At 57.8% G+C, this 112,258-nt stretch carries 114 protein-coding genes and 1 riboswitch (2 of these 115 only partly in view); of the genes, 63 read left to right on the top strand and 51 right to left on the bottom strand.

The annotated features are described in order from the left end of the window. A protein-coding gene (locus AC2FI9_RS09515) for a phosphoenolpyruvate carboxykinase (protein ID WP_496767165.1) crosses the window boundary here: on the bottom strand, positions 1 to 1,330 show its 5' portion. 269 nt of this gene lie to the left of the window's left edge; 1,330 of the gene's 1,599 nt are visible here — the first part of the coding sequence; it begins with the start codon at positions 1,328 to 1,330; the stop codon falls past the left edge of the window. 348 nt (positions 1,331 to 1,678) lie between these two features. Here AC2FI9_RS09515 and AC2FI9_RS09510 point away from each other — a divergent pair, with 348 nt between their 5' ends. The 7 genes from AC2FI9_RS09510 to AC2FI9_RS09480 are packed head-to-tail and all read left to right on the top strand — an operon-like array spanning position 1,679 to position 7,092. After that, positions 1,679 to 2,383 (top strand): response regulator transcription factor, encoded by a 705-nt coding sequence (locus AC2FI9_RS09510; protein WP_496727077.1) that lies wholly within the window; start codon positions 1,679 to 1,681, stop codon positions 2,381 to 2,383. A 32-nt stretch (positions 2,384 to 2,415) separates the two neighbouring features. Beyond that, positions 2,416 to 4,125 (top strand): sensor histidine kinase, encoded by a 1,710-nt coding sequence (locus tag AC2FI9_RS09505; protein ID WP_496727078.1) that lies wholly within the window; start codon positions 2,416 to 2,418, stop codon positions 4,123 to 4,125. Between the two features lie 3 nt (positions 4,126 to 4,128). Continuing rightward, positions 4,129 to 4,599, top strand: coding sequence for an HPr kinase/phosphorylase (locus tag AC2FI9_RS09500; RefSeq protein WP_496727079.1), 471 nt, complete (start codon positions 4,129 to 4,131; stop codon positions 4,597 to 4,599). After that, a complete protein-coding gene (gene rapZ / locus AC2FI9_RS09495) occupies positions 4,596 to 5,477 on the top strand; it encodes an RNase adapter RapZ (RefSeq protein ID WP_496740303.1) in 882 nt (293 codons plus the stop codon). The genes AC2FI9_RS09500 and rapZ overlap by 4 nt, the downstream gene beginning before the upstream one ends. After that, a complete protein-coding gene (locus AC2FI9_RS09490; protein ID WP_170561187.1) occupies positions 5,474 to 5,866 on the top strand; it encodes a PTS sugar transporter subunit IIA in 393 nt (130 codons plus the stop codon). Before rapZ ends, AC2FI9_RS09490 begins: the two co-directional genes overlap by 4 nt. 17 nt (positions 5,867 to 5,883) lie before the next feature. After that, positions 5,884 to 6,153, top strand: coding sequence for an HPr family phosphocarrier protein (locus AC2FI9_RS09485; protein WP_058273259.1), 270 nt, complete (start codon positions 5,884 to 5,886; stop codon positions 6,151 to 6,153). Between the two features lie 39 nt (positions 6,154 to 6,192). After that, positions 6,193 to 7,092 (top strand): lysophospholipid acyltransferase family protein, encoded by a 900-nt coding sequence (locus AC2FI9_RS09480; protein WP_496727082.1) that lies wholly within the window; start codon positions 6,193 to 6,195, stop codon positions 7,090 to 7,092. A 72-nt stretch (positions 7,093 to 7,164) separates the two neighbouring features. Here the strand turns inward: AC2FI9_RS09480 and AC2FI9_RS09475 are convergent, their stop codons facing one another. Then, positions 7,165 to 8,040 (bottom strand): 3-hydroxybutyryl-CoA dehydrogenase, encoded by an 876-nt coding sequence (locus AC2FI9_RS09475; RefSeq protein WP_058273257.1) that lies wholly within the window; start codon positions 8,038 to 8,040, stop codon positions 7,165 to 7,167. A 162-nt stretch (positions 8,041 to 8,202) separates the two neighbouring features. On the opposite strand from AC2FI9_RS09475, the gene AC2FI9_RS09470 reads away from it, so the two are divergent. Then, on the top strand, positions 8,203 to 9,024 hold the full coding sequence (locus tag AC2FI9_RS09470) for a DUF6473 family protein (RefSeq protein WP_496767164.1): 822 nt from the start codon (positions 8,203 to 8,205) through the stop codon (positions 9,022 to 9,024). A 60-nt stretch (positions 9,025 to 9,084) separates the two neighbouring features. Here the strand turns inward: AC2FI9_RS09470 and AC2FI9_RS09465 are convergent, their stop codons facing one another. The 6 genes from AC2FI9_RS09465 to AC2FI9_RS09440 all read right to left on the bottom strand — a co-directional run bounded on the left by AC2FI9_RS09465 (position 9,085) and on the right by AC2FI9_RS09440 (position 13,417). After that, complete coding sequence (locus AC2FI9_RS09465) at positions 9,085 to 10,014, bottom strand: electron transfer flavoprotein subunit alpha/FixB family protein (RefSeq protein WP_496737205.1); 930 nt, start codon at positions 10,012 to 10,014, stop codon at positions 9,085 to 9,087. Further along, positions 10,014 to 10,772, bottom strand: a complete 759-nt coding sequence (locus tag AC2FI9_RS09460) for an electron transfer flavoprotein subunit beta/FixA family protein (RefSeq protein WP_058278923.1) — start codon at positions 10,770 to 10,772, stop codon at positions 10,014 to 10,016. The genes AC2FI9_RS09465 and AC2FI9_RS09460 overlap by 1 nt, the downstream gene beginning before the upstream one ends. Before the next feature lie 264 nt (positions 10,773 to 11,036). Beyond that, positions 11,037 to 11,609: a cob(I)yrinic acid a,c-diamide adenosyltransferase gene (locus AC2FI9_RS09455; protein WP_058278922.1), complete on the bottom strand. Its 573-nt coding sequence runs from the start codon at positions 11,607 to 11,609 to the stop codon at positions 11,037 to 11,039. 3 nt (positions 11,610 to 11,612) lie between these two features. After that, positions 11,613 to 11,813, bottom strand: coding sequence for a twin transmembrane helix small protein (locus tag AC2FI9_RS09450; RefSeq protein WP_496740307.1), 201 nt, complete (start codon positions 11,811 to 11,813; stop codon positions 11,613 to 11,615). A gap of 80 nt (positions 11,814 to 11,893) precedes the next feature. Next, on the bottom strand, positions 11,894 to 12,721 hold the full coding sequence (locus tag AC2FI9_RS09445; protein WP_496767163.1) for an SDR family NAD(P)-dependent oxidoreductase: 828 nt from the start codon (positions 12,719 to 12,721) through the stop codon (positions 11,894 to 11,896). A 69-nt stretch (positions 12,722 to 12,790) separates the two neighbouring features. Next, positions 12,791 to 13,417: an SH3 domain-containing protein gene (locus AC2FI9_RS09440; RefSeq protein ID WP_496767162.1), complete on the bottom strand. Its 627-nt coding sequence runs from the start codon at positions 13,415 to 13,417 to the stop codon at positions 12,791 to 12,793. A 202-nt stretch (positions 13,418 to 13,619) separates the two neighbouring features. On the opposite strand from AC2FI9_RS09440, the gene AC2FI9_RS09435 reads away from it, so the two are divergent. The 3 genes from AC2FI9_RS09435 to tuf all read left to right on the top strand — a co-directional run bounded on the left by AC2FI9_RS09435 (position 13,620) and on the right by tuf (position 17,948). Beyond that, complete coding sequence (locus AC2FI9_RS09435; RefSeq protein WP_496767161.1) at positions 13,620 to 15,968, top strand: DNA topoisomerase IV subunit A; 2,349 nt, start codon at positions 13,620 to 13,622, stop codon at positions 15,966 to 15,968. Between the two features lie 97 nt (positions 15,969 to 16,065). Beyond that, complete coding sequence (locus AC2FI9_RS09430; RefSeq protein ID WP_496740310.1) at positions 16,066 to 16,659, top strand: hypothetical protein; 594 nt, start codon at positions 16,066 to 16,068, stop codon at positions 16,657 to 16,659. Between the two features lie 113 nt (positions 16,660 to 16,772). After that, positions 16,773 to 17,948 (top strand): elongation factor Tu, encoded by a 1,176-nt coding sequence (tuf, locus tag AC2FI9_RS09425; protein WP_496767160.1) that lies wholly within the window; start codon positions 16,773 to 16,775, stop codon positions 17,946 to 17,948. A 93-nt stretch (positions 17,949 to 18,041) separates the two neighbouring features. Here tuf and AC2FI9_RS09420 read toward each other — a convergent pair whose 3' ends face one another. Beyond that, entirely contained in the window at positions 18,042 to 18,383 is a 342-nt protein-coding gene (locus tag AC2FI9_RS09420) for a RidA family protein (RefSeq protein WP_282120772.1), read from the bottom strand. Positions 18,384 to 18,857: 474 nt separating this feature from the next. Between AC2FI9_RS09420 and AC2FI9_RS09415 the strand changes: the two genes are divergently transcribed. Continuing rightward, complete coding sequence (locus AC2FI9_RS09415) at positions 18,858 to 20,165, top strand: tetratricopeptide repeat protein (protein WP_496767159.1); 1,308 nt, start codon at positions 18,858 to 18,860, stop codon at positions 20,163 to 20,165. Positions 20,166 to 20,190: 25 nt separating this feature from the next. Here the strand turns inward: AC2FI9_RS09415 and rpe are convergent, their stop codons facing one another. Beyond that, positions 20,191 to 20,880, bottom strand: a complete 690-nt coding sequence (gene rpe / locus AC2FI9_RS09410; RefSeq protein ID WP_282151891.1) for a ribulose-phosphate 3-epimerase — start codon at positions 20,878 to 20,880, stop codon at positions 20,191 to 20,193. A gap of 164 nt (positions 20,881 to 21,044) precedes the next feature. On the opposite strand from rpe, the gene phnC reads away from it, so the two are divergent. From phnC to AC2FI9_RS09380, 6 genes are all read left to right on the top strand, one after another. Then, the gene (phnC, locus tag AC2FI9_RS09405; RefSeq protein WP_496767158.1) at positions 21,045 to 21,866 is read left to right on the top strand and encodes a phosphonate ABC transporter ATP-binding protein; all 822 of its coding nucleotides are present in this window, start codon (positions 21,045 to 21,047) and stop codon (positions 21,864 to 21,866) included. Between the two features lie 65 nt (positions 21,867 to 21,931). Then, positions 21,932 to 22,834, top strand: a complete 903-nt coding sequence (gene phnD, locus AC2FI9_RS09400) for a phosphonate ABC transporter substrate-binding protein (RefSeq protein WP_496767157.1) — start codon at positions 21,932 to 21,934, stop codon at positions 22,832 to 22,834. A 67-nt stretch (positions 22,835 to 22,901) separates the two neighbouring features. Next, positions 22,902 to 23,783 (top strand): phosphonate ABC transporter, permease protein PhnE, encoded by an 882-nt coding sequence (gene phnE, locus AC2FI9_RS09395; RefSeq protein ID WP_496767156.1) that lies wholly within the window; start codon positions 22,902 to 22,904, stop codon positions 23,781 to 23,783. Beyond that, positions 23,780 to 25,147, top strand: coding sequence for a phosphonate ABC transporter, permease protein PhnE (gene phnE / locus AC2FI9_RS09390; RefSeq protein ID WP_496767155.1), 1,368 nt, complete (start codon positions 23,780 to 23,782; stop codon positions 25,145 to 25,147). Before phnE (AC2FI9_RS09395) ends, phnE (AC2FI9_RS09390) begins: the two co-directional genes overlap by 4 nt. 24 nt (positions 25,148 to 25,171) lie before the next feature. After that, positions 25,172 to 25,792 (top strand): LbetaH domain-containing protein, encoded by a 621-nt coding sequence (locus tag AC2FI9_RS09385; RefSeq protein ID WP_496767154.1) that lies wholly within the window; start codon positions 25,172 to 25,174, stop codon positions 25,790 to 25,792. After that, complete coding sequence (locus tag AC2FI9_RS09380; protein WP_496767153.1) at positions 25,789 to 25,953, top strand: hypothetical protein; 165 nt, start codon at positions 25,789 to 25,791, stop codon at positions 25,951 to 25,953. Before AC2FI9_RS09385 ends, AC2FI9_RS09380 begins: the two co-directional genes overlap by 4 nt. Here AC2FI9_RS09380 and phnF read toward each other — a convergent pair. Then, positions 25,950 to 26,660 carry a phosphonate metabolism transcriptional regulator PhnF gene (gene phnF / locus AC2FI9_RS09375; RefSeq protein WP_496767152.1) on the bottom strand — a complete coding sequence of 237 codons (711 nt, stop codon included), beginning with the start codon at positions 26,658 to 26,660 and terminating at the stop codon, positions 25,950 to 25,952. The two genes, AC2FI9_RS09380 and phnF, sit on opposite strands and share 4 nt — an antisense overlap. Before the next feature lie 103 nt (positions 26,661 to 26,763). Here phnF and phnG point away from each other — a divergent pair, with 103 nt between their 5' ends. The 8 genes from phnG to AC2FI9_RS09335 are packed head-to-tail and all read left to right on the top strand — an operon-like array spanning position 26,764 to position 32,070. After that, positions 26,764 to 27,222 (top strand): phosphonate C-P lyase system protein PhnG, encoded by a 459-nt coding sequence (gene phnG / locus AC2FI9_RS09370; RefSeq protein WP_496767151.1) that lies wholly within the window; start codon positions 26,764 to 26,766, stop codon positions 27,220 to 27,222. After that, positions 27,222 to 27,797, top strand: a complete 576-nt coding sequence (gene phnH / locus AC2FI9_RS09365) for a phosphonate C-P lyase system protein PhnH (RefSeq protein ID WP_496767150.1) — start codon at positions 27,222 to 27,224, stop codon at positions 27,795 to 27,797. The genes phnG and phnH overlap by 1 nt, the downstream gene beginning before the upstream one ends. A gap of 3 nt (positions 27,798 to 27,800) precedes the next feature. After that, positions 27,801 to 28,892: a carbon-phosphorus lyase complex subunit gene (locus tag AC2FI9_RS09360; protein ID WP_496767149.1), complete on the top strand. Its 1,092-nt coding sequence runs from the start codon at positions 27,801 to 27,803 to the stop codon at positions 28,890 to 28,892. A 28-nt stretch (positions 28,893 to 28,920) separates the two neighbouring features. Further along, a complete protein-coding gene (locus tag AC2FI9_RS09355) occupies positions 28,921 to 29,193 on the top strand; it encodes a hypothetical protein (protein ID WP_496767148.1) in 273 nt (90 codons plus the stop codon). Continuing rightward, entirely contained in the window at positions 29,190 to 30,050 is an 861-nt protein-coding gene (locus tag AC2FI9_RS09350; protein ID WP_496740115.1) for an alpha-D-ribose 1-methylphosphonate 5-phosphate C-P-lyase PhnJ, read from the top strand. The genes AC2FI9_RS09355 and AC2FI9_RS09350 overlap by 4 nt, the downstream gene beginning before the upstream one ends. Beyond that, positions 30,047 to 30,817: a phosphonate C-P lyase system protein PhnK gene (gene phnK / locus AC2FI9_RS09345; RefSeq protein WP_496767147.1), complete on the top strand. Its 771-nt coding sequence runs from the start codon at positions 30,047 to 30,049 to the stop codon at positions 30,815 to 30,817. Before AC2FI9_RS09350 ends, phnK begins: the two co-directional genes overlap by 4 nt. A 24-nt stretch (positions 30,818 to 30,841) precedes the next feature. Beyond that, entirely contained in the window at positions 30,842 to 31,525 is a 684-nt protein-coding gene (gene phnL, locus AC2FI9_RS09340; protein ID WP_496767146.1) for a phosphonate C-P lyase system protein PhnL, read from the top strand. Further along, positions 31,522 to 32,070: a ribose 1,5-bisphosphate phosphokinase PhnN gene (locus AC2FI9_RS09335; RefSeq protein WP_496767145.1), complete on the top strand. Its 549-nt coding sequence runs from the start codon at positions 31,522 to 31,524 to the stop codon at positions 32,068 to 32,070. The genes phnL and AC2FI9_RS09335 overlap by 4 nt, the downstream gene beginning before the upstream one ends. On the opposite strand, the gene AC2FI9_RS09330 is transcribed toward AC2FI9_RS09335, so the two are convergent. Beyond that, complete coding sequence (locus AC2FI9_RS09330; protein WP_496767144.1) at positions 32,052 to 32,735, bottom strand: DUF1045 domain-containing protein; 684 nt, start codon at positions 32,733 to 32,735, stop codon at positions 32,052 to 32,054. The two genes, AC2FI9_RS09335 and AC2FI9_RS09330, sit on opposite strands and share 19 nt — an antisense overlap. A gap of 52 nt (positions 32,736 to 32,787) precedes the next feature. Between AC2FI9_RS09330 and AC2FI9_RS09325 the strand changes: the two genes are divergently transcribed. Then, positions 32,788 to 33,927, top strand: a complete 1,140-nt coding sequence (locus tag AC2FI9_RS09325) for an alpha-D-ribose 1-methylphosphonate 5-triphosphate diphosphatase (protein ID WP_496767143.1) — start codon at positions 32,788 to 32,790, stop codon at positions 33,925 to 33,927. Here AC2FI9_RS09325 and AC2FI9_RS09320 read toward each other — a convergent pair whose 3' ends face one another. Genes AC2FI9_RS09320 through AC2FI9_RS09290 form a run of 7 tightly spaced genes read right to left on the bottom strand, consistent with a single transcriptional unit; the run spans position 33,928 to position 40,425 of the window. Then, positions 33,928 to 34,404: a class I SAM-dependent methyltransferase gene (locus tag AC2FI9_RS09320; RefSeq protein ID WP_496767142.1), complete on the bottom strand. Its 477-nt coding sequence runs from the start codon at positions 34,402 to 34,404 to the stop codon at positions 33,928 to 33,930. A 14-nt stretch (positions 34,405 to 34,418) separates the two neighbouring features. After that, positions 34,419 to 35,174 (bottom strand): polysaccharide deacetylase family protein, encoded by a 756-nt coding sequence (locus tag AC2FI9_RS09315; RefSeq protein ID WP_496767141.1) that lies wholly within the window; start codon positions 35,172 to 35,174, stop codon positions 34,419 to 34,421. Next, positions 35,171 to 36,313: a glycosyltransferase family protein gene (locus AC2FI9_RS09310; RefSeq protein WP_496767140.1), complete on the bottom strand. Its 1,143-nt coding sequence runs from the start codon at positions 36,311 to 36,313 to the stop codon at positions 35,171 to 35,173. Before AC2FI9_RS09310 ends, AC2FI9_RS09315 begins: the two co-directional genes overlap by 4 nt. After that, a complete protein-coding gene (locus AC2FI9_RS09305; protein WP_496767139.1) occupies positions 36,310 to 36,894 on the bottom strand; it encodes a histidine phosphatase family protein in 585 nt (194 codons plus the stop codon). The genes AC2FI9_RS09310 and AC2FI9_RS09305 overlap by 4 nt, the downstream gene beginning before the upstream one ends. Next, positions 36,891 to 37,967 (bottom strand): glycosyltransferase family 4 protein, encoded by a 1,077-nt coding sequence (locus tag AC2FI9_RS09300; protein ID WP_496767138.1) that lies wholly within the window; start codon positions 37,965 to 37,967, stop codon positions 36,891 to 36,893. The genes AC2FI9_RS09305 and AC2FI9_RS09300 overlap by 4 nt, the downstream gene beginning before the upstream one ends. Next, on the bottom strand, positions 37,967 to 39,214 hold the full coding sequence (locus tag AC2FI9_RS09295; protein ID WP_282152655.1) for a glycosyltransferase family 4 protein: 1,248 nt from the start codon (positions 39,212 to 39,214) through the stop codon (positions 37,967 to 37,969). Before AC2FI9_RS09295 ends, AC2FI9_RS09300 begins: the two co-directional genes overlap by 1 nt. Beyond that, positions 39,211 to 40,425 (bottom strand): glycosyltransferase family protein, encoded by a 1,215-nt coding sequence (locus AC2FI9_RS09290; protein WP_496767137.1) that lies wholly within the window; start codon positions 40,423 to 40,425, stop codon positions 39,211 to 39,213. Before AC2FI9_RS09290 ends, AC2FI9_RS09295 begins: the two co-directional genes overlap by 4 nt. Before the next feature lie 357 nt (positions 40,426 to 40,782). Between AC2FI9_RS09290 and AC2FI9_RS09285 the strand changes: the two genes are divergently transcribed. Continuing rightward, positions 40,783 to 43,158 (top strand): mechanosensitive ion channel domain-containing protein, encoded by a 2,376-nt coding sequence (locus tag AC2FI9_RS09285; protein ID WP_496767136.1) that lies wholly within the window; start codon positions 40,783 to 40,785, stop codon positions 43,156 to 43,158. Between the two features lie 88 nt (positions 43,159 to 43,246). On the opposite strand, the gene AC2FI9_RS09280 is transcribed toward AC2FI9_RS09285, so the two are convergent. Genes AC2FI9_RS09280 through AC2FI9_RS09260 form a run of 5 tightly spaced genes read right to left on the bottom strand, consistent with a single transcriptional unit; the run spans position 43,247 to position 50,468 of the window. Beyond that, positions 43,247 to 44,602 carry a CoA transferase gene (locus AC2FI9_RS09280; protein ID WP_496767135.1) on the bottom strand — a complete coding sequence of 452 codons (1,356 nt, stop codon included), beginning with the start codon at positions 44,600 to 44,602 and terminating at the stop codon, positions 43,247 to 43,249. After that, positions 44,599 to 45,753, bottom strand: a complete 1,155-nt coding sequence (locus tag AC2FI9_RS09275; protein ID WP_496767134.1) for an ABC transporter permease — start codon at positions 45,751 to 45,753, stop codon at positions 44,599 to 44,601. Before AC2FI9_RS09275 ends, AC2FI9_RS09280 begins: the two co-directional genes overlap by 4 nt. After that, positions 45,750 to 46,778, bottom strand: coding sequence for an ABC transporter permease (locus AC2FI9_RS09270; RefSeq protein WP_170561146.1), 1,029 nt, complete (start codon positions 46,776 to 46,778; stop codon positions 45,750 to 45,752). Before AC2FI9_RS09270 ends, AC2FI9_RS09275 begins: the two co-directional genes overlap by 4 nt. A 14-nt stretch (positions 46,779 to 46,792) precedes the next feature. Beyond that, a complete protein-coding gene (locus AC2FI9_RS09265) occupies positions 46,793 to 48,703 on the bottom strand; it encodes an ABC transporter substrate-binding protein (RefSeq protein WP_496735359.1) in 1,911 nt (636 codons plus the stop codon). Then, on the bottom strand, positions 48,696 to 50,468 hold the full coding sequence (locus AC2FI9_RS09260; RefSeq protein WP_496726786.1) for an ABC transporter ATP-binding protein: 1,773 nt from the start codon (positions 50,466 to 50,468) through the stop codon (positions 48,696 to 48,698). Before AC2FI9_RS09260 ends, AC2FI9_RS09265 begins: the two co-directional genes overlap by 8 nt. Positions 50,469 to 50,701: 233 nt before the next feature. Here AC2FI9_RS09260 and AC2FI9_RS09255 point away from each other — a divergent pair, with 233 nt between their 5' ends. The 7 genes from AC2FI9_RS09255 (at position 50,702) to AC2FI9_RS09225 (ending at position 58,678) form a co-directional block, all read left to right on the top strand. Further along, a complete protein-coding gene (locus AC2FI9_RS09255) occupies positions 50,702 to 51,199 on the top strand; it encodes a class I SAM-dependent methyltransferase (RefSeq protein WP_496767133.1) in 498 nt (165 codons plus the stop codon). Between the two features lie 17 nt (positions 51,200 to 51,216). Then, entirely contained in the window at positions 51,217 to 51,846 is a 630-nt protein-coding gene (locus tag AC2FI9_RS09250) for a glutathione S-transferase family protein (RefSeq protein ID WP_496767132.1), read from the top strand. A 112-nt stretch (positions 51,847 to 51,958) separates the two neighbouring features. Beyond that, entirely contained in the window at positions 51,959 to 54,361 is a 2,403-nt protein-coding gene (locus AC2FI9_RS09245) for a GcvT family protein (RefSeq protein ID WP_496767131.1), read from the top strand. A 2-nt stretch (positions 54,362 to 54,363) separates the two neighbouring features. Next, positions 54,364 to 55,914, top strand: coding sequence for a trimethylamine methyltransferase family protein (locus AC2FI9_RS09240; protein WP_496767130.1), 1,551 nt, complete (start codon positions 54,364 to 54,366; stop codon positions 55,912 to 55,914). Continuing rightward, a complete protein-coding gene (locus AC2FI9_RS09235; protein WP_496767129.1) occupies positions 55,915 to 56,589 on the top strand; it encodes a TetR/AcrR family transcriptional regulator in 675 nt (224 codons plus the stop codon). After that, a complete protein-coding gene (locus tag AC2FI9_RS09230) occupies positions 56,586 to 57,890 on the top strand; it encodes an NAD(P)/FAD-dependent oxidoreductase (RefSeq protein ID WP_496767128.1) in 1,305 nt (434 codons plus the stop codon). The genes AC2FI9_RS09235 and AC2FI9_RS09230 overlap by 4 nt, the downstream gene beginning before the upstream one ends. 56 nt (positions 57,891 to 57,946) lie before the next feature. Next, positions 57,947 to 58,678, top strand: a complete 732-nt coding sequence (locus AC2FI9_RS09225) for a hypothetical protein (protein WP_496767127.1) — start codon at positions 57,947 to 57,949, stop codon at positions 58,676 to 58,678. 12 nt (positions 58,679 to 58,690) lie between these two features. Here the strand turns inward: AC2FI9_RS09225 and AC2FI9_RS09220 are convergent, their stop codons facing one another. Then, entirely contained in the window at positions 58,691 to 59,050 is a 360-nt protein-coding gene (locus AC2FI9_RS09220; RefSeq protein WP_496767312.1) for a DUF3307 domain-containing protein, read from the bottom strand. A gap of 244 nt (positions 59,051 to 59,294) precedes the next feature. Between AC2FI9_RS09220 and AC2FI9_RS09215 the strand changes: the two genes are divergently transcribed. Beyond that, complete coding sequence (locus AC2FI9_RS09215; protein WP_496767310.1) at positions 59,295 to 62,291, top strand: cyclic nucleotide-binding domain-containing protein; 2,997 nt, start codon at positions 59,295 to 59,297, stop codon at positions 62,289 to 62,291. Between the two features lie 3 nt (positions 62,292 to 62,294). On the opposite strand, the gene AC2FI9_RS09210 is transcribed toward AC2FI9_RS09215, so the two are convergent. From AC2FI9_RS09210 to AC2FI9_RS09170, 9 genes are all read right to left on the bottom strand, one after another. Further along, entirely contained in the window at positions 62,295 to 62,585 is a 291-nt protein-coding gene (locus tag AC2FI9_RS09210; protein ID WP_496767308.1) for an ArsR/SmtB family transcription factor, read from the bottom strand. Positions 62,586 to 62,694: 109 nt separating this feature from the next. Next, positions 62,695 to 63,927, bottom strand: coding sequence for a mandelate racemase/muconate lactonizing enzyme family protein (locus AC2FI9_RS09205; protein WP_496767126.1), 1,233 nt, complete (start codon positions 63,925 to 63,927; stop codon positions 62,695 to 62,697). Between the two features lie 24 nt (positions 63,928 to 63,951). Further along, entirely contained in the window at positions 63,952 to 65,046 is a 1,095-nt protein-coding gene (locus tag AC2FI9_RS09200; protein ID WP_496767125.1) for a Zn-dependent alcohol dehydrogenase, read from the bottom strand. Between the two features lie 81 nt (positions 65,047 to 65,127). Next, positions 65,128 to 66,327 carry a TCR/Tet family MFS transporter gene (locus tag AC2FI9_RS09195; protein WP_496767124.1) on the bottom strand — a complete coding sequence of 400 codons (1,200 nt, stop codon included), beginning with the start codon at positions 66,325 to 66,327 and terminating at the stop codon, positions 65,128 to 65,130. Positions 66,328 to 66,394: 67 nt separating this feature from the next. Continuing rightward, on the bottom strand, positions 66,395 to 67,123 hold the full coding sequence (locus tag AC2FI9_RS09190; protein ID WP_496767123.1) for an alpha/beta fold hydrolase: 729 nt from the start codon (positions 67,121 to 67,123) through the stop codon (positions 66,395 to 66,397). A gap of 12 nt (positions 67,124 to 67,135) precedes the next feature. Further along, entirely contained in the window at positions 67,136 to 67,924 is a 789-nt protein-coding gene (gene pcaD / locus AC2FI9_RS09185) for a 3-oxoadipate enol-lactonase (RefSeq protein WP_496767122.1), read from the bottom strand. 59 nt (positions 67,925 to 67,983) lie between these two features. Further along, positions 67,984 to 68,958: a threonine ammonia-lyase gene (locus AC2FI9_RS09180; RefSeq protein ID WP_496767121.1), complete on the bottom strand. Its 975-nt coding sequence runs from the start codon at positions 68,956 to 68,958 to the stop codon at positions 67,984 to 67,986. Further along, the gene (locus tag AC2FI9_RS09175; RefSeq protein WP_496735382.1) at positions 68,955 to 69,782 is read right to left on the bottom strand and encodes an alpha/beta fold hydrolase; all 828 of its coding nucleotides are present in this window, start codon (positions 69,780 to 69,782) and stop codon (positions 68,955 to 68,957) included. The genes AC2FI9_RS09180 and AC2FI9_RS09175 overlap by 4 nt, the downstream gene beginning before the upstream one ends. Continuing rightward, entirely contained in the window at positions 69,782 to 70,468 is a 687-nt protein-coding gene (locus AC2FI9_RS09170) for a haloacid dehalogenase type II (RefSeq protein WP_496735383.1), read from the bottom strand. The genes AC2FI9_RS09175 and AC2FI9_RS09170 overlap by 1 nt, the downstream gene beginning before the upstream one ends. A gap of 128 nt (positions 70,469 to 70,596) precedes the next feature. Here AC2FI9_RS09170 and AC2FI9_RS09165 point away from each other — a divergent pair, with 128 nt between their 5' ends. After that, the gene (locus AC2FI9_RS09165) at positions 70,597 to 71,025 is read left to right on the top strand and encodes an FKBP-type peptidyl-prolyl cis-trans isomerase (protein WP_496767120.1); all 429 of its coding nucleotides are present in this window, start codon (positions 70,597 to 70,599) and stop codon (positions 71,023 to 71,025) included. Positions 71,026 to 71,043: 18 nt separating this feature from the next. Here the strand turns inward: AC2FI9_RS09165 and AC2FI9_RS09160 are convergent, their stop codons facing one another. From AC2FI9_RS09160 to fabA, 4 genes are read right to left on the bottom strand one after another with little or no spacing between them, the layout of a single operon-like run. Then, a complete protein-coding gene (locus AC2FI9_RS09160; protein ID WP_058273151.1) occupies positions 71,044 to 71,232 on the bottom strand; it encodes a hypothetical protein in 189 nt (62 codons plus the stop codon). A gap of 59 nt (positions 71,233 to 71,291) precedes the next feature. After that, the gene (locus AC2FI9_RS09155) at positions 71,292 to 72,083 is read right to left on the bottom strand and encodes an enoyl-ACP reductase FabI (protein ID WP_496735389.1); all 792 of its coding nucleotides are present in this window, start codon (positions 72,081 to 72,083) and stop codon (positions 71,292 to 71,294) included. Positions 72,084 to 72,088: 5 nt separating this feature from the next. Continuing rightward, positions 72,089 to 73,318: a beta-ketoacyl-ACP synthase I gene (fabB, locus tag AC2FI9_RS09150; protein ID WP_496767119.1), complete on the bottom strand. Its 1,230-nt coding sequence runs from the start codon at positions 73,316 to 73,318 to the stop codon at positions 72,089 to 72,091. Positions 73,319 to 73,349: 31 nt separating this feature from the next. After that, the gene (gene fabA / locus AC2FI9_RS09145) at positions 73,350 to 73,859 is read right to left on the bottom strand and encodes a bifunctional 3-hydroxydecanoyl-ACP dehydratase/trans-2-decenoyl-ACP isomerase (RefSeq protein ID WP_282152633.1); all 510 of its coding nucleotides are present in this window, start codon (positions 73,857 to 73,859) and stop codon (positions 73,350 to 73,352) included. Positions 73,860 to 74,047: 188 nt separating this feature from the next. Here fabA and irrA point away from each other — a divergent pair, with 188 nt between their 5' ends. After that, positions 74,048 to 74,464: an iron response transcriptional regulator IrrA gene (gene irrA, locus AC2FI9_RS09140; RefSeq protein WP_109312620.1), complete on the top strand. Its 417-nt coding sequence runs from the start codon at positions 74,048 to 74,050 to the stop codon at positions 74,462 to 74,464. A gap of 1 nt (position 74,465) precedes the next feature. Here irrA and AC2FI9_RS09135 read toward each other — a convergent pair whose 3' ends face one another. Then, the gene (locus AC2FI9_RS09135; protein WP_496767118.1) at positions 74,466 to 75,356 is read right to left on the bottom strand and encodes a LysR family transcriptional regulator; all 891 of its coding nucleotides are present in this window, start codon (positions 75,354 to 75,356) and stop codon (positions 74,466 to 74,468) included. Between the two features lie 86 nt (positions 75,357 to 75,442). On the opposite strand from AC2FI9_RS09135, the gene AC2FI9_RS09130 reads away from it, so the two are divergent. Then, entirely contained in the window at positions 75,443 to 76,240 is a 798-nt protein-coding gene (locus AC2FI9_RS09130; RefSeq protein WP_496726800.1) for a phytanoyl-CoA dioxygenase family protein, read from the top strand. 29 nt (positions 76,241 to 76,269) lie between these two features. Here the strand turns inward: AC2FI9_RS09130 and AC2FI9_RS09125 are convergent, their stop codons facing one another. Further along, on the bottom strand, positions 76,270 to 77,133 hold the full coding sequence (locus AC2FI9_RS09125; protein ID WP_496767117.1) for a hypothetical protein: 864 nt from the start codon (positions 77,131 to 77,133) through the stop codon (positions 76,270 to 76,272). A gap of 120 nt (positions 77,134 to 77,253) precedes the next feature. Here AC2FI9_RS09125 and miaB point away from each other — a divergent pair, with 120 nt between their 5' ends. The 10 genes from miaB (at position 77,254) to cmk (ending at position 87,796) form a co-directional block, all read left to right on the top strand. Then, positions 77,254 to 78,573, top strand: coding sequence for a tRNA (N6-isopentenyl adenosine(37)-C2)-methylthiotransferase MiaB (gene miaB / locus AC2FI9_RS09120; RefSeq protein WP_496767116.1), 1,320 nt, complete (start codon positions 77,254 to 77,256; stop codon positions 78,571 to 78,573). Between the two features lie 193 nt (positions 78,574 to 78,766). Next, entirely contained in the window at positions 78,767 to 79,522 is a 756-nt protein-coding gene (locus tag AC2FI9_RS09115) for an outer membrane protein (RefSeq protein WP_496767115.1), read from the top strand. Positions 79,523 to 79,676: 154 nt separating this feature from the next. Further along, a complete protein-coding gene (locus AC2FI9_RS09110; RefSeq protein ID WP_058273235.1) occupies positions 79,677 to 80,699 on the top strand; it encodes a PhoH family protein in 1,023 nt (340 codons plus the stop codon). Between the two features lie 39 nt (positions 80,700 to 80,738). Further along, positions 80,739 to 81,233, top strand: a complete 495-nt coding sequence (ybeY, locus tag AC2FI9_RS09105; RefSeq protein WP_496767114.1) for an rRNA maturation RNase YbeY — start codon at positions 80,739 to 80,741, stop codon at positions 81,231 to 81,233. A gap of 36 nt (positions 81,234 to 81,269) precedes the next feature. Further along, positions 81,270 to 82,157, top strand: coding sequence for a hemolysin family protein (locus tag AC2FI9_RS09100; protein WP_496767113.1), 888 nt, complete (start codon positions 81,270 to 81,272; stop codon positions 82,155 to 82,157). Next, a complete protein-coding gene (gene lnt / locus AC2FI9_RS09095; protein WP_496767112.1) occupies positions 82,154 to 83,647 on the top strand; it encodes an apolipoprotein N-acyltransferase in 1,494 nt (497 codons plus the stop codon). The genes AC2FI9_RS09100 and lnt overlap by 4 nt, the downstream gene beginning before the upstream one ends. Positions 83,648 to 83,692: 45 nt before the next feature. Continuing rightward, a riboswitch (SAM-SAH riboswitch) is annotated at positions 83,693 to 83,741 on the top strand. A 5-nt stretch (positions 83,742 to 83,746) separates the two neighbouring features. Continuing rightward, positions 83,747 to 84,928 (top strand): methionine adenosyltransferase, encoded by a 1,182-nt coding sequence (gene metK / locus AC2FI9_RS09090; protein ID WP_496767111.1) that lies wholly within the window; start codon positions 83,747 to 83,749, stop codon positions 84,926 to 84,928. A 104-nt stretch (positions 84,929 to 85,032) separates the two neighbouring features. Continuing rightward, positions 85,033 to 85,743: a tRNA (guanine(46)-N(7))-methyltransferase TrmB gene (gene trmB, locus AC2FI9_RS09085; protein ID WP_496767110.1), complete on the top strand. Its 711-nt coding sequence runs from the start codon at positions 85,033 to 85,035 to the stop codon at positions 85,741 to 85,743. A 68-nt stretch (positions 85,744 to 85,811) separates the two neighbouring features. Further along, positions 85,812 to 87,164, top strand: a complete 1,353-nt coding sequence (gene aroA / locus AC2FI9_RS09080; RefSeq protein WP_496740159.1) for a 3-phosphoshikimate 1-carboxyvinyltransferase — start codon at positions 85,812 to 85,814, stop codon at positions 87,162 to 87,164. A gap of 5 nt (positions 87,165 to 87,169) precedes the next feature. Continuing rightward, on the top strand, positions 87,170 to 87,796 hold the full coding sequence (gene cmk / locus AC2FI9_RS09075) for a (d)CMP kinase (protein ID WP_496767109.1): 627 nt from the start codon (positions 87,170 to 87,172) through the stop codon (positions 87,794 to 87,796). Between the two features lie 30 nt (positions 87,797 to 87,826). Here cmk and AC2FI9_RS09070 read toward each other — a convergent pair whose 3' ends face one another. Continuing rightward, complete coding sequence (locus tag AC2FI9_RS09070; RefSeq protein ID WP_058273166.1) at positions 87,827 to 88,306, bottom strand: YHS domain-containing (seleno)protein; 480 nt, start codon at positions 88,304 to 88,306, stop codon at positions 87,827 to 87,829. Between the two features lie 218 nt (positions 88,307 to 88,524). Between AC2FI9_RS09070 and AC2FI9_RS09065 the strand changes: the two genes are divergently transcribed. Together AC2FI9_RS09065 and AC2FI9_RS09060 are read left to right on the top strand one after the other, a co-directional pair. After that, positions 88,525 to 89,049: a hypothetical protein gene (locus AC2FI9_RS09065; protein WP_496767108.1), complete on the top strand. Its 525-nt coding sequence runs from the start codon at positions 88,525 to 88,527 to the stop codon at positions 89,047 to 89,049. Positions 89,050 to 89,355: 306 nt separating this feature from the next. Continuing rightward, on the top strand, positions 89,356 to 91,044 hold the full coding sequence (locus AC2FI9_RS09060) for a tryptophan halogenase family protein (RefSeq protein WP_496767107.1): 1,689 nt from the start codon (positions 89,356 to 89,358) through the stop codon (positions 91,042 to 91,044). Positions 91,045 to 91,139: 95 nt separating this feature from the next. Here the strand turns inward: AC2FI9_RS09060 and AC2FI9_RS09055 are convergent, their stop codons facing one another. Then, positions 91,140 to 92,615: a sulfatase family protein gene (locus tag AC2FI9_RS09055; protein ID WP_496767106.1), complete on the bottom strand. Its 1,476-nt coding sequence runs from the start codon at positions 92,613 to 92,615 to the stop codon at positions 91,140 to 91,142. Between the two features lie 215 nt (positions 92,616 to 92,830). On the opposite strand from AC2FI9_RS09055, the gene AC2FI9_RS09050 reads away from it, so the two are divergent. The 8 genes from AC2FI9_RS09050 to AC2FI9_RS09015 all read left to right on the top strand — a co-directional run bounded on the left by AC2FI9_RS09050 (position 92,831) and on the right by AC2FI9_RS09015 (position 98,969). After that, positions 92,831 to 93,106: a DUF6525 family protein gene (locus tag AC2FI9_RS09050; protein WP_496740164.1), complete on the top strand. Its 276-nt coding sequence runs from the start codon at positions 92,831 to 92,833 to the stop codon at positions 93,104 to 93,106. 248 nt (positions 93,107 to 93,354) lie between these two features. Continuing rightward, complete coding sequence (rpsA, locus tag AC2FI9_RS09045; protein WP_058279471.1) at positions 93,355 to 95,031, top strand: 30S ribosomal protein S1; 1,677 nt, start codon at positions 93,355 to 93,357, stop codon at positions 95,029 to 95,031. Between the two features lie 271 nt (positions 95,032 to 95,302). After that, positions 95,303 to 95,587, top strand: coding sequence for an integration host factor subunit beta (gene ihfB / locus AC2FI9_RS09040; RefSeq protein WP_037310872.1), 285 nt, complete (start codon positions 95,303 to 95,305; stop codon positions 95,585 to 95,587). Positions 95,588 to 95,594: 7 nt separating this feature from the next. Then, on the top strand, positions 95,595 to 95,945 hold the full coding sequence (locus AC2FI9_RS09035; protein WP_496735491.1) for a lipopolysaccharide assembly protein LapA domain-containing protein: 351 nt from the start codon (positions 95,595 to 95,597) through the stop codon (positions 95,943 to 95,945). An 11-nt stretch (positions 95,946 to 95,956) separates the two neighbouring features. After that, positions 95,957 to 96,598, top strand: coding sequence for a phosphoribosylanthranilate isomerase (locus AC2FI9_RS09030; RefSeq protein WP_496767105.1), 642 nt, complete (start codon positions 95,957 to 95,959; stop codon positions 96,596 to 96,598). A 46-nt stretch (positions 96,599 to 96,644) separates the two neighbouring features. After that, positions 96,645 to 96,980: a hypothetical protein gene (locus AC2FI9_RS09025; RefSeq protein WP_496767104.1), complete on the top strand. Its 336-nt coding sequence runs from the start codon at positions 96,645 to 96,647 to the stop codon at positions 96,978 to 96,980. Between the two features lie 67 nt (positions 96,981 to 97,047). After that, positions 97,048 to 98,295 carry a tryptophan synthase subunit beta gene (trpB, locus tag AC2FI9_RS09020; RefSeq protein ID WP_496767103.1) on the top strand — a complete coding sequence of 416 codons (1,248 nt, stop codon included), beginning with the start codon at positions 97,048 to 97,050 and terminating at the stop codon, positions 98,293 to 98,295. 50 nt (positions 98,296 to 98,345) lie between these two features. Further along, on the top strand, positions 98,346 to 98,969 hold the full coding sequence (locus tag AC2FI9_RS09015; protein ID WP_496767102.1) for a class I SAM-dependent methyltransferase: 624 nt from the start codon (positions 98,346 to 98,348) through the stop codon (positions 98,967 to 98,969). 31 nt (positions 98,970 to 99,000) lie between these two features. On the opposite strand, the gene hmuQ is transcribed toward AC2FI9_RS09015, so the two are convergent. From hmuQ to AC2FI9_RS08970, 9 genes are all read right to left on the bottom strand, one after another. Continuing rightward, a complete protein-coding gene (gene hmuQ / locus AC2FI9_RS09010; RefSeq protein WP_496767101.1) occupies positions 99,001 to 99,321 on the bottom strand; it encodes a heme-degrading protein HmuQ in 321 nt (106 codons plus the stop codon). 84 nt (positions 99,322 to 99,405) lie between these two features. Then, positions 99,406 to 99,783: a DUF2237 family protein gene (locus AC2FI9_RS09005; RefSeq protein WP_496767100.1), complete on the bottom strand. Its 378-nt coding sequence runs from the start codon at positions 99,781 to 99,783 to the stop codon at positions 99,406 to 99,408. Between the two features lie 9 nt (positions 99,784 to 99,792). Next, positions 99,793 to 100,956, bottom strand: coding sequence for a serine hydrolase domain-containing protein (locus AC2FI9_RS09000; protein WP_496767099.1), 1,164 nt, complete (start codon positions 100,954 to 100,956; stop codon positions 99,793 to 99,795). Between the two features lie 82 nt (positions 100,957 to 101,038). Further along, positions 101,039 to 101,719, bottom strand: a complete 681-nt coding sequence (gene pth, locus AC2FI9_RS08995) for an aminoacyl-tRNA hydrolase (protein ID WP_496726824.1) — start codon at positions 101,717 to 101,719, stop codon at positions 101,039 to 101,041. Between the two features lie 90 nt (positions 101,720 to 101,809). After that, complete coding sequence (locus AC2FI9_RS08990) at positions 101,810 to 103,690, bottom strand: DUF3604 domain-containing protein (RefSeq protein ID WP_496767098.1); 1,881 nt, start codon at positions 103,688 to 103,690, stop codon at positions 101,810 to 101,812. 201 nt (positions 103,691 to 103,891) lie between these two features. Continuing rightward, the gene (locus AC2FI9_RS08985) at positions 103,892 to 104,548 is read right to left on the bottom strand and encodes a 50S ribosomal protein L25/general stress protein Ctc (protein WP_496767097.1); all 657 of its coding nucleotides are present in this window, start codon (positions 104,546 to 104,548) and stop codon (positions 103,892 to 103,894) included. 266 nt (positions 104,549 to 104,814) lie between these two features. Continuing rightward, complete coding sequence (locus AC2FI9_RS08980) at positions 104,815 to 105,981, bottom strand: alpha-hydroxy acid oxidase (RefSeq protein ID WP_496767096.1); 1,167 nt, start codon at positions 105,979 to 105,981, stop codon at positions 104,815 to 104,817. Between the two features lie 153 nt (positions 105,982 to 106,134). Continuing rightward, positions 106,135 to 106,926: a tryptophan synthase subunit alpha gene (gene trpA, locus AC2FI9_RS08975; protein ID WP_496767095.1), complete on the bottom strand. Its 792-nt coding sequence runs from the start codon at positions 106,924 to 106,926 to the stop codon at positions 106,135 to 106,137. A gap of 79 nt (positions 106,927 to 107,005) precedes the next feature. Beyond that, entirely contained in the window at positions 107,006 to 107,491 is a 486-nt protein-coding gene (locus AC2FI9_RS08970; protein ID WP_496767094.1) for an acyloxyacyl hydrolase, read from the bottom strand. A 198-nt stretch (positions 107,492 to 107,689) separates the two neighbouring features. On the opposite strand from AC2FI9_RS08970, the gene ychF reads away from it, so the two are divergent. From ychF to AC2FI9_RS08950, 4 genes are all read left to right on the top strand, one after another. After that, positions 107,690 to 108,787 carry a redox-regulated ATPase YchF gene (ychF, locus tag AC2FI9_RS08965; protein WP_496767093.1) on the top strand — a complete coding sequence of 366 codons (1,098 nt, stop codon included), beginning with the start codon at positions 107,690 to 107,692 and terminating at the stop codon, positions 108,785 to 108,787. 87 nt (positions 108,788 to 108,874) lie between these two features. After that, positions 108,875 to 109,441: a hypothetical protein gene (locus AC2FI9_RS08960; protein ID WP_496767092.1), complete on the top strand. Its 567-nt coding sequence runs from the start codon at positions 108,875 to 108,877 to the stop codon at positions 109,439 to 109,441. 152 nt (positions 109,442 to 109,593) lie between these two features. Next, positions 109,594 to 110,475 (top strand): LysR family transcriptional regulator, encoded by an 882-nt coding sequence (locus AC2FI9_RS08955; RefSeq protein ID WP_496767091.1) that lies wholly within the window; start codon positions 109,594 to 109,596, stop codon positions 110,473 to 110,475. Positions 110,476 to 110,560: 85 nt separating this feature from the next. Next, positions 110,561 to 112,258: the 5' portion of an NAD(P)H-dependent oxidoreductase subunit E gene (locus AC2FI9_RS08950; RefSeq protein ID WP_496767090.1), read on the top strand. Its footprint extends 6 nt past the window's final position; 1,698 of the gene's 1,704 nt are visible here — the first part of the coding sequence; its start codon is at positions 110,561 to 110,563; its stop codon lies off the right edge, out of view.

Below are 112,258 nucleotides of genomic sequence, written 5' to 3'. Positions count from 1 at the left end.
TACGGCTGCCGACACCATAGGCACCACCTGTCCAGCCAGTGTTCACCAGCCAGCAAGTCGCACCATGCTGGGCGATCTTGTCGCGCAACAGGTTGCCGTATTCTTCCGGGCGACGCGGCATGAAGGGCGCGCCGAAGCAGGTTGAGAAGGTGGGCTGAGGCTCGGTGACGCCACGCTCTGTACCCGCTACTTTCGAGGTGAAGCCCGACAGAAAGTGATACATCGCCTGTGCTGGGGTCAGCCGCGCGATCGGAGGAAGGACACCAAATGCGTCACAAGTCAGCATGATGATGTTCTTGGGATGCCCACCCAGCGCGCTGCTCGAGGCGTTCGAGATATACTCCAGCGGATAGGCGCAGCGCATGTTTGCAGTCAGCGAGTCATCCTCGAAATCCAATTCCTTGGTTTCGGGGTCAAAGACCATGTTCTCGATCACAGTACCGAATTTGCTGGTGGTCGCGTAGATCTCCGGCTCGGCTTCGGCGTTCAGATTGATGGTCTTGGCATAGCAACCGCCTTCGAAGTTGAAGGTGCCGCGATCCGACCAGCCATGCTCGTCATCGCCGATCAACGTGCGGGCAGGGTCTGCCGACAGGGTGGTCTTGCCAGTGCCGGACAGGCCAAAGAACACCGCGGTGTCGACCGGGTTGCCAACGGCGTGGTTGGCCGAGCAATGCATCGGCATTACGCCTTTTTCGGGCAGCATGTAGTTCAGCAGGGTGAAGACAGACTTTTTGTTCTCCCCCGCGTACTCGGTGCCGCCAATCAGGATCAGCTTGCGGTCGAAGTTCAGCGCAATCACGGTCTCACTGTGGCAGCCATGCTTGGCCGGGTCGGCCTGGAAGCTGGGGCAGTTGATGACGGTGAAATCTGCAATGAACTCTTCCAGATCTTCGCGATCCGGACGGCGCAGCAAGTGGCGGATGAACAGGTTGTGCCATGCCAGTTCGGTGACCATGCGCACATTGATCGAATAGGCGGGATCGGCGCCGCCGACAAGATCCTGCACAAAGTAGTCACGGCCCTTCATATGCTCGATCATATCGGCATACAGCGCGTCAAACCCTTCGGGGGTCATCGCGGCGTTGTTTTCCCACCAGATTGTGTCGGCAACACTGTCGGTTTTGACGACGTGTTTGTCCTTGGGCGAACGGCCGGTGAATTTGCCGGTGGTGACCAGGAATGCGCCGCCATTGCCAAGAGTGCCTTCGCCGCGCTTCAGCGCTTCTTCGATCAGCGCCGGTTCCATGAAGTTGTAATAGACATTGCCCAGACCCTCGATGCCCTGATCTTCGAGGCGGAATTGCGGGTTAACCCGTCCAGATGTCATGCGTTTCTTCTCCTGTGGCGGCGCGTCGGCGGTTGGGCCGGGGGGCGCACTTGGGGCAGTATACCGGGAAAAACCGGCGGATAAGCGGGTCTTAACATGGTCGTTTGGGGCATGAACAGGACGGTTTGGCGCAGTTAGCGCAACCAAGTTAAAGTTTAGCGCCACCACTAATTTCCTGTCGGAAAACAAGGCGCTTTTCCGCGCGCATTAACGGCTTTTTTGCCGCATCTGTGTGACAACAATCTCACGATTCGCAGATACGGATTGATTCGCGGCCATAAAAACGACAAAGATGCCCTACTAATAAGCGAATTATTGCGTGAGTGAGCAGGAATAGGGGTTAACCCGATGTCGAAGATTGCATTGGTGGACGACGACAGAAATATTCTGACGTCCGTATCCATGACACTCGAAGCCGAAGGGTTCGAGGTTGAAACTTATAATGATGGGCAGGCGGCGCTGGACGCTTTCAACAAGAAACTGCCTGATATGGCTGTTCTGGATATTAAGATGCCGCGGATGGATGGGATGGATCTGTTGCAGCGGCTGCGGCAGAAAACTCAGATGCCGGTGATATTCCTTACCTCCAAAGATGACGAAATAGATGAGGTTCTTGGCCTGCGCATGGGCGCGGACGACTACGTCAAGAAACCCTTTTCCCAGCGTCTTCTGGTTGAACGCATCCGCGCGCTGCTGCGCCGGCAAGAGGCGACAACTGGCGATGTGGCAACCGCCAACACAGGTGACGCCAAGGTTATGGAACGCGGCGATCTGCGGATGGATCCTCTGCGCCATGCGGTCAGCTGGAAGGGCTCGGACGTATCTTTGACCGTCACCGAGTTTCTGTTGTTGCAAGCGTTGGCTCAGCGACCGGGCTTTGTCAAAAGCCGCGATCAGCTGATGGATGTGGCCTATGATGATCAGGTCTATGTAGACGACCGTACGATCGACAGCCACATCAAGCGGCTGCGCAAGAAAATGCGCGCCGCAGATCCCGAGTTTTCGGCGATCGAAACACTGTACGGAATTGGGTACAGGTACAACGAAGAATAGGCGTGGCCAAATACTAGGGGTAACCAAGTCTCGTGCGCGATACGGAACAAGCCAGCGAATTGCGGGACGGTGATGTCGTTCTGGGGGATGATTGGGTCATCCCGCAGGATCCCGAGTCAGCCGAACTTCGGCACGCGCGCCGCCGCCGCGGCTTCTTTGCAATGCGCGGCTCGCCACTTGCGCGCAAGATCATCACGCTCAACCTGATCGCCTTGGTGATCCTTGTCACAGGGTTGCTGTATCTGGACGATTCCCGTGATGAGCAGGTTCAGCAGACCGCGCGCAATCTGATCGGGGATGCGCAGTTGGTCAGCAACGTGTTCGAAGCACAGTTGCGCCAGACAGCATCCGGCCTGTCACAGGATGCCGGCACACTGGACGTAAAGGACACGCTGGAGGGCCTCACATTGCCCCAAGGGGGCGAGGTCTTTGTCTATGACGAACGGGGAACTCTGATTGGATGGGCGCGTGGCGCAGCATCCGAGCAGGCGCTGCTAGCGTCCGAGTCCGAGGTTCAGACCGGCAGTACCTTGATCAGCGACGCCTTGAACGCCGTGTGGACGGGTTTGTCGCGCGTGTTCACCTCCACAGAACCCAGCGAAGCGCCTACTCTGGCGCAACGGGTTCAGACCATAGTTCCCGGCGCGCTGCAGGGGCAGATGCAGGTGCAGGCCGTCAAGGATGACTTTGGCGAAACGGTCATTGTTGCAGCCGCCCCGATCCTGCAAGATGGCGTCGCGGTAGGGGCCGTTGCCATGGCCGGGCCATCCGGAGAGATTGACGCCCTCGCCCGTCGCGAGCAGGAGCGCATCCTTCAGATGTTTGTTGTCGCGCTTCTTGTGTCGATCGGACTTAGCCTTGTTCTCGCCTCTACCATCGCAAACCCGTTGGCGGATCTTGCGGCGGCCGCCGAACTGGGTAAGGACCGGGGCGCCGGAGTGAACCCCGGCCGTATCCGCATCCCAGACCTGACCGCGCGTCCGGATGAAATCGGTCTGCTCAGCCGCGCGCTGCGGGGTATGGTCACCGCGCTTTATAACCGAATTGACGCGAACGAACAGTTCGCCGCTGATGTCGCGCATGAGATCAAGAACCCTCTGGCCAGCCTTCAGTCTGCCGTGGGCACGTTACGAATGGTCAAACGCGATGACCAACGTGAAAAGCTGATGGGTGTGATCGAACATGATGTTCGCCGTCTGGACCGTTTGGTCAGCGATATCTCGAACGCGTCCCGTCTGGATGCCGAACTGGTCAAGGAAGAAGAACAGCCGTTTGATCTGGTGAAGCTGGTTGGCAATATCAGCCAGTATCTGGGTGAAGATGCGCGGGCAAAGGGCATCGACTATATAACGGATCTGCCGCCCAATCCGATCGTAATCAACGGGCTGGAGGCGCGGCTGGCGCAGGTTTTTGTCAACCTGATTACCAATGCCACCTCGTTCTGCGAGGAAAGCGATGCGATCCGTGTCTGGGTCCGACGGCGCGAAAACAGGGTGCTGGTCGTGGTCGAAGACACCGGCCCCGGTATTCCTGAACAAGCCCTGACCAAGGTCTTCAAAAGGTTCTATTCCGAGCGTCCCGCCGAACACTTCGGAAACAACTCGGGCCTGGGGCTGGCAATCTCAAAGCAGATTGTCGAAGCACATGGTGGTGTGATCTGGGCTGAGAACATCCGACCAACCGACGCCGATATCACCTCGGACCCGCTGGGTGCGCGATTTGTTGTCGGGTTGCCTGTGTAAATTATGAACGCCCCGTCAATTTATGATTTGGAAGAACAGGACAGTGCCATACTCCACGCCAGTTGTGTGGCTGTCGGCGGGCGCGGTCTGCTGATTGTTGGCGCGGCAGGGGCGGGAAAATCCGCGCTGGTCTTGCAGATGATGGCGCTGGGTGCCGAACTTGTCGGTGATGACCGCGTGGCTTTACACAATAGCGGCGGTGAAGTGACCGCTGATGCGGCCCCGAATATCCGCGGCGTTGTTGAGGCCCGCGGTATCGGATTGTTGCGCGCGCCACCCGTAGGACCCGTGGATTTGCGATATGTGGTGGATCTGGACCAAAGGGAAGAAGCACGTTTGCCAGATCCGATCTCGATCCGAGCCCTGAGGCAAACAATCCCCTTGCTTCGCGGTAGCGGCGTTCCCAATTTGGCTTCAGCATTGATGCAACTGATGAAAATGGGGCGCGTAAACCCGGAATGGCCCAGCAAATGAAACAACAGCGGCGGATCGTTTTGATCACCGGTCCTTCGGGCGCTGGGCGGACGACGGCGATCCGTGTGCTTGAAGATTTGGGGTTCGAGGCCATCGACAATTTGCCGATGGGCCTTTTGATGCGCTTGTTGGACGGTCCGGAAAACGATCGGCCCATGGCATTGGGCATCGATGCCCGAAATCGCGATTTCTCGACCATTGGGTTCATTGATCTTGTTATGCGGCTGCGGCGGACCGAGCAGGTCGAGCTTACGGTTCTCTATCTTGATTGCCGAAACGAAGTGCTGCTGCAGCGGTTCTCGGAAACCCGAAGACGCCATCCCGTTGCGGCCAACGCAGGTCCTGAAGCCGGTGTGCTGCAGGAAAAAGAGCTGTTGGCCCCGATCCGTGAAATTGCCGACATTCTGATCGACACCAGCCAGATCAACGTTCACCAGTTGCGCAAGGAGGTCGAGCATTGGTTCGCTCCAGAAGGCGGCCGACATCTGGCGGTATCCATCGAGTCTTTTTCGTACAAACGCGGCTTGCCGCATGGGTTGGACATGGTTTTTGACTGCAGGTTTCTGGCCAACCCCTATTGGCGTCCGGAATTGCGGGCCGAAGATGGTCGAAACCCGGACGTGGCGCGCTATGTACAGTCTGACGCGAATTACGCGCCGTTTTTCGACCGCGTTGTCGATCTGCTGAAATTGTTGTTGCCCGCTTACCGCGCCGAAGGCAAAGCGCACCTTTCGGTGGCATTTGGGTGTACCGGAGGGCAACACAGATCGGTCGCAACCGCAGAAGCGGTCGCAAAGGCCCTTGCACAGGAGGGGCAGCAAGTGGCAATTAGGCACCGCGAAATGGAACGTCGATCGTTGAATGAGAGGCCGGATTGATCGGGATCGTACTCGTAGCACATGGCGGGCTGGCTCAGGAATATCTGGCCGCAATGCAGCATGTTGTCGGAAAGCAACCGGGCCTGGCCGCAATCTCGATCGAGGCTGACCACGACCGGGAAGCCAAGCAGTCGGAAATCTGCACCGCCGCTGACGGTGTGGATGTCGGCGACGGTGTGGTTGTTGTCACGGATCTGTTTGGCGGCAGCCCGTCGAATCTGAGTCTGAAGGCCTGCACCCCGCAGGACCGCCGTATCCTCTACGGTGCAAATCTGCCTATGCTGATAAAATTGGCCAAAAGTCGCCACCTGCCGATCGGGGATGCGGTTCGGCGGGCTATGGAGGCTGGACGCAAGTATATCAATGCCCAAAACGTGACGTTGGATTAAGACCGGATTGATTAAGAATGACCAACCGAAGCTTGAAAATAATCAATGAAAAAGGCCTGCACGCCCGCGCCTCGGCTAAGCTGGTCGAAGTGGTCGAGGGGTTTGACGCCCAGGCAGAGGTGTCCAAAGACGGGCTTTCTGCATCAGGGGACAGCATCATGGGTCTTTTGATGTTGGCAGCGTCTCGCGGAACGACTATTGACGTCGAGACGTCCGGACCGGATGCTGAGGCGTTGGCGGATGCATTAGAAACCCTTGTGAACGGAAAGTTCGGGGAAGGGTTCTGATCCTGCCAGTCGCGATACGAAGAACGGGAAAACCAGGAATTGGCGCAAACGACGCACGAGACCAAGACAGGCCCGGTGGTGGACGGGGCAGAAGATCAGGGCGAAATCTATGATCGCAGAACCCTGACCTACGCGAACTCCTTCGACGATGTCTGGACGTCTACAGCCATCCGCGCCATTGAATGGTGTACGGGTAAGCTGACTATCCTGCGGATGGTCAACAAGTTCGAGAAGAAGAACGAATACTATCGCGGCCAGCGGTTCTGGGGCGGCGCGCTTGAGGTTATGGGCATCAACCTCACTACTCCGAAGGAACAGTTTGCAAATATCCCGAAAACCGGACCCGTAGTTGTCGTGGCCAACCACCCGCATGGCATGGTCGACGGTATGATTCTGGCGGAACTGATCGGACAGGTTCGCAATGACTATCGTATCTTGACCCGTTCTGTCCTGACCGGGTTGGACGAGGCGGCGACCTCGTTCATGATCCCGGTTCCCTTTCCACACGACCCCGAAGCGCAAACCAAAATGCTTGAGATGCGCGGCAAGGCGATGGAACACCTGAAGGAAGGTGGCGTTGTTGCTCTGTTCCCGTCAGGTGTGGTGATGTCCTCGGACGACTGGTTCGGTCCTGCGCAAGAGCAGGAATGGAATGTGTTTACCGCCAAGATGATCCGCCGATCTGGCGCGCAGGTGGTTCCGATTTTCTTCCCCGGCAGCAATTCGCGCGCCTATCAGATTGCCAACAAGCTGTCGCCGATCTTACGGCAGGGGCTGCTGTTGCATGAGATCGTCCGCTCTTGCAACAAACCGCAATCTCCGGTGATTGGCGAACCGATTTCGGACGAGGAAATGAAGCTGTTGGAAAGTGATCCGCGCGGTTTCATGGCGTGGCTAAGAAAGCGCACAATGGCGCTTGGTAAATCACGCAATCCCTGATCCGCTCTTCATCTGGCTGAAAAAATCCCGGGGGTGAACCCGGATGAAAGCCGGTCGAGGGGGCTGGCCCCTCTAGCGCGTTGGGACCGGAGTTTCACCTCTGTAGTCATAAAACCCGCGTTCGGTCTTGCGGCCCAACCAGCCGGCTTCGACGTATTTCGTCAACAGTGGACAAGGCCGGTACTTGGTGTCTGCCAATCCGTCATGCAACACGTTCATGATCGCCAGGCAAGTGTCCAGCCCGATGAAATCAGCCAGTTCCAGTGGCCCCATCGGGTGGTTTGCACCCAGCCGCATCGATTGGTCAATCGACTGCACGCTGCCGACCCCTTCGTAGAGGGTGTAGACAGCCTCATTGATCATCGGCATCAGAATGCGGTTCACGATGAAGGCTGGGAAGTCTTCCGCGCTTGCTGCGGTTTTGCCAAGCCGGTCCACAACCGCCTTACACGATTTGAACGTCTCTTCATCCGTGGCAATCCCCCGGATCAGCTCGACCAGCTGCATCACGGGCACCGGGTTCATAAAGTGGAACCCCATGAAGCGTTCCGGCCGATCCGTTCGGCTGGCCAGGCGGGTAATCGAGATTGAGGACGTATTGGATGTCAGAATCGTATGGGGCAGAAGATGCGGCTGCAGGTCTTCGAAAATCGCCTGTTTGATTGCTTCCCGCTCGGTTGCGGCTTCGATCACCAGATCGGTCTGACCCAACTGGGGCAGCTCCAACGTCGTGTTGATCCGGCTCAGCGTGGCTTGCATCATTTCGTCCGAGATTTTGCCTTTTGAGGCCTGACGGGCCAGATTGCCTTCAATCGTCGCCACGGCGCTGTCCAGCGCGTCCTGCGAGACATCGTTCAGCAGAACGTCATACTCCGCCAGCGCCAGAACATGAGCAATGCCATTGCCCATCTGACCTGCGCCAATCACTCCGACCGATTTTACATCCATGTTCAGGTGCCTTTGTGTCTCGGGATACGGCGACAGTATCGACAGATCGGGGCGGGCGGCAAGGGGATCCGACTGTTCGATTTTGCTTCAAATGCGCACATTAGGATTTTCTCAAGACTTGCGGCTGCAAGATGGCAACCGGGTAAAAAATGGGTGAGTGATATGAGCTATTATCAAACAGGCTCGGGGGGACCTGGGCATGAGGTATGCCAATATGACGGATCGCGGCTGTGGTTTCGTGGCGCTCGGCGTGTTCTGGATCAACCTTACGCGGCCTGCGTCGGCGGGGATGAGACATTTGGGCGATTCGTCGACCGACCATTCTCAGCTATTCTCGAAGACGGGCTTGAAAGACGCGTTCTGAACTTTGGATGCCTGTTCAGCGGCGTCGATGCGCTGTGCGATGATAGGGGGTTATGCGATTTGCTAAGAGGCGCAGATCTGTGCGTCATGCAGGCGCCAAGGCTTCTTGGACAGTCCAACCATTTCTATCGCGTTCATTCCAGGCGCAATGACCGATTTCTGGCGCCAACGAAGGATTTGATCAGTCTGTATCCCGAAATCGACTTCACCGAGGTTCATTTCGTGCGCCACCTGATGAGCTGCCTGGAAAAGGTTCGCGACGCACGCATCGAAGTTGTTCTGGACGAATTGCGCCGAAACTGGGTTCGGAAGATCGGTAAATTTCTTCAAAGCCTGGAAATTCCGGTGATCCTCTTGCGCCTACACGTCCTTCGAGGAGAACTGGGCGCGCATCATATTGACAGCGCTAATGTCGGCGTAACGGATCAGATGATCAAAACCGTTGGCAAACCCTGCGCGGATATCGTCGACGTCAAAACACATGTGTGCGGCCAGTCTGATGAGATCGAGGATATGTTGTTCGGCACACTGCAACAGCCAATGGCAGAGCACATGATTGGCCCAGCTGCCCATCGGGCGATTGCGGCAGCTTTGATGCGGCGTATACGCAATTTGCATTAAAAAAGGCCCGCCAATTGGCGGGCCTTTCCAAAATTCGCGATGAAAAAGCTAGACCAGCGGTTAGCCGAGTTTCTCGGTCAGTTCAGGCACGGCCTGGAACAGATCTGCAACCAGTCCGAAATCCGCAACCTGGAAGATCGGCGCTTCTTCGTCCTTGTTGATCGCAACGATGACTTTCGAGTCTTTCATACCAGCCAAGTGTTGAATCGCGCCCGAGATGCCGATCGCGACATACAGATCGGGTGCAACAACCTTACCGGTCTGACCGACCTGCCAGTCGTTCGGTGCATAGCCCGAGTCCACGGCGGCGCGCGATGCGCCAACAGCGGCGCCTAGCTTGTCAGCAAGACCTTCAATCAGTTTGAAGTCCTCTTCCGAGCCGACACCACGGCCGCCCGAGACAACAACGCCAGCCGAAGTCAGTTCCGGACGGTCGCTTGCGGCAACCTTGTCCTCGACCCACGAAGACAGGCCCGGGTTTTCGCCGACTGAGATGGTCTCGACAGCGGCCGAGCCGCCTTCGCCAGCCGCGTCAAAGGACGCGGTACGGAAGGTGACGACTTTCTTGGCGTCGTTCGATTTGACGGTCTGGATCGCGTTGCCCGCGTAGATCGGACGCTCAAAAGTCGAGCCGTCAACCACGCCGGATGCATCCGAGATCACCATCGCGTCCAGCAGGGCTGCAACGCGCGGCATCACGTTCTTGGCGTCGGTGGTGGCAGGCGCAACGATGTGCTCGTAACCATCAGCCAGACCCACGATCAGGGCCGCGGTCGATTCAGCCAGGCGGTGACCCAGCGACGCGTCTTCGGCAACCAGTACCTTGGACACACCGTCGATCTTGGCGGCGGCCTCACCGGCAGCAGCGGCAGAACCGCCCGCGGCCAGAACGGTGATGTCACCCAGTGCCTTTGCGGCAGTGACAGCCTTGGCGGTGGCGTCCATCGCCAGTTCGCCGTTGTTGACTTCTGCGAGAAGAAGAACAGCCATTACACAGCCCCCGCTTCTTTGAGTTTCTCGACCAGCTCATCAACCGAGCCGACGACGATACCAGCAGCACGTGCCGGCGGCTCTTCGGTTTTGACAACTTCCAAACGCGGTGTGACGTCGACGCCGTAATCGGCGGCGGTTTTCTCGTCCAGCGGCTTTTTCTTCGCCTTCATAATGTTCGGCAGAGACGCATAGCGCGGCTCGTTCAAGCGCAGGTCAACAGTGACGATGGTCGGCATCTTGACGCTGATGGTCTGCAGGCCGCCGTCTACTTCACGGGTGATCTTGGCGCTGTCGCCTTCGATGTCCAGCTCGGACGCGAAGGTGCCTTGCGACCAGCCCAGCAGGGCCGACAGCATCTGACCGGTAGCGTTCATGTCGTTGTCGATCGCTTGCTTACCAGCCAAAACGATGCCGGGTTGCTCTTCCTCGACCACTTTGGCCAGGATCTTGGCAACGGCCAGCGGTTCGATGTCTTGATGGACGTCATCGGCGGCAACAACCAGAATGGCGCGGTCAGCGCCCATGGCCAGTGCGGTGCGCAGGGTTTCCTGCGATTGCTTGACGCCAATCGAAACCGCAACGATTTCGTCAGCCTTGCCTGCTTCTTTCAGGCGAATCGCTTCTTCCACAGCGATTTCGTCGAACGGGTTCATCGACATTTTGACATTGGCGAGATCAACACCGCTACCGTCCGCTTTCACGCGAACTTTCACATTATAGTCAATCACGCGTTTGACAGGCACGAGTACCTTCATTTTGCGCTTGCTCCTCACAAAAAACGGTAAGCCGCGAAGCGACTCCACCAATGCTCTCGGGGGACTGAATAGCGTCTCAGTTCACGCTGCAACAGGGCAAAATCGTCACGTCATGAACTTGAGACGTCGCGTTTCATGTATTTTGACGCAACGGCGTGAAATTTTATTGCTTTGGTGGCCGGTGCCAGAGCTTTGGGCCCCACCCGTTTGGCTGGAGATTTGCTTTGTTGGTCGGTGCAGGGTTCGCCGGATCCCGCGTCGCCTTCAGCGGTTCGCGCCTGGTACCCACAAAACGTCCGCAGTGCCGTTTTCGTTGGCGCAGCGGGCGGCGACAAAAAACCAGTCACTCAGACGGTTGAGGTATTTTACCGCGACTGCATTCACGGGTTCCATGTTGGTCAGCTCGACCGCCAGACGTTCGGCGCGGCGGGATACGGTTCTGCAGACATGCAGATTCGCTGCCAGACGCGACCCGCCGGGCAAGATGAAGCTGCGCAGCGGCTCTAGCGTTTCGTTCATCACGTCAATCTCCGCCTCCAACCGATCGATCTGAGATGCAACGATGCGCAGGGGCGGGTAGTCCGCCTCGGCGTCTTTTTCCATGTCGGGGCGACAGAAATCTGCGCCCAGATCGAACAGGTCGTTTTGAATGCGCGCCAGGGCGGCATCGACGTCGCCTTCCGCCTCGGTCCGAGCAACGCCAACAAAAGCGTTCAGTTCGTCAACGGTCCCATACGCGGCCACGCGACCAGAATACTTGGCGACCCGTTCGCCGTTGCCCAGCGCAGTTTTTCCATCATCGCCGGTGCGGGTGTAAATCTTGTTCAGAACGACCATTTATTAAACTCCTTGTCCGCGCAGGTAGACGTAGAGCACGATCAGCACCACGGCAATGAACTGGAACAGGATGCGAAGGCGCATCATCTTGTTGCTTTTCATCGCAGCAGCTTTGCCGCTTTTGCCGAAATTGGAGATGCCGATCGCCAGCACGACGACGACCGCCGCCATGGCCAACAGCAAAATGACCATCAAAAGGTCCATAAGCACACCGTCCGCGTTTCTTGTTTCGTTAGGCTATCATCTAGCCTCATGTACATGAAAAGCGAACGGGTAATTTCGCCTCAGACGTCCGACAGAATGCGGTCGATGGTGCGGGTGGGCAAAAGGCGGCGCAGATACCCGGCGATGTAGGTTGGCGTGGTGACATAGTAGCGCGCGCGCGGCCTTTTTGATCCAACCGCATGGGCCAGCTTGTCGGTCACCGCTGATGCAGGCAGTTCGAAACGATCCGGGCCTGAGGATTCGTACAGTCTTTTCAACAGAGAAGCCTCGTATTTTTCGCGCAGGGCCGAGTTCTCCCAGTTGATGAAACGTTCAAAGAAGGGGATCGAATTCTCGCGGATTTTCGACGTGATTGGGCCGGGTTCGATCAGAATGGCCTTGATGTTCGTTCCGGCAAGTTCCAGACGCAGCGTGTCGGTAAGGCCTTCAATGGCATATTTTGTGGCGACATATGCGCCGCGCCATGGAAAGGCCACCAGGCCCAGAACCGACGAATTCTGAACGATTCGCCCATGTCCTTGCGCGCGCATGACTGGAATCACCAGCCGTGTCAGTTCATGCCAGCCAAAAAAGTTGGCCTCGAATATCACACGGAGCCCTTCGGTCGGCAGATCTTCAACTGCGCCGGGCAAGCCGTGCGCTCCGTTGTTGAACAGCGCATCCAGCGTACCTCCGGTGGCCTCAAGCACTTCGGTCAGGCCTGATGCGATACTTGCGGCGTCGGTATAGTCGATGCGCGGGCTTTCAAAGCCTTGCGCGCGCAGCCGGTCGCAATCACGCTGCTGGCGGCAGGATGCAAAGACACGCCAGCCGCGCGCACGCATACCGTGTGCCGCGTCCAGGCCGATGCCGGACGAGCAGCCGGTGATAAGAATGGTTTTCTGCATGATCTTCCTGACCTTCAATTCAGGCCAAAGCTATTGCGAGGTGAGGGTCAGGACAATGACGGTGCAGCGTCAGTTTTGAATTTTTCGAACCAGTGAGGCTGAAATCCAACCGACCTGTTGCGCGGGTAACACGCGCAGGCGCAGCCAGCCGGTTCCGGAATCGCTCAGCACCTCGACTTTCTGTCCGATGGCCGCTTTGCCGACAATTGGGTAAATGGTACCGGGTCCATCGCGCATGTTCACCCGCGTTCCCGAGATTTCGCGGATGTCTTTTTCAGGTTCGGGAATCGCCGCAGCCTCTGATGTTTCCGGCAGGGGCGCTTCATCGATCTGACGCAAACCCGCTACGCCGTCTTCCAGCGAAGCAAGCGTGATGTTTGCGCTCTGATCATCGAACACCGAAATGCCGGACAAAGACTGAAGGCCGGCTGGTTCGGCCACGATCTGCACGATCTCTTCGGTTTCAGGTTGGGGTTGTGCGCGCACCGTCGGTGCCCGAACGGCCACATTGGTCACAAGCTCTTCGGTCACAAGCTCTTCAACCCGAGCGGGTGCTACTGCTGCAGGTTGGGATACAGAGGCAACGCGCACAGGTTGATCGCTCCGCAAGCCGCGCGGTTCGAAATTTGGTCCACCGCTCATAACGTAAAAACACCAGCCAAGTGCAGTGAAAGTCAGAATAATAAGGCGCGTCATGGCGCATCCCCCAGGTCAATCGTTAGGTACAAGAAATCGGCAGCAGGCTAATGAAGACAGCCTACCATATTTCGGGGTCCGAGTCGAAAACCGGGGGAATTCCGGGACTTGTCTCCCCCTGTTGCAAAAAGCGCGACTTGTCCCCAGCAAAATCTAAGCTGATTGCTTTACCCGCGCGCGCTTGCGGCGTATCACATCATATATGAACGATACGATCGACGACCCCAATATGGAGGCCCCCGACAATGGGGGCGAGGTAGCTGAACCGCTGCGCCGCGCGATCGGCGAACGCTATCTGACCTATGCGCTGTCCACCATCATGCACCGGGCATTGCCTGATGCGCGCGATGGGCTGAAGCCTGTGCACAGGCGAATCCTCTATGCGATGCGCGAGCTTCGACTCAGTGCAACGGGCGGGTTCCGCAAATCCGCCAAGATTTCCGGCGACGTGATGGGTAACTATCACCCGCATGGCGATGCCGCGATCTACGACGCGATGGCGCGTCTGGCGCAGGATTTCAACGTCCGTTACCCACTGGTCGATGGCCAGGGGAACTTCGGCAACATCGACGGTGATAACCCGGCGGCCTCGCGATACACCGAAGCGCGGATGACCATCGTGGCCGAAGCCCTGCTGGAAGGGTTGAACGAAGACGCGGTCGATTTCCGCGACAACTATGATGGCACGCTAAGCGAACCGGTCGTGCTGCCTGCGCAGTTCCCGAATCTGTTGGCTAATGGCTCCAGCGGCATCGCGGTTGGCATGGCGACGAATATTCCGCCGCATAACATCTCAGAGCTCTGCGACGCCTGTCTGCATCTGATCAAGACGCCGGATGCGCGCGATGACACACTATTGAACTATGTTCCCGGTCCGGATTTTCCGACCGGAGGTGTGATCGTTGAGCCACCCGAGAACATCGCGCAGGCCTACCGCACCGGACGAGGATCGTTCCGTCTTCGCTGTAAGTTCGAGGTTGAAGATCTGGGTCGGGGTCAATGGCAGATCGTTGTCACCGAGATTCCGTATCAGGTTCAGAAATCCAAGCTGATCGAAAAGATCGCCGAGCTGATCCAGACCAAGAAAATCCCGATCCTCGCCGATGTGCGCGACGAATCCGCCGATGATATCCGCCTGATCCTTGAACCACGGTCCAAGAATGTGGACCCCGAGGTGTTGATGGGGATGCTCTATCGCAACTCTGATCTTGAGGTTCGGTTTAGCCTGAACATGAACGTGCTGATCGACGGGGTGACGCCCAAGGTCTGCTCGATGAAGGAAGTGCTGCGCGCTTTCCTTGATCACCGGCAAGAAGTGTTGCTGCGCCGCTCGCGTCACCGTATGGCCAAGATCGACCACCGGTTGGAGGTGTTGGAAGGCTTTATCGTCGCTTTCCTGAACCTGGATCGGTTGATCGACATCATCCGCTACGACGACGACCCCAAAGCCGCGTTGATGCGCGAGGATTGGGGCATCGACCATATCCGCGCCACCAGCGAGGCGGACTATGTGTCGCCCAAGCCGGGCGAGGGCGAATTGTCCGAGGTTCAGGTCGATGCGATCCTCAACATGCGCCTACGCAGCTTGCGCCGTCTGGAAGAGATGGAACTGGTTCGTGAGCGCGACGCATTGATGTTGGAACGCGCCAATCTCGAAGACCTGCTGGCCGACCCGGCCCTGCAATGGGCCAAAATCGCCGAGCAGTTGAAAGAGACCAAGAAGACCTTTGGCAAAGACTATGAAGGTGGCGCGCGCCGAACCCAATTCGCCGAAGCCGGGCAGGTTGAAGAAGTGCCGCTTGAGGCAATGATCGACAAAGAACCGATCACGGTTGTCTGCTCTCAGATGGGCTGGATTCGCGCTATGACCGGTCACATCGACCTTAAGCGCGAGTTAAAGTTCAAGGACGGCGACGGCCCGCGTTTCATATTCCACGCTGAGACGACTGACCGCTTGTTGGTGTTTGCCTCGAACGGACGATTCTACACGCTCAGCGCCGCCAATCTGCCGGGTGGGCGCGGTATGGGCGAACCGCTGCGCCTGATGGTCGATCTGCCGAATGAGGCACAGATCATCGACATCCTGATCCACAAGCCAGGGCGCAAGCTGTTGGTGGCGTCAGACGCGGGTAACGGTTTCATGGTGCCCGAAGATGACGTGTTGGCCCAGACCCGCAACGGTAAGCAGGTGCTGAACGTCAAAGCTGACGAGACGGCGATGATCTGTAAGCCCGTATCGGGCGATCACGTCGCGGTTGTGTCGCAGAACGGCAAGTTCTTGGTGTTCCCAGTGGAAGAGCTGCCCGAAATGGGTCGCGGTAAGGGCGTACGTCTGCAGAAATACAACATGGCGCGCGGTCGGCAGGGCACACTGGAACTGGATGGTGGCCTGTCCGACATCACCACCTTCAATTGGGAAGAGGGCCTGAAATGGTCCATGGGTGGCGACAAGACCCGGCACGAGGCGGACATGTCACAGTGGCTGGCCAAACGGGCCAGCGTTGGGAAAAAAGCGCCTTATGGTTTCCCACGCGACTATAAATTTTCGTGAGTAAGCGCGCTTGCAAGTGGATTTCTGCCGATACGGCATGGCACAAGCGGTATCGTTGCGCTAGATCAAAGAAAAACAGGCATATCGAGACGAGAAAATGTTGCGAGCTTTGACCCTGATTACCGGACTGGCCCTGATGGGCGCGTGCACGCAGACACAGGTTTACGAAGAGCCTGAATCGCTGGGCGAATTCAAACTGCGCGTCAACTACGCATTTGCCGAAAAGGCCCGGCAGGGGCCGGTGTCGCGGGATGCGACGCCCAAAGAGTGGGAAGACGCCATTCAGAACGCCGTGAATATTCGGCTTGGCCGATATGAGGGCGCTCAGGAATACGACATTGGGATCAGCCTGGAAGGCTACATGTTGGCACCTCCGGGTGTGCCCGTGATCTACAATCCCAAAAGCACGGCAATTGTCCTGGTTAACGTCTATGACGTGCGCAAAAAAGAGTTCCTGGCCAAAGGAAAACAGTTTCAGGTGCTAGAAGACACGACCGGTGAAAGTGCACTCACGGGATCTGGTCACTCGCGCACCAGAGAAGAGCAAATGGATGGCCTGGCGCTCAAGGTTGCCGATCGTGTCGAGGAATGGCTTGCCGAGGAACACAAGGACAATGGCTGGTTTGACCGGCGCCCGGACTTGATCCAGCCGCTGGATTCCGTCGAGGTCACCCAAAATCCGGCGTCTTAACCAGCTTTTCACGCAGGATGTGCTTGATTTTCCCCTTTGAACCAAATATCTCGCGCGCGCAGATGTAACCACGGGACTAAGGGTCCCCCAAATCGCAAAAGGGCGCCTGAGGAATGGCAAAGGAAAAGTTTGAGCGTAATAAGCCGCACGTCAACATCGGCACGATTGGCCACGTTGACCACGGCAAGACCACGCTGACCGCAGCAATCACCAAGTATTTCGGTGACTTCAAAGCGTATGACCAGATTGACGGCGCGCCTGAAGAAAAAGCACGTGGCATCACCATCTCGACCGCCCACGTGGAATACGAGACCGACAACCGCCACTACGCGCACGTCGACTGCCCCGGCCACGCCGACTACGTCAAGAACATGATTACCGGTGCCGCTCAGATGGACGGCGCGATCCTGGTTGTGAACGCAGCTGACGGCCCGATGCCGCAGACCCGCGAGCACATCCTGCTGGGCCGCCAGGTTGGCATCCCGAAGATGGTCGTGTTCATGAACAAAGTTGACCAGGTTGACGACGAAGAGCTGCTGGAACTGGTTGAGATGGAAGTTCGCGAACTGCTGTCCAGCTACGAATACCCCGGCGACGACATTCCGATCATCGCAGGTTCGGCTCTGGCGGCGATGGAAGGCAACAAGCCGGAAATCGGCGAAGAGAAGATCCGCGAACTGATGGCGGCTGTTGATGATTACATCGACACCCCTGAGCGTGAAGTTGACAAGCCGTTCCTGATGCCGGTCGAGGACGTGTTCTCGATCTCGGGTCGTGGTACCGTTGTTACGGGTCGTGTCGAGCGTGGCGTGATCAACGTTGGCGACGAGATCGAAATCGTCGGCATCCGCGACACTCAGAAAACCACCTGTACCGGTGTTGAAATGTTCCGCAAGTTGCTGGATCGCGGTGAAGCGGGCGACAACATCGGCGCCCTGCTGCGCGGTATCGACCGTGAAGGCGTTGAGCGTGGTCAGGTTCTGTGTAAGCCGGGTTCGGTTACACCGCACACCAAGTTCGAAGCCGAAGCCTACATCCTGACCAAGGAAGAAGGCGGTCGTCACACTCCGTTCTTCGCGAACTACCGTCCGCAGTTCTACTTCCGTACAACTGACGTGACCGGCACTGTGACCCTGGCAGCTGGCACTGAGATGGTTATGCCCGGCGACAACGTTGGCTTCACCGTCGAGCTGATCGCACCGATCGCGATGGAAGACGGTCTGCGTTTCGCCATCCGCGAAGGCGGCCGCACCGTCGGTGCCGGCGTCGTCTCGAAAATCATCGAGTAAGTCGCACCAGCGAATATCCAAAAAAAGGGCGTCCCTCGGGACGCCCTTTTTTTGCATTCCTGCTATGGTCAGCGCGCCTTGCGCGGAAAGGAATTAGTCGTAGGCCGCGTCGACGATGAATTCCACCTTTAGCTCGGCGCGGGCCAATTTGGCCTCGCCGCAAGCCCGCGCGGGGGCGTGGCCCTTTGGAACCCAGGCATTCCAGACCTCGTTCAATCCGGCAAAATCTTTCATGTCCGCCAGCCAGATCGTCACGCGCAGCATCTTTTCGCGCGATGAGCCAGCCTGTTCGAGAAGGGCGTCAATCTTCTCGAGGCAAATCCGGACTTGTTCCTGAATAGTCTCGCCCTCGGCGACTTGCCCGGTCAGGTAGGCCACTCCGTTGTGTTTCACAATTTTTGAGGACCGTTCGCCGGTGTCGATGCGTTCAATCATGGGGGTATTCTCGTTTTTTAGTGTCGGATACGGTCGTTCATGGTCACAATCCACCCTGTATGGCAAACGGAAACCGTTTGAGTGCGTTTCAGAGAAATTTAATACGCAGAAAAAAACGTGATCAGAAAGCGCGTGGACCTATCTCGCATTCGTGCCGCCTCGAGTGCTTGTCTTTGCCACCTTCCGTTCAAACGCGCACAGGCTTTTCCATCCCGGCGCTGAGTGGCCTCGGCGTGGATTGTAGAAGCCGTTGATACCGAAAACAAAATTGCCAGCGCCAACCCCGCAGCCCTTCCGTATGTTCTCTGAAAATCTGCAGTCGATTACTTTCGGCACACAGGCGAAGTATTTGGCCGCGTCAACCGGGGCGGCCTTTTTCTTTTCACAATTGTCAGTATTCTGGCGGCAGACATTCAGATTTTCGGTAACATGATAAAATCGTTAACTAAATTCACCGGGTTTTCCCTAACAGCAATGATCGCAGTCGCTGGCGTAGGGCAGGCCAAGCCTTTGCTTACGAATTCACAGGAAACCTATGTTTCCGCCTGCCTGGATCAGAGTGACACGCCAGAGCGTATCATCGAAATCTGCCAACACGGGCTGGGTGGTGTCGGTGCGTCTGATCGGCAGCGTATTGAGATGTTGGATAAGCTGGCATGGGCCTATTATGATCTCGATGATATGGATCAGGCCGATGACGCGTTTGCCGAAATTCTGGCCTTGAATCCCGATGCCGAGCTTGGGCTGCAGGGGCGGGCGTGGGTGCATTACAATCGCGATTATTACGCGGCTGCGAGTGCGTTGTTTAGGCAAGCCGTATCGCGCAAGCCCAATGCAAGCAACATGGCTGGTCTGGCCGCCAGCGCGCGCCGGGCCGGGCAGATGGATTTTGCCGATTTCGAAGAGATGATGCAAACCGCTCTGGCCTTGAACCCGGAATACACTTGGGCGATGCGGGAACTGGCCTGGAAATTGGTGGACCATCACCGGCAGGACGAAGCGCTGAGCCTGTTCAGAACCGCCAGCGAACTGGATCCATATGATCCATATGCGGAATACGGCGTCGCCTTTCTGTTGTCCGAGCAGAACGATTGGGAAGCTGCGTTTGACCACGTAAGTCGGGCATTGGAACTGAAGCCGGATTTCGTGACCGCATTATCGCGCCGGTCCCTTATCCTGCTGATGCTGGATCGGCCCAAACAGGCATTGAAAGATGCCGAAGCGGTGATTGAGGCCGAACCTGATGACACGGACGGCTACGTGCGAAAGGCGCGGGCGCTGTCAGACTTAGGCCAAAGATCACAGGCGCATGAGGTGTTGGAGCTGGCGGAAAGCCGGGTGGGACCGGGTAGTTATCTGCTTTATTGGCGGGCCAGCCTGTTGGCGGACGACCTCGAGTATGAAGCCGCTCTTTTCCACATTCGACGCAGTGTCGCGCTTGAGGGTGCCGACCGCTTTGACCACCGCCTGCATGCGGATATCGCGTTAGGGCTGGGGTACACGGATGAAGCCCGTGATGCCATTGATCAGGCGCTTGGTCTCTATCCCGATGGAGAGTTTGAGCAGTATTCGAATGCGCTGGTGCTGCTGGCCGAGGACAGGTTCGATGCAGCAGAAAGCATGTTCGATTCTGCCACCGCCGCAGGCCTGCACCAGGACTACCTTGGCGACTTTCTGGCCGCTTTGGTGGCCGAGGGGCGGTTCATGCAAGCGATCAAGATGCGTGCTCGGTACAAAAACCGCCAACCGGATGCGACAAGTGACGCGCAACGTTCGAACTAGCGCGTCACTTCTAATGCAGTGATGTTTACGAGGTCGCCGATTCCGCCGCGCTACGCACCGCTTTGATGTTTGCGCCGTAGACGTCCGGGTTATCGACCGAACCGCCCTTGAATACGGCTGAACCTGCGACCAGCACATCCGCACCAGCTGCGGCCACCAACGGGGCCGTCTTGGGGTCGACGCCACCGTCAATCTCGATATGGATCGGACGGTCTCCGATCATCGACCGCAGTTTGCGAATCTTGTTGGTCATGTCGATGAATTTCTGGCCGCCAAAACCGGGGTTCACTGTCATGACGCAAACCAGATCGGTCAGGTCTAGCAAGTGTTCAACCGCGTCGGCCGGGGTGCCGGGGTTCAACGCAACGCCCGCCTTCATGCCAGCGGCGCGAATCGCCTGCAAAGTACGGTGGGTATGGGCACCGGCCTCGACATGTGCAGTCAGGATATCGGCGCCTGCATCCGCGTAGGCCTGAATGTAGGGATCAACCGGCGTGATCATCAGATGCACGTCCATGACCGTTTTGACATGGGGGCGGAACGCTTTGACGGCGGGCGGGCCAAAGGTCAGGTTGGGCACAAAATGGCCGTCCATTACGTCGATATGGACCCAATCCGCCCCCTGGGCTTCGATGGCCTGAATCTCGGCACCAAAATTGGCGAAATCTGCGGACAGGATCGACGGGGCGATCTTGATGCTGCGGTCAAAGCTCATGAATGGCCTCATATGGATAGCGTGTTGGCACAGCGTATAGCGGCGATATGCGCCAATGGGTAGGCCCTCGGTACGCGGGGGCGTTTACAAAACTTTCACTGTGCCGACACAAAGCCGTTGAATCCCGCCTGTAGTTGGTCGCCAACACGAATTGGGGGTGGCACGTGCTGCGGATAGAAAAACTGACTAAACGCTTTGGCGACAACGTGGCCGTTGATGCCGCGACGCTGGACGTAGACAAGCCTTGCATGATTGGCATCATCGGGCGGTCCGGCGCGGGCAAGTCGACGTTGTTGCGGATGATCAACCGTCTGACGGATGCAAGCGACGGCGAGATCCTGTTTCAAGGCCGTGAAGTCACCAAGCTGAAAGGCCGTGACAAGCGCGCATGGCAGGCTGATTGCGCGATGATCTTTCAGCAATTCAACCTGGTGCCGCGTATGGATGTTGTTTCGAATGTGCTGCATGGCACATTGAATCGCCACTCGACTCTGGCGACCATGTTCAACCTGTTCCCGATGGAAGACATCCACCGGGCGATTGATATTCTGGACCGCCTCGGCATCGCCGCGCACGCGCCCAAACGCGCCGAGGCGCTTTCGGGCGGTCAGCAACAGCGCGTCGCCATCGCGCGCGCCCTGATGCAGGACCCTAAGATCATTCTGGCCGACGAACCCATCGCCTCGCTGGACCCGATGAACGCGCAGGTGGTGATGCAGGCGCTGCGCCGCATCCACGAAGAGGACGGCCGCACCGTCATCGCTAACCTGCATACGCTGGATACCGCCCGCCGCTATTGTGACCGCGTCGTCGGTATGCGCGATGGACGTATCGTTTTCGACGGGTTGCCCGAGCAACTGACAACTGGCGTGGCCCGCGAAATTTATGGCGCCGACGCCAGCTTCTCGGAAGAGGCAACTTCGACCCAGATCGAAACACTCGACGCGACCCAAAAAGCGCTGATGGAAGCCGAGGCGACCATCTAGGCCAGACCCAACCCTTTCATCGACCGGCCGATGAAAGGCCGGCGCATCAAACCGGAGAGAGACAGATGAAAAAACTGATTGCCGCCCTGGTGGCCACAACTGCGATGGCCGCGCCAGCCATGGCGCAAGAGATTTCCGAATTCCGCATTGGTATTCTGGGCGGAGAAAACGCACAGGACCGTCTGAGCAAGCAGGAATGCTTGCGCGAGCAGACTGAGGACCTGCTGGGCGTCGAGACCAAGCTGTTCGCGCCCGCCGATTACAACGGCGTAATTCAGGGGCTGCTTGGCGGCACCATCGACATGGCTTGGCTGGGTGCATCCGGTTACGCCAAAACCTACCTGAGCGATCCTGAAGCGGTTGAGCCTGTTCTGGTCAAGGTCAACACCGATGGCAGCTATGGCTACTATTCGATCGGATTTGCCCGCAAGGACAGCGGCATTGCCTCGTTGGAAGACATGAAGGACAAGACCTTTGGTTTCGGCGATCCCAATTCGACCTCGGGCTTCCTGATCCCGTCAATCGAAATTCCGCAGGCCACCGGCGCGACCATGACTTCGGGTGACTATTTTGGTGAAGTAAAATTCACCGGCGGCCATGAGCAGACCATCGTGGCAGTAAACAACGGTGACGTTGACGGCGGCGTGACATGGGCCGACGGTCTGGGAGATTGGGAAGACGGTTATCAGTCCGGCGCGCTGCGTCGTGCCGTGGATGCCGGTCTGGTCGACATGAACGATCTGATCGAAATCTGGAAATCGGCTCCGATCCCCGAAGGCCCATTCGTTCTGCGCACCGAGCTACCCGAAGACGTTAAAATCAAGATGACCGGCATGCTGGCCTCGATGAATTCGATTGATCCAGACTGCATGTACAACGTTCTGGGCGGTGAATCCAAAGGCCTTATGCCGATCACCCACGACGCCTACGAAATCATCATCGAAGCGCGCAAGCTGAAGTCCAACTAATCCTGCACCTCCAATGATCGGGGTCCGGTGGCAAACCGGACCTCTTTTTGCCACTCAGGAGCATTCCATGACAGACCTGACCGTAGGGTCCCCCAGCGTCGACCAGATCCGGGCCGACTATTCCGAGATGACACGACGCAAGAGGGTCTATGGTGGTATCCTTCTGATCGTATTCGTGGCGATGATGGCCGCGGGTTTCCGTACTGCAGACGACCGCAATGCCGGCAGCTTTGTCGACGGCTGGCACCGTATCCTCGACTACCCGACCGAGGTTCTGTCGGAAGCATGGGAAAAGATCGGCGCGATGCCGGAGAACCTTGTGAAGTTTTTCCCGGCTCTGGTCGAGACACTCAATATCGCTGCGGCTTCGACGCTGATAGGGGCCATCGCTGGGACGTTTCTGGCGCTGATGTCCACGCGTGGCATGGCATTGTGGCCCTCGCTTATCCCGCTGTTTCGCCGCATCGCTGATATTTTTCGCGCGGTGCCTGAAATCGTTATCGCTTTGGTTTTGATCTTTGTGCTGGGCGGTGGTCCGGTGCCCGCAATGATTGCCATCGCAATCCATACGGCAGGCGCGTTGGGGAAGCTTTTCTCGGAAGTGAACGAAAATGCCTCGCTGAAACCGGTCGAGGGGCTTCATTCGGTCGGCGCGAACTGGTCTCAGCGGATGTATCTTGGCGTGATCCCACAGGTTGGACCGAACTATGTCAGCTATGCGCTGCTTCGGTTCGAGATCAACATTCGCGCCTCGGCCATTCTGGGTTTTGTTGGCGCCGGCGGGCTGGGTTATGAGCTGCGCAACGCGATGTCCTGGGGGCAGGGGCGTTATGACGAAGCTGCCGCCATCTTCCTTCTGCTGTTCGTCACGATTGTTGTTGTCGATCAGATATCGGGTCTGCTGCGTGAGCGCCTGACCCACGGTTCCGAGAAAGGAGCACGGGCATGAGCACTTTTGCCACCGACCTGACCGCCGATGAGTTGAAGGCTGAGGCTGCCCGTTTGTTCAACCGCAAACGGCTGACCAACTTTGGATTGCCCGCGCTTGTTTTTGTCTATCTGATTTACGTGTTCTTTGCTTTCGACGTGTCTGGAATGGCCGAGCGTGCGAACTGGGAGAACGGCAAAACGCTGATTGCAGACAGCTACAGCTACAAAACGCATGTTTCGCGTGACAATCGCACCGGCGAGGTTTCAACCGCCATCGAAGGTGAACGCAAGGGCCGCTACCCCGACGGTGAGGCTCCGGGCTGGGTGAGTTTAGGCGAAACTACAGTCATTGATCTGGAAGACGGCCACATCGTCCGCTTTGGTCCCGAGACGGTGGAATACGATATCCCCGGCTATGGCACCGTCCGCGCGACACCGACCCGCTCTGCCGGTGTTCAGGCTGAACTGCCCGCAGGCGAGGTGCCGGATTGGATCAACGTCTCAAAAAACCGCATGGCGATTACAACGGATGCGGGGCGTCTGACCGTGACACGCAACCGGTCCGAGGTCTTCCGCTATTTCAATGGGTGGGAGCTGTTCTGGTTCACGCTCGACAGCCCTTATTACGGCAAATCCCTCCCGGAACTGGCGGGCCTCGCCGCAAAGGGTGAGGGCGGGGCAATCCTGAATGACTTCTGGACCAACAAGATGTGGCGGCATCAGGACGTGGCCTGGGCCATTTTTGAAACCATCCTGATGGCATTTCTCGGCACGTTAGGCGCGGGTATGATCGCATTGCCTTTGGCGTTTTTCGCCACGCGCAATTTCAACCCGCTAAAATCCATTCGGTTCCTGACGCGCCGTGTGTTTGACTTTGTGCGCGGTGTGGACGCGCTGATCTGGACGGTTGTGTTGGCGCGTGCCTTTGGACCTGGTCCACTCACCGGCGCGCTGGCCATTCTGGTGACCGATACCGGAACCTTCGGCAAAATCTTCTCGGAAGCGCTGGAAAATGTGGACCAGAAACAGATCGAGGGCGTGCAGTCCACAGGGGCCAATGCACCGCAACGCTATCGTTATGGTGTGATCCCACAGGTGACGCCGGTGCTGCTAAGTCAGTTGCTCTACTTCCTTGAATCCAACACCCGCAGCGCCACGGTGGTCGGTGCGATCACCGGTGGTGGTATCGGTCTGTTGTTGACGCAAGCGATCATCACCCAGAAGGATTGGGAAGAGGTCGCCTATTACATCGTTCTGATCATCCTGATGGTGATGCTGATGGACTGGTTCTCGGGCTGGCTGCGCCGACGGCTTATCCAGGGAGAGACAAGCAAGATACGCAAAGCTCGGGACACAAAGGCAAAGTCGTTCTTTTTGCCGTGACTCATGACCAAGGACCACAAAACCATGGCACGACTGCGTTCTGACCAACCGTTTATCCATCCTGATTGCCAAATCTCGGGTAGTTCCTTCGGTGAATTTGTCGAAATTGGTGAGGGAAGCCGCGTTGTAAACTCTGCTTTCGGCGACTATTCGTATTGCGACCGGACCTGTGACATTGCCAATGCTGAGATCGGCAAGTTTGCCAATATCGCCAGTTTCACACGGATCGGTGCGACAGATCATCCGATGGAAAAGGCGTCATTGCATCACTTCCTGTATCGCTCAGCAGATTACTGGGATGATGCCGAGGATGACGCGGATTGGTTCAAACATCGCGCCAGCCGCATCGCCCGGATCGGCCATGATACCTGGATTGGGCATGCGGCGATTATCAAACCTGAAGTGACCATTGGGCACGGCGCGGTGGTTGCCTCGGGGTCTGTCGTCACCAAGGATGTAGCGCCTTATACAATTGTAGGCGGTGTGACGGCCAAACCGATCCGTACCCGGTATCCGGTTGGCGTGGCCGAGCGCATGATGAACCTGGCCTGGTGGGATTGGGACAATGCCCGTCTGCGCGCGGCCCTGCCGGATTTCCGCACATTGAGCGCCGAGGCATTTCTGGAAAAATACGAACCGATTTGAATAGGCAAGAGCTGAAATCTCCCGCGCCCGCACCTGCATCGGCTTTGCCGATACAGGCTGGCGGCCTTGGGCGCGGCACCGCGTTTCACGCGGCGCTATGCCCAACAGGATATGACCGCCGTCAGGAGGTCGAAGACGGGCGGGAGGGCGCTGCGGCCTAGTCCTCGTTCAGGGTCAGGGTGACCCGATCTCCGGCAAATACGGTTCGCCCGAATTCAACCGGCAGACCATTGGGATCTGCGTTAATACCGACGGAAAACAGAACAGGCGCACCTTCTGTCAGTCGCAGATGCAGGGCCTGTGTTGCCGTCGCCGCGCGCGCTGTCAGGCGTGTCGAGACGCGGGTGTAATCCTTAACACCGCAGTGCTGAAGAGCTTTCGTTACTGATTGTGTTTCGGACAGCGCCTCAAGAATGCCGGGCAAGCGGTCCGCGGGAAAGACACTTTGGAATAGCCCGATCGGCTGCCCATCCGCCAGAGACAGCCCATCATAAACGTGCACCTGATCGCCTGAAGCGATCTCCAGGGCCTCTGCTTCTGTTTCATCTGCGGCGCGCGTTGTGAGTGTCAGGATCTTTTTGCCGGGGATTTTACCGCTGGCCGAGATGCTCTTGTGGTATCGGACGCGCTTGCCGATGGCATAATCGGTCGGACGTGCCGCCACAAAGACACCGGCGCCGCGACGGGCATGCACCAGACCTTGGTCCGCCAGATCCGACAGTGCACGCCGTACCGTGTGGCGGTTGACCCCGTGTTTTGCTGCCAGTTGTGCCTCGGTCGGCAGGCGGTCGCCGGTGTCGTACCGACCCTCTGCAATGTCCGATGTGAGATTCAGCGCGATGCCTTTCCAAACGGGTGTTTTTCTCATGTCACCAAAACTTCACAAGGTTGCGGATTGCCAGACGTGGTGGCGGGATGTAATATTTGTCTAGTTGTATAGTTCAGATAGACAACCCGGCCAAGAGGCTTTGATGGCAGATCAAACAAATATTTCGAATGCGGCGCGGCAGGATTGGATGAGCCTGTTGGCGCGGGCCCCTGAAGGCGCATTGATGAAGCTTTGGGGTGGCTACGAAGACCGCCCGGACTTTGAATGGCTGCGCAGCCCCGAAGTAGGCGGTGTCATGGTGCGCGGGCGCACGGGTGGCACGGGTGCCCGGTTCAATCTTGGCGAAATGACCGTCACGCGGTGTTCGCTGGTGTTGCAGGACGGAACGATTGGGCATGGATACGTGCAGGGCCGGTCCAAGCCCAAGGCCGAAACGGCCGCCTTGATTGATGCGCTGATGCAGACCCCTGCTGCGGATGCGATCCAGGATCAGGTGATTGCGCCGCTCAAAAAGCAGATGCAAGCCGCCAGAACAGACCGCGCTGCCAAAGCCGCCGCGACAAAGGTCGAGTTCTTTACATTGGTAAGGGGAGAAGATTGATGACGGCACAGCTCCAGTATTCCGGTGGATTTCAGAACGCACCAGTGCAGGCTGCACATGCGTTCCGTGCCGCGATGACCGTGATGGCCCGGCCCGGCGAAATCCGTGAATTGAAAGGCGTGCAGCCGCCGAACCCCTTGTCGATCGCAGCAGGAACGCTTTTGCTGACGTTGAGTGACCCCGAGACAAAGGTCCATCTGGCTGGCGCCTTCAACACCGATGCGGTGCGCGCATGGCTGACCTTTCACACCGGAGCGCCCCTGTCACAGGCAGCTGACGCGGATTTTGCTGTTGGGACATGGACCCAGCTTGGGCCATTGGGCACATACCGCATCGGAACAGCAGAATACCCAGATCGCTCGGCCACCTTGATTGTTGAATGTGACGCGCTGCAACAAGCAGGTGCTATTCTAAGTGGTCCGGGGATCAAAGACACTGCGCGGCTATCCTTGCCGGATGCCCCGGCATTGCAGGCCAACGCGGCTTTGTACCCGCTTGGATGTGACTTCTTTTTTACTTGCGGCGACCGGGTGGCGGCCCTGCCTCGCAGTACCCAAATCAGTGTGGAGGCCTAGGCAATGTATGTTGCAGTCAAGGGTGGCGAGACGGCCATCGAAAACGCACATGCCTGGTTGGCGGAAGAGCGGCGCGGCGCAACCGACATTGACGAACTGAGCATCGCCCAAATCCGGGAACAGCTGGGTCTGGCGGTCAATCGGGTGATGGCCGAGGGGTCCTTGTACGACCCCGATTTGGCGGCCCTGGCCATCAAACAATCGCGCGGTGATCTGATCGAAGCGATCTTTCTGATCCGGGCCTACCGGACGACATTGCCGCGATTTGGCTATTCGAACCCGGTTAAGACTGATGAGATGGCGTGTGATCGCCGGATTTCGGCCACGTTCAAGGATGCGCCGGGTGGGCAGGTGCTGGGGCCAACCTTTGACTACACGCACCGCCTGCTGGACTTCAAATTGGCCGCAGAAGGTGAGGTTCCGGCTGCGCCTACGGCGCAACTCCGCACCGAGGCGACGCCGCATATCACTGAGTTCCTGAAGGGCGAGGACATCATTCAGGATGAACCCGCCAGTGACACCACCCCGGGTGATCTGACCCGCGAACCGATGGAGTTTCCGTCGAAGCGCCCCCTGCGTCTGCAATCCCTGACCCGCGGGGATGAGGGGTTTGTACTGGGCATGGCCTATTCAACGCAACGCGGTTACGCCCGTAACCACGCATTCGTCGGTGAGTTGCGGATCGGTAAGGTCGCAGTGGAAATGGACATCCCGGAACTGGGTTTCGCCATCGACATCGGCGAAATCGAATTGACCGAATGCGAGACGGTGAACCAGTTCAAAGGTTCCAAGACGGAACCCCCGCAATTCACCCGTGGCTATGGTTTGGTGTTTGGTCAGTCTGAACGGAAATCTATCGCGATGGCTTTGGTGGATCGCGCCCTGCGTTGGGAAGAGTTGGGCGAAGACAATCTGGGCGCACCCGCGCAGGACGAGGAATTCGTGCTCAGCCACGCGGACAACATTCAGGCGACGGGTTTCCTCGAGCATATCAAGCTGCCGCACTACGTGGATTTCCAGTCCGAGCTGGAACTTGTTCGCAAACTACGGCGCGAAGCCGAAGAACGGATGCAGCCGAAAGAAGCTGCGGAATGATGGCGGAGCCAAAGGAAAGGGGGCATCAATGAACTGGATAGCGCCCGCATATGCGCGGCGGCAAGCCACGCTGGGGATTTTACCAACCCGCCTTATTGGCGTCGCAGGTTTCTACCGGGTGGCGAGTCCGTGCGCGCGCCAACCGAACTCCATTCGCCATTTGGATCCCGCTTTTGCGCACGACGTCGTCGCTTCGCATGACGAGAGTGAAAGAAAAGATACACCAATAGCGCCAATAACAGTGCGCCCAACAGAAATACGTCCACAAAAACACCAAAAACAAAGTGATACATCAAAATGAATGAGTATAACTTCGCATATTTGGACGAACAAACCAAGCGAATGATCCGGCGCGCCATTCTGAAAGGTCTGGCTGTGCCCGGTTATCAGGTGCCATTCGCCAGCCGTGAAATGCCTATGCCATATGGCTGGGGCACCGGTGGCGTGCAGGTTTCAGCTGCTACATTGACGCCCGAGGACACGTTTAAAGTGATCGATCAGGGTGCCGATGACACCACCAATGCTGTGTCGATCCGCAAGTTTTTTGAGAACACGGCAGGTGTGAAAACGACCGAGGAAACCGAAAAGGCCACGGTAATCCAGACCCGCCACCGCATCCCCGAGGCGAAGCTGCGCAAGGACCAGATCATCGTTTATCAGGTGCCGATCCCGGAACCTCTGCGCTTTCTGGAACCGCGTGAGACCGAGACACGCAAGATGCACAGCCTTGAAGAATATGGGCTGATGCATGTGAAGCTGTACGAGGACATCAGCCAGCACGGGGCGATTTCGACCGCATATGCCTATCCGGTGAAAGTGTCGGACCGCTATGTGATGGATCCGTCGCCGATCCCGAAATTCGACAATCCAAAACTGGAGATGGACGCGATCCAGCTGTTTGGTGCGGGACGTGAACAGCGGATTTACGCGGTTCCGCCGCATACCAAGGTCGTCAGTCTGGATTTCGAGGATTACCCGTTTGAGGCCACCAAAGCCGATCACCCATGCGATCTTTGTGGGGCAGAGGATAGCTATCTCGACGAAGTGATCATGGATGATGCAGGCAACCGGATGTTCGTCTGTTCCGACACCGATTATTGCCGGTCTCGCCGCGAAGCGGGCCACAAGGGCCGATTGGCCGAGGAGAATGCGGCATGACCCCCTTATTGCAGGTCAAAGGCATCGAAAAGCGCTATGGCGCGCGGATCGGGTGCTCGGATGTGAGTTTTGATCTCTTCCCTGGAGAAGTAATGGGGATCGTGGGTGAAAGCGGATCGGGCAAGTCGACGCTGTTGAATTGCATGGCCGGTCATCTGGAGCCCGATGCGGGGCAGGTGATCTTTGACACTCGTACTGATGGTCCGGTGGATACAGTCACCATGTCCGAACCGGAACGCCGGATGCTAAGCCGTACGGACTGGGCCTTTGTGCATCAGCATGCGCGCGATGGCCTGCGGATGTCGGTCAGTGCTGGCGGCAATATTGGTGAGCGTCTGATGGCGGTGGGGGATCGTCACTATGGCGACATCCGGGACCGCGCGATCGACTGGTTGGGCCGGGTCGAGATTGAAGAATCCCGTGTGGACGACCGTCCGTCGGCCTTTTCCGGAGGGATGCAGCAGAGGTTGCAGATCGCCCGCAATCTGGTCACAGGGCCGCGCCTGGTGTTCATGGATGAACCGACCGGCGGACTGGATGTTTCCGTTCAGGCGCGTTTGCTGGATCTGCTGCGTGGTTTGGTGCGTGAGATGGGGTTGAGCGCGATCATCGTTACCCATGACCTCGCCGTCGTGCGCCTGTTGGCGGATCGACTGATGGTCATGAAAAGCGGTCATGTAGTCGAGGCCGGGTTGACCGATCAGGTTCTGGACGATCCGCAACATGCCTACACGCAGTTGCTCGTGTCCAGCGTTCTGCAGGTTTGAGTATTTGGAAAAAGATGAAGTGCTATGATTGAGCTTATCAATGTCAGCAAGAGCTTTACCCTGCACAATCAGGGTAGTGCCGTAATTCCGGTGATGCAGGGTGCATCTCTGAATGTCGCCGCAGGTGAATGCGTCGCCCTGACCGGGGCTTCAGGCGCAGGGAAATCAACACTGATGCGGGTGGTCTATGGAAATTATCTGGCCGCATCAGGCCGGGTCCTTGTCGGTGGTCTGGACGTCGCCAAGGCCGAACCGCGCGAAATTCTGGCTTTGCGGCGCGAGACGCTCGGCTATGTCAGTCAGTTCTTGCGTGTGGTCCCCAGGGTTCCGACGCTTGAGGTGGTGGCCGAGCCGCTGTTGGCCGTTGGCTGCGACAAGCAAGCGGCGCTGGACAAGGCGGCGGGTTTGTTGCGGCGGTTGAACATTCCCGAAAGACTATGGAGCCTGAGCCCGACCACTTTTTCGGGCGGTGAGCAGCAGCGGGTGAACATCGCACGTGGGTTTGCGCATGATTACCCTGCGATGCTGTTGGACGAACCGACGGCCTCACTGGATGCGCAAAATCGCGAAACGGTGCTGTCTTTGATCGAAGAGGCCAAAGAACGCGGCGCGGCGATTGTTGGCATCTTCCACGATGTCGAAGCGCGCAGCCGGGTCTGTGATCGCGAGATCAACGTGTCTGAATTCACCCCGGGGATGGTCGCGTGAGCCTTGCGCCGGTCATAGCCGTTGTTGGTCCGTCAGGTGTCGGCAAAGACAGCGTCATGGAGGCGTTGGTCGCAGCGGCGCCAGGTATCCTGCGGGTTCGCCGGGTGATAACCCGCCCCGAAGGCGAAGAAGGCGAAGATTTCGACCGGGTGTCGATTGAAATCTTCGAGCAGATGATGCTGGACAGAGCCTTTGCGTTGCACTGGAGCGCGCATGGACTGCACTACGGCATCCCGATTGAAATCGAAGACCAACGGCAAACGGCGAATGCGCTGTTGGTCAATCTGTCCCGTTCGGTTTTGTTGAACGCGCAGGTGGTTTTTGGCGACCTGATCGTGATTTCGCTGACAGCGGACCCTGAGGTGCTGGCGCAGCGCCTCTTCGCGCGTGGGCGGGAAAGCACCTCTGATCAGGCGCGTCGTTTGGGACGGGCTGGTATGCCCTTGCCCGACGGGCTGAACCGCGTGATCGAAATTGATAACTCCGGGCCGCTGGAAGTCACGATTGATGCGATCCTTGCCGGACTTCAACCGGAAAGGGCGTAGCGATGGATCAGATGAAACCTCCCATCTTCGGCTTCGCCCATAAGCGCCAAATCCTTGATCTGACAGGGGGCGGGCAGCAGGGGAACCAGATGGTTCTCCAATGCGACCTGCACGGTTTTCAGCGTGGGTTTGTCCAGTTTTCCGCTAAGGGTGATGTGAAAGCGGAACGTGTCCATCACGTAAGGGTAACCCCAACGCAGCAGGTTGGCGTCCTGTTCCGGCGTCAAGCCCGAGGCACGTCGGCGGTCCAGTTCCGCGGCGGGCGCGGGGGCGCGGAAGCTGTCAGGCTCGCGGACGCAAGCCGCTGCAAGCGCGTTCAGTACGTCGGTATTACCTACCGGCCGCAGGGCCAGAAAACGACCCAGCCGGGCGATCTCGAACCCGTCCAGCGTGACGGGCGGTTGCGTTCCGGCCAACCGTTTGCAGGTATCTTGCAAGTCGGTCAGAGATTGCCCCTTGTTCAGGCGAAACGGCGGCTTCAACGTCGCGTGAAGACCGTATTTGCGCGGAACATCGGTCGAGGCTGCGACGTCCACGCCGTCAATGACAGGATGCGCAACTTCAGTTCCGGCTTCCATGTCCCAGCCCAACCATTGGGTCGCAAAGATTGTCCATTCGGCCTGAGCCGGTGGCGCAAAATAGATCGCGTATCGCGTGAATGTCACATTGGCCTCCTATGCGTGGCCTTTCCAATAGCTCAAACCTTGTGAAGTTCAGATGACAGAAGAAATGATACTTGCCAATGCCACGCTTGTTCTTCCCGATGAGACGGTCGTGGGCAGCCTTCGGTTTGTGGGGGATACGATTGCCGAGGTCGCGACCGGCGCAACTGTTCCCGCTGGTGCAATTGACTGCGAAGGCGATTATGTCTGCCCCGGTCTGGTCGAACTGCACACCGATAATCTTGAGCGCCACATTCAGCCGCGACCCAAGGTCGACTGGCCTCATGCAGCCGCTATTCTGGCCCATGATGCCGAACTGGCCAGTACCGGGATCACGACCGTATTCGACGCGATGCGGATAGGCTCGATCCCGTCCGGGCAGCGCTATGTCAAATACGCGCGCGGTCTGTCGCATGAGCTGTGGCAGTTGCGGGAACAGGATGCATTGAAGATCAGCCATTTTCTGCATTTGCGGGCCGAGGTCTGCTCGGAAACCCTTGCCGAAGAATTAAACGAATTTGGGCCCGAAGACCGTGTTGGTCTGGTCTCCCTCATGGATCACACGCCCGGACAACGGCAGTTCCGCGATATGTCGAAACTGGAAGCGTATCTGAAAGGCAAACTGGGACTTGAGGGAGATGGATTTCTGCAACACGTGGCCGACCTTAAGGCGATGCGCGACCGCTATGGTGATCTGCACGAGGTTGAGACGGTAAAAGCGGCCAAACGGTTTGGTGCGATGCTGGCCAGCCATGATGACACGACGGACGAGCAGGTGCGCGTATCGGCCGGTCACGGGATCACCCTTGCCGAGTTCCCGACCACGGTCGAGGCTGCGCAGTCCTGTCATGATCATGGTATCAAGGTGATGATGGGCGCACCCAATGTGATCCGGGGCGGGTCGCATTCCGGAAATGTCGCTGCGCATGAACTGGCGCAGCTGGGCCATCTCGACATACTGTCCTCGGACTATGTGCCCTCCGCTTTGTTGCTGTCCGCTGTGAGACTGGGCGAGATGTGGGGTGATTTTGCCCGCGGTTTGAAAACCGTGACAAAGACACCGGCAGAGGTCGTTGGGCTGGATGATCGTGGTGAGTTGCGGTCGGGCACTCGGGCGGACGTCATCCGGTTCCGGATGCGCGAAGGCACCCCTGCGTTGAATGGCGTTTGGTCGCGCGGACGGCGCGTAGCCTGATCAGGCCCTGTAGAACAAGTAACGGTCCGGCGCGATGGTGTCCGGGCCGCTTATCTGTTCAAAGCCAACCAAAGGTTGGCCCGAGATTAGCAGACCACCGGGCAACATCACCTGCGCAATCAGAGGGCTGAGGCGCGCGGCTTCGGCAACGTCTTCTTCCTTGACACCCCGCCCGAAATCGTAGTGACCGAAAGCGATCCTGGGTCCACCTTCTGCCAGCTTCTGCAGCATCAGCTCGGCCTCACCTTGCAAAAAATCTTCCGCTGGCGGTGTGCTGGACGGATGGCACTGCAGCACGCGGTCCATGACCCAGATCCTCCGATCCGGCAGAATTTCCCGCAGGTGATCATAAGTGCGCCCGTTTCCAAGGCCCATATCCAGCACGTCGCCTGCCATACCCGAGATCTGATCTACCGCCCAATTCAAACCGTCACGTTGTGCGGTCAGGCGGCGCAGCATGGAATCCAGTCGGCTCATTCAGATCTCCGTTTTCAATCGGCTTGGGGGGCTGACCAGACAAAGCCCGGCCCGTTCAGCAGCCGGTGCAGCAGGTCGTGGGTAAAGGCCCAGATATCCTCATCATGAACCAGATGGTGGGTCAAGATGCCAAAGGGCTCGGCGTTGTCCGCGCGACCCTCGCGGCGATCTTGCAGCAGCAGAGTGGTTTTGGCGATCAACATGTCCGGGTCGGCCAGTCCGCGTGATCCGCGCCAGTCGATTGGATCCAGATGCGTGTTGATCTGGGCCAATCCGGGCGCTGCCTGCGGGCTGGACCGTGGCGTGGCGGTCGATAAGATACGATACCCCGCTGCGGGCAATTCCTGAACCACCTCTGGCGCTATGCGGTTCCATGGCGGCACGAACATCGGGCACAATCGATCTGCAAACAGGGTGCGCAGCCGCGATATCCCTGAACCGATATCCCCAGTGATATCGTCCATGGGCCGGTGCAGGCGGAATTCGGATTTCTTTTCATCCGGTGGTGCGTGGTTCTGATGGGCCCAACCGTGCACGACCGGGATCAAGTTTGGCTGGGCAGTTACATACTCGATCAGCGTGTCTTGGGCATCGCGGGGGATGATCGCCAGATGAACGGGCACCTCAAGGTGGTCTGACATCGCGGTCAAGCGATCAAGCTGCGGCGTTGTGGAAACCGCATCATCGTCGCGCCACCACAAAGGCAGTGCCAGTCCTTGTTGAAGCCAGATATCCAACTCATCCGACAAACTGCGCCAGTCAACACTCATCTGCGGCGCTCCAAAAGTCCTTTGGCGATGCGTACGGATTGCGCTGCGCCATCGAACCCCTGATCTGAGACCGGACGAGTTTCCGATGAAATCACGCGGCCCACGGCCTGGGCCAGTAGATCTCCGTTCAATTCTTTGCTTGAGATGATATCTATGGCGGGCATTTCCGCAAGGGTGCGGGCGCGGAGGCTCTGCTCGACCTCATTGCCATCATCAAATGGAATGAACACTGCAGGGGTTCCTGCTTGCAGAATATCCAATGCTGTATTGTAGCCGCACATGCTGACCGAAGCCGCCGCGTGGGGCAGCATCTGGCGAAAATCGGGCCGCACCGGTTCCAAAGTGACAGGGGCATCCGTCACTTGCTTCCGCAGTTCGGTAATGCGTGCCTTTGCATCCTGTCCGCCGACCAACAGGCGCCAGTGCCTGTTGGACATCTTTCGGGCGGCCTCGATGGCCGCGCGAAAGATCGGCTGCCCAACCGAACCGCCGCCTGCGCTGACAAGCACCTCGCCTTTGCCGGTTGCATCCTTGTGCGGTGCTGGGGCCAGTGGAGCCACGAAACCCGTGTAAAACAGGCGGCCCTCCAGTTGCTCAGACACAGGCCAACTGACGTTCAACGGGACAACGCTCTGGTCCGAATGGACAAGGATGCCGTCGTAATGCTCTGCGATAATCTGCTCCGCCCGCTCTGCCTTTGAGGGTTTTGACGGCGGTGCCAGAATGTCACGGATCGATCCCAGAATTATCGGGCGCGGGCGTATTTCACGAGCGGTCTCCAACGCGGCTGAAAATTCACCTGCCAGAGACCTGCGGCCAAACGGATAAAGCTCGGTGATCAGAACATCCGGTGCAAAGCTGCGAATTGCTTCAACCAGCGCAGTCTTGCGCGCCGCGAAATACCCCTCATCCGCCACCGTTCCGGCTTGTGTCAAAAGACGGGTGAAATCAGTGCCATCCGAGCGCAAAGGGGGCAGTCCCAACAACGTCATTCCGGACGTGTCCAATTGAGGAGCAGGCATCCCGCCAGAGACCACGAAGGTATCATGCCCATCCGCGACAAAGGCTCGGCCCAGCGTCAACGCGCGACTCAGGTGCCCGGTGCCCAGCAGGTGGGTGACAACAATCATGACCTTCATTCGCGGGGCCCCTGTCGCAGCAGGCGAACCGGTTCGGGCTGAGGCTGAAAACACTCCAGATCAATGACATAAAGGCGGTTGCGCTTGATCTTGAATGGGGCGGTGCCGTCAAAGTCCCATCCCCAGGCCGAGGCCAGAATGACGCGCATGATCCCAATGTGACACACGGCGACGGTGTCGCCCTGCAAACTGCCCAGCCAGGGTTGCAATCGCGCCCGCACGTCCGCCGGGCTTTCGCCGTTTGGTGGGCAATAGTCCCAGCCCCAATCCTCGATATGGCGATATCCGCTGTCTGCTTCTGCAATCAGGTCAACGCCGCGCTTGCCTTCCCAATCGCCCCAGTTCATCTCGGTCAGGGCTTCGGACACGATAGGCTCGCGCCCCGCGACCAATGCGGCGGTTTCGCTGGCGCGCTGCAGGGGGCTGGACCAGAGCGCGGCCTTGTTCCACGGATCGGGAAGCTCATAACCGGCCAGTTCAGTGCGCGCGTCCTCGTCCAGCGGAATGTCACTGCGGCCCTGAATACGGCCTGCGCGATTCCAATGGGTGTGGCCGTGACGCAAAAGAGCAAGTTGGCTCATGCGGTGCCTCCGATCAAAGGCCGCGCAGCCTGCCAGAACCGTTCGGTTGCGGCGGGCATCAGGTGGCGGTTGGACACGTATCCCTGGGCTGTCGTACCAAGCGAACGACGCAGGGCAGGGTCGCCAATCAGCGTCTGTAGCCTGGCGGCAAGCGCTTCGGGTCCTGCTTCGACCTCGGGATAGTTGGCCGGCGCCAGAACATCGCGGACACCGGGCCTGTTCTGCGCAACAACCGGAACTCCGCTGGCCTGCGCCTCAAGGTAAATCATGCCATATGCCTCATTCACGCCGGGCCACACCAAGATGGATGCATTTGCGTATATGTTTTGCAAGGCGTCGCGATCCAGTTGCCCCAGAAACCGGACCTTGGAGCCAAACGGTGTCATAAGGTCTTCGATCTCAGCCCGCGCAGGTCCATCCCCTGCAATATCCAAAGCCCAATCCCCGTTCAAATGCGACAGCGCCTGCGCCAGCAGTTGGTACGACGCCAGTTTGTCACCATGCCGCATCATTCCCACCGTCAGCATCGGCCCGTCACATGAGGAAGCGGGCGGCAGGCTCGAGATTGGCAAAAAGGGCGGCAATTCGACCAGACGCTGATCCTCGAATTTTTCACGTTCCAGCGTGATTAGATCGTTGGCCGTGTGGTAAAAAATGACGTTCGCCGCGTCGCAGGCATCATGTGCGGCTTGCGCAAAGCCGGACCATGGGCCGCGTAACCTGCTGGTCGCACGGGTACTTTCCAATTGCACATAGGGGATGCCCCGAGCGGCGCACACTTTAGGGCCCAGCAGATCGGGGGCCTTGTAGTAGTTGTGATACGTCACCCACAAATCCGTGTCGTGGGTCATGTCCGCGATCAGTCGCCGGGCTTCGGCATCGGCGTCAGAACAGAGACGTTGTTGAACCGCCGGATCGCCCGTTTTGTCGTAAATGCGCAAGTCCGATACGAGATCGACCTCGTCGCCCTGCGCCCCGATCGCCCTGATCAGATTGCGCGCCATTTCCCTGTCACCCGATGGCACCGGGCTGTCCGGAGATTTCATCGGTGAGAAAAAGGCGACGCGGGCCATCAGTCTTTGCCCGCGCCCAATGCGCTGAGCCGTTTGGACAACAGGGCAATGCCGGGGTCCATGCGGAACTCGGCAATCAGGCGGGAATAGGCAGCGTTGGCCATAGATGCAGTACGCTCAGGAGCGGCGGCCATTTCGGTGATCGCGCTGGCAAGTGCGGACGGGTTGTCGTCGGACAAAACGCCATGCGTTCCGGTTTTTATGAATTCCGGAATGGCGGAAACCGGTGTCGACAGGATCGGCAACAGTTGAGACGCAGCCTCCATCAGAACATTTGGCAACCCGTCGCGATCTCCGTCAGCCGCGATCCGGCTGGGCAACACGAACAGATCAGAGCCGCGCATCGCCTCGATCACTTCGGGCTGGTCACAGGCGCCCTTCCAGGTGATCCGGTCCGCGATACCTTGGGCCTCAGCCCGTTCGCGCAGCGCATCACCAAGCGCACCGCCACCAATATGTGTCCAGTGCCAGTCCAGCGAATTGGGTAGCGTGGCGAACGCATCGATCAGGCGATCAAAGCCCTTTTTCTCGACCAGACGACCGACTGAGAGCATGTGAAACCGCCCATCCGGTGCCCGAGCTGCGCGGGTCGGTGGGTCGGGAAAACGGTTCAGGTCCAAGCCATGATAGATCAGATCGACCCGCGCCGGATCATCGGCCAAACTGCGCAAGTGTTCCGCGCCAATGGCAGTACAGGTTGCGCCAAAAGCGGCCCCATGCGTGCTGGCCTGCAGTTTTTCGGCTTTCTCCCAATCGGGTGACGTCCAGATGTCTTTGGCGTGTGCCGAAAAGCTCCAGGGCAGGCCGCGCATGATGGCGGCGTAGCGTGCGACCGACGACGGCGTGTGCATGAAATGCGCATACATCACCTGCGTTTCCCCGGGCAACTCGGCGGCCAGAACACAGGCCTGCCCGAAACGCCGGATGCGGTTCTGTGTCGGGTCGCGCCGCAGATCAGAGCGCCAGACCTTATAAGCCTCGGTATAGCCGGGCAGGGTCTGCGCGATGTGGCGCGCGGCCCAAACGCGATCAGGTTCTTCATACAGGTACTCGGGCAGGTAGTGGACTTGTCCCTTGAACCGATCATGCAGTGGATGACGTTTGGTGTCGGTCGGGTGGCGCAGGGACCAGATGTCAAAGCTGTGGCCTGCGTCCTGCAAGGCGACCAGTTCCTGTGCGATAAACGTCTCCGAAAGGCGCGGCCATCCTTTGACCAGCACCGCGAGCTTGGGTTTTCCTGAAGTCATCCGGTGGCTCGTTCCCGTTCCCCACCAAGCAGCGCGTCGACGCGGCTTGTGACATAGTCCAGACCATCCAGCAGGCCGTCGCGGATTGCCTGAGAAGGCAAGGGCTGATCGGGCAGATTGCGAATAGCCTTAATCATCGTGTCCGCCGTTAACCCGTCACGGTTTTCGTCCAGCATTCTGACAAGTCCCAGACCTTCGGCGCGTGAGGCGCGGATCCACTGTTCCAGCCGCGGTGTCGTGCGTGGAACGATGACGGCGCGTTTGTCGAACGAGAGCACCTCGCAGAACGTATTGTAACCGCCCATGCAGACCACACCTGCAGCGCCGGCAAACAGCGTTTCGATCTGCGATTCAAAGCCAACAGCCGTGACCCGACCATTCAGCGCAGCAACGCGGGTCTCGAAATCGTCCCGCAGCTCGCCCGACAGAAAGGGGCCGTAGACAAGGACAGCGCGTGGTGACAGGTTGGGGTCTTTTTCGTAGGCGCACAAAACCTGGTTCACCATAGCCTTGCCGTCACCGCCGCCGCCCGGTGTAATCAGGATGTAAGGTTGTTCCGGCGGGTCGCCTATCGGCCCGAGATCGCGGCGCAGATAACCAGTCCAATGGATACGCGACTGCGCGGCAGCGCTGAGCGGCAGGCCCTCGGTCGGATCATAGATTGAGCGCAGTCCGTACACCCAGATTTCGTCGTAGAACCTTTCGGTCGCCGCAATGGCTTCTTTCCGCTCCCACTCGGCGGCCAACACTTCGGGTTCATCCAAAACGTCACGCAGGCCCAGGACCATTTTGGTGCGGCGGTACCGCAGCAAATTTTCTAGGGTGGGTAACAGCTCGCTGCGGAAACCAGTTGGTTCCTTGTCGACGATAAGGACGTCAGGATCGAATTGCTGAACCGCCGTCTGGATAAGACCCGCCCGCAGCTCAGTCACTTCCTCGATGCCCATTCCAATTGTCTGGGATGCATAAGATCCATCGGCGCGTTTGGTCACTCCTGGCAAACGCACGTGGTCGACGCGACGCGGAAAGGTGAACCGCCCGGCCACGGGTGACCCGGTCAGGATCAGCGCTGATGCCGATGGGTCAGCCTGCGTCATCGCACCAGCCAGTGCACGGGATCGGCGCAAGTGACCCAACCCGAACGTATCGTGGCTGTAGAACAAGATGCGCGGCGCACGGCCGGTTGTATCGTTTTGTCTTCCTAGGCTCATGCCTTTGCCCAATTCAGTGTTCTGGTGCAACTCCGCGCGCTTGCACCCGTATCGTATATATTTTTTTTAGCCGCGTGCAAAATCACTGATCCTACCAGTCGTTACCGGCTTGTTTCGATTTTAGCCGTGGGTTTCGCATCTGCGCCCTGTTCTATATCAAATTTCCTGCCCATCCGTCATGATGGCAGCGTCAGGTTGGTCATATTCAGTTTTTTCCGGGTTGCAAACACTTCTGTTCACAGCATGGTGCGGGGAACACGGCCTGACACGATGTTGAGGCTGCGGAGGTTGAATATTTGAACCCGTCACCGGGCTTCGATAACCTGTGTTACGAATGGCGAACTGGAAAAATATCCGATGACACGAACATTGCCGGCTGGATTAACGTTTGTAATCTGGTCCCTTACTCTGGCGCTGGTCACCGGTGCAGTTGCGCAGACCTCTCTGATACCGGGGTATCCCTCAGCCGGGGGCAGCAGCTCGGAAACAGCCAGCGAAAGCGATCTGGCTACGGCGATACGTTCCGCGACCGAAGCCGGTGCCAGTGTGATCGTCATCGACAGCGCCGGGCAAATCGTGTCCTCCGGCGCGCAAAATAGTTCCACCCCCGAGGCTGCACCCGGGGATCCGATGGGCGACGGTTCGCAGCTTATGAAAGCGCAGGAGCGGTTTTCGAGGTTTCGCGACTCGATGAATTCACGGCTTCAGGCGCTGCCTTATTCGATCTTCGAGGTGCAATACATCCTGCGTCAGACCAGCCCGGATGGTCGAATACAGACCTATGTCGAGGTCCTGTTCTGGAACGTTCTCTTCCTTTTGATCGGACGATGGTTGTCGATTGAAATCTACGGCAAGCGTATCGCAAAGCGAATCGTCGTCGCGCGATCCAAGGAAGATCCGCAAGGCTATCGCGAGAAGATGCCGTTTTTGGTGTTCCGGTTCCTGATGGGGATAGGCGCCACGATTTTTGCCATGGTGATGGCGCTTATCGTCGGTTTCGTGTTTTTCGGCGAGGCTGAGGACATCTCGATCCAGTTCACGGTCACAGCAATTTTTACCGCCTTCTTCCTGTCGCGTACGGTGTCTGATCTGTGGCGCATGGTTCTATCCCCGTATCTGAGCCAATATCGCTTGCCGCCTTTCTCGGATCGTGACGCCAAACGCCTGTATATCTGGGCTTCGGCGCTGGCGACCTACGACATTACCGTGGTGCTTTTTGCCACTTGGGTCGCTGATTTTGGGCTGAACTATAACGTCTACGCCTTGGTCTATGGCGGCCTGACCATGTTTGGTGCGATCGGCAATGTCCTGATGATCCTGTTCAACGCCCGCGCCATCTCGAACGCTATCCGCGGCGGGCGATCACCGGATCAGGTGTCGTGGATTCTGCGCCTAATCTCGTTCGCATGGGCGCCGGTGCTGATCCTTTACATGGTGTTCAGCTGGTTCAAACTGGCCGTCGACCTGGTGCTGGAAAATCAAAACTCGATCCCGATCGTGGCCAGCAGCTATGCTATCTTCATGTCGGTCGTGGTTGCCTATGGGGCCATGAACTATCTTCTGGAACGGTACTTCAATCGCAACAGCCAGCTGGACGCAATGAATGCCGATGCTGATGAGGCGGATGCCGAGGTTGAAGCGATCGAAACGCCGCAGGCCGAGATGCGCAAGCACTCGATCCTGACCTACGAAGATCTGGCGCGGCGGGTTGCCGGTATTCTGGCTTTTGTTGTCGGTCTGTATGCGTTGGTTGTCATCTGGAATCCGGATGCCAGCTGGAGCGAGGACCTGCCGATCGAGCGGGCGCTGGACGTGATGGTGATCCTCTTCATGGGTTACATCCTGTTCCATTTCTTCCGCATCGGGATCGACTCGAAGATCGCGCAGGAGATTGACGACGGCGGTGGTGAGGCTGAGCTGGGCGATGAAGGCGGAGAAGGTGGGCAAAGCCGCCTTGCAACATTGTTGCCCTTGTTCCGCGGGGCCATTCTGGCCGTAGTTGTTGTGACCATAGCGCTGATTGCCCTGATGGAATTGGGTATCAATGTCAGTCCGCTATTCGCGGGTGCTGGTGTCGTGGGCCTGGCCGTGGGCTTTGGGTCGCAGACATTGGTCCGCGATATCTTTTCGGGGGCGTTCTTCCTGATGGATGACGCGTTCCGCAAGGGTGAATACATCGACATCGGCGACGTGAAGGGAACGGTGGAAAAGATCTCGGTTCGGTCGTTCCAACTGCGTCACCATCTGGGCGCGCTGAACACCATCCCCTTTGGTGAGATCAAGGTTCTGACCAACTATTCACGCGACTGGGTGATCATGAAACTGCCGTTACGGGTGACGTATGACACCGATGTCGAGAAGGTGCGCAAGCTGATCAAGAAGTTGGGTCAAGAGTTGTTGAGCGACCCGGTGATCGGCGACAACTTTATCCAACCGCTGAAGTCGCAGGGCGTGATCGAAATGCAAGACTCTGCGATGATCATTCGGGTCAAGTTCATGACCAAACCGGGCGATCAATGGCTTGTGCGCAAGAAAGTCTATCAGGACATCCGGGAATTGTTCGCCCGCGAAGGCATCAAGTTCGCGCACCGTGAAGTCACGGTACGGTTGGCCGAGGGCAAGGAGTCGGAAGATCTGACGCCGAAGCAGCGAGAGGCTGTCACTGGTGCTGTGCAGGCTGCGATTGACGAGGACTATTTGGACGATATCGGCCCGGGTGGTGATGATCGCTGAGGGGGTCTCCCGCCCCTTTGGGTAACGTCTCTGGCGAGACGTGACCCAAAGCGTTGGGCCGGGCCGCGCGTACCGCGCGGCGGTTGGCTCAGGTGATGGCCGTGGCCCAGACCGGAGCCGACGTGCCTAGTTTAGGTGCAGGCTTGTCCCAGAACATCTTGGCCTCGCCAACGGTCAGAGCAGGTTTCAGGCGGTGACCGGCGCCCCAGCCAGATTCTTCGAGAGCTTGGCTGTAGTCTGACGGACTGGCACCGGTGATGACCTCTTTCGTGTCGGACTTGCCGAGAATGGCCAACAACTCGGCCGTGCGCGCGAGAGAGAGCTGGCCCAGCATGATCGCATTCCCCGAGGCGGCCTCAGCCAAGGCGGATAGCACAGCGGCGGCCATCAGATAGCCGGTTGCATGATCCAGCGCCTGAACCGGCAACGGAGTTGGTTTGTCCGCATTCGCCCAGTCACGGCCTGCATCCGCGATGCCTGCGCTCATCTGGACAAGGCTGTCGAACCCGCGCCGCGCAGCCCAAGGACCTTGCCAGCCATAAGCGTCGAGAGTGACTTCGACCCGGTTAGGGGCCAGTTCATCGCGCTTGGCCCTAGTCAGGCCGAGCGCATCCAAAGCACCGGGGCGATACCCGTGGACGAACACATCGGCCTGAGACAGCAACTCGTACAGCTTTTCCAAACCTGAGGGCGATTTCAGATCGAGGTAAGTGCAGGATTTACCCAAAGAGATATCGGGTATGACACCGGGCTCGTCCCAACAGGGTGGGTCGACACGCAGAACGTCAGCGCCAAAACCGGCGAGGGTTCGCGTTGAGACGGGCCCAGCCAGCACGCGTGTCAGGTCGAGGACGCGCAGTCCTGCCAAAGGGCGCTCAGCCGTGGCCTCGGATCGGTGTCGCAGTTTGATCTGTCGCGGGCTGTGCCAACCGATTAGTGGATCGCGTGACACGGCCCTACCTTGCGGATGCTCTAACCACACTGCTCGGCTGCGCATGGCTGCGGAAACGCCACCCTGGGCCACGATTGCCGATTCCAGCTCGCTGGCGGACCATTGCCGCACCGCCTGAGAGACCGCGTCTCGATCTGCTTTGACCTCAAGGACCTTAAGTGCCGCCACCCGGTGGCGGGGCAGATTGGTGTGCAACCTGATCCAACCATCCGCAGTCTGGTAATCGCCCGCGACCGCATCCCAGAGGTTGGGCATCTCCCAACCATTGGGCTTGAAGGAATATTGGTACCAAAGCGAGGCCAGCCGGTGATCCACAGACACATCCGGGGCACTGGGCGACAGGTTCAGCGCCGTCATCAGACGAGCCAGTTCCTGACCCACCGCGCCGAAGGTTGCCGTCGCCAATTCAGATACCGCGTAGACGCTGGACCAAGCCCCGGCGCCCGTTTTGCGGTATCCGTCAGTTGCAGGAAGGGCTGAAATCAAGCTCATTGCTGGTATGGATCCAGACTGTCACGCAGCCCGTCACCCAGGAAATTGAAGGCCAGCACGATCACGATAATCGGTAGCATCGGGATTGCCGTCCAGGGGTATATCTCGATCGAGGCCAGGTTCTGCGCATCGTTCAACATCACACCCCAACTGACGGCCGGGGCCCGCAGGCCAAGACCCAGGAAGCTGAGCGCGGTTTCCCCGAGGATCATGGCCGGTATTGACAATGTGGCCGAGGCAATCAGGTGAGACATAAAGTTCGGCAGCAAGTGCTTACGGATGACACGGCCCGAGCTTGCACCCATCATCTCGGCGGCGCGGACGTATTCTTCTTCCCTGAGGGACAGGAATTTTGCGCGTACCGAACGGGCGAGGCCGGGCCAATCGAGAATCCCGAGGATGATCGAGATGATGAAGAAAACAGCAACCGGGCTCCAGTTTGAGGGCACCGCTGCCGATAGAGCAAGCCACAGCGGCAGTTCAGGTAGCGAGCGCAAAACCTCGATCACGCGGTTGATGACCCAATCGATCTTGCCGCCGAAATACCCCGCGATTGATCCAAAAAAGATGCCAAGGGTGAACGATACCGAAATGCCGATCAAGCCGACAGTCAGCGACAGCTGCGCACCGTATAGAATGCGGCTGAACACATCGCGGCCCAGACGATCGGATCCCCAAAGGAACAGTGTCGCGCCCTCTGGCGCGCAGAACAGGTGGGTGTCCGATTTTACAAGCCCAGCAAGCCTGTACTCGGTCCCCTCGCAGAAAAAGCGGATCGGGCGAGGGTCTTCTGTGTCGGGCACGAATTTCCACTGAAAGGTCTCAAGATCAGCTTCGGCCACGATCGGATAGACATGCGGGCCGATGAAGGAGCCATCGTGGAACCAATTGATGCTTTGTGGTGGGGCGTAAAGGTGTTCGCCGTTTCGTTCATTCGGACCGTAGGGGGCGATGAATCCAGCGAAGGGCAGCATCAGGTAGCAGAACAGCAGGAAGACGCCTGAAATCAAACCCAGCTTATGGGTTTTGAATTTCCGCCAGACCAGAACCCAGTTGGGTGCGTCCAGATCGGCGCGCTCTAACTGTTGCAGGGCGGCATCCGCGTCGAAAGGTGCATCGTCGACAAAGCGACCGTCGGTGTGTTTGGTCACGCTTCACGCCCCTCGTATCGAATACGCGGGTCCAGCATGACCAGCAAGATATCAGAGATCATGGTGCCGATCAGTGTCAGCAAGGCCACGAACATCAAAATGAAGGCAGACAGAAATTGGTCCTGGGTTTTGAGTGCGGTCAGCAAGGTCGGGCCGATGGTTTGCAGGCCAAGCACGACCGACACCAGAACCGATCCGGATACCATCGACGGCAGCAGGTTCCCGATATCTGCAACAAAAGGGTTGAACGCCACGCGCAGCGGATACTTTGTCAGCATTCGCGATGGCGCCATACCCTTGGCAATGGCCGTTTCCACATAAGGTTTGCCCAGTTCATCCAGCATGTTCGCACGCAGGCGCTGCATCATGGCTGATGCGCCAGATGTGCCAATGACAAAGGTCGGCACGATCAGGTGGACAAGAATGGACTTCAACTTTTCCCAGCTCATGGGCTGGCCTTCGAACGATGGGTCCATCAGGCCGCCGATAGGCAGGTTGAAGTAACGGTGGCCGTAGTAGAAGAGGATCAACGCCAGCAGGAAATTGGGCGTCGCCAGACCAAGATAGCCAACAAAGGCCGACGTATAGTCGATCCAGGTCCGCGATTTTGCTGCAGCGAGGACACCCAGCGGCAGGGCAACGGCGTAAACAAACAGGATAGCGGCCAGATTGACCACAACCGTCAGCCACAAAGTATCACCAACGATTTCGGCCACGGGGCGGTCGAATTCAAAGGACCAGCCGTAGTTGCCTTGCAGCAGGCCTTCGAACCCGTGCGGACCGGGCCAGAAGCCCATCCAGATCAAGTATTGCTCCCATACGGGACGATCCAGAGCGTACTCCGCGCGCAGGAACTCGGCCTTGGCCACCCCGGCGGACTGGCCAGATGCCTGCAATTCCGCGATCTGATTGCTCAGATAATCGCCGGGTGGAAGGTTGATGATCACGAAGATCAGAACCGACACCACCAGCAAAGTCAGCAGCATCGTAAAAAAGCGATACACCGCATAGCGCAGCATTACCATTTAGCTGCTCCTGATTAGTCGGCGAAAAAGAATTCGTCGGGGCGGTGAATGCCAAAATGTGCGCCGGGCTCCCATGCCCACATGCCTTGCTCGGGCACGTTGCGCAGACGGTTGGACACTACGATAGGCTGCGGTGCGCCGTTCAGAATTCCGATGGCGAAAAGCTGGTCAGCGTGGATTTTCAACATCTCGGTCCAGACTGCCTTGCGCTCTTCGTCGGTGGTGGCAACCTCCCAATCATGTGCCAGTTGCATCAAACGCTCGGCCTCGGGCATGTCAGGCGCTTCACCAACGTCGCCGCCGGTCTGGTAAAATTGTCCCCATTTGGGCCAGGCCAGAAACACCTGATCCGTGGGGGCCAAATAAGCAGGGGATGTGTGCGCCTGCGGTATACCGTCATCCCAGCCGAACCAAACTGAGGCCATGGTGTTGCCTGAAAATACGCGGTTGCGCAGAATGTCCCGGTCCAGTGGGCGCATGATCAGGTCCACACCGATTTCACGCCATGTATCGGTGACGATCTGAAGCGCGTTCTCAACTTCTTGCCTTTCACCGGCGGTTTCGATGATCAGTTCCATCGGGCGGCCATCCGGCAGCAGGCGAATGCCGTTTTTATTGCGCTCGGCCAAGCCAGCCTCGTCCAGTAGGGCATTGGCCATCTCAACGTCATACTGCGCCCAGGCTTTTGCGTTTTCCTCGTCATAGAACGGAGATGCGGGCAAAACGGACATCGCACCGGGATGGGCCAGCTTGAAATAGAGCGCTTGATTGATGGTTTTGCGGTCGATGGCCAGGGACAGCGCCCGCCGAACACGAACATCGCGCAGAACGTCGCGCCAGATCTCATCCGAGTAATTCAGGTTCGGATAGATCGCGATTTGTGATGCGACACCGGTTTTCCACAACAAGGTTTTGTAGTCTCCGCCGGCTTCGCCCTTTTTCAGGATTGATGCATCGCGAAAGGCCAGACCGCGCCCCTGCAGATCAGTCTCGCCAGCGTTGGTCTTGGCCGCGACCAAGCCAGCCGCGACGATTTCCATTTCGACGACGTCGATATAGGGCAACTGAACGCCGTTGGAATCGATGCGGTGATAATATGGGTTGCGAACGAAATTGTGGCGGATCTTCTTGCCCGAACTTGCATTCAGCCAAGGCTGCAGCGTCGGGAGTTCGTGGTTGTCGAACTTGTAGAGGTTGTCCAGCTTGTTGTGCAGCGCCGCCCAGCTTTTGACCCGTGCGTCTTCGACCTGAAAGGCGAGGTCTTCAGCATCTGCGAACTTCTCGTGATACTGTTTGAGGAATTCAGACGGTCGGTAAATGAATGGCGGGCGCGCTTGGGCCAGCGATTGCAGGAAATCAGGATTTGGGTCTTCCCACTCAAAGACAATAGTTGTCTCGTCCGGGAAGGTCACGGTTGGCGTTTTGCCTTCAACAATCAGGAAATCCGGTGGGCCAGACGGGCTGAGCATTTCATTGTTGGCAACGTCTTCCCACCAATACCGGAAGTCTTCGGATGTGAACGGCGATCCATCGGACCACTTGTGCCCGTCACGCAGATGCAGTGTGAACTTTCGATTACCTTCGTTTTCATAGGACTCCAGCAGATCAGGGACGATTTCGTAGTTTTCGTCAAACCCAACCAGTCGCGCATACCCGTAGACAACCATCTGGCGGATGTCTTTTGAGCGGGTCACCATGGTGCGCAGGGTACCACCGGGGGCACCAAACTCGCGACCTTTCGCGGCCAGATCCACGATCAGAGGTTCGGTTGGCAGGCGCTCTGCGACCGGCGGCAAGTTCCCGGCGCTGACCTCGGCTTTCCAGAATTCGCTTTCCTGAAGGGTCGGTGTTCCTGCCGTGGCGGGCAGGACCAAAGTGGCGGCCAACGTGGCAGCCAGAATAAGCGGGCGAGTGGTTTTAAACATGGCATCGTACCTTATGGCCGGGCTCCATCTCTACCAGTGAGGGTATCACGGAGTCCGTAAATCGGAAGGTGTCATCCCAACTGTCTGGTGAACCTGCGCCCAACGCAACCAGTTTCAGGTCGATGGGCCGGTTGATGTCGGGTTCTGGTTGGGCGGCAATCAGCGCCTTGGTGTAAGGGTGTCGGGGGTTATAAAACAGCGTCTCGGGCGGGGCCTGTTCGACGACAAGACCCCGGCGCATCACGGCAACTTCGTCGGCAATGCGCGCGACAACCGCAAGGTCGTGCGAGATGAACAGGTAGGACAGGTTCAACCGGTCCTGCAGGTTTTCCAGCAAGGTCAGGATCTGTTCCTGAACCGATACATCCAGTGCCGATGTCGGCTCGTCACAGACAATCAGCTGAGGGTCCAGCATCATCGCCCGCGCAATCGACAGGCGTTGCCGTTGTCCGCCGGAAAAGGCGTGTGGGTAGCGTTTGAGCATATCACCATTCAGTCCCACACGCTGCAGCATCTCGACCGCTTTGTCCCGCTGTTCGGCGGTCGAACCAATGGAGTGGATTTCCAAAGGCTCGGTCAGCGCGTCTTGAATGCGCATCCGCGGACTGAGCGAGCTGTACGGGTCCTGAAACACCATCTGCGCCTTGCGTTGAAAGGCCGTGCGCTGAGAGCGGTTCATGTGGTGCACGGTGATCGGGTCTTCGCCTGGCGAGGTGCGAAACAGAACCTCGCCACCCGGATCGGGCAGTTCCGCGCCAAGGGCGATCCGCGCCGCCGTTGTTTTGCCCGAGCCACTTTCGCCGACGATTGCCAGTGTTTTGCCGCGGGCCAGATTCAGGTCCACACCTCGGCAGGCATAGATCAGCTTGTCCCCCTGCCAGCCCCTGCTGGACCGCATAGTGTAGGTCTTGGACACCCCCTTCATCTGTAGAATGAGGTCCTCATCCGGCATCGGCAGCCCGACCGAATCTTCGTCTGGAATCGCAGGGGCCGCGTTGAACAATTGTTGTGTGTAGGGGTGCGCTGGGGCGCTGAGGATTGGCGCGGCGGCACCAGCTTCCATCACCCGGCCTTTGTGCATGACGACAACCTGTTCCGCCATATTGGCAACAACCCCAAGGTCGTGTGTCACAAGGATCAGGGCCATGCCCGTCTCGCGCTGCAACTCCTTAATCAGCCCCAGGACCTGCGCTTGTGTCGTTACGTCCAGCGCGGTCGTCGGCTCATCTGCGATCAGCAGTTCCGGCTTGGAAACCATTGCCATCGCAATCATGGCGCGCTGGCGCATGCCGCCCGACAACTCGAACGGGTAAGAATCATACGCACGCTGCGGATCAGGAAAGCCCACGCGTTCGAATTGGGTCAGGACCTCTTTGCGGGCTTGCGCCTCGGACGCGCTCCGATGCAGCCACAAGACCTCGCTGACCTGATTGCCGATCTTGTGCAACGGGGATAGTGATCGCATCGGTTCTTGAAAAATCATCGAAACCCGATTGCCGCGAATGTCGCGCATCTGGCGTTCGCTGATCTTGGTCAGATCCTCGAAGCCTTTTGAATCGTTCAGGGTTATCGTGCCACTGCGGATTTGCGCGGCACGTGGCAGAATACGCAAGGCCGCCCGGCACGAGATGGTTTTTCCCGATCCGGATTCACCGACCAGAGCCAATGTCTGCCCAGCCTCGACATCAAAGTTGACACCTTTGACAACTGAGTCGCCCGCACCAAAACCGATGCTGAGGTCTCTGACGGACAACAACGCAGTCATGCGGGTTTTCCACCCGTTCGTCCGTGGTTCGACATCGGCGTATTCAACTCCCTGTGTTTTTTGACTTAGTCTCGCGCGGTTGTGCCTGTGTAGTCAAACCCGTTCTTGGGCCGAATTGTCGCGAAAATGTGAAACTTAGGCCAATTTACCTACACAAATCCTTGAGGATTTGTCATCACATGCGGTGTCGGCCCCAAATCATGAGCTGACTGATATCAAGGAGAGATTTCCCCGTGCCCGACAACCAAAGCCGCCTGGATCTGTTCATCGACCGTATGGTGTCCCAACGGGCCTGTCTGGATTTCGCCATCTCTGAAACCAAAGGAATGCCTGGGCCAGTGTTCGAACTGGGGTTGGGCAACGGGCGCACCTATCATCACATGGTGCAGTATATTTCAGGTCGACCTGTTTATGTGTTCGAGCGCGCCGTGGCGTCGCATCCGGATTCCACGCCGCCCGCAGATCGGGTGATTTTGGGGGATGTGCGAGAAACACTACCGGCCTCGGTGGATCGGTTCGGAGCCACGGCCAGTCTGATCCACGCGGACTTGGGCGGCCACAACCGCAAAAAGAACGACGACTTCGCCAGATTTGTCTCACCATTGATCGAGCCGCTATTAGCCGAGGGTGGTTTGATGGTGTCCAGCGACCGGATGTATTTCGATACCTTGACCGAAGTTTCCCTTCCCGAAGGGGCCGTCAAAGGTCGCTGTTTTATCTACCGCCGCTGACCTGGAAGGGAACCTCAATGCTTTTCTATGATTGTTCCACGGCCCCCAACCCGCGGCGCGCGCGCATGTTCATTGCCGAAAAGGGTTTGGATATCGAAACCCGAGAAATCTCGATCGGCAAAGGTGAGCAACTCAGCGACGAATTTCGCGCGGTGAACCCGAATGCAACTGTCCCCGTGTTGGTGACGGATGAGGGCAGCACGCTAACCGAGAATCTTGGGATCGCCGCTTACCTTGAGGCGCGGTTTCCCGAGCCATCGCTATTGGGGCGCACACCCGATGAAAAGGGACAGGTTCTGATGTGGAACAGCATTGTCGAACAACAGGGCGGCATGCCTGTTGCCGAGGCCTTGCGCAACACGCATCCGGCCTTTGCGGACAGGGCGATTCCGGGTCCGGTGAATCACCGGCAAATTCCGGAATTGGCTCAGCGAGGGTCCGCGCGGGTTGATCATTTCTTTTCGCTGCTCGAACAGCGGCTGGGCGAAAGTGCGTTTATCGCAGGTGCCGACTTCACCCTCGCGGACATTTCCACCTTTGTCTTTGTGGACTTTGCCCGCGTGATCAAGAAACGGATTCCACAAGAAAATACAGCCACTTTGGCATGGTTCGACAAGGTCGCATCCCGTCCCAGCGCTCAGCTCTAGAAACTGCTGGCCCGAGGCCGGTTCTTCGCTTGCGCGGAACTGTACAGAAATGTCTAGACAGAAGTGAACAGTGCCACTAGCGTCCTTCCTTAGTCATACAGGGGAGCGCAGTATGAAATCTCAGTATCGCGTTGTGGTCATCGGGGGCGGCGTTGTGGGCGCCTCGGTTCTGTATCATCTGGCCAAGTTTGGCTGGACAGATGTGGTCATGCTGGAACGGCGGCGGCTGGCGTCCGGCTCGTCCTGGCATGCGGCTGGCGGCATTCACGCTCTGAATGCGGACCCAAACATGGCGTCGCTTCAGGCCTATACAATCGATCTGCTCAGCGAGATCGAAAAGGAGTCTGGTCAGAATATCGGGTTGCACATGACCGGTGGTCTGACATTGGCGGGTACGCCAGAACGGTGGGAATGGCTGCAGGCGAACTATCGCATTTTCCAATCCATCGGCATTGACGACTGCGAGTTGCTTTCTCCGGAAGAGGCGCAAAGACGTTGCCCCATCATGTCCACCGACGGCGTATTGGGCGCGATGTGGGCTGATCGCGAGGGCTATATCGATACAACCGGCACGGTGCAGGCTTATGCGACGGCTGCCAAAAAACGCGGTGCTGAGTATTATGAGGAAACCAAGGTCGAGGAGCTGATCCAGACCGATGATGGCTGGCAGGTCATCACCGACAAGGGCACAATCACTTGTGAACACGTGGTTAACGCCGCTGGCCTTTGGGCCAAGCAAGTAGGGCGTATGGCCGGGGTGGAGCTGCCGGTGTCTCCTCTGAAACACCACTATCTGATCACCGATACAGTCCCCGAGGTCGCTGAAGCCGAATTCGAAATGCCGATGACGGTGGACCTCGAGGGGTTCACCTATATGCGGCAGGACCAGAAAGGCGTTCTGGTCGGGATTTATGAGGTGGATCACGAACACTGGGCCATGGACGGCGCGCCTTGGAATTATGGTGAGGAGCTGTTTCAGGAACAGCTTGATCGGATCGAGAACGAGCTGACGCTTGGCTTTGAACGCTATCCGTCGATCCAGAACGTAGGCATCAAGACATGGGTAAACGGTGCTTTCACCTTTGCGCCTGACGGAAACCCGCTGGTCGGTCCGGTGCCGGGCAAGCGCGGCTACTGGTCAGCCTGTGCGGTGATGGCAGGTTTCCTGCAGGGCGGCGGCGTCGGCAAGACACTGGCTGAATGGATGATCCATGGCGAGCCCGAGGCGGATGCTTGGCCGATGGACGTGGCGCGCTTTGGCGATTTTGCGCAGAACAAGCGGTATATCCGTGAAACCACGGGCCAGTTTTATTCCCGCCGCTTTGTAATGACCTACCCGAACGAGCAACTGCCCGCGGGGCGGCCGCTAAAAATGGCCCCAGCGCATGACGCGATGGCGGATGCAGGTTGTAAATGGGGCATCAGCTGGGATCTTGAAGTGCCGCTGTATTTTGCTCCGAAAGGGTTCGAGGAAACACCGACGCTCAAGCGGTCGAATGCGCACGACATCGTAGCTGACGAATGCAAGGTAATCCGCGAAGGCGTCGGCTTGATGGATATCTCGGGATTCTCCCGGTTTGAGGTCAGTGGCCCGAATGCTGAGGTTTGGCTGGACAAAATCATGGCCTCAAAACTGCCCGCACCAGGTCGGGCGAAGCTGGCGCCGATGCTGGGTGAGAACGGGCGGCTCAAAGGGGACCTCACGGTGCTCAACTGGGGCGACGGAACCTGGTGGATCATGGGCAGCTACTACTTGCGGGCGTGGCACATGCGCTGGTTTGACGATCACATGATCGACGGCGTTAATGTCCAGGATCTGGGCGAGGAATATTGCGGGTTCGCGGTGGTTGGTCCCAAGTCGCAAGCCGTGGTCGAAAAGTTGGCTGAACAGGACATCTCGGGTCTGAAATTCATGGGCTGTGGAGATTTTGACATCGGGTTGGTCCGCGCGCGCGTCGCCCGTATGTCGGTGACCGGCGAGAAAGGGTATGAGATCAACTGCCGCTACGGTGACCACATCAAGCTGCGCCGCATGTTGCTGGAGGCCGGTGCCGAAGAGGGCATTCGCGAGTGCGGTTTCAACGCGATGCTTTCAACGCGGCTTGAAAAGAGTTTTGGCATCTGGTCTGCAGAATTCACGCAGCTCTACACTCCGGGCATGACCGGAATGGATCGCTGGATCGACTGGGGCAAGGATTTTGTCGGAAAGGATGCGGCAGTCGCAGAACGTGACGGCAATGGTCCGGCGCAGGTTCAGGTAACACTGGAAGTGGACGCCGCAGACGCGGACGCCAGCGGATACGAACCCGTTTGGGCAGGCGATGAGCGCGTGGGCTTCGTCACTTCGGGCGGGTATGGACACTACACTGGAAAGTCGCTGGCAATGGCGTTGGTCACCCGCGAAAAGGCCGAGCCGGGAACAGAATTGTCGGTGCACGTAGTTGGCGTTGAGCGCTCGGCGCGGGTCATCGCACCTTCGCCCTATGATCCTCAAGGCAAAGCGATGAGGGGCTGACGATGAAGTCGCAAACACCCGAACGCGGGCGACGACGGCGCGGGCGAAGCGCCGAGGCCGCCCCTGCGCCCAGTCGGGACGTGAATTATCGCCAGTTGAGGAATCCCTTCCCGTTGATGGAGGTGTTCCCGGCTGACCAGATTGCGGATATGCACGAAACGGCCTTGCGAACACTTCAGGAGTTGGGCGTCAAATGCCTGCTTCCGGAAGCCCGGCGTCTCTTTGCGAAAGCGGGCGCGCGGGTGGATGAAGATACCGAGATGGTCTTCATCGGCCGCGACATTGTTGAAGCCGCCGTCGCATCAGCACCAAAGTCGATAGCGTGCCATGCAGGCGCGCGACACAGAGACTTCACCCTTGAGCTAGGTAGTCTGGTGTTTCAACCGGGGGCAGGGGCACCGAACGCGACAGATCTTGAACGCGGCCGCCGTCCCGCCACAGGGCAGGATTATCTGGAGTTCCTAAAGCTTACGCATCATTTTGATGTGTTCCAGATGATCTCGCCTCAGGTCGAACCGCAGGACGTGCCGACCCATCTGCGCCACTATTTCACGACGCAGGCGCAGATGGAGTTGACCGACAAGTTCCCGTTCTTTTTCTCACGCGGGACGCCGCAGGTGATGGATTGCTTTGAAATGCTATCCATCGCACGGGGCCTGTCGGACGATGAGTTTCAGGCGGGCGCACATTGCTACACGATCATCAATACGAACAGCCCGCGCACGCTGGACATACCGATGGCGCAAGGGCTGATAGATTTCGCCCGCAATGGACAGATGTCGATCATCACGCCGTTTACGCTGATGGGCGCAATGGCCCCGATCACCGTGGCCGGCGCGATCACACTTTCGCATGCCGAGGCGTTGGCGGCGTTGACACTGACCCAGCTGGCCAGGTCAGGAGCGCCGGTTTGCTATGGCACGTTCACCAGCAACGTGGACATGAAATCGGGTGCGCCTGCATTTGGAACACCCTCACACTTCCAGGCTTCGCTTGCCGCAGGCCAGTTGGCCCGGCATCTGGGCCTACCTTGGCGGTCGGCTGCCGGATCAGCGTCGAACATCAACGATGTTCAAGCAGCGAATGAAAACCAGTTTGGTCTTTGGGGCTGTCTGATGGCAGGGGCGACGGTAATCATTCACTCGGCCGGTTGGCTGGAGGGTGGCTTAACCGTTTCTTTTGAGAAAATGATCTGTGACGCCGAGGTCCTGAACATGGTGGCCGAGCTTTGTGCAGGGGCGCAGGCAGGTACAGCCGAGATCGGTTTCGACACCGCCCTGAGCGAAGTCGAACCCAGCGGGCACTTCTTTGCCTCAAGCCAGACGATGGAGCGGTACAACACCGAATTCTATGAACCGCATTTGCACGGTTACGCAAATTTCGGAACCTGGACAGAGCGCGGATCGATGGATGCCAATCATCGCGCGACCGCGGTTTGGAAGAGTATTCTGTCTGACTTCAAAGCGCCTTCATGTGACAGCGACCGCATGGGTGCCTTGCATGAGTTCATTGCGCGCCGTACCGCTGCGGGCGGCGCCCCGCCGGAGAGTTGAATGAGCACAAAACCCATCCTGCACCGGGATGACCCCGAAGCTGAACCCTTGGTTGGCAACATTAAGGTCACGCGTGACGACTGGCTGAACGTGGCTATGGATGTGCTGATCTCAGACGGTGTGGACCAGATCAAAGTCCTGAACCTGGCTGAACGGATGGCCGTGTCGCGGTCGTCCTTCTATTGGTACTTCAAATCCCGGCAAGAGCTTTTGGACGCCCTGCTGGCGCGCTGGCATGCGACGAATACAGCGGCCTTGGTTGCGCAGGCCAAGGCCCCAGCGGATACGATAACCGCAGCCGTTTGCAACGTGCATCGTTGCGTGGTGAATACTGAACTGTTCGATACCGCGTTGGATTTTTCCGTCCGGGATTGGGCGCGCAAATCGGGGAAAGTACGCCGGGCGCTCGATCAGTCGGATGCGCGCAGGCTCGAAGCGCTTCATGACATGTTCGCGCGGTACGGCTATTCCGAAGTTGAGGCCGAAACCCGCGCGCGCGTTCTGTACTACATGCAGATCGGGTACGATCTGGCCCAGTTGAACGAACCAATGTCCACGCGGATCGCAATGGTTCCGCATTACCTTTATGTCTTCACTGGGGTTGAGCCCAAGCCCGAAGAAGTTGAAGAATTCAGCGCCTATTCAACGCGCTATTGGAAGGGAGAAGCCTCATGAGTCAACCTGACGCAATCATCATCGGAACCGGTGTGATCGGCGCGGCCATCGCCTTTGAAATGGCGAAAGCGGGCTGGAAAACCCTGTCGCTGGACCGAAACAGTCAAGTCGGTCACGGCTCGACTGCCGGATCCTGCGCCATAATCCGCATGCATTATTCGACCTTCGACGGAACGGCGTTTGCGTGGGAAGGCTACCACTACTGGCGCGATTGGGCCGACTACCTCGGCCTGCCCGAGGATGCTAATCTGGCGCAATTCCGCGAGACCGGCTGTCTAGTGATGAAGACTGATGCCAATGGCTTGCTTGAAAAGCACATGAAGAACAGCGCCGATCTGGATTGCCCGTTCGAAGAATGGTCACCTGATAAAGTCAGTGAGCGCCTGCCGATCTACTCGCAGGACAGTTTCACACCGGCGCGCCGGATGGATGATCCGGAATTTGGGCACCCGAACGGGCGCAAGATGCAGGGCGGCGTGTTCTGGCCGCAGGCGGGATATGTCACGGACCCGGCTTTGTCCGCGCAGAACTTGATGGATGCTGCCAAGCTGCATGGCGCAGAAGTGCGCACTGGTGCCGAAGTGGTCGAGATATTGTCCAGCGACGGTCGGGTTTCGGGTGTCAAACTTGCCTCGGGCGAAGAAATCCACGCGAAAGTCGTCGTGAACGTCGCGGGCCCTGGCTCAGCGATCATCAACAAGATGGCGGGTGTCCTGGATGATATGACGATCGAAACCCGCCCGTTGCGGCAAGAGGTTGTGCACGTCCCCGCACCCGAGGGGTTTGATTTCGAAAACGACGGAACGATTGTCTCGGACAGCGATATTGCCTGCTATTGCCGACCCGAGCATGGCAACCACATTCTGGTTGGCTCGGAAGACCCCGAATGCGATCCGCATCAATGGTGCGAAGACGATGTGAACTATAATCACGATTTCACCGACCAGTGGACAACGCAGGCCATGCGGTATGCACAGCGCGTCCCAAGTCTTGGCATCCCGTCTAAAACACGCGGAGTTGTGGACCTGTATGACGCATCCACAGACTGGATTCCGATCTACGACAAATCCAGCCTGCCGGGGTTCTACATGGCCTGCGGGACCAGCGGGAACCAGTACAAGAATGCTCCGATTGCGGGCAAGATGATGACCGCCCTGATCGCGTATTGCGAAGGTGGCGCGGATCACGACGCGCAGCCGCTTCAATATGAACTTCCCTATATCGGGCGGAGCATTGATGTCGGGTTCTATTCCCGCAAGCGACCCATCAACGAAGAAAGCAGTTTTTCTGTACTGGGGTAGTTAAGGAAAAAAATCGCCCTATCCTTCCGGGGAACTGAAAAAGCGCAGGACCCAGGATGGCCGAGCTGACACATCGCGTTCTGATACTAGGCAGTGCGCCGGCCGCTGTGGCCGCGCGCGAGTGGCCTCGGGATCCGTTCACCCACATCGTTGCCATCAACAACGCATGGCGAATTCGTGATGATTGGGATGTCCTTATTCACCCCGAGGATTTCCCTGTCCGCAATCGTCCAGACAAACTGGCCCACGGCCAACGCATTGTCGAAGCCGATGAATACGTTCCCCTTCAAAACCAGTTTGGAGGGTTTGTTTATGCTGGTGGGACTATGGCGTTCACGGCCGGTTACTGGGCCTTGGCCGCGCTTCAACCTGCCGTTTTGGCATTTTTGGGCTGTGATATGATTTACCCAAATTTCGGCCAGACCCATTTTTACGGCAACGGAACAGCCGATCCTTTGCGCGCTGATGTGACGCTGCGATCGCTTGAGGCGAAATCCGCCCGGTTAGCGTTGTTCGGTGCCGCGCAGAACTGCCGCGTGGTTCGACTGTCGCAGGGTGAAAGTCGGCTGGTCTTTCCTTCGGTGACGACTGACACCTTAATGTCTGCCGCGCTGCCGTCGACAAAAAGTATGCAAGCGGCACTGCAGGCGGAGGAACAGCTGAATTACTTCGTTCCGTCTGGTCGCTACTGGAAAGAAGCGGAACGTTTCGATGCCGCTAGAATTGACCATTTGGATCGAATGTGGCTGGACGCGTATTGCCCGCAATCCCTGGAAAACGTCGCCTGAGTCTAACGCTGATCAGGTCGCGAATTCAGCCCAGGCCCAGACCATGGCGATGTAAGTCAGGTTGTGCAGGCACTGGTCCAGGCCAGCAGCGCGCCAAAACGCGGCTTGCGTCGGCATCAGTTGCTTTTTGTCCGAATAGCTTGCTTTGGCGAAATCAATATTGAAGTGAACAATCCATTCCAGTGCAGCAATGATCAAAATAAACGACCACGGCGCGCCAAATAGCAAAAAGACAATCACTGACCCGATAACATGCACACCGGCATGCTGCGCGCGGCCCGCGTGAAAATACTCACCGCGCCCTGCCAACATTTTAGGAGTCTGGAGAAAAAAATCCGCAAACATATGTTTGATCTGCAACAAGCAGAGCATCAATAGCACTGCGCCTAAACTGGCAGTCAAATGAGTCCTCCCAATATCGTCCCAGAACAGACTCTAGGCACTAATCTGTGGTTGCGCAAATGAACTTGTTCACACTTGGCAATTAACTGTTCAAACTGGAAACTATTTGCCTCTTTTGGCTGGACTAACGTAAATTCACAGTGTTGGACTTACTGCACTTTCGTCAAGACTGTTTCAGTGATCCGTAGTAGGGGCAGGTTCCATAGAACGTTCAATTTTCCAGTTTATTTGGAAATACTCGAAGCGCGACCAGTTGATTCTGCTGGCCGTGACGTCCACGTTGTTTCCACTACTCTACCTGACGCTGGAACTGCCCAAACGCATCATCAACGATGCGATTGGTGCCGCCAGCCCGGTTGTGGATGTGTGGGGTTACAGCCTGCCGCAGACCACATTTCTGATTGTTCTGTGCATCGGGTTCCTGATTGCGGTGCTGGCGCATGGCCTGATGAAAATGCGCATCAACACCATGAAAGGCGTGCTGAGCGAGCGTATGTTGCGCCGGTTCCGGTACGTGCTGATCAGCCGCGCGTTGCGTTTCCCTCAACCCTATTTCGAACGCGTCAGCCAGGGGGAGCTGGTGTCGATGGTCACCGCCGAAAGCGAGCCGATGGGCGGGCTAATGGGTGATGCTATCAGCCAGCCGGTTCTGCAGGCGGGTCAGATGATCACCATCCTGTCCTTCTTGTTTCTGCAAAGTTTCTGGTTTGGACTGGCGGCAGTTGCGCTGATCCCGCTGCAGGCCTGGCTGATCCCGAAACTGCAACGTCAGATCAACCTTCTGAACAAAAAACGCATTCAAGAGGTTCGGTTGCTGGCCGCCCAGATTGGCGAGAATGCGGCGGGCGCGTCCACGTTGCGTGCCAATGGCGGCTGGCGATACCGGCGGGCGATGGTGTCCGATCAATTGGGCCGCCTGTTTGGAATCCGGTTCGAGATCTACCAGAAAAAGTTCTTTATGAAGTTCCTCAACAACTTCATCTCGCAGTTGACACCTTTCCTGTTCTATCTGGTTGGGGGTCTTCTTGTCCTGCAGGGTTCGGTTTCGCTGGGTGCGCTGGTTGCAGCCCTGGCTGCGTATAAGGACCTCAGCTCGCCGTGGAAGGAACTGCTGACCTATTATAACCAGACACAAGATATGTCGCTGCGCTGGGACGTGGTGACGGAACGGTTTGCACCTGCCGGAATGCATGACGAAAAACTGTTCGATGGCGAACCCGAGACCACGCCAAGGCTGTACGGCGACATAGTGCTCGACCATGTCTCGGTCCGCGATATGGACGGTAACCAGGTTCTGGATGATTTGGACCTGTCCTTTCCCAGCGGGAAAATCATCGGGATCGCGGCCCCCAGCGAAGAAGATCGCCGCGCTTTGGCAGAGTTGCTGACGCGGGAAATTCTGCCCAGCTCGGGCCGGGTGCGGATCGGTGATATTCGTTTGTCAGAGCTGCATCAAAGCGTTGTGGCGGCCCGTATCGGCTATGCTTCGTCACGGCCTGTGATGTTCCAGGGCACGCTGGGCGACAACGTCATGATGCCGATGCGATTTAAGCCGCAAACAACCGAAACAAACGACCCCGGATATGATGAGACGTTGCGGGCCGGCAATAGCTCGGACCCCTTCAGGGCAAATTGGCTGGACCCGACGACCGCGGGATTGGACAGCGCCGACGAGGTACGCGACTGGTGGTTGAAACTGATTGACGGGATGGGTTCCGGCGCGGCGCTGTTTTTGCGCGGGGCCGAACAGGTCTTCGATGCCGCCGAGCATCCCGAGCTGGCCGACAAACTGGTCGAACTGCGACCTTTGGTTCAGGATGCGGTGAAAGCATCAGGGCTGGAGCAACAGGCCCTGATCTTTGATCGCGACAGCTATAATCCTGCCTTGCCGGTTGCGGAGAACTTGCTGTTCGCCACGCCCAAAGTGCCGGTCACGCAGGAGCTTTTGGCGCAGCAGACCGTGTTCCTTGAGCAATTGCGCGAATTTGGTCTGGATGAGACTCTGGTGAGCCTGACACGCGATGTGATTGAGATGCTGCGCCAGATTTTCGGCCTGGACGGCACCGATCACCCGCTGTTTCGCAAACTGGGACTAGAGGCGCAAACGTACGAGGCTGCGGTCGAGCTGGTCGAAAAGACCCGGAACGAGGGCGTATCGGGGCTGAATGATGAACAGCTGGCAAACCTGCTGGCCGTTCCGTTCGTGATTTCGGCGGAGCAGATTGGACCAGCCTTCACCGACGACCTCAAAGACCGCATTCTTGAGTTGCGGCATAGCCATTCCGAAAAGTTGTTGGAACGGTTGCTCGATGTATTTGTCCCGTTAGACAAAACGAAGTTCGCGCCTGGCTTGACGGTTCTGGAAAACGCTTTGTTCGGAAAGGTCAGTCAGATCGGCGGCGCCCGTTCGGACGAGGCGCGCAAACTGATCGTGGATGTATTGAACGAAAACGGTGCGCGCCCGTTGGTGGTCGAACTGATCTATGACGTGCCGGTGGCGCTTGGCGGTCAAAACCTGCCCGCGGTTTTTGCTGAACCTCTGTCCTTTACGCGCGCGACGATCAAGAAACCGGATATCTTGATCCTTGAGGATGCGCTGGCCAGTTATGACATGGCCTCGAAAGTGGCCGTGTACAAAAATCTACGCGCTTTGCTGCCGGATACCACGGTGATCTACCTGAACGACCAGTTCGAAAACCCGAGCGTGTTCGACATGTATGTGGAAATCAGGCAAGGTCGGGTCGTCTCGGACGAAGGACCTGCGGACGTGGAAGAAGACAGTGCCGCCTCAGCTGACCTTTCGCGCAAGCTGCGCGCGCTGGAACAGACACCGCTGTTTTCCGGGCTGGACCGTCGACAGCTGCGCCTGCTGGCCTTTGGTGCGCGCTGGTTCGATGCCAAAGCAGGAGAGGTTGTTTTCCTTAAGGACGATCAGCCAACCGACGGCGCCTATGTGGTGCTGGACGGGGAAGCCGGGCTGTACCTTCCGCAAACCGACGGAGTGGATCAGTTGATTGCCACGGTCGGCCCCGGTGCCCTGGTCGGAGAATTGGGCCTGATCCGCAAGGAACCTAGGGCGCTGAGCATGATCGCCGAGACGGAACTGTCGTGCCTGCGTATTGGTGAAGAGGAATTCCTGGCCGTGGTCGAAAATGATGCCGCAACCGCGTTCAAACTGTTGCAGGTGATCGCGGGCTATGTATCGAACTAAGGGTTATTCGCTGTCGGGGCCGCAGAACATATCGTAAAGAACGGCGATCACCTGCGCCGCGCCGTCGTTGTTCAGCGAGTAATAGATAGACTTTCCGTCCCTGCGCGTCGCAACAATGTTCTCAGCGCGCAGGCGCGCCAGCATCTGACTGACCGCAGCCTGACGGATACGCAACAAGGCCTCCAACTCACCCACGGATTTTTCGCCGTCGGCCAGATGGCACAGGATCATCAACCGCCCCTCATGCGCGAGCGTTTTCAGAAATGCAGAGGCCCGAGCCGCGCTTTCTTTCATTTCAGATAGCGCGGCTTCGGTTTGTTCGGTTTGGTCGTCTTCAAGTGTCACGCGTTGCCTGTTTAACACCTATGGGTTGGGTCAATGTGCCCCAAGACCTATTGAGTTGTCACCCCTCGGTTGCAGGGGCACCACCTTGAAAGGCGTTTCCGTTCACGTAATCACAGGGCTCTTCCTGCATCTGCAGATGCAGGCCATCACCGTTAAAAGGGTGCGCCCGTGCAAGGTCTTCGTTCACCTCAATCCCCAGGCCCGGTGCGGTCGGCGCGGGGACAAATCCGGCCTCAACCTGCAATGAGCCGTTGATGAGTTGATCGTGAAACGGCGTGTCTATGGTCTCAAGCAGCAGCAGGTTGGGGATGGACGCGGCCAGATGGATATTTGCGGCCCATTCAACCGGACCCGCGTACAAATGTGGGGCCATCTGGGCGTTGAAGACTTCAGCGATGGCCGCGACTTTCTTCATTTCCCAAATTCCGCCGGCACGACCCAGCGCCGGTTGGAGGATTTCCGCCGCCCCAGCCCGCAAAACGGCCGCGAATTCGGCTTTGGTGGTCATGCGTTCACCGGTCGCGACCGGGATCCGAACGTTCCGCGCGACACGAGCCATATCTTCAATCATGTCCGGTGGTGTCGGTTCTTCGAACCAAAGCGGTGAATAGGGTTCAAGCGCCTGACCCAATCGGATTGCGCCCGCGGTGTTGAACTGGCCGTGGGTGCCGAACAGCAGATCGGCTTTGTCGCCCACGGCCTCTCGGATCGCTTTGCAGAACGCAACAGACATCGAGATATCGGACATCGCAGGCATGTGCCCGCCCCGAACAGTGTAGGGCCCGGCGGGGTCAAACTTGACGGCTGTGAACCCGCGCCGGACCATTTCGGCGGCACATTCGCCAGCTTGTTCAGGCGACGTCCAGAAATCGTTCAGGTTATGTTGGGGCAGGGGGTACAGATAGGTGTAGGCCCTTATGCGTTCGTTCACCAATCCCCCCAGCAAGGCATAGACCGGGCGATCGCGATCTTTACCAAGAATATCCCAACACGCGATTTCCAGTCCGGAAAAGGCGCCCATGACCGTCAGATCGGGACGCTGTGTAAATCCGCTGGAGTATGCTCGGCGGAACATCAGCTCAACGTTTTCGGGGTTCTCTCCCAGCATGTGCCGTTCAAACACGTCCCGAATGACATGGCACATCGCCTCGGGGCCAACCGAGGATGCATAGCATTCACCCCAGCCCGTGATCCCGGTATCGGTCGTGACTTTGACCAGAATCCAATACCGCCCGCCCCATCCGGGCGCAGGAGGGGCAGTGACAATGATGTCGAGGTCTTGCAGTTTCATCAGGTGGTCTCCTGCCCTGCCGGGTTAATCCCTGTCGAAAACGATCACGTTACGCTTGGCGGATCCGGTTTTGGTGTTCTCGATCGCTTCGTTGATCTGCGACAGCGACCATCGGCCTGAGATCAGTTCATCCAGTTTCAGGCGTCCCTGATCATAAAGGTCGATCATCCACGGAATATCCCGCTGAATGACAACATCGCCCATTTTTGATCCGATCAAACCCTGACCCAGCGCGGCCAGAACTACCGGCTCGTAGCTTGCCATATCCCCGGAGTGCGGCATCCCGATCATTACCGCCTTACCACCCGGACCCAAGTAACGAGGGGCTTGGTCGTAGGCAGGAATCGCGCCGACGGTGATCAAAACGGCATCTGCGCCGCGCCCCCCAAGCGCCTTGTAGGCGGCCTTCCAGGGGGCTTTCTGATCTGCTAAAACGCCGTGGGTCGCGCCGAATTCCTTGGCAATGTTCAGCTTCTCTTCGGTCATGTCCACGGCCACAATACGGCGTGCACCGGCGATGCGGGCGCCCTGAATTGCGTTCAGCCCGACACCTCCGGCACCGATCACCACCACGTCCTGTCCGGGCCGCAGCCCGGCGGCATTGACGGCGGCGCCGACGCCCGTGATCACTCCGCAGGACAGCAGGCTGGCGACGTCTTTGGGCATCGACGGCGGAATTTTGACGATCTGTCGGTGGCTGACCACAACCTTTTCGGCAAAGGCACCACAGGCCATAGCCTGCTCCAGTGGTCCACCATCTGCTGTGCGCAACGGCCCGTTGACCTTGTCATAAGGCGTTTCGCAAACAGTTGGTTTCCCCCCCGCGCAAGAGGGGCACGAGCCACATGCCCGGATCAGGGTAACGACAACCGGGTCCCCAACCTGAAATTCACCTGCCGAGTCGCCGACCGCAGTGATAATACCCGCTGCTTCGTGCCCGTAGACGGCAGGAAGATGCCCGCCCCACGCACCACCGGCAAATGAAATGTCTGAATGGCAAATTGCCACCGCATCCAGTGTCACCTCGACCTCATCTGACTTGGGCGGTGCGATCTGAATATCTTCGATGACCAGAGGTTCACCGAACGCCCGGCAAACGGCGGCTTTGATGGTTTGCATGCTGTCCCTCTCTCGCTTTGCGCTACGGTGGCGCGCTTATCGGGACGCTGCAAGGCGGAATCCGTCAAAGGGATGTCGTAGTTATGCCATGACCCCACGTGAACGGGAAAACACAAGAAGACAGATCACCATCATGACGAATGCCAAGAGGAATGGTGCGCCCGGCAAGTAGATCACCGCGTCGGGTTTAATGAACTGGGCGAACACGCTGGTCATGAGCAACGGTGCGATGACCATCGACAAAGCGTGCAAGGATGTCAGCACCCCCTGCAGTTCACCCTGTTGCGAATCGGGCGTCTTACGCGACATCAGGGCCTGCAGGGCAGGGGTCACAACCGCTCCGATCGCAGTGATTGGGATTAGCATCAGGGCAATGATCCCGTTGGTCAGAAAGGCCAGAAGAAAAAAGCTAAACAGCTCGAAGCCCATGCCGTAGATGATTGTAACGCGTTCCCCCAAATACTTGGTTGCGGGACGGATCAGGCCGCCCTGAACGGCCGCCATGCCGATCCCGTAGACGCCCAATGACAGGCCGATCATTTGTGGTGACCAGCCGAACCGTTCGGTTGTGAAATACGCCCAAATTGCCGGGTAGACATAGATCGAGATGGAGTACAGGAGATAGACCCACAGCATCGGCCGGATACCGGGCAACGCGGCAATCGCGCGCAGAGAGTTCACTGGGTTTGCCCGCCTCAGGCTGAAGGCCCGGCGCGTCTTGTCGGTGACCGTCTCGGGCATGACACATACACCGATGATGAAGGCCAGTGCAGACAAACCCGCCGCAGCCCAAAATGGTGCACGTGTGCCATATTCGCTCAGCAGCCCACCTAGTACTGGGCCAAAGACAAACCCGACGCCAAATGCTGCGCCCAATAGACCAAAGTTTGCAGCCTTTTCGTGGGGTTTCGACACATCCGCCATGAAAGCCGCCGCCGTTGCATGCGTGGCAGCCGTAATGCCTCCGACGATGCGTCCGGCCAACAGCAACCAGATGCTGCCCGCAAGCGCCATGACAACATAGTCCAGTGACATGACGAACAGCGAGACCAGCAATACCACCCGTCGCCCGTAAGCATCCGAAAGGTTACCCAGAACCGGTCCGAACACAAATTGATTGGCGGCAAACGCGGTGCTGAGGATGCCACCCCAGATCGCAGCTGTCGCCAATGTGCCACCCTGAACTTCGACGATCAGTTCCGGCATGATAGGCAGGACAAGGCCGATGCCCATGGCGTCGATCATGACCGTGAGAAGGACGAAGAAAAAGGGAAGACGCATTTGAACCGCAAGGATGATAATTTGGGCGGACCTTATCCGCAGACGATGCGGGTTGAAAGGGATGTGCTCAGACTTGTGACCCTGGCAGGTCTTTTGCGATTTTGTCCAACAAATCAGCGAGTTTTTGGGGTTGCGCAAAAAACGGGGAATGCGACGTGGCAATCGTATGCCGCATCGCTTCGGGGGCGCTGCGGCTCATTTGTTCCTGGTATTCGGTCGGGATGGTCCGGTCATCGGTTGTCCGGATGTAGGCCTTGGGAACCCGGTCGAAATTGCCGGTCAAGGGCACGGGGGTGTCCTGTGGTGCGATGGCTTGCGGGCACAAGCGCGCAAATGCAAATGGCACGGTTTCGGGTGGGCAGTCGTGGTAGAACAGATCATGCACCTTGCTTGGTACAACCGTATACGAGAGGCCGTCAGTTGATTTTTCGACCGCATCATGGATTGTCTGCCGGGGCGATCGTTTGCGCATTTCCACCATCGAAAGACCATCCTGCGGGACGTAGGCGGCAAGGTAGATAAGGGCGCGCATGGCCTCCGGTGCGGCTTCGGCCGCGGCACTGATCGGGTAGCCACCCCAGGAATGACCGACAATGATTGTATTGCGCGAGGTCGCATCCAAAATTGTGTCGCGACAGCTGTCCAGCGTCACATCGGCAACGGGCGTCGGATCCGATCCGTGGCTGGGCAGGTCAATGGCGCGTACCTCGTGCCCCAGCGCTTCCAACGCCGGGATAAGGTCGCGCCAACACCAGGCACCGTGGCAGGACCCATGGACTAACAGAAGATCGGCCAAACCAAGGCTCCTTCAAACATGTCCGATTTCGGTCAGAAAGCTGTGCAGCAATGCCGCGTATTCTGCCGGCTGTTCCACACAAGGCAAGTGCCCAGCGCGTCGCATCAGCTCGAACCGAGAGCCGGGGATCAGGTCAACGGTTTCCCGCACAAGATCCGGTGGGGTCGATCCGTCCTCGCTGCCGGCGATGCCGAGGGTCGGCAGGCGCAGGCCGCTGGTGGGGGTGTAGAAATCTGTGCCGGAGATTGCCGCGCAGCAGCCCAGATAGCCATCCACCGGCTGGCGCACCATCATGTTGCGCCAAAGCAGATGCTCGGGTGATGCGCGAAACGTCTTTGAGAACCAGCGCTCCATGGTTGCATCAGCCAGGGCCTCGATCCCGCCTTTTCGTATCGCGTCCATGCGGTCCTGCCAGATCGAAGGGATACCGATCTTGGCTGCGGTGTTGGACAGCACCAAAGCGCGGACCTGATCCAGACGTTTGACGGCCAGTCCTTGTCCAATCAGCCCGCCGATCGAAAGGCCGACAAACACGCAATCGCGGACTTCAAGGAAATCAAGCAATCCTTCCACGTCCCGCACAAGCGCACCCATCGAATAGGGGGCCGGGGGTTGCGACGAAAGACCATGCCCGCGCTTGTCAAAACGGATCACACGCAGCCCTGCAGGCAGGTGCGGCAACACATCGTCCCAAAGCCGCAGATCGGTTCCCAAAGAATTGGCAAACACAATTGGCGCGCCGCCTGGATCACCATCGATCCGGTAGTGGATTTGAATGTTTCCAATGTCTGCGATCTGCACGACTCAATCCCCTGGCGTCACACGCCCACATGTCAGGTTGCCCCAGCCTAAACGACTTGTCAGGTCAGGTATTCCAGCGCTTTTCCAAAGACTTCGGGGTCGGCGTTGCCACCCGATGCTACCACGATCACTGTATCACCTTCGATTTCGTCCGCGCGGTACAGGGCCGAGGCAAGTGACACCGCCCCGCCCGGTTCCAGAACGATCTTTAGGCGCAAAAACGCATGCGCCATGGCGCGCAGCGCGTCTTCCTCGGACACCGACAAGCCTGGACCGCACAGCCGGTTCAGAATCGGAAATGTGATCTGGCCCGGTTGCGGCGTCAGAATCGCATCGCAAATATTGCCCGATGCGGCGTTGTTGCTTTGGATATGACCCGTGGCCAAAGACCGTTTGACGTCGTCGAACCCCTGAGGTTCGCACGGGCGGGCCCGCAGCCCCGGCGCGTGACCTTCCAGCGCCAGTGCAGTGCCCGAGGTCAACCCGCCGCCACCGCAGCACACCAGAACATCCGCCTTCTCGATACCCAAATCGGTCGTCTGCCGCGCCAGCTCCAACCCGACCGTGCCTTGTCCTGCGATGACCTGAGGTTCGTCGTAAGGCCGGATCAGGGTCAAACTGCGTTGGGACGCCAGCGCCTCGCCAATCTCTTCGCGGCTTTCGTTTGCGCGGTCATACAGAACGACCTCACCCCCCAGCGCGCGGGTGTTGTTGATCTTTAGCTGCGGTGCGTCAGAGGGCATGACGATGACCGAGGAAATCCCGTGCTGCGCGGCCGCATAGGCCACGCCCTGCGCATGATTGCCCGAGGAATAGGCGATGACACCGCGCTGCCGGTCCGCATCACCAAGGGCCGATATCGCCGACCAGGCCCCGCGAAACTTGAAGCTGCCGGTATGTTGCAAACACTCGGGTTTCACCAGCACGCGGCGGCCCGCGATTTTGTCCAGAAACGGCGAGGTTAGAATCGGTGTCTCGCGAACATGCCCTCTGAGGCGCTCGGCGGCGGCCTCGATCATTTCAAGTGTGCTCATGCGGTGACCAGTACCTTGCGAATGAGTTCTACCGACTGTGGTTCATCCAGAAACGGGGGATGACCACGGTCGGGTATTTCTGTCGATATAAGATCAGGGTGGCGGTTGTGCATTTCAGTCAGCGTGTCTTTGCCCAAAATATCCGAATTTGTGCCGCGAATGACGCCGGTTGGAATGCTCTGCAGTGCTTCAAACAGGGGCCACAGATCAGGGGCGGGCCCTGCAGCGGCCTGTTCCAGAAGCGCTGTACGCAGCGCAGGATCATAGCTGAGGGTCAGACCATCAGGCGTTTCGTCGAATTGGACTTCCGCCTGCTGCCGCCAACGCGCTAGTGACACGCCGGGAAATTGGGGCCCCAAGACGTGCTGCAACGCCCGGGCCGCCAAATCATATGTTTTGGAAACGGGCTGCTTGCCGACAAATTCCATGATCTTGGCGATACCCGATGGTTCCAGCACCGGACCGACGTCGTTCAAAACAACGCTCAACAACCGTTCGGGATGGCTGGCGGCTAGCGCCATGGCAATCAGCCCCCCACGCGAGGTGCCGATGACATTCACACGGTCCAGACCAAGATGGTCCAGCAGCTCGATCGCGTCTTGAGATTCGCGAAGGACGTTGTAGTTCATAAAGTCCGGGTCATGGTTCGAGCGACCGCGCCCGCGGTAATCCATCGCAATTACCCGCATGTCACCCAGATGCGGCGCGAGGAACGAAAAATCCTTGCTGTTGCGGGTCAACCCGGCAAGGCAAAGCACAGGCGCACCAGAGCCGGTGTCCTCGAAAAAAAGACGCCTGTCATCAGACGAAGTGAAAAATGCCATTAAAGTCCAGCCAGTTGCGGAATCGTCGTTAGGTCGGACAGTACATGCGCAGGCTTCCATGGCAAGCGGTCCATCGGTTCCCCGGCGCGATTGACCCAGGCGGTGACAAAGCCGTACCCGCTGGCCCCAGCCGCATCCCAGCCATTCGAGCTGACGAACAGAACCTCGTTTCGGGCACAGCAGAACCGTTCCTGCACAAGGTCATAGACCCGCGAATCCGGCTTGAAGACTCCGACGCTTTCCACGGACAACACGTCGTCCAAAACGTCCCCGATACCCGCTGACTGAACCGCGCCATCAAGCATCGGTGGCGAGCCATTTGACAAGATCGCTGTTTGCAACTCACCCGCTTTTAGTGCGCGCAGCATTTCTGGAACTTCGGAATAGGCCTGCAATTCCCAGTACAGATCCAGAAGCCGTTGCCGCAGTGTTGCGTCGCCGTCCAGGCCGGTCGCCTCAAGCGCCCAGTCGAGGCCATCCTGTGTAACATCCCAGAAATCCGCATGAGCATCCGTGACCGCGCGCAGCCAGGTGTATTGCAGCTGTTTCAGGCGCCAATGATTGGCGAGTTCGGGCCACTTATGTTGCAGTTTCTCAAAGCCCGGTTCCCCGGCTGCTTGTCGTGCGGCGGCGGCCACGTCGAACAGCGTTCCATACGCATCGAAAATGCAGGTTGTGATTGGCATCCGGTCCCCTCCTGATCGTCCGGCGCAGGTTTGCACAACAATAACGGGCATGAAAGAGGGTGGGGTTTACAATGTCGTGTTACCTCCTAGGCTTGGCCGCTAAACCCCAAAAGAGGCCGGAGACCAATATGACGGAAATCAAACAAGGCGACACGGTTCGCATCCATTACACAGGAACGCTGTTGGACGGAAACGTCTTTGACAGTTCCGAAGGACGTGACCCGCTGGAATTCGTCGTTGGCACGGGCCAGATTATCCCGGGTTTGGATTCGGCGATGCCGGGTTTGAACATTGGGGACAAAAAGCTGGTCGAGATCGCCTGCGTGGACGCCTATGGCCCGATCAACCCCGCAGCGCGCCAGCAGATCCCGCGTGAAGGCATTCCGGACGATATTCCGCTGGATCCTGGCACCCAATTGCAAATGCAAACGCCAGACGGACAGGCGGTTCCGGTGACGGTGATCGAGGTCGACGAAGCAACCGTCACGCTGGATGCTAACCATCCATTGGCTGGTCAGGATCTGATTTTCGATATCGAGGTCGTTTCAATTAACTGACCAATGAAACGAGTTGGATCAGCCTGTTATGAGGCTGATCCAGGCTTTGACGGTTTCCCGCATCTGCGGCTGTGTGAAAAACACAAACAACAATAGGGTGGTCAGGGCCAATAACGCGACAATGCCACGCGTGCCCAGAAATCCGGATCTGCGGCGCGACCGGATGCTGCGAGTGTTGCTGGAAAGGATATGTTCGGCTTTGCTCATGCCGATATCCCTGCCCGTGAAAGATGGTGAAATCTTGGCACCGGCAGGGAAAGATCGGGTCACATGTGATCAGGTTGCGGCATGCCCAGAACGTGGAAGCCGCCATCGACGCGAATGATCTCACCCGACGTGCATGCTCCCGCATCTGAAGTGAGGTAAACGGCCGTGCCGCCAACAGCCTCGAGCGTTGCGTTCGAGCGCATGGGCGCGTTCTGATCGCAGAATTTGTAAGTCTTGCGGGCACCGCCGATTGCAGCACCTGCCAGCGTCTTCATCGGGCCGGGCGAGATCGCATTGACTCGAATGCCTTCTGGACCCAGATCGTTGGCCAGATAGCGGGTCGCCGATTCCAGTGCGGCTTTGGCCACACCCATGACGTTATAGTTCGGAACAACCTTGTTCGATCCCTGATACGTCAGGGTCAGCAGCGTGCCGCCATTCTCTTGCATCAGCGGATAAGCGCGGCGCGCGACCTCGATGAAGGAATACGCCGACACGTCCAGCGAGTGCTTGAAGTTGGCACGCGTGGTGTTCAGAAAACGTCCCGTCAGTTCGGATTTATCCGAAAAGGCAATCGCATGAACCACGAAGTCGATGGTGGGCCAGCGCGCGCCAAGCTCTTCGAATGCGCGATCCAGCGAGGTGTCATCCGTGACGTCCGCGTCCACCATGAAATCACTGCCCAGGCTTTGGGCCAATGGCTCAAGACGTTTACCGAACGCCTCGCCCTGATATGTGAATGCCAGTTCGGCACCGGCCTCATGCATGGCCTTGGCAATGCCCCACGCAATCGAGCGGTCATTGGCCACGCCCATGATCAGGCCGCGTTTACCTTTTAGAAGATCCGACATTACATTCACCCGTTATACTTCGACAGGATCATGGACCCGTTGGTGCCGCCAAAGCCGAAGCTGTTGGTCATCACACTATCCAATCCTGCGTTTTCAACTACTTGAGTTGCAATTTCACCGGGCAAGATGCCTTCGGCAAGCGTGTCGACATTGATCGACGGCGTAATAAAATCATTGTCCAGCATTAACAGGCAGAAGATCGTCTCCAGCGCGCCTGCCGCACCCTGTGCGTGTCCGGTCATCGACTTGGTCGATGAGATCGGGGGCACATTGCCTTCACCAAAGATTCGGCGCACGGCTTCAACTTCGCCAACGTCTCCAACCGGGGTCGAGGTGCCGTGGGCGTTGATGTAGCCGACTTTGCGCCCTTCGGGCATGGTCGACAGAGCCAGACGCATCGCGCGTTCGCCACCTTCACCGGATGGTGCCACCATGTCGTGGCCATCCGACGTGGCCGCATACCCAGTCACTTCGGCATAAATTTTTGCGCCGCGGGCCAGCGCGTGTTCCAGATCCTCAAGAACGACGATCCCGCCGCCGCCGGAGATGACGAATCCGTCGCGATCCTGGTCGAATGCCCGGGATGCTTTTTCCGGAGTGTCGTTGTACTTGGAGGACATGGCACCCATCGCGTCGAACAGGCAGGACAGGGTCCAGTCCAGTTCTTCTCCGCCACCGGCGAACATGACATCCTGTTTGCCCAGCATGATCTGTTCCGCCGCGTTGCCGATGCAATGCAGCGAGGTCGAGCAGGCCGAGGTGATTGAATAATTGATGCCCTTGATCTTGAACGCGGTCGCAAGGTTGGCCGAGATCGTCGAACACATGCATTTCGGCACGGCGAAGGGGCCGATACGCTTGGTCGCGCCGGTTTTCAGAACAGTCTGATGCGCCGTCAGCATTGCGCTGGTCGACGGACCGCCGGAACCGGCGACCAAACCGGTGCGCGGGTTCACGACCTGGTCTTCTGTCAGGCCAGCATCGGCGATTGCCTGATTCATGGCGATATGCGCGTATGCTGCACCGGGACCCATGAAGCGAAGGGTACGCTTGTCTACATGCTCAGCCGGATCGATCTTGAGCGTTCCGGCGATCTGACTGCGAAAGCCGTGTTCGACCATCTGCTCGTTGGCCTCGATGCCGGACTTTCCGGCCTTGAGAGAGGCCAATACTTCCTGGGCATTGTTCCCGATGGAGGACACGACCCCCAAACCGGTGACAACTACTCGACGCATGTGCGTGCTCCTTATTTCGGGCCGGTCAGGCTCAGGCTTCGGACAGAACGACTTTCATGTCTTTGACATCGTAAATCATTTCACCATCCGCTTCGACGATACCATCCGCCACACCCATGGTCAGGCGGCGGGTCTGGATCGCTTTTTTGAAGTCGATCTTGTAGGTCAGCATCTTGCGGTCCGGGCGGACCATGCCGGTCAGCTTGACCTCGCCGACGCCTACGGCCATGCCGCGTCCCTGCCAGCCACGCCAGCCCAGGTTGAAACCAGTCAACTGCCATAGGCCGTCCAGTCCCAGACAGCCGGGCATGATGGGGTTGCCGGGGAAGTGGCAATCAAAGAACCACAGGTCAGGGGTGATGTCGAATTCGGCCAGTATGTGGCCTTTGCCATGCGCGCCACCATCGGCCGAGACGTCGGTGATCCGATCCATCATCAGCATCGGAGGTGCAGGCAATTGCGCATTACCGGGGCCGAATAATTCGCCACGGGCGCATTTCAGCAGATCGTCCTTGTCAAAGCTGCTCGGGAATTGGGCCATTCTGCCGCCTCTCCTGCCAGGGGTCCGTTCGTTATATCTGGCCTCGTCTAGCACCCGTATGCAAGGTCCTGCAAGAGCAGCACGTCACATCCTGTTGTGCAGACGGCATTCTTTGCGAATGAATTTCATTTGAAATTACCCGAACACAGCACCTATATATGGTTCAGCAACAATTGGGTTTCGGATTGATGACACCTCAGAGCCAGAACAGAGCCACAGATTGGTTGGTTGACGCGGGGCTGCGCCCAACGCGCCAGCGTGTCGCTTTGGCCGAGCTTTTAGTCGGCGATGGTCGCCATCGGCATGTCACTGCCGAAAGCCTGTTTGAGGCGGCCAAAAAGAATGGGGACGCCGTATCTCTGGCAACGGTCTACAACACGCTGCGCGCGTTTTGTGAGGCCGGGGTTCTGCAGGAGATCACGGTTGATGGCTCGAAAAGCTATTTCGATACCAATACCCACGATCATCCGCATTTTTTCTGGGAAGACGAAAGCCGCCTGAGTGATGCGCCGTCGGATCAATTGGTGATTCAACGCCTGCCCGAAGCGCCCGAGGGCGTTGAAATCGCGTCGGTCGACGTAGTGATCCGTCTGCGGAAAAAGTAACTCAGGCCAACAACTCCATCAGAATCTGTTCCGCCTGCGCGATGTGCGGCTCTGTAGGGCCGATGCCGTGGCGGGCCAGAACCACAGGTTCCGCAGCGATGTCATCCAGGATTCGGCGACTGACCAGGGGGATTCCGTCATAGCTGACGTTCGAGGGCGGGGTGGCATAGCTGATCGCGACCCCCTCATGATGAGCGGCAAGACTGCGCTGGATTTCCAGCGTTGCCGCCCGGTGTGCCACTGAAGGTCGCAATCCGATCTGCCGAAACAGTCCAAGCACGTGCTGTGATGAGAGGCCTTCGTTTGACAGGATTAGCGGATGGGCGGCCAGCTCGCTCAGCGAAACAGACGGCACGTGCGCCAATGGGTGATCCGGGGCCATGATGGCATTTGGCCTGCTGGGGAAAAGGGTCTGCTGTTGAAATCCGGCATCCATGCTCATGCCGTATGTCAGCGCCAAATCTATACGCCCGTCAATCAGGCCAGATATCAGCCCTTCGAACCCGTCCACCTTGTACGAAACGGTCAAGTCCGGCAGTGCCACGCGAAGCGGGTGCAGCGCCTTGGCCAGCAAAAACGGGGCCAAATCCACGAAACACCCCAATCGCAACTGTGCCCAGGTTGCACTGACCTGATCCGCTTTCTCAAGCCGGGCCGCATTGGTCAGCAAGTTTTCCGCGTCTTCGATAAATCTGCGTCCTTGCGGGGTCAGCGCCAGCGCGGCCCCGCGTTTTCGCGAAAATAACGGATGACCAAGATGCGATTCGACGCGCGTCAGAGCGGTGGACAGCGCAGGTTGTGAGACATTCAGCTGTTGCGCCGCGGCAGACAAGCTGCCGAAGCGGCCGATAGCACAGACATATTCGTATTGGCGAAGTGAAATATATAACATGAAATTAAACCTAACTTAGAAAGATATTATTTGAACAGAGGGGGCATCCATGCGCAGATCGTCCTACCGCCGGCACGGAGACAGACATGACGCACCCCTTGGTTACTCACGAAATGATCGACACCTATCAACGGGACGGCGTTGTCCTGATCAAAGGGCTATTTGCCGATCACGTTGAGGCCCTGCGCGAAGGGGTGGCAGCGAATATGGCGGATCCCGGGCCGTATGCTTCCGAGAACAAGAAAGAAGGCCAGACGGGTCGGTTTTTCGACGATTATTGCAACTGGTCGCGCATTGAACAATTTCAGACGGTCATTCACGAATCCCCGGCGGCAGAAGTCGCGGCAGATTTGATGCAGTCGGATACAGTGCAGATGTTCCACGACCACGTTTTGGTCAAAGAGCCCGGAACCTCGATGGCGACGCCGTGGCATCAGGATGGGCCCTATTACTTTGTTGAAGGGCAGCAAACGATCAGCTTTTGGTCGCCGCTTGATCCGGTCACTCAAGCCACACTGCGCTGTGTGGCAGGCTCGCACCGGTGGGAGAAAGAGGTCTTGCCGACCCGCTGGGTTTCGGAAGACGGGTTCTTTCCCGACGAAGGCCAGTACATCCCGGCCCCGGACCCGGATGCCGAAGGGATGCGGGTTGTCGAGTTCGAGATGGAGCCGGGCGACGCGGTTGCTTTCAACTATCGCACGCTTCACGGCGCGCGAGGAAATCAATCCGACAGCCGCCGCCGCGCATTTTCACTGCGTTTGGTTGGTGACGATGCGCGATATGTCGAGCGGCCAGGCCGGACATCGCCGCCGTTTCCGGGGCATGACATGATTCCAGGCCAGCGCTTGCGCGAGGATTGGTTTCCGATGTTGCTGCGGCGGTGATCAGACACCGAAGAGGTCAAAGAGGCGGGTCAGAACCACTGGCCCGTTTCGATCAACCCCATCTCAAGCAACTGGTTTGACGACCATTCGAACGGGATCGAATTGCGCCAGCGGAATGTTGGAATGTCGAAGGTAGATCCTGCGTTGGTTTTCAAGGCTTTGGCTGCCCGGAACGAGCACACCGCAGCAGTCAAATTGTGGTGCCACGGGCAAGAATACGTATTGTATTCTTCGTCGTTAAACGTGTGATCCGGCCGCAATAACAATCCACTTTTGGATTTGAACAGGGCGATCCGGTCAATTCGGCGGTTTTGTGCGGGAACGTGTTCTTCGAACCGCCATCGTAAACCACCAGACATATCCAGCTGGCGCTCCTTCGGGTGCTTCATTGAATCCAGACGCGCCTGGGCAAAATACCCTGTGCGATCCATCATCGCGCGTTGAGGTGCGACGCCATTCGGGAATTCGTTCAGATCCTCGGCATACAGATCGACAACATGGCTCAGCATCGAGTCGCGGCGCTCTTCAGTGTGAAACGCCAGCATCTCTCCGATTGAACGCGTCTCGCAAAAGGGAAAGAAGAGGTACTCGGCGTTAAAGCAGTAATACATCCACAAACCTGGTGCCGCCTGAATGATCTTGTTGATCGTCTCAAACACGATGGTGCGGGGGACGCAGCTGAGAGAGACGCGGTGAATTTGATCCTCAAGTTTGGGGTCCAGCGCAAACTCCTGCGGCATAAAAACGATCAGGGACTTGAAGCCCAGATTCAGATGGTGACGGATAGTGCTATCAGTCTCGACGTCATCTTCAACAAAAACCAACGCTAGAGGTCCCTTTGCCAAAGCGGCCTTGCCCGTTTGCAAAAAAGAGTCGAGAGATTCGTATTGCATTGCCTGTCCACTGCCGCCTTGCTGGAGTTTCGGGCCAAAATCAGGTAATCGCGTCGCCATTGCAAGCGGCGTTCGTTGGGTATAGACGACGCCGATCCCGCGAATGCAAAGGCCGTTTTCATGTCAGAACCAAAAAAGCTGTACATCAAGACCTATGGTTGCCAGATGAACGTATACGACAGCGAGCGTATGGCGGAAACGCTGGGCGGCCAGGGGTACGTGGAAACGAAAACTCCCGATGATGCGGATATGATCCTGCTGAACACCTGCCATATTCGGGAAAAAGCCGCGGAAAAAATCTATTCCGAGCTTGGCCGGTTCAAAGGTTTGAAGACCGAAAAGCCCGACCTCAAGATCGGTGTTGCGGGATGTGTTGCGCAGGCAGAAGGCGAAGAGATCATGCGTCGCCAGCCGATGGTCGACCTTGTTGTTGGTCCGCAAAGCTATCACCGCCTGCCCGAGATGGAGGCGAAGACGCGCACCGGTGCCAAGGCGCTGGACACTGAATTCCCCGAAGAAGACAAATTCGAAAAACTTAAAAACCGCCCCAAGGCAAAACGCGGACCGACCGCATTTCTGACGGTGCAGGAAGGCTGCGACAAGTTCTGTGCCTTCTGCGTGGTGCCGTATACGCGCGGTGCCGAAGTCAGCCGTCCCGCCGATCGTATCCTGCGCGAGGCGAACGATCTGGTCGAACGCGGGGTGCGCGAAATCACTCTGCTGGGGCAGAACGTCAACGCCTATCACGGCGCTGGTCCGAATGGTGATATGACGCTGGCCGGTCTGATCTGGGAGCTGAACAAGGTCGACGGGCTGGAGCGGATCCGGTTCACCACTTCGCATCCTAACGATATGGCCGACGACCTGATCGAGGCGCACGGGACGTGCGACAAGCTGATGCCTTATCTGCATCTGCCCGTTCAGTCGGGTTCGGATCGCATCCTCAAGCGAATGAACCGCAGCCACACCGCCGAGAGCTATCTGCGCCTGATCGAACGTATTCGCGCAGCGCGTCCGGATATCGTGATGTCCGGCGACTTCATCGTCGGCTTCCCTGAAGAGACCGAAGAGGATTTTCAGGCCACCATGGATTTGGTGGAAGAGGTCAAATACGGATATGCGTATTCGTTCAAGTACTCGACCCGCCCCGGAACACCGGCGGCTGAGCGGTCTCAGGTTGATCCCAAGGCTGCGGACGACCGTCTGCAGCGGCTTCAGGGGCTGATTACCCGTCACCAGCGCGAGATTCAGGACGCGATGGTTGGCCGGGACGTGAAAGTGCTGTTTGAAAAACCGGGTCGTCTGCCAGGTCAGATGGTCGGAAAATCCGAGTATCTTCATTCGGTTCACGTGTCCGACGCTGATGTCGCGGTGGGCGAATTGCGCGATGTCCGGATTATGTCCTCGGGTGCAAATTCACTGGCGGGTGCGTTGCGGTAACGCGTCCGTTATTTGGATTTTGGAAACCATACGGTTTTGTTAATTCCAAATTTACCCTTGATTTATTACTCGGAATTATGTTCCGAGAAAAATCAGGTTGCCTAGGGGGCGAGTGTTTTGCGCCTTTGGGAAACCTCATCTCTTGCCGGCGGGATGAGCAGGTCGGTGAATGGAAAGGGTACGAGTGAAGACTTTGAAACGTTTTTCAGGGCGGCTGTTGAAATCCGCTCTTACCACCGCGATCGCTATTACGGCGCTTCCCGGTGTGACCGCTGCAGGCAATCTGGATCAAGGTCTCTCTGACCCTCCTGTCGTCAACCCCAAACGGTTCGGCAGTGACGTCAGCGCCTTTTACCTGGGTGCTACGGGCGCGTACGCTTTCGGAGGCGACGATCGATTTGGACTGACTGGACCCGGCGGAACCTCGGCAGTAGGTGACCTGGACCTGAGCGGTTCGTTGGGTGGCGTACGGGCCGGGTGGCGCGGCGTTTTGCCAGCGCGCGGTGGGCGCGACTATGTGTATGGGTTTGAGCTTGGATACGAGTTCGGCTCGCTTAGCGATGACGCCTCCAACCAGATCAACGGCCAGACAGTCACGGGCGGGTCTGAAATATCTGACGTGTTCTCGATTCGGCTGCGCAATGGTCTGACCAACAAAAGCGGTACAGTGTTGTATTTTGTGTCGGCTGGATATGTGAATGGCGACATCAACACAACAAGCAGACAGGCCGTCCAGGGGGGGTCTCAATTCTTCGAAAGTGGCGGCCGACGCAGCGGCTTTACCGCCAGCATCGGGGCCGAACATAACCTGACCGACCAATGGTCGATCACGGGTGAGTTCGAATACGTTCAATTCAGCGCGGAAAACGTGGATTTCGGCAATGGAACGTCGACCAGATCGACGCCGAAGTATCGCGGTCTGAAGTTGGGTTTGAATTATCGGTTCTGACACGCCGACTGAAACAGCGGCACCAACAGGAGCCGCGCACGGGCCGGGCGCATTGGCGGTTTTGCCATTTGGGCGGAAAAAATGAAACTGTGGCTTGCGCCCACCAAGACTTCCTGTCTACGCTCAAGGTGAAACGCCAAGACAGGAGAGCGGATTGGCCATCGGTGCCCTAAACCCACCGCAAGATGAAATGCCTCAGCGCGAAGCGTTTGTTGAGTTTCCAGACAACCGATTATTAATTGACCTGTGCGGGGAATATGACCGCAATCTGACAGATATTGAGCAAAAGTTATCTGTTCAAATTGTACGTCGCGGGAATCAGCTGGCTGTGATGGGTGACGAAGACGCCCAAAAGCAGGCCATTGAGGTTTTGCAGGCACTGTACACGCGCCTGGAAGGTGGGCGTGACGTCGAAGCGGCCGATGTGGATCGCGAGCTGCGGATGGGGGGCTCGGAGACGGGAACCGGCAGCCGCGACGGTGATCAGCTTGAGATGTTCAGAGGCGGCACGGTCGAAATCAAGACGCGCAAGAAACTGGTCGAGCCGCGCACGGATGCGCAAAAGGCATACGTCCAATCCTTGTTTCAGAACGAACTGGCCTTTGGGATTGGCCCTGCCGGTACGGGTAAGACCTATCTTGCCGTAGCCGCTGGCGTATCGATGTTTATCGGTGGCCATGTAGATCGGATCATTCTCAGCCGCCCTGCAGTCGAAGCTGGCGAAAAGCTGGGCTATCTGCCCGGTGACATGAAAGACAAGGTCGATCCGTACATGCAGCCGTTGTACGATGCCTTGAATGATTTTCTGCCGGGCAAGCAACTGGCCAAACTGATTGAAGAAAAGCGAATCGAAATCGCGCCGCTGGCCTTTATGCGGGGACGCACCTTGGCGAATGCGTTTGTTGTGCTGGATGAAGCTCAGAACGCCACGACCATGCAGATGAAAATGTTTCTGACGCGTCTGGGTGAAGGAAGTCGAATGGTGATCACCGGTGACCGCTCGCAGGTTGACCTGCCGCGCGGTGTTCAGTCAGGGCTGGCCGATGCCGAGCGTTTGTTGAATACGATACCAAACATCAGCTTCAACTACTTCACGTCCAAGGATGTTGTGCGCCACCCGCTTGTGGCCGCCATTATCGAAGCGTATGAGGCCGACTCGGGCCGCGAGAAAGCATAGTCGTCCCGGTTGCGGCCACAAGGCTTTGGACACGGTGAGATGAACCTGGAAGTGACGATCGAAGATGCGCGCTGGCAACAGCTTGAACCGTTGGCCGCGCGCGCGATAAAGGCAGTTTTGGACTTTTGCGATCTGGACGCCGAGCTGTGCGAAATCAGTCTGCTGGCCTGCGATGATGCGCGAATTGCTGACCTGAACGCGGAATTTAGGGATAAGCCCACGCCGACCAATGTGCTGAGTTGGCCAGCCGAAGATCTGGCCGCTGATGAAGCGGGGCAGAGGCCTGCCCGACCCACGCCAGACTTTACAGGCGAAATCGCGCTGGGCGACATTGCGATATCTTTCGATACTTGCGCCCGTGAAGCAGCCGACGCCAGCAAAACCATGGACGATCACGTCACGCATCTGATCATTCACGGAGTGTTGCACTTGCTGGGCTATGACCACATCCGTGACCCCGACGCCACTTTGATGGAAGGGGTCGAGGTCGAGATACTTGGCAAAATGGGTATAGATGACCCATATAGTATGTAATAGTGGCCGCATTGGCCGATCATTTGGAACAGGATTATGGGCGATACAGACGGCAGTTCTATGGCGGCGCAGAGCGCGCAACCGAAGGACAGCGGTGAAAATGCCAGCGAAAAAGCTGGCTTCTTTTCTCGAATAGTGGACGCGTTCTCGCCGCAGAGCGACGAAGAGGTCAGCGCAACCAATGGACATGAGGTCGACATGGTTCAGCCTCGCGGCATGATCAACCTGCGGCGAATGCGGGTCGAAGATGTGGCTATTCCCACGGCGGAAATCGTGTCCGTGCCCTCGACAATCAGCAAGGATGAACTGGCTCAGGTTTTCCGCGACAGCGGCCTGTCCCGTATCCCCGTCTATGAGGGAACGCTTGATACGCCTTTGGGGTTTGTACACCTGAAGGATTTTGCGCTTACGCACGGATTTAACGGCACGGGGTCAGAGTTTGATCTGGTCTCGATGCTGCGCACTTTGCTGTTTGTGCCGCCGTCGATGCCTATTGGCGTGTTGTTGACGAAGATGCAGACCGAACGCCGCCATATGGCGCTGGTGATTGACGAATACGGCGGTGTTGATGGTCTGGTGTCGATCGAGGATCTGATCGAACAGGTGGTCGGTGAGATTGCGGATGAGCACGATGCCGACGAAGGCCAACTTTGGATACAGGAAAAGCCCGGCTACTACGTCGTGCAAGCCCGCGTTCCGTTGGAAGAGTTCGAGGCCGAGATCGGGCGTTCTCTGACAAGTCACGAAGACGTGGACGAGGAAGAGATCGACACCTTGGGCGGATTGGTCTTCATGCTATCTGGTCGCGTCCCAGCACGGGGCGAGGTCGTATTGCATCCCGAAGGTCCTGAGTTCGAGGTGATTGACGCCGACCCGCGCCGGATCAAACGTCTGCGTGTCATGTTGCCGGATCGCGTTGAATGAACCCTGCACAGGGCTGGCCGTTTTGGTTGCGGTTAATATCCGCAGCTCTGCTGGGCGCGGTCGCGGCGTTTGGGCTTGCTCCGTTCGGCATTTGGCCGGCAACAGTGATCGCACTGATCCTGCTGTCGCCTCTGTTTCTTACGACTGAGACGCGGGCGAGGGCGGCGTGGTTGGGCTGGGCCTTTGCGACCGGGTATTTTGCGCATGCGCTCAGTTGGATTGTCGAGCCGTTCCTAGTTGATGTCCAGCGTCACGGATGGATGGCGCCCTTTGCCCTGACATTCATGGCAGGCGGCCTCGCGTTGTTTTGGGCGCTTGCTTTTTGGCTGGTGCGGCGTCCCGACAGCGATGGCGTATCACAGGCCGTGTTTCTGGCGATTTCAATCTCACTGCTGGAATTTGCCCGAGGGTATGTCCTGACGGGGTTTCCCTGGGCGGGGCTGGCGCAGGTCTGGGTGAATACACAGGTCGCGCAGCTATTGTCTCTGTTCGGGCCATATGGGCTGGGCGCGGTGACTTTGCTGGCGACTTTGCCGCTCGGGGCCGCGCTGTCGCGGCGCGATGGCTATGTGGTTCCGTCAGTCCTGACCGTTGGAACCGCGTGTTTCGCATTGATTTATGCCATGTCGCGCCCGGTTGTTACGGACACTGACAATGCTGTTCGCCTCATTCAACCAAATGCGCCCCAGCATCAGAAATGGGATCCGGATTACGCCCCGCTGTTTTTTGCCCGTCAACTAGAGTTCACAGCGGCGGCCCCGCGACCGGATTTGATTGTCTGGCCGGAAACCTCGGTTCCTGCATGGCTGGGAAGCGCGCAGCCTTATCTGACCGCAATCGCCGACGCCGCGCAGGGGACGCCCGTATTTCTGGGAATTCAGAGAGGAGACGGCCCGCGCATCTACAATTCGATGATCTATCTGGATGAAGATGGCCGGCAGCAGGGGCTTTATGACAAGCATCATCTGGCACCCTTTGGCGAATATGTGCCATTTGGCGACATGTTGGCCCAGTTCGGAGTTTACGGAATGGCTGCCACTACTGGCAATGGCTTTAGTGCCGGACCGGGTGCTTCGCTGATGGACGCTGGCAAGCTTGGGAAAGCCCTGCCACTTATCTGCTATGAGGCAGTCTTTACTCAGGACGTCTTGTCTGCACCGGGTCGTGCCGATTTTTTGCTGCAGATCACCAATGATGCATGGTTCGGAACGCGCTCGGGGCCGTATCAGCATCTGGCACAAGCTCAGATGCGCGCCATCGAGCAAGGGTTGCCGATGATGCGGTCGGCCAATACCGGAGTGTCAGCGATGATTGACCCGCTGGGTCGTATTACCAGGGCCTTACCTCTGGGGCAGGCCGGTTTTCTCGATGCGACATTGCCCAAGGCGCTGGCCCCGACTGTGTACGCCCGGTTGGGTGATGCACCGGTATTTGTCGCGCTGTTGGCGTTTTTCGCGCTGTTTTGGCGCAACGCCAGAGAACAGCAATAGTATTTTCGGATTGACGCTGTGTTTCTTGATGCGTATCCCGTTGCATGCTCATTACAACGGCTTCCTGACGTGATGGGATAATCTTAATGGAGCACTTTCATGTCCCGACAGAACTACACATTTACTTCGGAGTCTGTTTCCGAAGGGCACCCGGACAAGGTTTGCGACCGGATTTCCGATGCCGTACTTGACGCATTTCTGAATGAAGAACCCGAAGCGCGCGTGGCGTGCGAAACCTTTGCTACGACCGACCGGGTCGTCATCGGTGGCGAAGTTGGTCTGTCTGATCAGGAAAAGCTGCACGATTACATGGGCCGCATCGACGAGATTGCGCGCGCCTGTATCAAAGACATCGGATACGAGCAGGACAAATTTCACCACGAAACCGTCGAGGTGACGAACCTGCTGCACGAACAGTCCGCGCACATCGCCCAAGGTGTGGATGCAGCGGCAGACAAGGACGAAGGTGCCGGTGACCAGGGCATCATGTTCGGTTATGCGACCACTGAAACGCCTGCGCTGATGCCGGCCCCAATCCAGTATTCGCACGCGATCCTGCGCCGTCTTGCCGAAGTGCGCAAGAATGGCAGCGAGCCCGCATTGGGCCCTGATGCCAAGTCGCAATTGTCGGTCATTTACCGTGACGGCAAACCTGTGGGTGTCAGCTCGATCGTGTTGTCGACACAGCACCTGGACGAAGCGCTGACTTCGGCCGACATTCGCGCGATTGTAGAGCCCTATATCCGTGAAACCCTGCCTGAAGGTTGGTTGAGCAACGATACCGAGTGGCACGTGAATCCCACGGGCAAATTCGTGATCGGTGGCCCGGATGGTGACGCAGGTCTGACTGGGCGCAAAATCATCGTAGACACCTATGGTGGCGCAGCGCCGCACGGCGGTGGCGCGTTCTCGGGCAAGGATCCGACCAAGGTGGACCGTTCGGCTGCGTATGCCGCGCGTTATCTGGCCAAGAACGTTGTGGCTGCCGGAATGGCAGAACGCTGCACGATCCAACTAAGCTATGCGATCGGCGTTTCCAAGCCGCTGTCGATCTACGCCGACACTCACGGCACTGGTGAAATCCCGGACGCAGAAATCGAAAAGGCTGTCGGTCAGGTCATGGATCTGACCCCGCGCGGCATCCGGCAGCACCTGCAGATGAACAAACCTATCTATCAGCGCACGGCGGCTTACGGCCACTTTGGCCGCGAACCCGAGGCGGATGGCGGTTTTAGCTGGGAACGGACCGATCTGGCCGATGCGCTGAAAGCGGCCGTCTGATCCGAATTATCAAAGCGCGCCGACATCGGCGCGCTTTTTTTTGTTGGCCGGTGATTACTACGCCCCTCTTGAACCAACCTCGGTGTCGCAGTATGGCCACCGCCATGAGCACCCAGACCCCACAACGCCCGCGCAGAAACTTCTATGGCCGCTTCAAAGGGAAAACCCTGAAGCCCAGCCAAAAGACGTATCTGAACGAAGACCTTGATGCACTGTCACCGGGTGCGGTGGATTGGGAAACCAATCCCGAACGCCATCCGCTGGATCTGAACGCTCTGTTCGATGGCAGGGACGTCTGGCTTGAGGTCGGCTTTGGTGGGGGTGAGCATCTTGTGCACCAGGCTGCCAGCAACCCCGATACCGGCATTATTGGGGCCGAACCGTATATCAACGGAGTCGCTATGCTGTTGGGTAAGATTCGTCAGGCCGGGGTCGAAAATCTGGCGGTGCATCCAGGCGATGTGCGCGATCTGTTCGATGTTCTGCCCGAGGCCAGCATCTCACGCGCTTTTTTACTTTATCCCGACCCTTGGCCCAAAACGCGGCACCACCGTCGCCGTTTCGTGACGCAGGAACATCTGGAGCCTTTGGCCCGCGCCCTGAAGCCGGGGTCTATTTTCCGCGTTGCTACCGACATTCCCGACTATGTGCGCCAGACGTTGGAAGAGGTGCCACGCGCCGGGTTCGAATGGCTGGCCGAGCGCCCTGCCGACTGGCGCGAGCCGTGGGATGACTGGATTTCCACCCGCTATGAACAAAAAGCCCTGCGTGAAGGCCGTACGCCACACTACCTGACCTTCCGCCGCAAAGACTGATTGCGGCTGGACCAACCGGCCCCAATTCGCTAATCCGCCTTGAACTGATAGCGAAAACAGGAGCCCCCATGTCCGGACACGGCACGCCCATCCCGATGACCTCGCATCCTTGCGGCCCGCTGACCGGAACGGCAGAGGTGCCCGGTGACAAGTCAATCTCGCATCGGTCGTTGATTCTGGGCGCGATGGCCGTGGGCGAGACCCGGATCTCGGGCCTGTTGGAAGGCGAAGATGTTCTGGACACCGCCAAGGCCATGCGCGCCTTCGGGGCCGAGGTTACTGACCATGGCGGCGGTGAATGGACTGTGCATGGTGTGGGCGTCGGTGGCTTTGCCGAACCCGATCAGGTGATCGATTGCGGCAACTCGGGCACCGGTGTTCGCTTGATTATGGGCGCGATGGCGACCTGTCCGATTTCGGCGACTTTTACGGGCGACGCGAGCCTGAACAAACGCCCCATGGCGCGGGTCACAGATCCGCTGGCTTTGTTCGGAACGCAATCGGTGGGCCGTTCAGGGGGGCGCTTGCCCATGACGATCGTTGGCGCGGCTGACTCCACTCCGGTGCGCTACGAGGTGCCCGTGCCTTCGGCCCAGGTGAAATCTGCAGTGCTTCTGGCTGGCCTCAATGCTCCCGGCAAAACCGTTGTGATCGAGAAAGAAGCCACACGTGACCATTCCGAGCGTATGCTGGCAGGCTTTGGCGCGGAAATCACCGTTGAGGACACTGATGAGGGCCGGGTGATCACTCTGACCGGTCGCCCCGAGTTGAAACCGCAGGTCATCGCCGTTCCGCGCGATCCGTCCAGCGCGGCCTTTCCGGTCTGCGCTGCGTTGCTCACGCCGGGGTCGGACGTTTTGGTGCCGGGCATCGGCCTGAACCCCACCCGTGCGGGGTTGTTCACCACGCTGCGCGAGATGGGTGCAGACCTGGCCTATGAGAATGAGCGCGAAGAGGGCGGCGAACCTGTCGCCGATCTGCGCGCAAAGTACTCGCCGAATATGAAGGGGATCGATGTTCCACCCGAACGCGCGGCCTCGATGATTGATGAATACCCGGTTTTGTCCGTGATTGCGGCAAATGCCACCGGCGTCACGATGATGGGCGGCGTAAAAGAACTGCGCGTAAAGGAAAGCGACCGGATCGACGCAATGGCTCGGGGCCTGCGCGCCAATGGTGTAACTGTCGAAGAAGGTGATGAATGGTGGTCGGTTGAAGGGCTGGGCATCGGCAACGTCCCCGGTGGCGGCACCTGCGAAAGCTTTCTGGACCACCGGATCGCCATGTCGTTCATGATTTTGGGGATGGGGGCCAAAAAGGGTGTAACCGTCGACGACGCGGGCCCGATCGCCACGTCGTTCCCAATTTTTGAACCTTTGATGGCCACGTTGGGTGCGAAACTGCAACGAAATAATCGGTAGGTTTGATGTCGGATTCACAATTCACTATCGCCATTGATGGACCAGCTGCGGCAGGGAAGGGCACGATCTCAAAGGCGGTCGCGGCCCGGTTTGGCTTCGCGCATCTGGACACCGGGCTTTTGTACCGCGCGGTCGGCAGGCGGACTTTGCAGGGACTCGAGCCGATTGCGGCAGCGCACGCCCTGACCCCCGAAGAGTTGGAGCAGGGCGATTTGCGTACGGCCGAGATTGCGCAAGCAGCCTCAAAAGTAGCCGTGATTCCCGAGGTTCGGGCCGCGTTGGTTGACTTCCAGCGGGCGTTTGCGCGCCGCTGCGGGGGCGCTGTGCTGGATGGTCGCGACATCGGTACTGTGATTTGTCCCGAGGCCGAGGTGAAACTGTTCGTCACCGCCAGCCCCGAAGTTCGGGCCGAGCGTCGGTTCCTTGAGCTTAGCGCGAAGGGCAATGATATCTCGCGTGAACAGGTGCTGTCGGACGTAAAAGAGCGCGACGCGCGGGATACGGAACGCAGCACTGCGCCGATGAAGCCAGCAGAGGATGCAGTCTTGCTGGACACGTCAGATTTGAGCGTCGAAGCCGCGTTGGAAAAAGCCATCAAGGTCATTGAAGCAAAAAAGCCCGCACGGTCGTAACCGTGCAGGCCTTGGTCTTTTGTGGCCAGATTACAGTTCTCCGACCGCGATACTTTTGATCTTGGACCACTGATTGTCAGCGGTTTCGGATGTGGCAGAGACATCTTCAAGGAACGCCGCGCGAGTATCAGCGTTCAGGAACAGATACAGCTTTCCGTCAGCCACAAGGTATTGATCCGGATCGCCGTCGAATTTTTTGCCCACAGAAACGCCGAACGAACAGAACCCGCCATGTTGTGGCAGGTAGGCCGCCGGGTTGGCCTCGAACGCTTCGCGGTTGGCGGCGCTGGTGAAGTAATAAGATGCGCCGTCATAAGTGGCCGAGTGGGTGGCAAAGCCATCGACCGGGTTGCCGTCGTTAACGAGAGTCACCAGATCGACCCCATGCGCGGCAAGCGGCGCACCGGCGGCAGAAATACCGTTTGATACGTTGATCTCATCCGCAGCAAAGGCCGGGGCTGCGATCAGGGGCAATGTGGCGATCAGGGTGGTAAGAACGAGAGACTTCATTTGTATTTCCTTTCCGGTTCAGAGTCCGGCCAGCAGGTCTGCCAGCCGCTGAACTAAAGCTAGGAACTAGGTTCTGAACGAGCTATCGCAGAAAGCCCCGAGTATCTTGCAGATCGTTCAAAGCTGTCGGTGCCTTCGAAATACTGTTCACCAAGCTTTGTTTGGTCAGGTCTGCGCCCCGACCCTATTGTCGATCCATAGCCTGCAGGAGCGATGCCATGATCCGACTAGCCTTATTGATGATTTTCCTTGCCGGAGGTGCATTGGCCCAAGAGACGGCTGAGCCGGAACCCCCAATGACGTATGAGCGGTTGGGAAAGATCATCTTTGCGCTCGATCCTGACGCGAAACCGTTTGGACCGGGGTTTGAGCTGAAGGTTGGGGACGTAACGGTGCTGGTTGTTACGGATATCAATGCGGATCGGATGCGGGCCATGGTCGCGATTGGCAGCGCCGAAGATTTGTCGCCCGCTGACCTTGAACGCGTGATGCAGGCGAATTTTGACAGTACGCTAGACGCGCGTTACGCGCTCGCGAATGGTATCTTGTGGGCTGCGTACATCCATCCGCTATCCCGGCTGGACAAGAACCAACTGATCTCGGGGCTGGCCCAGACAGTGAATATCGCCAAGACTTATGGCACCTTGTACACCGGTGGCGCGGCGGAATTCGGAGGGGGCGACAGCCAGGATTTGCAGCGCGATCTGATCGAAGAGCTTCTGAAAAAAAGTGAGGAAATCTGACACGCGCCCGGGAATTGCGTTTGCTCTGATTTCAAGTTGCCGCGCAGAAGCTGCGGTCCATCGGCGGCCCGGTTTGCCTTTAACGCATCGCGGTTATTTGTACTGCCCGGGGTAGGGTGCCGTGACCGAGCGTCGCTTTGCCGAAAGAAGGAAAGTACATTCAGGTCAGGGCGCGCTAGACCCTAGCTGGACGCAGGAAACCTGCTATGCTTTGCCCATGCCAGAAGGGAAGGCTGCCAAACAATCCTCAAAAACAAAAAGGGGAAGCAGCCAAAAAATCCCTCAAGCCAACAGGGACAGAACAATATGAATAATCGTTTGCGTAAGATCACTATCGTGGGTGGTGGCACGGCGGGTTGGATGACCGCGCTGATACTGGACATGGTGTTTTCACGCACCTCGGCCCCCAAGGATCGCCCGCGCATCTGCCTGATCGAAAGCCCCAATATCGCCACCGTTGGCGTCGGTGAGGCCACGGTACCGCGTATGCCGGTCACACTGCGCCAAGCGGGCATTTCCGAGCGGGATTTTTTCCGCGAGACCAATGCGTCGTTCAAGCTGGGCGTGAAGTTCTGCAATTGGAATAAGGACGCAAAGGGCAATCGCATCGACTACGTGAACCCTTTTGCCCACGGTCAGTTGTTGGAAGGATTGGAAGCCGCCGAATACTTCTTGCGCTTTGGCAATGGCGATCGGGACTTTACGCAATCCATCTCGCCGCACGACGATCTGGCCCGCCTGTGCAAGGGCGGGCGACCGCTGGGTCAGCCCGAGTTCGAACAACGGTTTGGCTACGCATATCATCTGGACGCCGTGAAATTTGCGGGCATGCTGACCAAGGTCTGCACCAAGCGCGGGGTGGAGCACATTCAGGATGAGGTGCAGGCGGTTGAGCTGGATGAACAGGGTAATGTCAGCCATCTGATGTTAGAGCGTAAGGGCCGCCACGACATCGAGATGGTCATAGATTGCACCGGGTTCCGCGGTTTGATCATCAACAAAGCACTGGGTGAGCCGTTTATGGATTACTCGGATTACCTGCCCAACGACCGCGCCATGGCGTTGCAGATTGAACATCCCGACCCAGAGAAAATCGAAAGCGTCACCCGGTCTACCGCGCTGGGCGCCGGTTGGACATGGCGGGTGCCGCTCTACAACCGTGTGGGCACAGGATATGTGTATTCATCGGCGCATCGCACGGATGATCAGGCGGCAGATGAATATCTCGAATGGCTAGGCGACAGCGGCAAAGGTTTGACACCGCGCGTGATCCCGATGCGCATCGGGCGCGTGCGCAATGCCTGGGTCAAGAACTGTCTGGCAATCGGTTTGTCTGGCGGGTTCATTGAACCGTTGGAAAGTACCGCAATCCATATGGTTGATCACGCGGTGCGCTGGTTCGCAGAACACCTGCCTACACGCGACATCGAACCATCGCTGCGGGCAAGATATAACCGGCAAATGAACCAGATGTATGATGAGGTCCTGGATTTCATCTGTCTGCACTATCGACTGGGCAACCGCACGGATGATCAATATTGGATCGATGCGCGCACAGAGATGAAGATACCGGATCGTTTGGCCGAAAACCTGGAATTGTGGCAGCACCGCCTGCCCATGGAACACGATGTCGAATTTGCCACACTGTTTAATTTCCGCGTTTATCAGACGGTTCTTTTGGGCAAGCAGGTCTATGAGACCGGCTATGGGACTGGCATCCGTGATCGTCTGCGGCCGTTGAAGAAACCGATTTGGTTCCAGTGGTGGAAGGGCGCGAAGGTGGATCTTGCGCAGATCCTCAAGGCGATGCCCGATCACAAAACACTGCTGCGCGATATCCGAGGAGAGCTGGAGCAACCGCCAGCCTTTGGTATGGCGGCTGCGATGCAACCGACCGTCGCGATGCCGGGCGAACAACTTGCACCCGTGGCAATCCAGAACATGCCGAACCTTGCCGAAATCCAAAGTGGCAGGAAAGATCTGCAATTGTTCTAGACGTACCGGACGCTCCGCGCAGCATTGCAGTGATGGCAGCATTGAACTGCGCTGCGCGGACCAAGGGCCTACTAGAGAAATGTAAAATGCCTGCGCTAAAGCGCGGGTCCTTCACGCAGCTTTTCCTGCTCGGACGGGGTGGGCGTGTGATTGAAGACAAAGGCCGTGCGGCAGGCTTCTTCTCCGCCCAGGTCTTCGATTTTCTTTCGCTGGTCGGCAAAGGCGCGGGCGTTGACCCCTTCGGGGTCACAAATTTCGCGCAGACGGCTTTCCCCTTCGACCAGCGCAGTCCGAACCTGCGGGTCATTTACCCGATCCAGCGCGCGGTTGGTCTGTTCTTGAGGATCGGTTGACAGGTCGAACAATTGCGGGGGCTGACCGACATAGTAGACGTATTTCCACTTGCCCCATCGCACCATGAAACTGCCGGTTTTTGACCCACCATCGTGGTATTCGCTGAAACCGGTCCGGTCGGGGTCGTCCGGTGCTTTGGCCAACCCGATCAGAGACAAGCCGGGTTGACCCGCGTTGCCGTCGTCGTCTTCGACGCCGCAGACGTCCCGGGCGGTTGCAGCGATATCGGTCAGATTGGTGCATGTGGTGACACGCCGGCCGACCGGGATACCCGGGCCCGCCGCGATCATCGGAATTCCTGCACTGGCCTCATACATCACCTGTTTGGTCCAAAACCCCTGATCCCCCATCATGTCACCGTGGTCCGAGACATAGATCACGACCGTATTTTCGGCCTGACCACTGTCGGACACGGCTTTCAGGATGCGCCCCACGCAATCGTCCATCAATGAGGTCAGGCCATAATAAGCCGATTTCGCCTCGCGCATTTTCTGTTCGTCAAAATAGTCATCGTAGTTGAAGAACGCAGCGATGTTGCGCAGCTCTTCATGATCCGGCAGCCCTGTGCCATACCCGACCGGCAAATCCATATGAGCTGGATCGTAAAGGTCGTACCATTCCTTGGGACAGGTCAGGGGACAGTGCGGACTGACCAGCGACATGAATGCAGCCCAGGGTTTGTCCTGGCGTGTGGGATCGGCCAGCCATGCCTCGGCTGCTGCGGTAATGTCCAGATCGTAATCGGTATAGGTGCTGGGCCCGACGCCCACATCGCCCGCCAACTCGGATGCCGAATCATAGTCTGGTGGGTTTTCGCGCAAAAGCCCAACGGCCCAGCCGACACCTCCGACCACGTGCATCGGCAAGACCTCCTGGGAGAAGCCATTGTCGTCTTCGTTGGACCTGAAATGCAGTTTTCCAATAGAGACGACCTCGCGCCCGGCGTCGCGCACCTGCCTCATCCAGCTGCGCGGGCGCCCGTCATAGGGGGTTGCGCTGTCCCAGTTTCCTGTCGTGTGAACCCAGTCTCCGGTCGCAAGCGCCGCCCGTGTGGGTACGCACATGGGAGAGGGTGTGTAGGCGGACTCAAACATCGTTCCGCGCGCGGCCAGTGCATCCAGATTGGGCGTTTTGACAATCGGATGGCCAGCGCATCCCATTGCGTCTTTGCGGTGTTCGTCTGAAATGATGACGAGAAAGTTCAGGTCTTGACGCATGAGATCCTCCGACTTTTTCAAAGCTTCGCAAGTGGCGCAGACTTTGCTGTTCGAAACACGACATTCTTCGCAGGAATCGGGAGTTGCGCCTAACGAGAGTGGTTGCACATGGTTTTTTCAAATGTAATAACATAGCAAAAGTATCGAGTGAGCATGACGATATCCGTTGACACCCGACAGTCTGGGTTCGTGCGTGCCGATGAATGGAGCGCACAATGACTGACCGCAGAAAGAACCGAAACTTGCGCAGCCGGATCAAACGCCGCCGGCGGACGGGAGCGCCAATGCAGGCCTATGATGCGTTGCCTGCCGAATTGCGATGGTGGCTTGCCTCGGCTTGTCTGCCGTGGAGCCCGGCCTCGGCGCTGCGCATTTGGCATAAAGTAGGCGGCGCGCATAATCCAGATGATGCCTGTTCGCGATTGAATGCGATTGAGCAATCTATGTTGCAACGGGACGGGCGCGTTTGGGACATGGCGCGCCGAGTGTGACGGCGGCCGATGCCCTGTATATCAAGGCTTTCCTCTTGCACATGTCGGGAATTCCGCATATACGCGCGCTGTCAACACAAGGGCGGTCAACGTCCGGATGACGTTACTGAGCAGGGCCGGGTCACCTCGGCCCTTTGTGTTTGTTTGCTCAGCGGCGCACCGGGTCACGTCCGATGACACCATGAAACAAGACCGGCGGAGACAACCGCTCGGCCAGTAAAAACGTATGTAAAGGAAAACACTGCCAGATGGCTGATACAACCATGGAGGAATTCGAAGCCCTCCTGAACGAAAGCTTCGAAATGGACACGCCCGAAGAGGGTTCTGTTGTCAAAGGCAAGGTACTGGCGATCGAAGCCGGCCAAGCCATCATCGACGTTGGCTACAAAATGGAAGGCCGCGTTGATCTGAAAGAATTCGCGAATCCCGGCGAAGCTCCTGAAATCGCTGTTGGTGACGAGGTAGAAGTCTACCTGCGCGCCGCAGAAAACGCCCGTGGCGAAGCCGTTATCTCGCGCGAGATGGCCCGCCGTGAAGAGGCATGGGACCGTCTGGAAAAAGCATATGCCGACGACCAGCGCGTCGAAGGTGCAATCTTTGGCCGCGTCAAAGGTGGCTTCACCGTCGATCTGGGTGGCGCAGTTGCGTTCCTGCCCGGCTCGCAGGTTGACGTTCGCCCCGTGCGCGACGCTGGCCCGCTGATGGGTCTGAAGCAGCCGTTCCAGATTCTGAAAATGGACCGCCGCCGTGGCAACATCGTTGTGTCGCGCCGCGCTATCCTGGAAGAATCGCGTGCCGAACAGCGTGCCGAAGTCATTGGCAACCTGACCGAAGGTCAGACCGTCGAAGGCGTGGTCAAGAACATCACCGAATACGGTGCGTTTGTTGACCTGGGCGGCGTTGACGGCCTGCTGCACGTCACTGACATGGCATGGCGTCGTGTGAATCACCCGTCCGAGATCCTGACGATCGGCGAAACCATCAAGGTTCAGGTCATCAAGATCAACAAAGAGACCCACCGCATCAGCCTGGGCATGAAGCAGCTGCAGGAAGATCCATGGGATCTGGTTGCTGCCAAGTATCCGCTGAGCTCGGTCCATCAGGGTCGCGTCACCAACATCACCGACTACGGCGCGTTCGTCGAGCTGGAAGCCGGTGTCGAAGGTCTGGTGCACGTGTCCGAGATGTCCTGGACCAAGAAAAACGTCCACCCCGGCAAGATCGTTTCGACCAGCCAGGAAGTCGACGTCATGGTTCTGGAAATCGACGGCGCCAAGCGTCGCGTGTCTCTGGGCCTGAAGCAGACCATGCGCAACCCGTGGGAAGTGTTTGCAGAAACACACCCCGAGGGCACCGAAGTCGAAGGCGAAGTCAAAAACATCACCGAATTTGGTCTGTTCATTGGCCTCGAAGGCGACATCGACGGCATGGTTCACCTGTCCGACCTGTCGTGGGACGAACGTGGCGAAGATGCGATCCAGAACTACCGCAAAGGCGACATGGTTTCGGCCGTTGTCTCGGAAGTTGACGTGGAAAAAGAGCGTATCTCGCTGTCGATCAAAGCCCTGGGTGGTGACAAGTTCGCAGAAGCCGTTGGCGGCGTGAAGCGCGGTTCGATCATCACTGTCGAAGTCACTGCGATCGAAGATGGCGGCATCGAGGTGGAATACGAAGGCATGAAGTCCTTCATCCGTCGTTCCGACCTGTCGCGTGATCGTGCAGAGCAGCGCCCCGAGCGTTTCTCGGTTAACGACAAGATCGACGTCCGCGTCACTAATGTCGACAGCAAGACTCGCCGTCTGGGTCTGTCGATCAAGGCACGTGAGATCGCCGAAGAGAAAGAGGCCGTGGAACAGTACGGTTCTTCCGACTCGGGCGCATCGCTGGGCGATATCCTGGGTGCAGCGCTGAAATCCGGCGACTAAGCTCAGGTTGGATTTTCAGCCGAGTTTACGGCCCCGTGCAGACGCGCGGGGCCGTTTTTGTTGCGAATCAATATGTTCCAAAATTTGGGCTTATTGCGGCCGTCGTTCACGCTTTAAGAGCGGATTTTGCCTGAACAAGCAAAAAATCGCGCGACTTTGCTGTAAAATGAATGCTTTGCACACAGAGTTTACGTTCCCCCGATCACGGTTTTTTCCTATACTGTCCAGAAGTATAGACATGGTTAACCGGTCGCCTGGGAGGGTAACACTCATGATCCGTTCAGAACTGATTCAGAAAATCGCCGACGAAAACCCACATCTCTATCAGCGTGATGTCGAGCGGATTGTGAATACCGTGTTCGAAGAAGTGACAGATGCTATGGCGCGTGGCGACCGTGTTGAACTGCGCGGCTTCGGTGCCTTCTCGGTCAAACAACGTGACGCGCGTGTTGGCCGCAATCCTCGTACGGGTGAGACCGTGCAGGTCGAAGAAAAATGTGTTCCATTCTTCAAAACTGGCAAGTTGCTAAGGGACCGATTGAACGGTAAAGCCTGACACCATGATGCGTTACCTTCGATATGCTTTCCTGGCGATCCTCGGGATCGTTCTTGTGTCAATCTCGCTGGCCAATCGCCAGATCGTCGAGTTGAAGCTGATGCCGGATGCCCTGGCCGAGTTGCTGGGGCTCAATTTCTCAACGTCTTTGCCACTGTTCATCGTGGTGCTGGGCGGCGTCGTGGCCGGTCTGATCATCGGCTTCCTGTGGGAATGGCTGCGCGAGCATAAACACCGCCGCGATGTCTCGACCAAGACCGGAGAAGTGCGCAAGCTTGAGCGTGAGGTCAAAAAGCTCAAGAAAAAGCAGAATGAGGGCAAAGACGACGTTCTGGCTCTGCTGGACGAAGCCAGCTAAGGCACCTTTATATGACCGATGTAGCTGTAAAAATCTGCGGGCTAACCGCACCCGATCACGTGCGCGCTGCGGCTGATGCCGGTGCACGCTACGTCGGCTTTGTCTTTTTCTCAAAATCGCCACGGCATCTGGACCTTGATGCCGCGGCAGGGCTGTCGCAGCTTGTTCCTGCAGGCGTGGCCAAGGTCGCGCTGACCGTGAATGCGACGGACGAAGAACTGGACCGTATCATCGCACGCGTGCCCTTGGACATGTTGCAATTGCATGGCAAGGAAACACCCCAGCGGGTTTCAGAAGTACGCGACAGGTTTGGCCTGCCGGTGATGAAGGCAATCGGCATCGCCGAGGCTGAGGATCTGAGCGCGATTGATCTGTATTCTGAAGTGGCTGATCAATTGCTGATCGACGCGAAGCCGCCGCGCACCTCCGAACTGCCGGGTGGCAACGGGCTTGCCTTTGACTGGAGATTGCTGGCAGGCCGGAAATACTGGCGAAAGCCGTGGATGCTGGCCGGGGGACTTACTCCGGACAACGTCGCCGAGGCGATCCGTATGACCGGCGCAAAACAGGTTGATGTGTCTTCCGGCGTCGAAAGTTCGCCCGGAGTTAAAGACTCCATTAAGATTTCTGAATTCGTTTCCGCCGCCCATTGATCTGCTTGCTGACCTCCCCCGTATATAACGTCGGGGAGGAACAAAGATGCTTGCAGCGATTGGCGGGGTTACCCTGAACCATTGGTACAACGCGCCAGAGTTCTTTTGGCGTGCAGGACAGGCATTGAAGCAGGCGCGCGGAGACCCATTATGCGAGCATGCGCAGATGTTCCCTCACGGTGGGCTCTACTTTTCACTCAGTGTTTGGCAAGACGCCGAGGCCATGCTGACATTTGCCCATTCGGGACCACACAGGCGCGTTCTTGCGGTGTCAGACCGGTTGTCCATCACGCACGAGTTCCACCATTTCTCATGCATTGCTGTTCCAACCGAAGAACAGGCCCTGCGGATCTGGAAGCATCGATACAGGCCCACAGAATGATACGTTTTGCCATGGCAAAACCTGTCAGCACCTCCTATGAACAACGGGTACGACGAGGGAGACACCCATGGCCAACGATCTATTCAATTCCTTCATGTCCGGTCCCGACGAACAGGGCCGCTTTGGCATCTTCGGCGGACGGTTTGTCAGCGAAACGCTGATGCCGCTGATTCTGTCGCTGGAAGAGGAATATGAGAAGGCCAAGGATGATCCGACTTTCTGGGCTGAAATGGACGATCTGTGGGCGAACTACGTGGGTCGCCCCTCGCCGCTGTACTACGCGGAACGCCTGACTGAGCACCTGGGCGGCGCGAAGATCTATCTCAAGCGCGATGAGCTGAACCACACCGGCGCACACAAGATCAACAATGTTCTGGGCCAGATCATTCTGGCGCGGCGCATGGGTAAAACCCGAATTATTGCGGAAACCGGGGCAGGGCAACACGGCGTGGCCACCGCCACCGTCTGCGCCAAGTTTGGCCTTAAGTGTGTCGTCTACATGGGCGCGCATGACGTACAGCGTCAAGCGCCCAACGTGTTCCGTATGCGTTTGCTGGGTGCCGAAGTGATTCCGGTGACGAGCGGCAGAGGCACGCTGAAAGACGCGATGAACGACGCGCTACGCGACTGGGTGACCAATGTGCGCGACACGTTCTACTGCATCGGCACTGTGGCGGGCCCGCACCCGTATCCGGCGATGGTGCGTGACTTCCAGTCAATCATCGGCAAGGAAGCTAAGGAGCAGATGCAAAAGGCCGAAGGCCGTTTGCCCGATACGCTTATCGCCGCCATCGGCGGTGGGTCGAATGCGATGGGTCTGTTCTACCCGTTCCTTGACGACAAGAGCGTCAACATCATCGGTGTTGAGGCGGGCGGCAAAGGTGTGAACGAAAAGATGGAGCATTGCGCTTCGCTGACCGGCGGTCGCCCTGGTGTGCTGCACGGTAATCGCACGTACCTGCTGCAGGATAATGACGGCCAGATCCTTGAAGGCTATTCGATCTCGGCCGGTCTGGATTACCCCGGCATCGGGCCTGAGCATTCCTGGCTGAATGACATCGGTCGCGCGAACTATGTCTCGATCACCGACAAAGAGGCGCTGGAAGCGTTCCAGCTGTGCTGTGCAACCGAAGGCATTATCCCCGCGTTGGAACCCAGCCACGCGCTGGCACATGTTATGAAGATCGCGCCAGAGCTGCCCAAGGATCACCTGATCTGCATGAACATGTGCGGGCGCGGCGATAAGGACGTTCAGACTGTGGCCAAATACCTGAACTTCGACATGTCCGATACCGAAGGACGTACTGCTGGCTAACGACTACCCGGGGCTTTGCGTCCCGGGTCTTTCATGCCACGCTGGTGGGCATGCAGGACGCGTCCAGTTCAGATAAACTCGCTCAAAAATACGATGCCGCGGCACCCGGCTGGGCGGATAAGATGCGTCTGCTGGGCTATTTTGACGCCTATCTGGGGTTTCTGTCGACTGGTTCAGCAGATGATTTAGGCCGGAACGGGCTGGATGTCGGGTGCGGGACCGGCGCTTTTGCCGAGGCACGTGCAGTCATTCAACCCAAAGGTCGGGTCACTCTGCTCGAGCCATCCGGGAAAATGCTGAAACAGGCCGAGGGTGCATTGGCCCAAAGGGGCGTTACGACCCAGACTGCCCGATCACGGTTGGAGAAATTTCACCCAGCCGAGCCCTTTGATTGCATTCTCGCCGCCCATGTCCTTGAACATTGCAGCGACCCCACCGATGCCCTACACCACATGCGCAGGCAGGCCACGCCAGCGGCAAAGCTATGGCTGGTCGTTAGCAAACCGCACTGGTGCAACGCGATTATCTGGCTTCAATGGCGTCACCGGTCCTACAGGCCGCAACAGGTGGCCAAGATGCTAAAGGATGCGGGGTGGCTGCTGGAGGCGGAGCACAGTTTTCCAACTGGTCCGCCCTCGCGCACATCGCGTGGCTATCTGGCGCGCGCCGTGTAAACATCAATCCGGTGTTGGCGACATGGATTGATCAGTTCTGATGCAAAACCGTTTCGAACCCCTCGAACTGAGGTGGTCCCACCAGAGCCGACTGCGTCTTGCCGTTGCCAGCGTTTTTGTGCGCATCCCGGAATTGTTGGGACTTGGTCCAGGCTTCGAAATCGCTGCGATTGTCCCAGATCACATGGCTGGAATACAGCCGATATCCGTCGTCTTCGGGGCCTTTCAGAAGGCGAAACTCCTGAAACCCTTGCAGTTCTTTCAAGCGGCTTTCGCGGTCTTTCCAAACGGATTCGAAATCGGCTTCGTTGCCCAGACGGACTTTGAAGCGGTTCATCGCGATAAAGCTCATAGCCTACCTCGTTTTTAACGGTTTTGCGCTTGCTAAACAAAGTGTCGGCTGGCGGGTTTCTTTGATGTGGTTTTGTCCCCGAGGTCAATCGGGTTTCGCGGCGTATTCGCGTAAGATTCCAATAGGGACGATGTCCAGCGCCCGCTGATGTGTGGCCTCAAGGTCGGCCTTGGGCGCGCAGCCCTCGTCATGGGCCTGCAGGAAACGCCCGGCACAAAGGCACCATTTGTCACCGGGTTTGAGACCGGGAAAGTCGAATTCAGGGCGCGGTGTGCTCAGGTCATTGCCGACATATTTGGAATAGGCCAAAAACTCGGCCGTCATGACCGCGCAGACCGTGTGACTGCCCTGATCTTCGGCGCAGGTGTTACAGGCCCCGTCCCGAAAGAACCCGGTCTGTGGATCGCGGGAGCAGGGGGCAAGGACGCCCCCCAGAACGTTTATGCTGTCCAGTTTTTGCATGAGCACACCTTACAGGCTTTGAGCGATCGTGCGGAACATTTCTATGTTCGCCTCGTTGACACCATCGTCGCGGAAATTGCGATCAGCCCCGGTTGCGACGATAACAACACCGCGCGGTTGGTCGAAATAGATGTACTGGCCATATACGCCACGGGCCAGAAACTCACCTTCATGCGCGCCAAGGGGGATCCACCACTGATAGCCATAGCCGATCTCTCCGGCCTTGGTGGGGGCGCTGGGAAAAACGGATTCCGCAATCCACTCAGCGGGCACGATCTGCTGGCCATTATGCTCGCCGTTTTGCAGGATCATCTGTCCAAACCGGGCAAAGTCGCGAGTAGTGAAGTTCAACCCGCCCAAGACGAAAGCCACGCCAGCACCGTCGGTGACATAGTAGCCGTCGCGTTCAAGGCCCAAAGGTTCAATGATCTTTTCGGTCAGCAAATCAGCCACAGATCGGTCCGTCGCACCGCGAACAATCATGCCGATAACGTGGGTGTCGATCGAGACATATTGCCATGTCTCGCCGGGCTCGACGAACGTTTCGTTCAGCGAGGCGGCAAAGTCATCCAGCTCTCCACCCAGGGCGACGACGCGACCCATTCGGTTGATGTCGGAGTTGTAGTCCAGATAGTCCTCGTCGAAGGTCACACCGCTGGCCATGTTCAGAACATTGCGGATCGTTGCGCCGTCATAAGCGGTGCCCTGCAGTTTCGGGGCGTATTTGACCACCGGATCGTCCAGCGAGTCGATGGCGCCTTCGGCCATCAGGATGCCGAACAGGGCGGACAGATAGCTTTTGGCGACCGACCAGGATATCCGGCGATCCTCGGGGGCGGTCCCCAAATAGTATTCTTCGAACCTGATCTGCCCGTCCTGCATCACCAGCAAAGAGGTTACGGCCCGGTCTTCGACCCATTTGTCCGTGCCCTCGGGCAGGTCAAAACCGGGGCCGTAGGGCAGTTCGAATGTCGCACCTTCCCCCCTTAGCAGGTCGACAGTCAGGAAGGCGTCATCCATGTGAGAGAAGTTGTAAATGATCTTTTCTTCGGAAAACAAAGAGTTCACTGCCATCAGGCGCTGAATCTCTTCGCGCTTCCAAACGCCAACGACCACCGCTGCCAGCACCAACATCAAAACGATGCGCAGCACCCATTTCATCAGGGTTCGCATATGTTACCTCCCGCTTTTGGTGTGCATTGGAGCGCGGACTGGCGCAGTTCGCAATTGAGACGTAGCGGCACCATCGTTGGCCTTACTTGAACTTGTCCATCAGTTTTTGCATGGCGGACCTGGTGTCCGCCTCGGGTTCAGGCGTAGCTGCAGCGACCGATTTCGAGGAGGCCGCAGCGGTTTTTGATGACCGTGGCGGTGCGGTGCGCAATGCGACCGCGTTCATGAATCTGCCACCATCGCCATCTGCCAAATGACCGGCACCGTCGGAAACCCCCCGCAAGACGTCTTCCAGCCAATCCGAATCTGCCTTGGCAAAGTCACTCAGGACATAAGGCGAGACCAGTTCTTTGCGGCCCGGATGCCCAATGCCCAGACGAACTCGATCATAGGCCGGGCTGATATGGTCATGGATCGACCGCAGACCGTTATGCCCGGCGTGACCTCCACCTGCTTTCGCACGCACCTTACCGGGCGCAAGATCCAGCTCGTCGTGAAAAACGGTCACATCTGTCGAGTCCAGCTTATAGAAGCGCATGGCCTCACCCACGGATTGACCCGAGCGGTTCATGAAGGTTTGTGGCTTGATCAGCAGCACCTTTTCCGAGCCCAACCGCCCCTCGGCGATTTCTGCCTGGAACTTTGATTTCCACGGGCCGAAACCGTGATCGTCGGCAATCCTGTCCAGTGCCATGAACCCGATATTGTGCCGGTTCCGGGCGTATTTCTGCCCCGGATTTCCCAGTCCGACAAAAAGTTTCATGACTCTGCTCTGCGCCTCCTAGTAGGACTTGCCCCTCATGCCCCGAAATGGATCGAAAATCCAGTGATGGCAAGGTGCAAAAGACGAGCTTCAGCCTTTGGGCGTGTACCAGATCGGAGAGGTATAGGCGCGTTCGGTTGTGGTCATCGGCACGTCGGCATCCATCTGGACGTTGAACCTTTTGGCCTCATAGGCCGTCCAGCGCGGCGTCGGGATTTCGATGACGCGGACATAGTAGAAGGCCCGCTGCGACGGGTCGAAATCCGGGTCCTGCCAATAGGTGATCAATTCCGGTGCACCAATTGTGTTGGTCCAAGTCGCGTTTCCCACATCGACCGTGTTCCCGACCAAAGGCAATTTTCCGTCTGCGTCGGGCACACGATCTCCGCCCCATGCCACGTCATAGACCTTTTCTCCGCGCGTCCCGTCTGCGTTCAGCCACCCTTTGATGACCTGTACACGGTCGAGATTGCCGCTATAGGGGTCTTTCAGCGCTGCGATCAGGAAATTCGGTGCACCGTCGCCGGTTCTGGCGGGTAGATCCGAACCCATCGGTACGCCCTTAGCGTAGCCAAGATCGGCAGGCAGGCGAGACAGAGCATCTTCTTCTGCAAAATCCCAGCCGCCGAAGAACCGCACCAGCATACGCGAACCGGTGGTGCCGTAGACTTCGCGCCGCTCGAGCGCGTCAAAGATCGCCTCGCGGGTATTCTCCATGGCCCAAACAGCAGCATATCCACCCGAGGCCTGTTTCCAGCCATAGATTGAGAACTCGGGGTCGGGGGCTTCGATAACCAAATGTTCCCAGCGGTTTGGCTCCGGTTCCACGCCGGAATGCTTGCCAAAGAAGTTCTCCTCTTCCACGGCTGCCATGCCAGTATGCGCGTCAGTCGAACCAATCTGACCGACCTTGTAGGGGTTGATGCCCAGTTGTTCTTCCAGCATCAGACCGGTTTTGTAAGCCTCGCGGGAATACTCGTATTGCAACATGTCCTGAGTTTTGGCTTCGGTCCCGTTCAGGTTTGACGCGTCCCACGTGTCAAAATCCGCGAATTCGTCATCGGGGCTGAGAAACGGATGCGCTTCACTGTCACCTTTGATCTGCGTAGTTTCGATGACCGGTTCGAACCGTGCACGCAGGCGCGCGTTTTCTTCCGATAAGGGCGTCCCGTCAAAGTTCGAAACTGAAAACAAGCGACCATTGGACAGGTTGCCATTATGGGGAATTGCAAGCACGTCACCGCCTGTCCGATCCTCATAGTCGGCCAGGTGTGCCCATAGGTCTTCAGGGTTCTTACTGTCGAATTGCGAGAACGGAAGTACCTGATTGGCGTTGGCCGCAGCATCCCGGAAGATCACGTTGCGGTGGATGTTGTCTCCGCCCTCAGACGTCCACTCGTAACCGATTAGAGCGGTAAAGACGCCGGGCTCGTTGTACTGGTCCGCAAGGGCCGTATAGTTCTGCCAAGCGTCCTTGATGGCTTTGGGATTGTCGATCGGGGGCTCATTCCCGGACAACGACGCCACGATTTCCATAGCGGTGGCAAAGACAATGTCGTTGTCGTTGCTGGTAAGCGCGTCGTACCAGGCTTTGCCTTGCGGGGTCGACAGAACATTCTGATCCCCGCCAAGTAACTGGGGCATTAGCCCATACATTTCGGCATGGTCCGAGACTACAAGCCAATCCAGTGGTTGGGAAAGCTTTGCCTGCAATCCATGCGTCGTAGTGACTTCGTGGCCTCGCGCGAACCGAAACGCGTCCTCTTGGCTAAGACGGGTCATGGTTCCGGCGTCAACGGACACCTGGGTATGAAGATGTGTGTCACCCCAAAGCGGTCGGGTCGGAAAGTTTCTACCGGCATATGGCGAGAAATGATCAGACGTGAAACGTTCAGCAACGTCATCCTTACTGGGCAGAGTGTCCTGCACTTGCGCAGTGACCGAAGATCCGAAACCGACGCTGACGGCCATTGAAATTAGGGCTGGTAGAAAATTTGATTGGGGTCTCATGATCGCGTGCTACGCTGAACTATTCGATGAGCTGGTGGCATTCCAATTGGGCCACTGGCAGCGAACTTAGCACAGTCTGCGATCAAATGCGAAAATGTGCATTTGAAAAAAACGGGGCTCCGATGGAACCCCGTTTCATTTTCAGTACAGTTAAGCCTGAACTTACTCTTCGGCTTCCTGACCGACGACTTCAACTTCGTCTGCGGCCACTTCACCTTCTTCACCCTCTTCGTCGTCGCTTGTCGACAAACCAGTCGGTGCCGAGATGTTCGCGATCACGAAGTCACGGTCGATAGTCGGCTTGGTGCCTTCGGGCAGATCGACCGACGAAATGGTGACAACGTCGTTGATGTTCATGCCGGTCACGTCAACGGTGATTTTCTCAGGAATATCACCTGCGGTGCACATCAGTTCGACCTCTGGACGGACAACGGTCAGAACGCCGCCCTTCTTGATGCCGGGTGCTTCTTCCTCGTTGATGAACTCAACCGGGATGAACAGCGCGATTTTGGTGGTGCGACGCAGGCGCATCAGGTCCAGGTGGGTCGGCAAGTCTTTGACGACGTCACGTTGAACGTCGCGGCAGATGACGCGAACGTCTTCCTGGCCTTCAACCTTCAGGTTCCACAGGGTCGACTTGAACCGGCCAGCTTTCAGGCGCTTGAACAGTTCGTTGAACGGGATCTGGATCGGCAGCGGTTCTTTGTCGCCACCAAATACGATGCCCGGAACCATGCCGTCGCGGCGTGCCTGACGAGCGGCGCCCTTGCCTGTCCCCGTCCGTTCCAGAGCTACGAGATCAGGAATCTCTCCAGCCATGATAATTCTCCAATGTTAGGGCGGGCATCCTCCAAGGCTGTATGCCCGCGTGAAGCCGCGTCCTTAGCTTGAATTGTCAGGTTTGAAAAGGGGTTTTTCGCGGTCTTCATACTTTGCGAGGCTCTGCCTCGCGCTCCGGGATATTTGGGGCCAGATGAAGATCGGATCCCGTGCTTCATCTGGCAGAAAATATCTCGGGGGAATCGCAGCTTGCTGCGGTGGGGCAGAGCCCCCTTTGAAATGGTTTGCTGGAAGGTTTTGCGAGATCAGGCTTGCCATCGGCCGCCGAAACCCTCGGGGATCAGCAGGTTGTGACGACCCAGACTGCTCACATTCCGCTCGCCGCACAGGGCCATCGTGGTGTCCAGCTCTTTGTGGATGATATCCAGCGCAGTCGTGACACCTTGTTGGCCCATCGCACCCAGCCCATAGACAAAAGCGCGACCGATGTAAGTACCCTTGGCCCCAAGTGCCAGCGCTTTGAGAACGTCCTGCCCGGACCGGATGCCACTGTCCAGATGGACTTCGACGTCATCACCAACTGCGTCCATGATTTCAGGCAAGACACGGATCGAACTGAGCGCTCCATCCAACTGCCGCCCGCCGTGGTTTGAAACAACGATGGCATCTGCGCCCAGTTTAGCTGCCATCCTGGCGTCCTCGGCATCCAGAATGCCCTTCAGGATAACCTTGCCGCCCCACTGCTCCATCAACTTTTCGACCTTTTTCCAATCGAGGCTGGGGTCGAATTGCTCGGCCGTCCACGCGCCCAGCGATGAGGCATCAGAAACGCCTTCGGCATGACCAACGATATTGCCAAACTCGCGCCGATGTGCGCCCAGCATCTCGATCCCCCAAGCCCATTTGGTCATGAGGTTTGCGATTGTCTTGGCTGTCAGTTTCGGAGGCGCGGACAAGCCATTTTTCAGATCTTTGTGGCGCTGCCCCAGAATTTGCAGGTCCAGGGTGATCACCAATGCGGAACATTTGGCATCCTTGGCGCGCTGGATCAGGCGACCGACATAATCCTGATCCTTCATTGCATAAAGCTGGAACCAAAAGGGTTTGCTTGTATGCCCTGCGACATCCTCGATCGAGTTGATCGACATGGTCGACAGGGTGAAAGGCACGCCGAACTCCTCGGCAGCCTTTGCGGCCTTCATCTCACCGTCCGCGTGCTGCATGCCTGTCAGGCCAACGGGGGCCAGAGCCACCGGCATCGCAACATCCTGCCCGATCATCTGCGATGCAGTCGAGCGTCCGTCCATATCCACGGCGACCCGCTGGCGCAGCCTGATATCTTCGAAATCCGAGCTGTTCTCGCGGAAGGTTTGTTCTGTCCAGCTGCCGCTTTCGGCATAGTCGAAAAACATGCGCGGCACGCGGCGTTCGTAGATACGTTTCAGATCGTCGATATTGGTAATGACGGGCATGAGGTTCGGCCTTCGCAGTATTGGTGATGTTTGTTACCAACCATTTAAGGCCCTCGCAACGCTGGGATGTTGTGAGGCAACGTCACGTATCCCGGGGCAACAAAAAACGCGGCCGGACAGGGCCGACCGCGTTGAAAATTGATCAGGTCTCAATCAGGCTGAGTGTGCGCCGTCAGCCAGAGATTTTACGAAATCCAATACTTCGCCGGTGGGCTTGCCCGCAGCGATCTGGCTGACGATAGCAGAGCCGACCACTGCACCATCAGCAACAGTTGCGATTGCCTGTGATTTTTCAGGTGTATTGATTCCGAACCCGACGATCACTGGTAAATCGGTTGCGGATTTGATGCGGGCGACCTCGGGGCCAACATTTGTAGCTTGGGCTTCGGCCGCACCGGTAATGCCGGTGATTGACACGTAATACACAAAACCCGATGTGTTCTGCAGAACGCGCGGCAGGCGTTTGTCATCGGTTGTTGGCGTGGCCAGACGGATAAAGTTCAGACCTGCAGCTTGTGCGGGCAGGCATAGCTCTTCATCTTCTTCTGGTGGCAGGTCGACGACGATCAGCCCATCAATTCCGACCTCTTTGGCATCTGCAAGGAATTTGTCGACACCGCGGCTGTAGATCGGATTGTAGTAGCCCATCAGCACAATCGGAGTGGTGTCGTCGGTTTCGCGAAACGCTCGGGCCAGATCCAATGTCCGCTGCAAAGTCATGCCGCTGTCCAGTGCGCGTTGACCGGCGGCTTGGATCGTCGGCCCGTCTGCCATCGGATCGGTAAAGGGCAGACCCAGTTCGATGACATCGACACCTGCGCCGGGCAGGCCCTTTACGATTTCAAGCGAAGTCTCAAAATCTGGGTCTCCGGCCATGATGTAGGCGACGAACGCCTTCTTTCCCTGTTCTTTCAGAGAGGCGAACTTGGCGTCGATACGGGTCATAAGCTGTCCTTGCAATCAGGTTCAGACCTGATGTGCAGAAACTTTGAAAAGAAATCAATCCCGGTTCGCTGCGCAGCCCCTAGAACGCAAGGTGGTATCGCAGCAGCACAGAATTGACGCCCGGGTTTTCCTGTTGCGTGCTTGCATTCGATTTATGCGTAATCGCAACAGAGACTTTGTTGCCGCTGTTCAGCGTATAACCGACGCCCAACAGGCTGCGGATCTGGAAACTGCCGCCCAGGTCGTTCAGTTCCTCTGATTCAGAGAAATAGCCGGGCATGACGCTGCCCTCTACGAACCAGCGTTCCGCGAAGCTATATGTACCGATCAGGCCAGCACCCACATGAACGTCACCGGCTTCGTCCACGGTCAGCGCACCACCCCATGTCGCGGACAGGCGCGTTGCCTCGTAGAAAGGGCGATGATGGTATTCGACCGAAAAGGCGGCCTGGTCTTTTGCGTCACTTTCGGAAAAATCTGCATATCCGGCACCGAAGACAACTGATTGTGCGTGTGCGGAGGTCGTGGCGAAAAGAACCCCAAGGGCAAGAACGAAAGATCTCATGTCAGCATTCACTATTCAATTTTTCTAAATGGCTAATTGGTGATTCTAGTGCTCTCGTTTCAATGTGCGCAAGCGCACAAAGCCGTGACAATCAATTGTGTTGTCAAAACGCCCTTGCGTACCTAATGCGCCCGCTGGCTTGCGCATTGTGCCCGACCTGCATAGAAGCTGCGCTCGAATGCTATGCAGGAGGCCGTCATGGGCTTTAAAATGGGAATCGTGGGTCTGCCGAACGTGGGTAAGTCGACCCTCTTCAATGCGCTGACCAAAACCGCAGCTGCGCAGGCGGCTAATTTCCCGTTCTGCACGATCGAACCCAATGTGGGCGATGTGGCCGTCCCCGACGACCGGCTGGACAAGCTGGCCGCCATCGCAAGCTCCAAGCAAATCATCCCGACGCGCATGACCTTTGTGGATATTGCCGGTCTGGTGAAGGGTGCTTCGAAAGGTGAAGGGCTGGGCAACCAGTTTCTGGCCAACATCCGCGAGACTGATGCCATTGCCCACGTGCTGCGCTGTTTCGAAGATGGCGATGTGACCCACGTGGACGGCCGCGTCGATCCTGTGGCCGATGCTGATACCATCGAGACCGAGTTGATGTTGGCCGATCTGGAAAGCATCGAAAAGCGCCGCGCCAATCTAGTGCGAAAGCTGAAAGGCAATGACAAAGAGGCGCAGCAGCAGGAACGTTTACTGGCTGAAGCGCAGGCGATGCTGGAAGACGGCAAACCCGCGCGTCTGGTCGAAGTCTCTGACGAAGACGCCAAGGCATGGACGATGCTGCAGCTGCTGACCACAAAACCGGTTCTCTATGTCTGCAACGTGTCCGAGGAAGAAGCCGCCGAGGGTAACGAATATTCCGCCCGCGTGGCTGAAATGGCCGCCGCTCAAGGCAATTCCCACGTCATCATCAGCGCCAAGATCGAAGAAGAGATTAGCCTGCTGGAAGAAGACGAGGCGCAGATGTTCCTTGAGGAGATGGGTCTGGAAGAGCCCGGCCTCGACCGCCTGATCCGTGCCGGCTATGACCTGCTGAAACTGGAAACCTATTTCACCGTTGGCCCGAAAGAGGCCCGCGCCTGGACCATTCGCACGGGCACCGCCGCGCCGCAGGCCGCTGGTGTGATCCATGGCGATTTCGAAAAAGGTTTCATTCGCGCTGAGACGATCGCCTATGACGACTACATCGCTGCGAATGGCGAACAGGGCGCAAAGGAAGCAGGCAAGATGCGGGCCGAAGGTAAGAGCTACATCGTCAAGGATGGCGATGTGATGCATTTCCTATTCAACACTTAAGGGTGCGCTGGGCGCGAACACCATTCGACAGGCGGGTTTTGCGATACCCATTCTGCAACGAGTCCGTCGATACGCTTCAAGCGGGCTATGAAAACCAGCCGAAGTAGCTACATCATCGGCATGGTGAAGTTCGTATTGGCATTAACTACGGCTGTTCTTCTATCGTCACTTCCCGTCCTCGCCGACAAAACGGACGAGGCGATTGAGATAGTTTCATGCATCAACATGGCGAATGGGCATTCTGAGCCGGTGTATGGAACGCCTTGGGAACTATCGCAGGCAGTGCTTGAGCTGCCCTTTAAACATGAGTTAGAGCGACTGGCCGACGGGTACTTTTTTATTGGCGGAAGACGACTCGGGTATCACGGCACTTGGGCGGCGTTTCTTGATCTTTCTCTCAGCGATGGGATCGCTTATGAAGTGAAAGATCAGGACGACGCCCTTTTGATTTTTGCGTCCAGCTTTGTACCGCCCGAGGTTGTTTCGGCCTTGGGCGAGTGTGGTGTAGTATGGGGCGGTTTTTGGATTGAGGAATATCCCATTGTGGTCCTCGACCCTCCGCCTGTAACGCCGCTGCCCGAGGAACAAAGGCTACCCAACAATCCACTAGAAAGCGGTGTGGACTTGCTTCCTCCCAAAAGAACATCGGAGTAACCCCGATGTTCCGTGACATCCTGTTCAGTCCCGCGCCAAATCTGTTTTTGTTTGACTGAGGCGATTCTGACACCCTCCACAACTCCGAGCTTTTCTCACAGGCAAAAATCCCGCTAGAGTGATATTCGACCCGCCATCCGAGACAACTCCAAATGATCGAAATCCGCGACCTGCAATTGCTTAGCGCTTTGGCGCGGCATCGTCATTTTGCCAAGGCGGCCGAAGAATGCGGGATTTCTCAGCCAGCGTTTTCCATGCGTATTCGGAATCTCGAGGACCGGCTGGGCGTCTCAATCGTGCGCCGCGCCAACAGGTTTCAGGGCCTGACTGAAGAAGGCGAGATGATCGTCCAGCGCGCGCGGCGCATTCTGGATGAGACAAAGGCGCTGGAACAGCAGGTTCTGGCCTCGAAGGGAGAGATTACCGGGACACTCAAACTGGGTGTAATCCCAACCGCGATTGCCTTTACCGGACGGCTGATCAAGCGGCTGCATCAGGCGCATCCGCGCGTTGTCACACGGATCGAAACCATGTCGGCCTCGTCCATTCAGCACCGGTTGGACGAAGGTAGTCTGGATGCGGGTATCACCTATGGCGACAGCATTGGCACCGACCTGCGGCAGGTTCAGCCGTTGTACGAAGAGACTTACGTGCTGTTGATACCGTCGCATATGACCGAAGAAACCGGGCCGATCCCGTGGACACAGGTCGCCGAGTTTCCACTCAGCCTGCTTGAGCCGCAGATGCAGAATCGTCGCATACTGGACCGCATCTTCGCTGAGCAGGGTCTCCACCCCCCAGTGGTCGCTGAAACCAGTGGCTTTACTGCCTCAATGGTCATGGCGCGTGAAGGGCTGGCAGCCACAGTTGTCCCCCGCGTTCTGGTGCGTGCGCTGGGTGATCTTAAGGGGACGCGTGTGCTGCCTCTGGTCGATCCTGTTGTAAGTAAACCGATTTGTCTGGCCACCTTAAGCCGAGACCCGGAATTGCCAACGGTTGGTGCTTTGCGCGCTGTGGTGACGTCTTTACGGTGATAAGGTGTCGTTATCGTGCGATAGCGATAAGAGATTTGACGATATGCTATTCTGATGAGACACGGAGCCTCAATCGGAGGGCATCATGGCACCATTAGATACCAAGCCATCAGGCGCACCCAAGGGCGTCTGGAAGTCAGGTAAAGGCAAAGGGCGGCACACGCCCAAAGGCCGTCAGTTCACGGATGAGGCGCAGACCGAGATTGCGCGCCTGTTGGGCGACCGCCCGCGCCGCCGCGACCTGCTGATCGAATTTCTGCATTTGATTCAGGATGAGCACGGCCATATCAGCGCTGATCACATCGCCGCGCTGGCGATTGAGATGCGGATCGGTCAGGCAGAGATCTATGAGACCGCGACGTTTTACGCCCATTTCGACGTGGTGAAAGAAGGCGAGGTGCCTCCGCCCGCGCTGACGATCCGTGTCTGTGATTCTCTCTCCTGCGAAATGGCCGGTGCCCAGCAGTTGCAAAAGGCCCTGGAAGATGGCTTGGACGCATCCGAAGTGCGTGTGGTGCGCGCGCCCTGCATGGGGCGTTGCGATACGGCCCCGGTGCTTGAGATTGGTCACAACCACATCGACCATGCGACCCCGGAAAAGGTGCAGGCCGCAATTGCCGCCGGTGATACTCACGCCCATCTGCCCGATTACGAAACCTTTGCCGCCCATGAGGCAAACGGCGGTTACGCCAAGCTGAAAGAGCTGCGCGAGAGCGGCGACTGGGAGAAAGTACAAGAAGACGTTCTGTCCTCAGGCCTGCGCGGTCTGGGTGGTGCTGGCTTCCCGTCCGGCAAGAAATGGGGCTTTGTTCGCATGAACGAAGGCACCCGCTATCTGGCCGTGAACGGTGACGAGGGCGAACCCGGTACCTTCAAAGACCGTTATTATCTAGAGCGTGCGCCGCATGTTTTCCTTGAGGGTATGCTGATCGCTGCTTGGGCGGTCGAGGCAGAGACGTGCTTCATCTACATGCGTGATGAATACCCTGCGGTGCTGGAAATCCTCGCCCGCGAGATTGCCGCGTTGGAAGAGGCCGGGATCGTCGAAAAGGGTTACATTGACTTGCGCCGGGGTGCTGGTGCTTACATCTGCGGTGAAGAATCCGCGATGATCGAGTCGATCGAGGGTAAGAAGGGCCTGCCGCGCCACCGTCCTCCGTTTGTGGCGCAGGTTGGGGTCTTTAATCGTCCGACCTTGGTGCACAACGTCGAGACGCTGTATTGGGTCTCAAAGATCTGCCGCGAAGGGCCGCAGATTCTGAACTCTGTCGAAAAAAATGGTCGTAAGGGCCTGCGCAGCTATTCAATCTCGGGGCGGGTGGCCAAGCCGGGTGTTTACCTGCTGCCGGCGGGTTCGACCATTTTGGACGTGATTGAGGCCGCTGGTGGCATGATCGAAGGTCAGACCTTCAAAGCGTATCAGCCGGGTGGTCCATCCTCGGGCCTGCTGCCTGCGTCGATGGATGATATCCCATTGGATTTTGACACGCTGCAGCCACATGGCACCTTTATTGGATCAGCCGCTGTGGTGGTTCTGTCCGATCAGGACACCGCACGCGATGCCGCGCTGAACATGCTGCGCTTCTTTGAGGATGAAAGCTGTGGCCAGTGCACGCCATGCCGGGCGGGCTGCGAAAAGGCCGTGAAGCTGATGCAGGCTGACAAGTGGGATCAGGATCTTCTGGAAGATCTGTGCCAGGTTATGGGCGATGCCTCGATCTGCGGTCTGGGGCAGGCGGCCCCGAACCCGATCCGCCTGGTCATGAAACATTTCGCTGACGAA

Source organism: Ruegeria sp. CDSA246, assembly GCF_059611225.1.
This window is presented reverse-complemented; position numbering and strand designations above follow the sequence as displayed.

What these genes read in the sequence shown, in the direction of transcription:
- phnD (WP_496767157.1), top strand. Translation starts at nt 21,932, where the DNA reads ATGAAAAAACTGATTGCCGCCCTGGTGGCCACAACTGCGATGGCCGCG.
- AC2FI9_RS09290 (WP_496767137.1), bottom strand. Translation starts at nt 40,425, where the DNA reads ATGAGCCTAGGAAGACAAAACGATACAACCGGCCGTGCGCCGCGCATC.
- AC2FI9_RS09210 (WP_496767308.1), bottom strand. Translation starts at nt 62,585, where the DNA reads ATGAAAGAAAGCGCGGCTCGGGCCTCTGCATTTCTGAAAACGCTCGCG.
- AC2FI9_RS09055 (WP_496767106.1), bottom strand. Translation starts at nt 92,615, where the DNA reads ATGCGTCAAGACCTGAACTTTCTCGTCATCATTTCAGACGAACACCGC.
- rapZ (WP_496740303.1), top strand. Translation starts at nt 4,596, where the DNA reads ATGAAACAACAGCGGCGGATCGTTTTGATCACCGGTCCTTCGGGCGCT.
- AC2FI9_RS09315 (WP_496767141.1), bottom strand. Translation starts at nt 35,174, where the DNA reads ATGAGTGTTGACTGGCGCAGTTTGTCGGATGAGTTGGATATCTGGCTT.
- phnE (WP_496767155.1), top strand. Translation starts at nt 23,780, where the DNA reads ATGAGCACTTTTGCCACCGACCTGACCGCCGATGAGTTGAAGGCTGAG.
- AC2FI9_RS09235 (WP_496767129.1), top strand. Translation starts at nt 55,915, where the DNA reads ATGAGCACAAAACCCATCCTGCACCGGGATGACCCCGAAGCTGAACCC.
- AC2FI9_RS09125 (WP_496767117.1), bottom strand. Translation starts at nt 77,133, where the DNA reads ATGCAATACGAATCTCTCGACTCTTTTTTGCAAACGGGCAAGGCCGCT.
- AC2FI9_RS09070 (WP_058273166.1), bottom strand. Translation starts at nt 88,306, where the DNA reads ATGAAGTCTCTCGTTCTTACCACCCTGATCGCCACATTGCCCCTGATC.
- phnK (WP_496767147.1), top strand. Translation starts at nt 30,047, where the DNA reads ATGACCCCCTTATTGCAGGTCAAAGGCATCGAAAAGCGCTATGGCGCG.
- AC2FI9_RS09230 (WP_496767128.1), top strand. Translation starts at nt 56,586, where the DNA reads ATGAGTCAACCTGACGCAATCATCATCGGAACCGGTGTGATCGGCGCG.
- trmB (WP_496767110.1), top strand. Translation starts at nt 85,033, where the DNA reads ATGAGCACCCAGACCCCACAACGCCCGCGCAGAAACTTCTATGGCCGC.
- lnt (WP_496767112.1), top strand. Translation starts at nt 82,154, where the DNA reads ATGAACCCTGCACAGGGCTGGCCGTTTTGGTTGCGGTTAATATCCGCA.
- AC2FI9_RS09245 (WP_496767131.1), top strand. Translation starts at nt 51,959, where the DNA reads ATGAAATCTCAGTATCGCGTTGTGGTCATCGGGGGCGGCGTTGTGGGC.
- AC2FI9_RS09280 (WP_496767135.1), bottom strand. Translation starts at nt 44,602, where the DNA reads ATGAGCTTGATTTCAGCCCTTCCTGCAACTGACGGATACCGCAAAACG.
- AC2FI9_RS09445 (WP_496767163.1), bottom strand. Translation starts at nt 12,721, where the DNA reads ATGCAGAAAACCATTCTTATCACCGGCTGCTCGTCCGGCATCGGCCTG.
- AC2FI9_RS09465 (WP_496737205.1), bottom strand. Translation starts at nt 10,014, where the DNA reads ATGGCTGTTCTTCTTCTCGCAGAAGTCAACAACGGCGAACTGGCGATG.
- AC2FI9_RS09050 (WP_496740164.1), top strand. Translation starts at nt 92,831, where the DNA reads ATGACTGACCGCAGAAAGAACCGAAACTTGCGCAGCCGGATCAAACGC.
- AC2FI9_RS09240 (WP_496767130.1), top strand. Translation starts at nt 54,364, where the DNA reads ATGAAGTCGCAAACACCCGAACGCGGGCGACGACGGCGCGGGCGAAGC.
- AC2FI9_RS09030 (WP_496767105.1), top strand. Translation starts at nt 95,957, where the DNA reads ATGACCGATGTAGCTGTAAAAATCTGCGGGCTAACCGCACCCGATCAC.
- AC2FI9_RS09005 (WP_496767100.1), bottom strand. Translation starts at nt 99,783, where the DNA reads ATGCAAAAACTGGACAGCATAAACGTTCTGGGGGGCGTCCTTGCCCCC.
- AC2FI9_RS09385 (WP_496767154.1), top strand. Translation starts at nt 25,172, where the DNA reads ATGGCACGACTGCGTTCTGACCAACCGTTTATCCATCCTGATTGCCAA.
- AC2FI9_RS09435 (WP_496767161.1), top strand. Translation starts at nt 13,620, where the DNA reads ATGAACGATACGATCGACGACCCCAATATGGAGGCCCCCGACAATGGG.
- AC2FI9_RS09165 (WP_496767120.1), top strand. Translation starts at nt 70,597, where the DNA reads ATGACGGAAATCAAACAAGGCGACACGGTTCGCATCCATTACACAGGA.
- AC2FI9_RS09440 (WP_496767162.1), bottom strand. Translation starts at nt 13,417, where the DNA reads ATGACGCGCCTTATTATTCTGACTTTCACTGCACTTGGCTGGTGTTTT.
- phnE (WP_496767156.1), top strand. Translation starts at nt 22,902, where the DNA reads ATGACAGACCTGACCGTAGGGTCCCCCAGCGTCGACCAGATCCGGGCC.
- AC2FI9_RS09025 (WP_496767104.1), top strand. Translation starts at nt 96,645, where the DNA reads ATGCTTGCAGCGATTGGCGGGGTTACCCTGAACCATTGGTACAACGCG.
- AC2FI9_RS09015 (WP_496767102.1), top strand. Translation starts at nt 98,346, where the DNA reads ATGCAGGACGCGTCCAGTTCAGATAAACTCGCTCAAAAATACGATGCC.
- ybeY (WP_496767114.1), top strand. Translation starts at nt 80,739, where the DNA reads ATGAACCTGGAAGTGACGATCGAAGATGCGCGCTGGCAACAGCTTGAA.
- AC2FI9_RS09455 (WP_058278922.1), bottom strand. Translation starts at nt 11,609, where the DNA reads ATGGTCGTTCTGAACAAGATTTACACCCGCACCGGCGATGATGGAAAA.
- phnF (WP_496767152.1), bottom strand. Translation starts at nt 26,660, where the DNA reads ATGAGAAAAACACCCGTTTGGAAAGGCATCGCGCTGAATCTCACATCG.
- tuf (WP_496767160.1), top strand. Translation starts at nt 16,773, where the DNA reads ATGGCAAAGGAAAAGTTTGAGCGTAATAAGCCGCACGTCAACATCGGC.
- AC2FI9_RS09430 (WP_496740310.1), top strand. Translation starts at nt 16,066, where the DNA reads ATGTTGCGAGCTTTGACCCTGATTACCGGACTGGCCCTGATGGGCGCG.
- AC2FI9_RS09420 (WP_282120772.1), bottom strand. Translation starts at nt 18,383, where the DNA reads ATGATTGAACGCATCGACACCGGCGAACGGTCCTCAAAAATTGTGAAA.
- irrA (WP_109312620.1), top strand. Translation starts at nt 74,048, where the DNA reads ATGACACCTCAGAGCCAGAACAGAGCCACAGATTGGTTGGTTGACGCG.
- AC2FI9_RS09510 (WP_496727077.1), top strand. Translation starts at nt 1,679, where the DNA reads ATGTCGAAGATTGCATTGGTGGACGACGACAGAAATATTCTGACGTCC.
- cmk (WP_496767109.1), top strand. Translation starts at nt 87,170, where the DNA reads ATGTCGGATTCACAATTCACTATCGCCATTGATGGACCAGCTGCGGCA.
- AC2FI9_RS09260 (WP_496726786.1), bottom strand. Translation starts at nt 50,468, where the DNA reads ATGACTGCGTTGTTGTCCGTCAGAGACCTCAGCATCGGTTTTGGTGCG.
- AC2FI9_RS09500 (WP_496727079.1), top strand. Translation starts at nt 4,129, where the DNA reads ATGAACGCCCCGTCAATTTATGATTTGGAAGAACAGGACAGTGCCATA.
- AC2FI9_RS09350 (WP_496740115.1), top strand. Translation starts at nt 29,190, where the DNA reads ATGAATGAGTATAACTTCGCATATTTGGACGAACAAACCAAGCGAATG.
- AC2FI9_RS08970 (WP_496767094.1), bottom strand. Translation starts at nt 107,491, where the DNA reads ATGAGATCTTTCGTTCTTGCCCTTGGGGTTCTTTTCGCCACGACCTCC.
- aroA (WP_496740159.1), top strand. Translation starts at nt 85,812, where the DNA reads ATGTCCGGACACGGCACGCCCATCCCGATGACCTCGCATCCTTGCGGC.
- hmuQ (WP_496767101.1), bottom strand. Translation starts at nt 99,321, where the DNA reads ATGAGCTTTATCGCGATGAACCGCTTCAAAGTCCGTCTGGGCAACGAA.
- AC2FI9_RS09160 (WP_058273151.1), bottom strand. Translation starts at nt 71,232, where the DNA reads ATGAGCAAAGCCGAACATATCCTTTCCAGCAACACTCGCAGCATCCGG.
- AC2FI9_RS09450 (WP_496740307.1), bottom strand. Translation starts at nt 11,813, where the DNA reads ATGGACCTTTTGATGGTCATTTTGCTGTTGGCCATGGCGGCGGTCGTC.
- AC2FI9_RS09360 (WP_496767149.1), top strand. Translation starts at nt 27,801, where the DNA reads ATGTATGTTGCAGTCAAGGGTGGCGAGACGGCCATCGAAAACGCACAT.
- AC2FI9_RS09270 (WP_170561146.1), bottom strand. Translation starts at nt 46,778, where the DNA reads ATGGTAATGCTGCGCTATGCGGTGTATCGCTTTTTTACGATGCTGCTG.
- AC2FI9_RS09415 (WP_496767159.1), top strand. Translation starts at nt 18,858, where the DNA reads ATGATCGCAGTCGCTGGCGTAGGGCAGGCCAAGCCTTTGCTTACGAAT.
- AC2FI9_RS08990 (WP_496767098.1), bottom strand. Translation starts at nt 103,690, where the DNA reads ATGGCCGTCAGCGTCGGTTTCGGATCTTCGGTCACTGCGCAAGTGCAG.
- AC2FI9_RS09305 (WP_496767139.1), bottom strand. Translation starts at nt 36,894, where the DNA reads ATGAGCCAACTTGCTCTTTTGCGTCACGGCCACACCCATTGGAATCGC.
- fabA (WP_282152633.1), bottom strand. Translation starts at nt 73,859, where the DNA reads ATGGCCCAATTCCCGAGCAGCTTTGACAAGGACGATCTGCTGAAATGC.
- AC2FI9_RS09100 (WP_496767113.1), top strand. Translation starts at nt 81,270, where the DNA reads ATGGGCGATACAGACGGCAGTTCTATGGCGGCGCAGAGCGCGCAACCG.
- miaB (WP_496767116.1), top strand. Translation starts at nt 77,254, where the DNA reads ATGTCAGAACCAAAAAAGCTGTACATCAAGACCTATGGTTGCCAGATG.
- trpB (WP_496767103.1), top strand. Translation starts at nt 97,048, where the DNA reads ATGGCCAACGATCTATTCAATTCCTTCATGTCCGGTCCCGACGAACAG.
- AC2FI9_RS09225 (WP_496767127.1), top strand. Translation starts at nt 57,947, where the DNA reads ATGGCCGAGCTGACACATCGCGTTCTGATACTAGGCAGTGCGCCGGCC.
- AC2FI9_RS09035 (WP_496735491.1), top strand. Translation starts at nt 95,595, where the DNA reads ATGCGTTACCTTCGATATGCTTTCCTGGCGATCCTCGGGATCGTTCTT.
- AC2FI9_RS09220 (WP_496767312.1), bottom strand. Translation starts at nt 59,050, where the DNA reads ATGCTCTGCTTGTTGCAGATCAAACATATGTTTGCGGATTTTTTTCTC.
- AC2FI9_RS09155 (WP_496735389.1), bottom strand. Translation starts at nt 72,083, where the DNA reads ATGTCGGATCTTCTAAAAGGTAAACGCGGCCTGATCATGGGCGTGGCC.
- AC2FI9_RS09000 (WP_496767099.1), bottom strand. Translation starts at nt 100,956, where the DNA reads ATGCGAACCCTGATGAAATGGGTGCTGCGCATCGTTTTGATGTTGGTG.
- ihfB (WP_037310872.1), top strand. Translation starts at nt 95,303, where the DNA reads ATGATCCGTTCAGAACTGATTCAGAAAATCGCCGACGAAAACCCACAT.
- AC2FI9_RS09170 (WP_496735383.1), bottom strand. Translation starts at nt 70,468, where the DNA reads ATGCCAATCACAACCTGCATTTTCGATGCGTATGGAACGCTGTTCGAC.
- AC2FI9_RS09175 (WP_496735382.1), bottom strand. Translation starts at nt 69,782, where the DNA reads ATGGCATTTTTCACTTCGTCTGATGACAGGCGTCTTTTTTTCGAGGAC.
- AC2FI9_RS09475 (WP_058273257.1), bottom strand. Translation starts at nt 8,040, where the DNA reads ATGGATGTAAAATCGGTCGGAGTGATTGGCGCAGGTCAGATGGGCAAT.
- AC2FI9_RS09460 (WP_058278923.1), bottom strand. Translation starts at nt 10,772, where the DNA reads ATGAAGGTACTCGTGCCTGTCAAACGCGTGATTGACTATAATGTGAAA.
- AC2FI9_RS09265 (WP_496735359.1), bottom strand. Translation starts at nt 48,703, where the DNA reads ATGTTTAAAACCACTCGCCCGCTTATTCTGGCTGCCACGTTGGCCGCC.
- AC2FI9_RS08980 (WP_496767096.1), bottom strand. Translation starts at nt 105,981, where the DNA reads ATGCCCGTCATTACCAATATCGACGATCTGAAACGTATCTACGAACGC.
- AC2FI9_RS09195 (WP_496767124.1), bottom strand. Translation starts at nt 66,327, where the DNA reads ATGCGTCTTCCCTTTTTCTTCGTCCTTCTCACGGTCATGATCGACGCC.
- phnL (WP_496767146.1), top strand. Translation starts at nt 30,842, where the DNA reads ATGATTGAGCTTATCAATGTCAGCAAGAGCTTTACCCTGCACAATCAG.
- AC2FI9_RS08960 (WP_496767092.1), top strand. Translation starts at nt 108,875, where the DNA reads ATGAAAACCAGCCGAAGTAGCTACATCATCGGCATGGTGAAGTTCGTA.
- AC2FI9_RS09180 (WP_496767121.1), bottom strand. Translation starts at nt 68,958, where the DNA reads ATGAGCACACTTGAAATGATCGAGGCCGCCGCCGAGCGCCTCAGAGGG.
- AC2FI9_RS09355 (WP_496767148.1), top strand. Translation starts at nt 28,921, where the DNA reads ATGAACTGGATAGCGCCCGCATATGCGCGGCGGCAAGCCACGCTGGGG.
- rpsA (WP_058279471.1), top strand. Translation starts at nt 93,355, where the DNA reads ATGGCTGATACAACCATGGAGGAATTCGAAGCCCTCCTGAACGAAAGC.
- AC2FI9_RS09485 (WP_058273259.1), top strand. Translation starts at nt 5,884, where the DNA reads ATGACCAACCGAAGCTTGAAAATAATCAATGAAAAAGGCCTGCACGCC.
- AC2FI9_RS09065 (WP_496767108.1), top strand. Translation starts at nt 88,525, where the DNA reads ATGATCCGACTAGCCTTATTGATGATTTTCCTTGCCGGAGGTGCATTG.
- AC2FI9_RS09285 (WP_496767136.1), top strand. Translation starts at nt 40,783, where the DNA reads ATGACACGAACATTGCCGGCTGGATTAACGTTTGTAATCTGGTCCCTT.
- AC2FI9_RS08985 (WP_496767097.1), bottom strand. Translation starts at nt 104,548, where the DNA reads ATGGCTGGAGAGATTCCTGATCTCGTAGCTCTGGAACGGACGGGGACA.
- rpe (WP_282151891.1), bottom strand. Translation starts at nt 20,880, where the DNA reads ATGAGCTTTGACCGCAGCATCAAGATCGCCCCGTCGATCCTGTCCGCA.
- AC2FI9_RS09295 (WP_282152655.1), bottom strand. Translation starts at nt 39,214, where the DNA reads ATGACTTCAGGAAAACCCAAGCTCGCGGTGCTGGTCAAAGGATGGCCG.
- AC2FI9_RS09300 (WP_496767138.1), bottom strand. Translation starts at nt 37,967, where the DNA reads ATGGCCCGCGTCGCCTTTTTCTCACCGATGAAATCTCCGGACAGCCCG.
- trpA (WP_496767095.1), bottom strand. Translation starts at nt 106,926, where the DNA reads ATGACCCGTATCGACGCCAAGTTCGCCTCTCTGAAAGAACAGGGAAAG.
- AC2FI9_RS09130 (WP_496726800.1), top strand. Translation starts at nt 75,443, where the DNA reads ATGACGCACCCCTTGGTTACTCACGAAATGATCGACACCTATCAACGG.
- AC2FI9_RS09250 (WP_496767132.1), top strand. Translation starts at nt 51,217, where the DNA reads ATGCTTTTCTATGATTGTTCCACGGCCCCCAACCCGCGGCGCGCGCGC.
- AC2FI9_RS09310 (WP_496767140.1), bottom strand. Translation starts at nt 36,313, where the DNA reads ATGAAGGTCATGATTGTTGTCACCCACCTGCTGGGCACCGGGCACCTG.
- pth (WP_496726824.1), bottom strand. Translation starts at nt 101,719, where the DNA reads ATGAAACTTTTTGTCGGACTGGGAAATCCGGGGCAGAAATACGCCCGG.
- AC2FI9_RS08955 (WP_496767091.1), top strand. Translation starts at nt 109,594, where the DNA reads ATGATCGAAATCCGCGACCTGCAATTGCTTAGCGCTTTGGCGCGGCAT.
- phnH (WP_496767150.1), top strand. Translation starts at nt 27,222, where the DNA reads ATGACGGCACAGCTCCAGTATTCCGGTGGATTTCAGAACGCACCAGTG.
- AC2FI9_RS09470 (WP_496767164.1), top strand. Translation starts at nt 8,203, where the DNA reads ATGAGCTATTATCAAACAGGCTCGGGGGGACCTGGGCATGAGGTATGC.
- AC2FI9_RS09325 (WP_496767143.1), top strand. Translation starts at nt 32,788, where the DNA reads ATGACAGAAGAAATGATACTTGCCAATGCCACGCTTGTTCTTCCCGAT.
- AC2FI9_RS09205 (WP_496767126.1), bottom strand. Translation starts at nt 63,927, where the DNA reads ATGAAACTGCAAGACCTCGACATCATTGTCACTGCCCCTCCTGCGCCC.
- AC2FI9_RS09060 (WP_496767107.1), top strand. Translation starts at nt 89,356, where the DNA reads ATGAATAATCGTTTGCGTAAGATCACTATCGTGGGTGGTGGCACGGCG.
- fabB (WP_496767119.1), bottom strand. Translation starts at nt 73,318, where the DNA reads ATGCGTCGAGTAGTTGTCACCGGTTTGGGGGTCGTGTCCTCCATCGGG.
- ychF (WP_496767093.1), top strand. Translation starts at nt 107,690, where the DNA reads ATGGGCTTTAAAATGGGAATCGTGGGTCTGCCGAACGTGGGTAAGTCG.
- metK (WP_496767111.1), top strand. Translation starts at nt 83,747, where the DNA reads ATGTCCCGACAGAACTACACATTTACTTCGGAGTCTGTTTCCGAAGGG.
- phnG (WP_496767151.1), top strand. Translation starts at nt 26,764, where the DNA reads ATGGCAGATCAAACAAATATTTCGAATGCGGCGCGGCAGGATTGGATG.
- AC2FI9_RS09135 (WP_496767118.1), bottom strand. Translation starts at nt 75,356, where the DNA reads ATGTTATATATTTCACTTCGCCAATACGAATATGTCTGTGCTATCGGC.
- AC2FI9_RS09200 (WP_496767125.1), bottom strand. Translation starts at nt 65,046, where the DNA reads ATGCAAACCATCAAAGCCGCCGTTTGCCGGGCGTTCGGTGAACCTCTG.
- AC2FI9_RS09320 (WP_496767142.1), bottom strand. Translation starts at nt 34,404, where the DNA reads ATGAGCCGACTGGATTCCATGCTGCGCCGCCTGACCGCACAACGTGAC.